The sequence below is a fragment of the Spirillospora sp. NPDC047418 genome, from assembly GCF_040643275.1.
In the GTDB taxonomy this organism is placed as follows: Bacteria; Actinomycetota; Actinomycetes; order Streptosporangiales; family Streptosporangiaceae; genus Spirillospora.
Map to the genome: position 1 here is coordinate 1 of NZ_JBEYTW010000003.1, position 113,682 is coordinate 113,682.

General features: G+C 73.1%; 96 protein-coding genes and 3 pseudogenes (1 of these 99 only partly in view). 41 read left to right on the top strand and 58 right to left on the bottom strand.

Features of this window, described 5'->3' with window-relative positions:
* Positions 1–367: 367 nt before the first annotated feature.
* Entirely contained in the window at positions 368–2,053 is a 1,686-nt protein-coding gene (locus ABZ806_RS02140) for an LLM class flavin-dependent oxidoreductase (RefSeq protein WP_500214782.1), read from the bottom strand.
* A gap of 159 nt (positions 2,054–2,212) precedes the next feature.
* On the opposite strand from ABZ806_RS02140, the gene ABZ806_RS02145 reads away from it, so the two are divergent.
* Entirely contained in the window at positions 2,213–3,244 is a 1,032-nt protein-coding gene (locus ABZ806_RS02145; protein ID WP_500214783.1) for a CaiB/BaiF CoA transferase family protein, read from the top strand.
* A gap of 57 nt (positions 3,245–3,301) precedes the next feature.
* A complete protein-coding gene (locus tag ABZ806_RS02150; protein WP_500214784.1) occupies positions 3,302–6,181 on the top strand; it encodes a helix-turn-helix transcriptional regulator in 2,880 nt (959 codons plus the stop codon).
* 279 nt (positions 6,182–6,460) lie between these two features.
* On the opposite strand, the gene ABZ806_RS02155 is transcribed toward ABZ806_RS02150, so the two are convergent.
* Positions 6,461–7,282 carry a class I SAM-dependent methyltransferase gene (locus ABZ806_RS02155; protein ID WP_500214785.1) on the bottom strand — a complete coding sequence of 274 codons (822 nt, stop codon included), beginning with the start codon at positions 7,280–7,282 and terminating at the stop codon, positions 6,461–6,463.
* Positions 7,283–7,458: 176 nt separating this feature from the next.
* Complete coding sequence (locus ABZ806_RS02160) at positions 7,459–9,393, bottom strand: acyl-CoA dehydrogenase family protein (protein WP_500214786.1); 1,935 nt, start codon at positions 9,391–9,393, stop codon at positions 7,459–7,461.
* Between the two features lie 181 nt (positions 9,394–9,574).
* Here ABZ806_RS02160 and ABZ806_RS02165 point away from each other — a divergent pair, with 181 nt between their 5' ends.
* Both ABZ806_RS02165 and ABZ806_RS02170 read left to right on the top strand, forming a co-directional pair.
* Complete coding sequence (locus ABZ806_RS02165; RefSeq protein WP_500214787.1) at positions 9,575–10,333, top strand: IclR family transcriptional regulator; 759 nt, start codon at positions 9,575–9,577, stop codon at positions 10,331–10,333.
* A 75-nt stretch (positions 10,334–10,408) separates the two neighbouring features.
* On the top strand, positions 10,409–11,455 hold the full coding sequence (locus ABZ806_RS02170; RefSeq protein WP_500214788.1) for a beta propeller repeat protein: 1,047 nt from the start codon (positions 10,409–10,411) through the stop codon (positions 11,453–11,455).
* 27 nt (positions 11,456–11,482) lie between these two features.
* Here ABZ806_RS02170 and ABZ806_RS02175 read toward each other — a convergent pair whose 3' ends face one another.
* The 3 genes from ABZ806_RS02175 to ABZ806_RS02185 are packed head-to-tail and all read right to left on the bottom strand — an operon-like array spanning position 11,483 to position 13,787.
* Positions 11,483–12,526: an ABC-2 membrane transporter-related protein gene (locus ABZ806_RS02175; RefSeq protein ID WP_500214789.1), complete on the bottom strand. Its 1,044-nt coding sequence runs from the start codon at positions 12,524–12,526 to the stop codon at positions 11,483–11,485.
* A complete protein-coding gene (locus ABZ806_RS02180; protein ID WP_500214790.1) occupies positions 12,523–13,398 on the bottom strand; it encodes an ABC transporter ATP-binding protein in 876 nt (291 codons plus the stop codon). Before ABZ806_RS02180 ends, ABZ806_RS02175 begins: the two co-directional genes overlap by 4 nt.
* Positions 13,395–13,787, bottom strand: coding sequence for a GntR family transcriptional regulator (locus tag ABZ806_RS02185; protein WP_500214791.1), 393 nt, complete (start codon positions 13,785–13,787; stop codon positions 13,395–13,397). The genes ABZ806_RS02180 and ABZ806_RS02185 overlap by 4 nt, the downstream gene beginning before the upstream one ends.
* Positions 13,788–13,922: 135 nt before the next feature.
* Between ABZ806_RS02185 and ABZ806_RS02190 the strand changes: the two genes are divergently transcribed.
* Entirely contained in the window at positions 13,923–14,294 is a 372-nt protein-coding gene (locus ABZ806_RS02190; RefSeq protein WP_500214792.1) for a DUF2255 family protein, read from the top strand.
* Between the two features lie 13 nt (positions 14,295–14,307).
* Here ABZ806_RS02190 and ABZ806_RS02195 read toward each other — a convergent pair whose 3' ends face one another.
* The 6 genes and pseudogenes from ABZ806_RS02195 to ABZ806_RS02220 all read right to left on the bottom strand — a co-directional run bounded on the left by ABZ806_RS02195 (position 14,308) and on the right by ABZ806_RS02220 (position 18,427).
* Positions 14,308–15,477, bottom strand: coding sequence for an alpha/beta hydrolase (locus ABZ806_RS02195; protein WP_500214793.1), 1,170 nt, complete (start codon positions 15,475–15,477; stop codon positions 14,308–14,310).
* Between the two features lie 397 nt (positions 15,478–15,874).
* Positions 15,875–16,057: a DUF397 domain-containing protein gene (locus ABZ806_RS02200; RefSeq protein WP_500214794.1), complete on the bottom strand. Its 183-nt coding sequence runs from the start codon at positions 16,055–16,057 to the stop codon at positions 15,875–15,877.
* A gap of 232 nt (positions 16,058–16,289) precedes the next feature.
* Positions 16,290–16,478: pseudogene (locus ABZ806_RS02205) on the bottom strand (DUF397 domain-containing protein); the annotation flags it as partial.
* Positions 16,479–16,526: 48 nt separating this feature from the next.
* Entirely contained in the window at positions 16,527–16,727 is a 201-nt protein-coding gene (locus ABZ806_RS02210) for a DUF397 domain-containing protein (protein ID WP_500214795.1), read from the bottom strand.
* The gene (locus ABZ806_RS02215; RefSeq protein WP_500214796.1) at positions 16,724–17,188 is read right to left on the bottom strand and encodes a Scr1 family TA system antitoxin-like transcriptional regulator; all 465 of its coding nucleotides are present in this window, start codon (positions 17,186–17,188) and stop codon (positions 16,724–16,726) included. Before ABZ806_RS02215 ends, ABZ806_RS02210 begins: the two co-directional genes overlap by 4 nt.
* Positions 17,189–17,233: 45 nt before the next feature.
* Positions 17,234–18,427, bottom strand: a complete 1,194-nt coding sequence (locus ABZ806_RS02220; protein ID WP_500214797.1) for a hypothetical protein — start codon at positions 18,425–18,427, stop codon at positions 17,234–17,236.
* A gap of 146 nt (positions 18,428–18,573) precedes the next feature.
* Between ABZ806_RS02220 and ABZ806_RS02225 the strand changes: the two genes are divergently transcribed.
* Genes ABZ806_RS02225 through ABZ806_RS02245 form a run of 5 tightly spaced genes read left to right on the top strand, consistent with a single transcriptional unit; the run spans position 18,574 to position 23,425 of the window.
* Positions 18,574–19,095: a SigE family RNA polymerase sigma factor gene (locus tag ABZ806_RS02225; RefSeq protein WP_500214798.1), complete on the top strand. Its 522-nt coding sequence runs from the start codon at positions 18,574–18,576 to the stop codon at positions 19,093–19,095.
* Positions 19,092–20,150: a hypothetical protein gene (locus ABZ806_RS02230; RefSeq protein WP_500214799.1), complete on the top strand. Its 1,059-nt coding sequence runs from the start codon at positions 19,092–19,094 to the stop codon at positions 20,148–20,150. Before ABZ806_RS02225 ends, ABZ806_RS02230 begins: the two co-directional genes overlap by 4 nt.
* Before the next feature lie 50 nt (positions 20,151–20,200).
* Entirely contained in the window at positions 20,201–21,124 is a 924-nt protein-coding gene (deoC, locus tag ABZ806_RS02235; RefSeq protein ID WP_500214800.1) for a deoxyribose-phosphate aldolase, read from the top strand.
* 5 nt (positions 21,125–21,129) lie between these two features.
* Positions 21,130–22,560 carry an aldehyde dehydrogenase family protein gene (locus ABZ806_RS02240; protein WP_500214801.1) on the top strand — a complete coding sequence of 477 codons (1,431 nt, stop codon included), beginning with the start codon at positions 21,130–21,132 and terminating at the stop codon, positions 22,558–22,560.
* The gene (locus ABZ806_RS02245; protein ID WP_500214802.1) at positions 22,553–23,425 is read left to right on the top strand and encodes an aldehyde dehydrogenase family protein; all 873 of its coding nucleotides are present in this window, start codon (positions 22,553–22,555) and stop codon (positions 23,423–23,425) included. Before ABZ806_RS02240 ends, ABZ806_RS02245 begins: the two co-directional genes overlap by 8 nt.
* A gap of 237 nt (positions 23,426–23,662) precedes the next feature.
* On the opposite strand, the pseudogene ABZ806_RS02250 reads toward ABZ806_RS02245, so the two are convergent.
* A pseudogene (locus ABZ806_RS02250) lies at positions 23,663–23,773 on the bottom strand (FAD-dependent monooxygenase); the annotation flags it as partial.
* 394 nt (positions 23,774–24,167) lie between these two features.
* Positions 24,168–24,656, bottom strand: a pseudogene (locus ABZ806_RS02255) (FAD-dependent oxidoreductase); the annotation flags it as partial.
* Positions 24,657–24,706: 50 nt separating this feature from the next.
* On the opposite strand from ABZ806_RS02255, the gene ABZ806_RS02260 reads away from it, so the two are divergent.
* Positions 24,707–25,192, top strand: a complete 486-nt coding sequence (locus ABZ806_RS02260; protein ID WP_500214803.1) for a MarR family winged helix-turn-helix transcriptional regulator — start codon at positions 24,707–24,709, stop codon at positions 25,190–25,192.
* Here ABZ806_RS02260 and ABZ806_RS02265 read toward each other — a convergent pair.
* Positions 25,081–26,148, bottom strand: a complete 1,068-nt coding sequence (locus ABZ806_RS02265; protein WP_500214804.1) for a hypothetical protein — start codon at positions 26,146–26,148, stop codon at positions 25,081–25,083. The genes ABZ806_RS02260 and ABZ806_RS02265 overlap by 112 nt on opposite strands.
* Positions 26,149–26,309: 161 nt before the next feature.
* Here ABZ806_RS02265 and ABZ806_RS02270 point away from each other — a divergent pair, with 161 nt between their 5' ends.
* Positions 26,310–26,558: a DUF2630 family protein gene (locus ABZ806_RS02270; RefSeq protein ID WP_500214805.1), complete on the top strand. Its 249-nt coding sequence runs from the start codon at positions 26,310–26,312 to the stop codon at positions 26,556–26,558.
* Entirely contained in the window at positions 26,555–27,520 is a 966-nt protein-coding gene (locus tag ABZ806_RS02275) for an LLM class flavin-dependent oxidoreductase (RefSeq protein ID WP_500214806.1), read from the top strand. The genes ABZ806_RS02270 and ABZ806_RS02275 overlap by 4 nt, the downstream gene beginning before the upstream one ends.
* Before the next feature lie 70 nt (positions 27,521–27,590).
* Here ABZ806_RS02275 and argS read toward each other — a convergent pair whose 3' ends face one another.
* The 6 genes from argS to ABZ806_RS02305 all read right to left on the bottom strand — a co-directional run bounded on the left by argS (position 27,591) and on the right by ABZ806_RS02305 (position 33,232).
* Positions 27,591–29,336: an arginine--tRNA ligase gene (gene argS, locus ABZ806_RS02280; RefSeq protein ID WP_500214807.1), complete on the bottom strand. Its 1,746-nt coding sequence runs from the start codon at positions 29,334–29,336 to the stop codon at positions 27,591–27,593.
* Positions 29,337–29,405: 69 nt separating this feature from the next.
* Positions 29,406–30,620 (bottom strand): phosphate acyltransferase PlsX, encoded by a 1,215-nt coding sequence (plsX, locus tag ABZ806_RS02285; protein WP_500214808.1) that lies wholly within the window; start codon positions 30,618–30,620, stop codon positions 29,406–29,408.
* Between the two features lie 113 nt (positions 30,621–30,733).
* Entirely contained in the window at positions 30,734–31,144 is a 411-nt protein-coding gene (locus ABZ806_RS02290) for a hypothetical protein (protein ID WP_500214809.1), read from the bottom strand.
* Between the two features lie 104 nt (positions 31,145–31,248).
* Complete coding sequence (locus tag ABZ806_RS02295) at positions 31,249–31,626, bottom strand: hypothetical protein (protein ID WP_500214810.1); 378 nt, start codon at positions 31,624–31,626, stop codon at positions 31,249–31,251.
* A complete protein-coding gene (locus ABZ806_RS02300) occupies positions 31,623–32,507 on the bottom strand; it encodes an alpha/beta fold hydrolase (protein WP_500214811.1) in 885 nt (294 codons plus the stop codon). The genes ABZ806_RS02295 and ABZ806_RS02300 overlap by 4 nt, the downstream gene beginning before the upstream one ends.
* The gene (locus ABZ806_RS02305) at positions 32,504–33,232 is read right to left on the bottom strand and encodes a DUF998 domain-containing protein (RefSeq protein WP_500214812.1); all 729 of its coding nucleotides are present in this window, start codon (positions 33,230–33,232) and stop codon (positions 32,504–32,506) included. Before ABZ806_RS02305 ends, ABZ806_RS02300 begins: the two co-directional genes overlap by 4 nt.
* A gap of 435 nt (positions 33,233–33,667) precedes the next feature.
* On the opposite strand from ABZ806_RS02305, the gene ABZ806_RS02310 reads away from it, so the two are divergent.
* A complete protein-coding gene (locus ABZ806_RS02310; protein ID WP_500214963.1) occupies positions 33,668–34,954 on the top strand; it encodes a KamA family radical SAM protein in 1,287 nt (428 codons plus the stop codon).
* A gap of 70 nt (positions 34,955–35,024) precedes the next feature.
* Here ABZ806_RS02310 and ABZ806_RS02315 read toward each other — a convergent pair whose 3' ends face one another.
* The gene (locus tag ABZ806_RS02315) at positions 35,025–36,218 is read right to left on the bottom strand and encodes an MFS transporter (RefSeq protein WP_500214813.1); all 1,194 of its coding nucleotides are present in this window, start codon (positions 36,216–36,218) and stop codon (positions 35,025–35,027) included.
* A 59-nt stretch (positions 36,219–36,277) separates the two neighbouring features.
* Here ABZ806_RS02315 and ABZ806_RS02320 point away from each other — a divergent pair, with 59 nt between their 5' ends.
* Complete coding sequence (locus tag ABZ806_RS02320) at positions 36,278–37,261, top strand: ArsR/SmtB family transcription factor (RefSeq protein ID WP_500214814.1); 984 nt, start codon at positions 36,278–36,280, stop codon at positions 37,259–37,261.
* Positions 37,262–37,292: 31 nt separating this feature from the next.
* Here the strand turns inward: ABZ806_RS02320 and ABZ806_RS02325 are convergent, their stop codons facing one another.
* The 7 genes from ABZ806_RS02325 to ABZ806_RS02355 all read right to left on the bottom strand — a co-directional run bounded on the left by ABZ806_RS02325 (position 37,293) and on the right by ABZ806_RS02355 (position 44,149).
* Positions 37,293–37,811, bottom strand: a complete 519-nt coding sequence (locus ABZ806_RS02325; protein ID WP_500214815.1) for a YbhB/YbcL family Raf kinase inhibitor-like protein — start codon at positions 37,809–37,811, stop codon at positions 37,293–37,295.
* Between the two features lie 50 nt (positions 37,812–37,861).
* Positions 37,862–38,785, bottom strand: a complete 924-nt coding sequence (locus tag ABZ806_RS02330) for a carbohydrate ABC transporter permease (protein WP_500214816.1) — start codon at positions 38,783–38,785, stop codon at positions 37,862–37,864.
* Entirely contained in the window at positions 38,782–39,717 is a 936-nt protein-coding gene (locus ABZ806_RS02335) for a carbohydrate ABC transporter permease (protein ID WP_500214817.1), read from the bottom strand. The genes ABZ806_RS02330 and ABZ806_RS02335 overlap by 4 nt, the downstream gene beginning before the upstream one ends.
* The gene (locus tag ABZ806_RS02340; RefSeq protein ID WP_500214818.1) at positions 39,714–40,799 is read right to left on the bottom strand and encodes an ABC transporter ATP-binding protein; all 1,086 of its coding nucleotides are present in this window, start codon (positions 40,797–40,799) and stop codon (positions 39,714–39,716) included. Before ABZ806_RS02340 ends, ABZ806_RS02335 begins: the two co-directional genes overlap by 4 nt.
* 19 nt (positions 40,800–40,818) lie before the next feature.
* Positions 40,819–42,219: an ABC transporter substrate-binding protein gene (locus tag ABZ806_RS02345; protein WP_500214819.1), complete on the bottom strand. Its 1,401-nt coding sequence runs from the start codon at positions 42,217–42,219 to the stop codon at positions 40,819–40,821.
* Between the two features lie 159 nt (positions 42,220–42,378).
* Positions 42,379–43,164 carry an ABC transporter ATP-binding protein gene (locus ABZ806_RS02350; protein WP_500214964.1) on the bottom strand — a complete coding sequence of 262 codons (786 nt, stop codon included), beginning with the start codon at positions 43,162–43,164 and terminating at the stop codon, positions 42,379–42,381.
* 13 nt (positions 43,165–43,177) lie between these two features.
* Positions 43,178–44,149 carry an ABC transporter permease gene (locus ABZ806_RS02355; protein WP_500214820.1) on the bottom strand — a complete coding sequence of 324 codons (972 nt, stop codon included), beginning with the start codon at positions 44,147–44,149 and terminating at the stop codon, positions 43,178–43,180.
* A gap of 140 nt (positions 44,150–44,289) precedes the next feature.
* Here ABZ806_RS02355 and ABZ806_RS02360 point away from each other — a divergent pair, with 140 nt between their 5' ends.
* From ABZ806_RS02360 to ABZ806_RS02370, 3 genes are all read left to right on the top strand, one after another.
* Positions 44,290–45,879, top strand: a complete 1,590-nt coding sequence (locus ABZ806_RS02360) for a bifunctional phosphatase PAP2/diacylglycerol kinase family protein (RefSeq protein WP_500214821.1) — start codon at positions 44,290–44,292, stop codon at positions 45,877–45,879.
* 137 nt (positions 45,880–46,016) lie between these two features.
* Entirely contained in the window at positions 46,017–46,895 is an 879-nt protein-coding gene (locus tag ABZ806_RS02365; protein WP_500214822.1) for a VanW family protein, read from the top strand.
* A 27-nt stretch (positions 46,896–46,922) separates the two neighbouring features.
* Entirely contained in the window at positions 46,923–47,444 is a 522-nt protein-coding gene (locus ABZ806_RS02370; RefSeq protein ID WP_500214823.1) for a YceI family protein, read from the top strand.
* On the opposite strand, the gene ABZ806_RS02375 is transcribed toward ABZ806_RS02370, so the two are convergent.
* From ABZ806_RS02375 to ABZ806_RS02400, 6 genes are read right to left on the bottom strand one after another with little or no spacing between them, the layout of a single operon-like run.
* On the bottom strand, positions 47,441–48,241 hold the full coding sequence (locus ABZ806_RS02375; protein WP_500214824.1) for a hypothetical protein: 801 nt from the start codon (positions 48,239–48,241) through the stop codon (positions 47,441–47,443). The two genes, ABZ806_RS02370 and ABZ806_RS02375, sit on opposite strands and share 4 nt — an antisense overlap.
* 13 nt (positions 48,242–48,254) lie before the next feature.
* The gene (locus ABZ806_RS02380; RefSeq protein ID WP_500214825.1) at positions 48,255–49,370 is read right to left on the bottom strand and encodes a glycosyltransferase family 4 protein; all 1,116 of its coding nucleotides are present in this window, start codon (positions 49,368–49,370) and stop codon (positions 48,255–48,257) included.
* Positions 49,370–49,723: a hypothetical protein gene (locus ABZ806_RS02385; RefSeq protein WP_500214826.1), complete on the bottom strand. Its 354-nt coding sequence runs from the start codon at positions 49,721–49,723 to the stop codon at positions 49,370–49,372. The genes ABZ806_RS02380 and ABZ806_RS02385 overlap by 1 nt, the downstream gene beginning before the upstream one ends.
* The gene (locus ABZ806_RS02390; protein ID WP_500214827.1) at positions 49,720–50,448 is read right to left on the bottom strand and encodes a hypothetical protein; all 729 of its coding nucleotides are present in this window, start codon (positions 50,446–50,448) and stop codon (positions 49,720–49,722) included. The genes ABZ806_RS02385 and ABZ806_RS02390 overlap by 4 nt, the downstream gene beginning before the upstream one ends.
* Positions 50,449–50,467: 19 nt before the next feature.
* Positions 50,468–51,619, bottom strand: a complete 1,152-nt coding sequence (locus ABZ806_RS02395; protein WP_500214828.1) for a glycosyltransferase family 4 protein — start codon at positions 51,617–51,619, stop codon at positions 50,468–50,470.
* A complete protein-coding gene (locus tag ABZ806_RS02400; RefSeq protein ID WP_500214829.1) occupies positions 51,616–52,578 on the bottom strand; it encodes an NAD-dependent epimerase/dehydratase family protein in 963 nt (320 codons plus the stop codon). Before ABZ806_RS02400 ends, ABZ806_RS02395 begins: the two co-directional genes overlap by 4 nt.
* Positions 52,579–52,823: 245 nt before the next feature.
* Here ABZ806_RS02400 and ABZ806_RS02405 point away from each other — a divergent pair, with 245 nt between their 5' ends.
* Complete coding sequence (locus ABZ806_RS02405; RefSeq protein ID WP_500214830.1) at positions 52,824–53,891, top strand: DUF2776 family protein; 1,068 nt, start codon at positions 52,824–52,826, stop codon at positions 53,889–53,891.
* Between the two features lie 40 nt (positions 53,892–53,931).
* Here ABZ806_RS02405 and ABZ806_RS02410 read toward each other — a convergent pair whose 3' ends face one another.
* On the bottom strand, positions 53,932–54,228 hold the full coding sequence (locus tag ABZ806_RS02410) for a MoaD/ThiS family protein (RefSeq protein ID WP_500214831.1): 297 nt from the start codon (positions 54,226–54,228) through the stop codon (positions 53,932–53,934).
* Positions 54,225–55,340, bottom strand: a complete 1,116-nt coding sequence (locus ABZ806_RS02415; RefSeq protein ID WP_500214832.1) for a WD40/YVTN/BNR-like repeat-containing protein — start codon at positions 55,338–55,340, stop codon at positions 54,225–54,227. The genes ABZ806_RS02410 and ABZ806_RS02415 overlap by 4 nt, the downstream gene beginning before the upstream one ends.
* A gap of 178 nt (positions 55,341–55,518) precedes the next feature.
* Here ABZ806_RS02415 and ABZ806_RS02420 point away from each other — a divergent pair, with 178 nt between their 5' ends.
* Positions 55,519–56,448 carry a rhomboid family intramembrane serine protease gene (locus ABZ806_RS02420; protein ID WP_500214833.1) on the top strand — a complete coding sequence of 310 codons (930 nt, stop codon included), beginning with the start codon at positions 55,519–55,521 and terminating at the stop codon, positions 56,446–56,448.
* An 11-nt stretch (positions 56,449–56,459) separates the two neighbouring features.
* Here the strand turns inward: ABZ806_RS02420 and ABZ806_RS02425 are convergent, their stop codons facing one another.
* Positions 56,460–58,103, bottom strand: coding sequence for an ABC-F family ATP-binding cassette domain-containing protein (locus tag ABZ806_RS02425; protein ID WP_500214834.1), 1,644 nt, complete (start codon positions 58,101–58,103; stop codon positions 56,460–56,462).
* A gap of 48 nt (positions 58,104–58,151) precedes the next feature.
* The gene (locus ABZ806_RS02430) at positions 58,152–59,852 is read right to left on the bottom strand and encodes a proline--tRNA ligase (RefSeq protein WP_500214835.1); all 1,701 of its coding nucleotides are present in this window, start codon (positions 59,850–59,852) and stop codon (positions 58,152–58,154) included.
* A 58-nt stretch (positions 59,853–59,910) separates the two neighbouring features.
* Here ABZ806_RS02430 and proS point away from each other — a divergent pair, with 58 nt between their 5' ends.
* Positions 59,911–61,359 (top strand): proline--tRNA ligase, encoded by a 1,449-nt coding sequence (gene proS, locus ABZ806_RS02435; protein WP_500214836.1) that lies wholly within the window; start codon positions 59,911–59,913, stop codon positions 61,357–61,359.
* Positions 61,360–61,393: 34 nt separating this feature from the next.
* Here the strand turns inward: proS and ABZ806_RS02440 are convergent, their stop codons facing one another.
* The 5 genes from ABZ806_RS02440 to ABZ806_RS02460 all read right to left on the bottom strand — a co-directional run bounded on the left by ABZ806_RS02440 (position 61,394) and on the right by ABZ806_RS02460 (position 66,415).
* A complete protein-coding gene (locus tag ABZ806_RS02440) occupies positions 61,394–61,903 on the bottom strand; it encodes a DUF6328 family protein (protein WP_500214837.1) in 510 nt (169 codons plus the stop codon).
* A gap of 74 nt (positions 61,904–61,977) precedes the next feature.
* A complete protein-coding gene (locus ABZ806_RS02445; RefSeq protein WP_500214838.1) occupies positions 61,978–63,945 on the bottom strand; it encodes a SpoIIE family protein phosphatase in 1,968 nt (655 codons plus the stop codon).
* Between the two features lie 130 nt (positions 63,946–64,075).
* Positions 64,076–64,888, bottom strand: a complete 813-nt coding sequence (locus ABZ806_RS02450) for an ANTAR domain-containing response regulator (RefSeq protein ID WP_500214839.1) — start codon at positions 64,886–64,888, stop codon at positions 64,076–64,078.
* Positions 64,889–64,978: 90 nt separating this feature from the next.
* Positions 64,979–65,401 carry a CBS domain-containing protein gene (locus tag ABZ806_RS02455; RefSeq protein WP_500214840.1) on the bottom strand — a complete coding sequence of 141 codons (423 nt, stop codon included), beginning with the start codon at positions 65,399–65,401 and terminating at the stop codon, positions 64,979–64,981.
* A 315-nt stretch (positions 65,402–65,716) separates the two neighbouring features.
* A complete protein-coding gene (locus tag ABZ806_RS02460) occupies positions 65,717–66,415 on the bottom strand; it encodes a sigma-70 family RNA polymerase sigma factor (RefSeq protein ID WP_500214841.1) in 699 nt (232 codons plus the stop codon).
* A gap of 522 nt (positions 66,416–66,937) precedes the next feature.
* Between ABZ806_RS02460 and ABZ806_RS02465 the strand changes: the two genes are divergently transcribed.
* From ABZ806_RS02465 to ABZ806_RS02475, 3 genes are all read left to right on the top strand, one after another.
* The gene (locus ABZ806_RS02465; RefSeq protein WP_500214842.1) at positions 66,938–69,316 is read left to right on the top strand and encodes a SpoIIE family protein phosphatase; all 2,379 of its coding nucleotides are present in this window, start codon (positions 66,938–66,940) and stop codon (positions 69,314–69,316) included.
* A 112-nt stretch (positions 69,317–69,428) separates the two neighbouring features.
* Positions 69,429–70,268 carry a hypothetical protein gene (locus ABZ806_RS02470; RefSeq protein WP_500214843.1) on the top strand — a complete coding sequence of 280 codons (840 nt, stop codon included), beginning with the start codon at positions 69,429–69,431 and terminating at the stop codon, positions 70,266–70,268.
* Between the two features lie 1,323 nt (positions 70,269–71,591).
* Positions 71,592–72,281, top strand: a complete 690-nt coding sequence (locus ABZ806_RS02475; protein WP_500214844.1) for a hypothetical protein — start codon at positions 71,592–71,594, stop codon at positions 72,279–72,281.
* On the opposite strand, the gene ABZ806_RS02480 is transcribed toward ABZ806_RS02475, so the two are convergent.
* The 6 genes from ABZ806_RS02480 to ABZ806_RS02505 all read right to left on the bottom strand — a co-directional run bounded on the left by ABZ806_RS02480 (position 72,282) and on the right by ABZ806_RS02505 (position 79,631).
* Positions 72,282–73,160 (bottom strand): hypothetical protein, encoded by an 879-nt coding sequence (locus ABZ806_RS02480; protein ID WP_500214845.1) that lies wholly within the window; start codon positions 73,158–73,160, stop codon positions 72,282–72,284. It abuts the gene before it with no gap.
* A gap of 124 nt (positions 73,161–73,284) precedes the next feature.
* Positions 73,285–75,291 (bottom strand): sporulation protein, encoded by a 2,007-nt coding sequence (locus tag ABZ806_RS02485; RefSeq protein WP_500214846.1) that lies wholly within the window; start codon positions 75,289–75,291, stop codon positions 73,285–73,287.
* A 356-nt stretch (positions 75,292–75,647) separates the two neighbouring features.
* On the bottom strand, positions 75,648–77,012 hold the full coding sequence (locus ABZ806_RS02490; RefSeq protein ID WP_500214847.1) for a M16 family metallopeptidase: 1,365 nt from the start codon (positions 77,010–77,012) through the stop codon (positions 75,648–75,650).
* The gene (locus tag ABZ806_RS02495) at positions 77,009–78,265 is read right to left on the bottom strand and encodes a M16 family metallopeptidase (RefSeq protein WP_500214848.1); all 1,257 of its coding nucleotides are present in this window, start codon (positions 78,263–78,265) and stop codon (positions 77,009–77,011) included. Before ABZ806_RS02495 ends, ABZ806_RS02490 begins: the two co-directional genes overlap by 4 nt.
* A 272-nt stretch (positions 78,266–78,537) precedes the next feature.
* Complete coding sequence (locus ABZ806_RS02500; protein ID WP_163059840.1) at positions 78,538–78,891, bottom strand: anti-sigma factor antagonist; 354 nt, start codon at positions 78,889–78,891, stop codon at positions 78,538–78,540.
* A 119-nt stretch (positions 78,892–79,010) separates the two neighbouring features.
* On the bottom strand, positions 79,011–79,631 hold the full coding sequence (locus ABZ806_RS02505) for an ATP-binding protein (protein ID WP_500214849.1): 621 nt from the start codon (positions 79,629–79,631) through the stop codon (positions 79,011–79,013).
* A 226-nt stretch (positions 79,632–79,857) separates the two neighbouring features.
* Here ABZ806_RS02505 and ABZ806_RS02510 point away from each other — a divergent pair, with 226 nt between their 5' ends.
* Together ABZ806_RS02510 and ABZ806_RS02515 are read left to right on the top strand one after the other, a co-directional pair.
* Complete coding sequence (locus tag ABZ806_RS02510) at positions 79,858–80,724, top strand: Sco1979 family transcriptional regulator (RefSeq protein ID WP_500214850.1); 867 nt, start codon at positions 79,858–79,860, stop codon at positions 80,722–80,724.
* Entirely contained in the window at positions 80,724–80,975 is a 252-nt protein-coding gene (locus tag ABZ806_RS02515; RefSeq protein ID WP_500214851.1) for a DUF397 domain-containing protein, read from the top strand. Before ABZ806_RS02510 ends, ABZ806_RS02515 begins: the two co-directional genes overlap by 1 nt.
* 226 nt (positions 80,976–81,201) lie before the next feature.
* Here ABZ806_RS02515 and ABZ806_RS02520 read toward each other — a convergent pair whose 3' ends face one another.
* Positions 81,202–83,094, bottom strand: a complete 1,893-nt coding sequence (locus ABZ806_RS02520; RefSeq protein WP_500214852.1) for a serine/threonine protein kinase — start codon at positions 83,092–83,094, stop codon at positions 81,202–81,204.
* A 187-nt stretch (positions 83,095–83,281) separates the two neighbouring features.
* Between ABZ806_RS02520 and ABZ806_RS02525 the strand changes: the two genes are divergently transcribed.
* Positions 83,282–83,932, top strand: a complete 651-nt coding sequence (locus ABZ806_RS02525) for a TetR/AcrR family transcriptional regulator (protein ID WP_500214853.1) — start codon at positions 83,282–83,284, stop codon at positions 83,930–83,932.
* 127 nt (positions 83,933–84,059) lie between these two features.
* Here the strand turns inward: ABZ806_RS02525 and ABZ806_RS02530 are convergent, their stop codons facing one another.
* On the bottom strand, positions 84,060–84,242 hold the full coding sequence (locus ABZ806_RS02530; protein WP_500214854.1) for a hypothetical protein: 183 nt from the start codon (positions 84,240–84,242) through the stop codon (positions 84,060–84,062).
* Positions 84,243–84,450: 208 nt separating this feature from the next.
* Here ABZ806_RS02530 and ABZ806_RS02535 point away from each other — a divergent pair, with 208 nt between their 5' ends.
* From ABZ806_RS02535 to ABZ806_RS02545, 3 genes are all read left to right on the top strand, one after another.
* A complete protein-coding gene (locus ABZ806_RS02535; RefSeq protein ID WP_500214855.1) occupies positions 84,451–84,798 on the top strand; it encodes a PadR family transcriptional regulator in 348 nt (115 codons plus the stop codon).
* A complete protein-coding gene (locus ABZ806_RS02540; protein ID WP_500214856.1) occupies positions 84,795–85,550 on the top strand; it encodes a hypothetical protein in 756 nt (251 codons plus the stop codon). Before ABZ806_RS02535 ends, ABZ806_RS02540 begins: the two co-directional genes overlap by 4 nt.
* Positions 85,551–85,776: 226 nt before the next feature.
* On the top strand, positions 85,777–89,154 hold the full coding sequence (locus ABZ806_RS02545; RefSeq protein WP_500214857.1) for a pyruvate carboxylase: 3,378 nt from the start codon (positions 85,777–85,779) through the stop codon (positions 89,152–89,154).
* Positions 89,155–89,256: 102 nt separating this feature from the next.
* Here the strand turns inward: ABZ806_RS02545 and ABZ806_RS02550 are convergent, their stop codons facing one another.
* Positions 89,257–89,877, bottom strand: coding sequence for a TetR/AcrR family transcriptional regulator (locus ABZ806_RS02550; RefSeq protein ID WP_500214858.1), 621 nt, complete (start codon positions 89,875–89,877; stop codon positions 89,257–89,259).
* 97 nt (positions 89,878–89,974) lie between these two features.
* Between ABZ806_RS02550 and ABZ806_RS02555 the strand changes: the two genes are divergently transcribed.
* From ABZ806_RS02555 to ABZ806_RS02565, 3 genes are all read left to right on the top strand, one after another.
* Positions 89,975–90,976, top strand: coding sequence for an RNA polymerase sigma factor (locus ABZ806_RS02555; protein WP_500214859.1), 1,002 nt, complete (start codon positions 89,975–89,977; stop codon positions 90,974–90,976).
* A 153-nt stretch (positions 90,977–91,129) separates the two neighbouring features.
* Positions 91,130–92,446 (top strand): serine hydrolase domain-containing protein, encoded by a 1,317-nt coding sequence (locus ABZ806_RS02560; protein WP_500214860.1) that lies wholly within the window; start codon positions 91,130–91,132, stop codon positions 92,444–92,446.
* Between the two features lie 130 nt (positions 92,447–92,576).
* The gene (locus ABZ806_RS02565) at positions 92,577–95,150 is read left to right on the top strand and encodes a DUF7824 domain-containing protein (protein ID WP_500214861.1); all 2,574 of its coding nucleotides are present in this window, start codon (positions 92,577–92,579) and stop codon (positions 95,148–95,150) included.
* A 16-nt stretch (positions 95,151–95,166) separates the two neighbouring features.
* Here the strand turns inward: ABZ806_RS02565 and ABZ806_RS02570 are convergent, their stop codons facing one another.
* Positions 95,167–96,099: a threonine/serine dehydratase gene (locus ABZ806_RS02570; RefSeq protein WP_500214862.1), complete on the bottom strand. Its 933-nt coding sequence runs from the start codon at positions 96,097–96,099 to the stop codon at positions 95,167–95,169.
* A 202-nt stretch (positions 96,100–96,301) separates the two neighbouring features.
* Between ABZ806_RS02570 and ABZ806_RS02575 the strand changes: the two genes are divergently transcribed.
* Complete coding sequence (locus tag ABZ806_RS02575) at positions 96,302–97,483, top strand: FAD-dependent monooxygenase (RefSeq protein WP_500214863.1); 1,182 nt, start codon at positions 96,302–96,304, stop codon at positions 97,481–97,483.
* On the opposite strand, the gene ABZ806_RS02580 is transcribed toward ABZ806_RS02575, so the two are convergent.
* Together ABZ806_RS02580 and ABZ806_RS02585 are read right to left on the bottom strand one after the other, a co-directional pair.
* Positions 97,477–98,658 (bottom strand): RNA polymerase sigma factor, encoded by a 1,182-nt coding sequence (locus ABZ806_RS02580; RefSeq protein WP_500214965.1) that lies wholly within the window; start codon positions 98,656–98,658, stop codon positions 97,477–97,479. The two genes, ABZ806_RS02575 and ABZ806_RS02580, sit on opposite strands and share 7 nt — an antisense overlap.
* Positions 98,659–98,813: 155 nt before the next feature.
* Entirely contained in the window at positions 98,814–99,170 is a 357-nt protein-coding gene (locus ABZ806_RS02585; protein ID WP_500214864.1) for a YciI family protein, read from the bottom strand.
* A gap of 271 nt (positions 99,171–99,441) precedes the next feature.
* On the opposite strand from ABZ806_RS02585, the gene ABZ806_RS02590 reads away from it, so the two are divergent.
* Positions 99,442–100,266, top strand: coding sequence for an SAM-dependent methyltransferase (locus tag ABZ806_RS02590; protein WP_500214865.1), 825 nt, complete (start codon positions 99,442–99,444; stop codon positions 100,264–100,266).
* Positions 100,263–101,198 (top strand): Sco1979 family transcriptional regulator, encoded by a 936-nt coding sequence (locus ABZ806_RS02595; RefSeq protein WP_500214866.1) that lies wholly within the window; start codon positions 100,263–100,265, stop codon positions 101,196–101,198. The genes ABZ806_RS02590 and ABZ806_RS02595 overlap by 4 nt, the downstream gene beginning before the upstream one ends.
* 55 nt (positions 101,199–101,253) lie before the next feature.
* On the opposite strand, the gene ABZ806_RS02600 is transcribed toward ABZ806_RS02595, so the two are convergent.
* The gene (locus ABZ806_RS02600) at positions 101,254–101,814 is read right to left on the bottom strand and encodes a dihydrofolate reductase family protein (protein ID WP_500214867.1); all 561 of its coding nucleotides are present in this window, start codon (positions 101,812–101,814) and stop codon (positions 101,254–101,256) included.
* Between the two features lie 217 nt (positions 101,815–102,031).
* Here ABZ806_RS02600 and ABZ806_RS02605 point away from each other — a divergent pair, with 217 nt between their 5' ends.
* The 3 genes from ABZ806_RS02605 (at position 102,032) to ABZ806_RS02615 (ending at position 111,419) form a co-directional block, all read left to right on the top strand.
* Positions 102,032–105,400, top strand: a complete 3,369-nt coding sequence (locus ABZ806_RS02605) for an ABC transporter permease (protein WP_500214868.1) — start codon at positions 102,032–102,034, stop codon at positions 105,398–105,400.
* A 158-nt stretch (positions 105,401–105,558) separates the two neighbouring features.
* Complete coding sequence (locus tag ABZ806_RS02610; RefSeq protein WP_500214869.1) at positions 105,559–108,855, top strand: ABC transporter permease; 3,297 nt, start codon at positions 105,559–105,561, stop codon at positions 108,853–108,855.
* Positions 108,852–111,419 carry an FtsX-like permease family protein gene (locus tag ABZ806_RS02615; protein WP_500214870.1) on the top strand — a complete coding sequence of 856 codons (2,568 nt, stop codon included), beginning with the start codon at positions 108,852–108,854 and terminating at the stop codon, positions 111,417–111,419. Before ABZ806_RS02610 ends, ABZ806_RS02615 begins: the two co-directional genes overlap by 4 nt.
* Positions 111,420–111,433: 14 nt before the next feature.
* Here the strand turns inward: ABZ806_RS02615 and ABZ806_RS02620 are convergent, their stop codons facing one another.
* Complete coding sequence (locus tag ABZ806_RS02620) at positions 111,434–112,639, bottom strand: RNA-guided endonuclease InsQ/TnpB family protein (RefSeq protein WP_500214871.1); 1,206 nt, start codon at positions 112,637–112,639, stop codon at positions 111,434–111,436.
* 125 nt (positions 112,640–112,764) lie between these two features.
* Between ABZ806_RS02620 and ABZ806_RS02625 the strand changes: the two genes are divergently transcribed.
* The gene (locus tag ABZ806_RS02625; protein ID WP_500214872.1) at positions 112,765–113,682 is read left to right on the top strand and encodes an ABC transporter ATP-binding protein; all 918 of its coding nucleotides are present in this window, start codon (positions 112,765–112,767) and stop codon (positions 113,680–113,682) included.
* Positions 113,675–113,682, top strand: partial view of an ABC transporter ATP-binding protein gene (locus tag ABZ806_RS02630; protein ID WP_500214873.1) — the 5' portion only. The gene runs 694 nt beyond the window's last position; the window shows 8 of its 702 coding nt (coding positions 1–8); its start codon is at positions 113,675–113,677; the stop codon falls past the right edge of the window. Before ABZ806_RS02625 ends, ABZ806_RS02630 begins: the two co-directional genes overlap by 8 nt.

Consider the following 113,682-nt stretch of genomic DNA (forward strand, 5'->3'; position numbering starts at 1 on the left):
GCAATGGCTCCACACCTACAATCACCACCGCGGACACACCGCACTCGGCGGCCGCCCACCCGCCAGCCGTGTCCACAACCTCACGAGTGAGTACAGCTAGGCCGTCGAGGTCGACGGCGGCCGAACTGGCCGCGCACGGCGGCGGCTATGGAGCCGTTCGCGATGCTGGGGTACTCGGGGGTCGCCGCCCGCGCGTGTTCGACGGCGTCCAGGTAGAGGGCCGAGGCGGGTGAACACTGCGTGACGGTAGGGCATCGCGGGTGAGGCTGATCGAGGTTTTTCGCCGGGGCGCGAACTCTCGCGGGGGGTGTGGACGTCTGACTATGTGGTGGCCGTGGTCATCGGGGGACCACGGCCACCACCAGCCTCAGTACGGGGACGGGCCGCCGAACATCTCGCTGAGCCGCGGCGCCAGGTCGAAGCTGCCGCGCAGTTCCAGGCGGCCGTCCATCAGAAGGGTCGCCGGGTTGGCGTCGCCGGCGAGGATCCGCAGGAAATCCGCTGTTCGCACGATGAGGGTGAGGGCGGGTTCGTCGGCCGGTCCGGGGTGGGCGCGGGCCCGGTTCTTGCCGAGGACGAGCGTCCATGTGGTGCGGGTCAGCCGGAATTCCAGCTCGCCCGTGAAACCGCCCGACGCGGACGGGTCGTAGGCGCGCGCCATTCCGGCGAAGAACAGGCGTTGCGCGCTGGGGCCGAAACGGCGCTCGATCTGTTCGTCCGTCCGGCCGTGGACGAGTTTGTAGAAGCCCTGCCGGAACCGTCGCCGGCCCGCGGCACGGACCTCCTCGTGGAGCGGACGACGTGAACGGCTTGCGCGGGCGACCTCCGCCTCCTCGTCGATGCGGTAGTCCGGCGGTGCCACCCGGGCCGGGGCACGGCGGGCCAGGGCGGCCTCAATGGCGGGAGCGAGCCGTTCCGCCTTGGCGGCCTCGCGTTCCTCGCGCCCTTCCGTGAAATGCGGCAGAACGGCCGTCCCGAAGAGTTCGAGTGACTCGCAGATATGCTCGTGCCTGTTCGGCCCCGACTGCAGGACGAACGAGATCTGGTCGACGCCGACCGACTCATAGCGCCGGATCAGGTCGATGACCTGCGCGGGCGTCCCGACGGCACCGCGCAGCGAGCCGACGTTGACGTTCAGCGTCTCGGCGTTCGCGATGATCTGCTCGCGCGAGAACCCGCGGGCCTCCCGGCGCTCCGCGAACTCCTCCCACACGTTCGTGCGTCCCGGGTCGTGCGGTGTGGGGCCGTAGTAATGCGCGAGCGCGTACGCGAAGAAGTGCGCCCCGTCGATGCCCCGGTCGATCGCCGTCGCCTCGTCCTCGTGCAGCATCATCGGCAGCACGACCGACACGTTCGGATTCACCGCGAAGCCCGCCGGAACGCATTCCTCGGACGCGAGTATGCGGTAGTACTCGTCCACCCATTTCCCGGCGTCCTCGGGTTCCACGAACGAGAACGACAGCGCCCCGATCCCGTTGCGCGCCGCGAACTGGATCGTCTCCCGCCGCGAGCATGCCACCCACAGCGGCGGATGCGGTTTCTGCACGGTCTTCGGCAGCACGTTCCGGGGCGGCATCTGGACGTATTCGGACGACCATCCGGCGAACGGCTCCTCGACGAACATCCTGGTGATGGCGTCGATGGCGTCCTGCCATTGGGCGCGCTTCTCACCGCGCCGCACCCCGAACCCGCCGAGTTCGGCGCTGGAACTCGACTCGCCCGTCCCGAAGTCGACCCGCCCGTTCGACACGAGGTCGAGCGTCGCGATCCGCTCCGCGATCCGCGCCGGATGGTTGACCGCCGGCGGCAACTGGACGATCCCGTGCCCGAGCCGTATCCGCTTCGTCCGCTGCGACGCGGCCGCAAGGAACACCTCAGGTGCTGACGAATGCGAATACTCTTCCAAAAAATGGTGTTCGACCTCCCACAGGCAGTCGAACCCCACCCGATCGGCGATCTCCGCCTGATCGAGCGCGTCCTGGTAGAGCTTCAACTCCTGCCCCTCATGCCACGGCCGAGGCAGTTGATGCTCGTAGAAGAGTCCGAAGCGCATGGCGACACCTCTCCCTGCTGCCCGGCCAGCCTCTCCCGCGTTGGACATCGAGTCAACAGTTCTGGTGTGCGCGTGGTCGGGTGGGAGCAAGCGCTCGGTTGACGGTGGGTGGGGGTGGGCGGCACGGTGTGGGCGTCGGCTTGCTAGTGAGGGAGTTCCATGGCGCCGTTGGACGGACTGCGGGTCCTCGATCTGACGATGTGGCGGCCCGGGCCGTATGCCACGCAACTGCTCGCGCAGCTCGGTGCCGATGTGATCAAGGTGGAGCCGCCCGGCGGGGAGCCGATGCGGATGTTCCGCGACCATTTCGACGTCCTCAACCGGCACAAGCGCAGCATGGTCCTCGATCTGAAGTCGGCGGACGGGCGGGCGAAGCTCATGGAGCTGGCCGAGGGCGCCGAGGTGTTCGTTGAAGGGTTCAGGCCCGGCGTCGCCGAGCGGCTGGGGGTCGGGCATGAGGTCCTGCGGGAGCTCAATCCGCGGCTCGTCTACTGCTCCATCTCCGGATACGGGGCGGAAGGGCCGCTGCGCGACGTTCCGGGGCATGACATCAACTACCGGGCGTATGCCGCCTCGCTCCCGCCCGATGCCGTCTCGCCGGAGGCGGACGAGCTTCCGATCGCCGATATGTCGGCCGCGACGATGGCCGCGTTCGCGATCACTGCGGCCGTGCTCAAGGCCCGCGCCACCGGGGTCGGCGACCGCGTCGACCTCGGCATGGCGGACGTCCTCGCGCACTGGGTCGGCACGGTCCCGGAGGCGACGAACAGGTCGGGCGCCGGGCCCGTCCCCGGCTACGGCGTCTACCCGACGAAGGACGGCCGGAAGATCACGCTCGGGGTCGTGTCGGAGGAGCGGCTGTGGGCGGCGACCTGCCGCGCGCTGGGCATCGAGGAGCACGCCGGCGTCTCGTTCATGGAGCGGCTCGCAAGGATCGGTGAGCTGGACGGCGCCGTGGCCGCGGCGGTGGCGAGGCTCAGCATGGCGGAGGCCATCGAGCGGCTGACCGCGGCCGGCGCCCCCGTGGCGCCCCTGCTGTCGCACGCCGAGATGCTCGGCCTCGACCACTTCAAGCAGCGGAGGATCCAGGAGGAGGGGCCCGTCCGGACGAGCGTCCACCCGCCCCTTCCGGAGGGGGCCGTCGCCGGACTCGACGAGCACCGGGGGCAGACCTGGCGTCTCACGCACTGAAAATCAGGTGGGATTGTCGTGCCCGTTTGGCATGCTTGTGGTGTGAACGTGCGTGCGATGAGTCCCCTTCTGGTCGGCAGGGCGGCGGAGCTGGGGGAGCTTCGGGACGCCCTGGCCGCCGCGCCCGGGGCGGTACTCGTCGGTGGTGACGCGGGGCTCGGCAAGACGCGCCTGATCAGGGAGTTCGCCCGATCCGTGGACGGGCGGGCGAACGTCCTCGTGGGGGGCTGCCTGGAGCTCGGCTCCGACGGCCTGCCGTTCGCGCCGTTCACGACCGTCCTGCGCGGCCTGGTGCGCGACATCGGCATCGCGGGGGTCGCCGAACTCGTCCCGCGCGGCGACACCGGGAGCCTCGCGCGGCTGCTGCCCGAGTTCGGGGAGCCGGAGTCGGACGCCGCGTCGGGGGAGGAGCGCGCCCGGCTGTTCGAGGTCGTGCTGACGCTGCTGGAGCGGCTCGCCGAGAAGGGCCCGGTCGTGCTCGCCATCGAGGACGCGCACTGGGCCGACCGCTCCACCCGCGACCTGCTCGCCTTCCTGGTGCGCAACCTCGGCGGCGGGCCCGTGCTGATCGTCCTGACCTACCGGACGGACGAGCTGCACCGCACGCATCCGCTGCGCCAGTTGCTCGCCGGGCTGCAGCGGCTGGAGCGCGTCCGGAGAATGGAGATCGGCAAGCTGACCCGGGCGGACGTGTCCGCGCTCGTCACCGAACTGCTCGGGCACCGCCCGCCGTCCGGCCTCGTCGAGCGGATCGAGGCCCGCAGCGAGGGCAACCCGCTGTTCATCGAGACGCTGCTCGGCGACGACGGCGAACTGGCGTGCGAGCTGCCCGAATCGCTGCGCGACCTGCTGCTGGCCGGCGTGCAGCGGCTCCCCGAGGAGACGCAGGACGTCCTGCGCGACGCCAGCGGCGGCAGTACGCGCATCGAGCACGCGCTGCTCGCCGCCGTGTCCGGGCTCGACGACGCCGCGCTCACCCGCGTGCTGCGTCCCGCCGTCGCCGCGAACGTGCTCGTCGTGGACGGGGACGGTTACGCGTTCCGGCACGCGCTGATCCGCGAGGCCGTCCACGACGACCTGCTGCCGGGCGAGCACACGCGGCTCCATACGCGCTACGCCGAGACCCTGGAGAACGACCCGTCGCTCGTTCCCGCAGGGCGGCTCTGGGTCGAGCTGAGCTACCACTGGAAGCAGGCCCACAACAGCACGTGGGCGCTGGTCGCGTCCTGGCGCGCCGCCGGTGAGGCGCGCAAAGCGGTCGCCTACGCCGAGTGCCTCGCGATGCTCGAACGCGTCCTCCAGCTCTGGGAGCGCGTCCCCGACGCCGTGGAGCGCATCGGCGCCGACTACACCAAGGTGCTCGTGGACGCCGCGACCGCCGCCGACCAGGCCGGCGAGTACGACCGCGGCATCAAGCTCGTCACGGCCGCGCTCAAGGAGATGGAGTCGGCGGACGGCGAGCGCGACGACGATTGCCGGGCGATGCTGCTGGTGCTGCGCGGGCGCATGCGGAACCAGATGGTGCGCCCCGGCTTCGTCGAGGACCTGCGCGAGGCGGTGCGGGCGCTGCCGGTCGAACCGCCGACCGTGCTGCGCGCCAGGGCCCTGTCGACGCTCGCCAACTACGTGCGCATCACCTCCGGCATCGCCGAGGCGCGCAGCGCGGCGCAGGAGTCCCTGGAGATCGCGCGCAGGCTCGGTGACCCGGTCGCCGAGGCCGAGGCGCTCATATCCCTGTTCTGCGCCGACATCGACTACGGGTTCGACGAGGGCCTCGGCGAGGTCGAGGCCGCCGCCGACCGGGCCGGCAACCATCCGGTGCTGCTCCGCTACTCCGTGATCAAGTCGCATTTCCTGGAGGGCGTCGGACGGCACGCCGAGGCAGCCGCCGTCGCGGCGCAGGGCAAGGAGCTGGCCCGCGAGTACGGGGTGGCCCGCACCCAGGGCACGTTCCTGAGCATCAACCAGGCCGAACCGCTGGTCTCCCTCGGCCGGTGGGACGAGGCCATGGCCGTGATGACCCACGCCCTCGAACAGGACCCGGCCATCACCACCCGGACCTCCCTGCTCGTCCTGACCGGCTGGGTGGCGCTGGCGCGCGGCGACCTGGCGACCGCGCGGCAGCGGCTCGGCACGTCCCGCGAGATCAAGAAGCTGAAGATGAAGTGGCTGAAGACGCAGGACTACTTCAGCACGCTGTGGCTGGAGGCGAACCTCGCGCTCGCGGAGGGACGGCCGGGCGTCGCGCTGGAGGCGGTGCGGCCCGTCCTGGAGCACGGCGGCCTGCCCGACGACGCCCGCTACGCGTGGCCGGTGCTGGTCGCGGGCGCCGCGGCGTGCGCGGAACTCGGCGACGCCGCCGCCGGTGAGCTGTGCGAGATCGAGAAGCGTGCCGGCGGGCTCCACTCCACCGGGGCCCTCCAGCGCGCGTACGGCCGCACGTTCGCCGCCGAGCTGGCCCGTGCCCGGGGCGTCCTCGACCCGGCCGCCTGGGACGAGGCCGCCACCGCGTGGGAGAGCCTCGGCAACCCCTACAATCGGGCGCGGGCGCTGATCCGGTTCGCGGAGGCCGCGCTGGCGGGGGGCGACCACGACGCCGCGGCGTCCGCGCTGGGCACCGCCGCCGACCTGGCCGCGGGCCTCGGCGCGCGGCGGCTCGCCGAGCAGGCCGCCGCCCTGCTGCGCCGCGTCCGGGCGCCGCGCCGGGGTGACGCATCGGCGCCGCTCGGGCTGACGCCCCGCGAGTTCGAGGTGCTCCGGCTGGTCGCCGAGGGACGCAGCAACCGCGACATCGCCGAGGCGCTGTTCATCTCGGTGAAGACCGCCAGCGTCCACGTGTCGAACATCCTCGGCAAGCTGGACGTGACGAGCCGCGGCGAGGCCGCCGCGACCGCCCACCGCCTCGCGCTGTTCGCCACCCCGAAGACCCCGGCCTGATTCGTGGCGGGGGACCTCCCCTCCCGGGCCCCCCGCCCCGAACCGTCGGACCACACGGGAACTACGTGGCCGGCCGGCCGGGCGGCGTCCCGCGGAAGCAGGCGGTGCTTCTCCGTCCGGAGAGGCGGTCGGCGACCCGTCCGGCCACTGCCCAGTGTCGTGGGCGCGGGGCCGCGATGGCGCGCGGGACATACCGTTCGGGGCGAGAGAAAAAAGCGACGGTGACGGGCCGTGTTCCGTGACCCGTCACCGCCGCCCGAGTGCGGGCCCGAGCGCAGGTCAGCGCGGGACGCGCGCGACGCAGATGACCGTCTGCCCGAACGGGGGCCGGACCACGCGCTCGATGGTGCGGGTCAGCGGCACGACCGTCCGGTCGTAGATCTTGACGAGCTTCGGGTCGGGGTAGCCGGCGCCGCCGCGGCGGACCGCGAACCACCAGGCGATGCCGCCGAGGAAGTTGATCGGCTTCAGCACCTCGGGGACGAGCCCCGCCTCCCGGACGGACGCCTCCAGCGTCGCCGGCGTGTACCGGGTGACGTGCCCGACCTTGCGGTCGAAGTCGCCGTAGAGCTGCATGTAGCCGGGCACCCAGATGACGATGCGGCCGCCGGGCTCGGTGACGGCGGCGAGGTCGCGCAGCGCCTGGACGTCGTCCTTGATGTGCTCCAGGACGTTCATCATCACGACCGTGTCGACCTTCTGCCGGATGTCGATGTCGGCCGGCAGGGCCAGGTCGATGACCTCGACGTCGTCGTTGCCGTCGTAGCGCTTGCGCAGCTCGCCGACGCAGTACGGGTCGTTGTCGCTGACGACGAGGTAGTCGAGGCGTCCGGCGAACTGCTCGGAGAAGTGCCCGAGGCCGGAGCCGACCTCCAGCATGGACCGGCCCACGTGCGGGGCGATCGTCTCGTACTCGTACTTGCGGTAGTTGCGGGCCTCGTCCCCGCCCAGGTGGTTCTCCAGCGCATCCTCCCCGGCGGCCGGCTGGACGACGTCCCCGCCGGGCGCGGGCCCGGGGGCCGGCGCGGCCTTCTTCGGGCCGCTGCCGAGGAGCTTGAGGAGGGTGCCTGCGATGGACTTCTTCTGACCTGGTGACTGCATACTTCCCGCTCGCTGGGTGCGTTTGCGTTCGGCTTCTCGTTCGCCGGATCGAAGAGCCGGCCCGCTCGGGGCGCGTCCGATCTCAGGCACGAAGGTCGGGTCAGTCTACCCATGCGTGCACGCCGGACGACGCGCGGCGACCGCCCCGCGCGCCGTTCGAACGGTGTGTCGCCTGGTCAGCCGATCGTCCGGTGCACCGACTCCGTCTCGCTCGCGCCCGGCTCGGACGGCGCGATCCACGGCCCCGGGATGGACGGGTCGAGGACGCCCTCCTCCACCCAGGCGAAGTCGCCGGCGAGGACGGCCCGCGCCAGCTTCACGTCCATCGCATCGGTGTTGCGCCACAGCCCGTCGAACAGCTCCTCGACGCGGACGCGCGCCTGCTTGCAGAACGCGTCGGCGAGCAGCAGCGCCGACTTGCCGGGCGCGCCGCCCGTGACGCCGCCGGCGGCCGAGGCGTCGGCGTGGGCGCGGACGCAGACCGCGCTCATCGCGTACAGTTCGGCGCCGATGTCGACCATCCGGCCGAGGAACCCCTGCTTGCGCTCCAGGCCGCCCTGCCAGCGTCCGGACGCGTAGAAGATCGAGCGGGCCAGCTTGCGGGACGCCCGCTCCACGTACCGCAGGTGCTTGGCCAGCGGCCCGAACTCGGGGTAGGAGTTCGGCCGCTGCCCGGCGCCGGTGACGAGCGTCGGCAGCCAGCGCGCGTAGAACCCGCCCGCCTTCGCCGCGGCCCGCGCCTTCCGCCCGGCGGACGCGTCCGGGTCGATGATGTCACCGGCCACCGACAGGTGCGCGTCCACGGCCTCGCGGGCGATCAGCAGGTGCATGATCTCGGTGGAGCCCTCGAAGATCCGGTTGATGCGCAGGTCGCGCACCAGTTGCTCCACGGGCACGCCGCGCTCGCCGCGCGCCGCGAGCGACTCGGCGGTCTCGTAGCCGCGCCCGCCGCGCACCTGCATCAGCTCGTCCCCGACCTGGCACGCCATCTCCGACGCCCACAGCTTCGCGAGCGCGGCCTCGATCCGGATGTCGCCCCGCTCGTCGTCGGCGAGCTGGCTGGACAGGTCGAGCATCGCCTCCATCGCGTACGCGGTCGCCGCGATGAACGCGATCTTGCGGGACACCGCCTCGTGCTCGCCGACCGGCCGGCCCCACTGCACCCGCTCCCTCGACCACTCGCGCGCGATCTTGGCGGCCCACTTCCCGGCCCCCGCGCACATCGCGGGCAGCGACAGCCGCCCGGTGTTCAGCGTGGTCAGGGCGATCTTCAGGCCGGCGCCCTCGGCGCCGATCAGGTTCGCCTTCGGGACGCGGACGTCGTGGAACCGCGTCACGCCGTTCTCCAGGCCGCGCAGCCCCATGAACGCGTTGCGGTTCTCGACCGTGATGCCGGGCGTGTCCATGTCGACGATGAACGCGGAGATCCCGCCGCGGTGCCCGCCCGCCTTCGGGACGCGCGCCATCACGACGACGAGGTCGGCGACGACGCCGTTCGTCGTCCACAGCTTGACGCCGTTGAGGACGTAGTCGTCGCCGTCCGGGACGGCACTGGCGCGCAGCCGCGCCGGGTCCGAGCCGACGTCGGGCTCGGTCAGCAGGAACGCGCTGACCTGCCGGGCGCAGCGCGGCAGCCACGCGTCCCGCTGCTCCGGCGTGCCGAACTGCTTCACCGGCTGCGGGACGCCGATGGACTGGTGCGCCGACAGCAGCGCGCCGAGCGCCGGCGACGCAGACCCGACGACCATCAGCGCGCGGCCGTAGTACAGCTGGCTGAGCCCGAGACCGCCGTACTTCTCCGGGATCTTCATGCCGAGCGCGCCGAGGTCGCGCAGCCCGGTGATGACCTCGTCGGGGATGCGCGCCTCGCGCTCGATCAGCGCCCCGTCGACGCGGGTGGCGCAGAACTCGGTCAGCCGGGCGAGGAACTCCTCGCCCTTGCGCCGGTTCTCGCCCTCCGGCCGCGGATGCGGGTGGATCAGGTCGAGCCGGAAGTCGCCGAGGAAGAGCTGCTTGCCGAAGCTCGGCAGCCGCCACTCGGTCTCGCGTGCCTCTTCGGCGACCTTCCGGGCCGTCCGCTCGTCGACGTGCGTCTGGGTCTGCTGGCTCATGCTGATCGCCTTTCCCGAGGTCGGGCCGGGAAACCATGGCCGCCGGGGAAACCGGGGCCGCAATGGGGGCCGGTGACCGGATCGGAAAACCCGCGCCCGGCAGGTGCCGGGAAGTGGTCCAATGGACGGAGTGCCGGCCGGAGGCCCGGCTGGTCCGGGTCGGAGGGGTACGCCGCGCGTCATGGGTGAGGCACGCAAACCGACGCTCATCGCCTCGGTGCAGCGCGCCCTGCGCCTCATGGAGGCGGTGGCGTCGCATCCGGGCGGCGCGCCCGCCAAGCAGCTCGCCCGCGAGGCGCGGCTGCCGCTCGCCACCACCTACCACCTGCTGCGCACCCTCGCCCACGAGGGCTACGCGACCCGGCTGCCGGACGGCGCGTGGCTGCTCGGCGAGCGCGTCGAGGCCCTGCGGGGGCGGAGCCGGACGCAGCGGCTCCTGGCCCGGCTGCGTCCCACCCTCGTCGAGCTGCGGGACGAACTCGGCGTCGCCGCCTATTTCGGCATGCACGTGGACGACGAGATCCGCCTCATCGACATCGCCGACGGCCCCCGCGCGCCCCGTGTCGACGTGCGGGTCGGCTTCGAGGACGCCGCGCACGCCACCGCGCTGGGCAAGTGCGTGCTGAGCCAGTTCGACGAGGAGCGCCGCCGCGACTACCTGTCCCGGCATCCCCTCGTCGACCTGACCCCGCACACCATCACCGAGCCGGGACGCCTGCTGCGCTCGCTCGCGGCGTCCACGGCCGTGCAGGTCGACCGCGAGGAGTACGCGCTCGGCACCGGCTGCGCCGCCGTCCCGGTGGCGGACGCGACGGGCTCCGTCGTCGGCGCCCTGGCCATCTCCTGCCGTCCCGGCAAACTCCCCAGGGTCGAGAGGTCCGCCCATCGCCTCCACGCCACCGCCGACCGCATCCAGCGCGCACTGACCTTCCCCGGCTGAGGAAGGCGCCAGTCCCGGCGAAAAACGTGCCAGCGAACACTGGCGCAATGGGGGATGCTCGTCCATAGTGCTCGCATGAGGCGATCGTTAATGAAGGCGGCCGTCGCGGGCGCCGTCCTGCTGCCCCTTCCCGTGACCGCGCACGCCGCCGAGAACGACGTGCGCCCGGTGTCCCTGCCGTTCCTGTGGCCGCGCGCCGAACTGGACGACGTCGCCGCCGACGGAGCCGGCGGCGTGTGGGTCGGCGGCGGCCAGGGCGCCTACTGCGTGCCGTGGATCGACTACTGCGCCCTCTACAGCGCGGGCAACCCGGTCGTGCGGCGCTGGACGGGCTCGTCCTGGCGGGAGTACCCGATCAACGGCTGGACGGGGAACGGACTGATCGGCCGGGTGGCGTCCGGCGCGGGCCGGACATGGATCGGCGGTGACGCGACCGACTCCGGCTACTTCCGGTACCTGGCCGTGTTCGACGGCTCGTCCTTCCAGCGGGTCGAGTCGCCCTCGGCAGCGTCGGTCGGGATGCTCAGCACGGGGCCGGCCGGCACCTGGATCACGCAGGCGGTCGGTCCCGACTCCGCCGAGCCGCGCCTGCTGAGGCGGGACGGGGACGCCTGGCGGGCCTTCGACGTCCCCGGCCATGACGCGTTCATCAGCGATGTGCAGGGCCTCGCCCCGGACGACGCGTGGGCGGTCGGGGCGCGGAGGGGCGAGGACGGCACCGGCTGGCGTCCCGCCGTGGCGCGTTTCGACGGGGCCGCCTGGACGTGGACGACCCCGCCGGACCTCGGTTCGGAGTACCCGGGCATCACCAAGGTCGTCCCTGTCGGCCCGGACGACGTCTGGGTCATGGCGGCCGGCGGGCTCGCGCACTGGGACGGTTCCGGCTGGACGGTGATCGACGGCCCCGGCCGCATCGCCGACCTCGCCGTCGACGGCACGGGAACCCCGTGGGTGGTCACCGCGTACTACGACGGCGGGACGCTCCACCGCTACAGCGGCGGCACCTGGCAACCCGTCGCCCTCCCGGCCGGGACGCGTCTGAACGACATAGCCGTCACCGGGACGTCCACGATCTGGGGTGTCGGACGGGCCGACGATGCGCCGGTGGTGGTGAGCAACTGACCGGGCGGGGCGAAGCCGAAGCGACTCTCAGGAGAGGCGGCGGCGCGTCCAGGAGAAGCAGACGCCGCAGAGGCCCAGAGTGAGGAGGGCGAACAGTCCCGTCTCGGCCCACTGCAGCGGCCAGAAGCGGTCGGCGGGCTGGTAGACCACCTTCTGCTTGAAGCCGAGCCGCGCGATCTCGCTGAAGCACTCCTCGCCCGGTCCGTCGGGGGGCCCCGCCTCCGGCGTGGACGAGGGACCGGGCGGAGCGCACGCTCCCGTGATCAGGGCGCCGGGCAGGGCGGCCTCGCGCCCGGACGCGTCGACGGTGTGGTTCGTGAGCGTCCACGCCCCCGGCGCCGCTCCCGTCTGCACCGTCATGACCTTGGAGCCCTGGTCCAGGGTCATCTGCGACATGTTCTTCGACGTGATCGCCACGGTCGTGGTCTCCGGCGGGATGAGGTGGGCGCGGATCCACACCGGCATCGCGACCTGGACGGCGACGAAGACGGCGAGGGTGATCGCCATGGCGGGCAGCGTGCGCCGGGTGAGGACGCTGGCCGTCACGCCGAGCGCGAAGGCGAAGGCCGCGTACCCGATCGGGACGATGCCGTGCACGCCGAACGCGACCGGCGCGATCCGCGGGAAGCGGTCGGCCACAGCCTCGTCCAGGGGACCGGCCCACCAGTCCACCGCGCGGACGGCGAGCGCGGCGGCGGCCATCGCGGCCAGCCCGACGAGCCCGAGCTTGACGGCGAGCCAGCGGGTCCGCGTGATGCTCTGGTTCCACGCGAGCCGGTGCGTGCCGCTCTCCAGTTCGCGGGCGATGAGCGGCGCGCCCCAGAAGATCCCGATGAGGGCGGGCAGGATCGTCACGATCGCGACCAGGGCCCCGTACTCCACCTGGTGGTCGGTGAAGAACGTCTTGGCGAACTGCTCGCAGGCGCCCTCCGAGCCGCAGGACGCGAGCCCCCGGTCGTAGTCGTCGGCCAGGCCGGGCCCGCTGACGGCGAGGGCCGCGCCGAGGACGGCGAGCGCGCCGAACACCACCCCGGCCTGCACCCGGAACTGCCGGAACGCCAACCAGATCATCGGATCGCCTCCAGCGTGGGACGGCTCGGGGCCTGGGCCATGTAGGCGAGGACGAGGTCCTCCATGCCGAGCTGCCCGACCGTCCAGGCCGGGTCGTGGATGGGGCCGTCCGTCCGGACGACGAACGTGCTCTGCCGGTCCGTGTGGCTCTCGGACACGACGTGCTGGTCGGCCGGCAGCGTCTCCCTGCGCGGCCCGGTCAGCCGGTGATGGGTGGCGAGCAGGTCATCGATGTCCCCGGCGACCCGGACACGGGACTCCACGAGCACGATCAGGTAGTCGCACGTCCGCTCCAGGTCCGACACCAGGTGGGACGACAGGACGACGCTGAGCGAGTGCTCGGCGACGGCCTCCATCAGGCCCTGCAGGAACTCGCGCCGGGCCAGCGGGTCGAGCGCCGCGACGGGCTCGTCCAGGATCAGCAGCTCGGGCCGCTTGGCGATGCCCAGCGTCAGCGCCAGCTGGGCGCGCTGCCCGCCGGACAGCTTCCCGGCCTTGTGCCCGAGGTCGAGCCCGAGCCGCCCGACCCGCTCGCGCGCGACGGCGTCGTCCCACCGCGGGTTGAGCCGGGCGCCGAGCTTCAGGTGGTCGCCGACGCTGAGCCCGGAGTACGTCGGCGTGTCCTGCGCGACGTACCCGACCCTGGCCAGCTGCTCCGGCCCCGCCGCCGGCCGCTCGCCGAGCACCCGGATGCTCCCGGCCGTCGGCGCCAGCTGGCCGACCGCCAGGTTCAGCAGCGTGCTCTTCCCGGCACCGTTCGGCCCGACGAGCCCGACGACCCGTCCGGCGGGAATGTCCAGCGTGCAGTCGGACAGCGCCCACCGCTGCCCGTACTTCTTGCCCAGCCCCCGGGCCTCCAGTACGGCGGTCACGCTGTGTCCTCCTTGCGGGCGGACCGAAATGTGGTCATGAACAGCGCCTCGATGCTCTCCTCGTCGAGCCCGGCCATCCGTGCCTTGGTGAGCCAGCGCTCCAGCTCCTTGCGCAGCGGCCCGTGCGCGGCGAGCGCCTCCCCGGCGAGGGACCGCGTCACGAACGTCCCGATACCCGGACGCGGCGCGACGAGCCCCTCGTGCTCCAGCTCCCGGTACGCCTTGAGGACGGTGTTCGGGTTGATCGCCAGATGGGCCACCACGTCCTTGACCGTGGGCAGCTGATCACCGACCCGGAGCAGGTCGAGCCGTAGCGCGTGCCGCACCTGCCGGACGAGCTGCATGTACGGCGACACCCCCGAGCCGGAGTCCAGATGGAACTCGATCACCGCCACCTCCATTTAACTAGGATGCTAGTACTTTAGAGGTGCAGTCCTCCCGAGTGTCAATGCGATTGGACGAAGTCCCAGCTCAATGCATGCGGCCGTCACGCATGAGGCTGTCCAGCGGGGCATGAAACCGGCATGACGACATGGAGCAATGACGACCTGACCCGCCTCGGCGGCGCCGACGAGATCCAGATCGCGCCCGAGAAGGACGACGGCACGCTGCGGAACCCGACCACGATCTGGATCGTCCGCAGCGGCGAGGAGATGTACGTGCGCTCGGTCAACGGCCCCGACGGCCACTGGTACCGGACCGCCGAGAACACCCACCGGGGCCGGGTCCAAGCCGACGGGGCGACCAGGGACGTGGCCTTCGTCGACGAGGCCGACCCGTCCGTCAACGCGCAGGTCGACGCCGCCTACATAGCCAAGTACGGCAGCACGCCCTACGCCGAGCCGATGACCCGCCCCGGCCCCAGGGACACCACCCTCAGACTCGTCCCACGCTGACCGCCTCGGGCCGCTACCGCGATGGTGCGATGTCCGTGCGGGACCTGACCCGGGCGGCGAACGACTCGACGGCGTCCACGACCCGGTCGAAGCGCAGCGAGTGGAACAGGTCGAACGCGTGCTGCCCGCCGGGCAGTTCGGCGTACACGACCGGGGCGTCGGACGCCTCGCGCAGGGCACCGGCGAAGCGGCGCGCCTCCCGCACGGGGACGAGGGTGTCTGCGTCGCCGTGCACGATGAGGAACGGGGGCGCGTCGGCGCGCACGTGAGCGACCGGCGAAGTACCGGCCCCTTCATCGTGCCCGTAGTAGTCGCCGAAGTACCCGTACAGGCACACAGCGGCGGTGATGGACGTGTCAGCTGACTCGAAGCCCGGCTGATACGCGGGGTCGTTCTGGGTGAGCGCGCACAGCGAGGTCAGATGCGCCCCGGCGGAACTGCCCGCCATCACGAGCATGCCGGTGTCGGCGCCGTACTCGTGCCCGTGCTCGCGCGTCCAGGCGAGAACCCTCTTGGCGTCGGTCAGGTGGTCGAGGAAGCCGGCGTCGGGCCGCAGCCGATAGTTGGCGCTGACGCACACCCACCCCTGGCTCGCCAGCCGATAGAGCAGCGGCCGAGCCTCACGGTTCTTCCGCCCGCTGAAGTAGCCGCCGCCGTGGAAGTAGACGAGCACCGGCCCGCCTTCGGGAGCGGAGCGATGGCGGTAGACGTCCAGCCGGTGGCGCCGGTCATCGCCGTAACGGAGGTCGGCGATCCGCTCAACGTCCCGCCGCCGGACGTGCACCCCGAGCAGGACGCGACCGTACGGAAGCCGCCGCCGCAACCCGCCCACCAGCCCAGGATCCACTTCTGCGCGCCACCCGTCCCCGAGCCCGTCGCGCAGGGCATCGTCCAGAACAGGCCCGGCCGCCACCTGCCGCCGCACGACGACCGCCAGCCCCGCAGCGGTCAGCAGAGCGACCGCGAGCACGATCAGCGCGCCCGGCGACCCGAGATCCCCCTGCCCGGCGGCGAGCAGCGTCGAGGCGAGCAGCAGAAAGAACACCAGGAACGGCAACTCGTTGGGCACCGTGCTGATCCGAAACCCGATGCCGACCAGCCTCCGGGGCCACTGCGGCGGCGCCAGCGCGATCGCCGTGGCACCCGCGGCGAGCACCGTACTGATCAGATAGCCGTAAGGCACGCGTCCTCCTCGCTCAACGGACCTCAAGACTGGATCCGTCGGGACGGATGCGGCATCGGCCGCAAGGCTGCCGCGACTACGACCCGAGCGAACCCACCCCCGACTTTCGTCGGATGCCGTGTGGCCGTCGATCGTTACTGCCGCTGTGTGGGTGTACGCCGACGGGCCGGTGATGGGCGGGACGGGTTCGTTCGTGGCCAGGTCACGTCGACGCCGCAGTCACGGGCGAGACCGCCAAGACCGTCCGCCCAGCCCTGGCCGAGGGCACGCAACTCCCGGACCTGCCACCCGTCCACGGCGTGCCGGTAGAGCCTGGGCACCGCCAGGGCTCGGACGGCCGTAGCCGCCAGTTGCCAAAAGGGCTATGTCGCGCTGGCGATGCGACGCATTTGCGGCTTCAATTCAACTCGTCCTGCTTAATGCGGGTCAGAAGTTGAGTGAAAGCGTTGGTGGTGAGGGTCATGTGGCCGACCTCGGAGGCCTTGCTGTCTCTAATGCCGTACCCGGCGGAAAGCGCGGCGACCTCCACGCACTCCTCGCCGGACGCGTTGCTGCGGCTGGACTTGCGCCACTCGATCATTGCGTGGCCTCCATGATCTGTGTGATGTGAGTACGTGAGGCGGACGCGGATAACGCCTCGGAGCCGATGAGGTCGAAGCGCCGCTCGAAGTCGTCCAGACCTGCAGCCCGCCGGTCGGCGAGTGTCAACCTCCATGGTGATTGATGCCGGCATCCGGTGGACGTCTGCGGCAGCACGGACAGGTGCGGCCTGTCCTGCTCGCTGATGTCGTTCCGATGGTGAGTCGACATGGTCACACAGCGACCAGGCGGGGTGCCCCGTCGCCGTGACGCTGTTGATCAGAGGCTGTGGTGTCTGTGTTTGACGGCGGTGAGGATGATCCGGGCGGTCTCGGTGCCGAGGACGAGGCGGGGCCTGCCGGGTCCTTTGAGTCGCGGATCGCGACGGCGTTCGGCAACGGAGCCAGCTCGACACAGCCCTGACTGCCCTGGCTGGCCGGTGCGTTGCGACCTCGTGGTCAGACTCCTGGTCACTTTCGGGGGATGCAGAGGTTCGGGTCGTCGTGCTTGATGTGGGTGAGGAGTTGGGCGAAGCTGGCGGTGGTGAGGGTCAGGTGTCCGGCGTCGGGGGCCTTGCTGTCTCTGATGCCGCGCCCGTCGGCGAGCGCCGCGACCTCTACACACTCGTTGCCGGACGCATTGCTCCGGCTGGACTTGCGCCACTCGATCATTGCGTGGCCTCCATGATCTGTGTGATGTGAGTACGTGAGGCTGACGCGGATAACGCCTCGGAGCCGATGAGGTCGAAGCGCCGCTCGAAGTCGTCCAGCCCAGTCGGGTCGTGGGTCAGTCTGCCACCCGCATTGGCCTCCATGTAGGCCGCGGAATCCTTTACCCCGCCGAGGATCGTGAACGGGCCGTCGAGGCCGATGTGCGCGCCGACGCTGCGGCGCACGACGCGCAAGATGATGTTGCGCCGATGGCTGAGTGCGATGAGGTGCGCGAGCTGTTCTTTCATGACCTCCGGTCCGCCGACGGAGGGGGCGAGATGCTCGCGTACAAGCCGGACGTCGCAATGATCATGATGGCGCGGGACCATATAGCGGAGATCGCCGCTGAATGGCCCGTTGACGGCTATCACGTGCGGACCGACGAGATCCGGGTGGACGCCTGCTCGGACGGTGACGTGCACGTGGTGAAGGTGTGGGACGGCGACGGGACGCTTCCGGTGCCGCGCTCACCCGGTCCCGACGCGGTGGGCGGACGCGGGCTGATGATCGTCGGGGAACTGGTCACCCGTTGGGCCTGGCTCTGGTGGTGCTTCTGGGACGTCCTCGATTTGGGCCAGGAGAGCTTCCAAGCCCGGGATCTTGGCGGTGTCCAGGAGCTTGACGGCGGTTGAGAGGTTGCCGGACGCGGTCGTGCGCACGGAGCATTCGACGTCGTCGGCTATGTCCAGGAAGCGCAGTGCGTCTTCTGGGCGGCGCCACGGGACGGACGCTACGGCCTCGCGCGTCCAGTGGCCGTAGGCGACGATTCCCAGGCGCTGCGTGTCGGGCATGCGTGTCAGGACGGCGAGGTCGATCGCAGTGATGCCGGGCGCGGTGGCGAACGCCTCGTTGAGCGTGGCGACGATGTTGGAGCCCATGGACGTGAGCCACCACAGCAGGCGATCGCGCTTCGTCATCGTCTTCAAGGTGGGGCGGCCGGAAGAGGTCACGCCCGGTGCCTGGGTCGGGAGCACGTCCAGGTCGGGCTGGCGCATCACGATCGACAGGACCGTCCCGTCGAGACCGACCGCACTGCCCGCGGCCGGGTTGTCGGAGAAGGCCGTGTTGACCGCTTCGCAGACGGTGTCCTCGTCGTTGTCGTTGAGGGCCCGCCACCACTCGTCGGCGGCCGCGCGCAACTGCCGGTACACCTCGTTGAGGCGCGCCTGCTCGGCGGCCAGGTAGGCGGGCGCGTCCTGCTCGGCGGCGTGGCGGGCGGCAGCGCGGTCCGCGCGGGCGAAGCGGCCGATGCCCGCGAGGTGGAACGTCTGGGCTTCGGCGAATGCCCAGGGGAGCGCCAGTTGCGGCGGAGGCGGTACGAAGGGCGGTTGGGCCTGCGGGAATGTCTGGAGGTGGACGCTCGTCGTCTGGCGCCGCAACTCCTCAAGGTGCGCGATCGCCGCGTCCCGCTGCGCCTCCTGCTCGGCGCGTTCGGCTTGGCGGCGGGCCCGTTCGAGCTGGGCGGGGGTCGGACCGACGTTGCGGGGGCGCGCCGGGCGCTTGGCCGTCGAACGACGCCGGGAGCCGCCTACCGAGGTCGAGGCGAAGAACGGGCCCATGCCGCTGGAAACGGTCGTCCTGCGCCCGCCGCCGACATGGACGCGTGCCGCGCGTGGTCCGACGGACGTCCGCACGCCCCGGCTCGACACCCGCACGCTCATCCCTGGCACACCCACGCGGAACCCGAACCCCATTGCCCCACCTCCGTCGTCGCTGGTGGGACGCCCGACAGCCCGGCCCGGTGTACTCGGTGGCCGATGCGTGCAACCTTTTGCCGGGTTCGCCGCATCAGGGATGTGTGGGCCAGGTGAGGGGTGTGCGGATGGCGGGGCGGGACGAGGAGTTCACCGCTTATGTGACGGCGCGGATGGCGTGGTTACGGCGGGTCGCCTACCTGCTGTGCCAGGACTGGCACCGGGCGGACGATCTGGTGCAGTCCGCGATCACGCGGCTGTACCTGCACTGGCGGCGGGCGTCGGCGGCGGAGAACATCGACGGGTACGCCCGGACGGTCCTGGTCAGGGTCTTCCTTGCCGAGGAACGCGGCGGCTGGCGGCAGCGGGTCCATGTCGTCGAGCGGACGCCGGACGCGCCCGCCGAGCCCGCCGACCACGCGGGCGGTGTCGATCTGCGGGCGGCGCTGGCATCGCTTCCGCCGAGGCAGCGGGCCGCCGTGGTGCTGCGCTTCTACTGCGACCTGTCCATCGAGCAGACGGCCGGCGTCCTGAACTGCTCAGCAGGGACGGTCAAGAGCCAGACCGCGCGCGGCATCGAGGCGTTGCGGTGCGTGCTGGAGCCGGAACTCGCGGAGGGGGAGAAGCTGGCATGAACGACCTCAAGGACGGGCTGGAGCGTCTCGCCGCGACCCCCGGCCCTGCGCCGGCCGTGGACGTGGCGGCGGCGGTGGCCAAGGGGCGCCGCGTCAGGCGAGGGCGGAGGGCGGCGGTCGCCCTGCTGGCCGCCGGGGCCGTCGCGGTGGCGGCGGGGGTCGTGGTCCTGCAGCCGTCCCAGGACGAGCGTCCCGACAAGGTCGTGGAGCCGTCGAAGTACCCGAGCCTGCTGACGGAGAAGGCGGTGTTCGGGTGGCTGCCCGCCGGATTCGTCCGGACGCGGGTCACGCAGGACGGCGGGCGCCGCCCCGCCTACACGGTCAACGCCGGGCGGGGGCCGGGGAACCTGGCGATCGAGCTGACTCTGCTCGCTCCCGGGGTGAAGCCGGGCATCCCGGCGCTGCCGGGTGGCCGGAAGGGGCGGCTGACGAAGGCGGCGCCGGTGAACGGGCGTCCCGCCTACTGGTGGGTCAAGCCGGGCGGGCCCGGGTCGGGGCAGGTGGGGGCGGAGTTCGGGTGGGAGTACCGGCCGAGGACGTGGGCGCTGCTGGCGGTCCGCGACCGCGGCATCGCCGACGCGGCGACCGTGCGGCGCATCGCGGCCGGGGTGCGGTTCGGCGGCGGCAGGCCGCTGGCGTTCCCGGTGCGGGTCACCGGGGTCCCGGACGGGCTGGAGGTCGGACGGGTGTGGGCTGGGGCCGGGCCGGAGGCCATGTTCGCGCTCGGTGGCCCCGGGAAGGACGACGAGCTGATGATCTCGGTGAGCCCGGCCAGCGAGCTGGTCAGGAACCGCTCGAAACCGAACACGACGATCGACGGGCATCCCGCGTTCGACACCGGGCTCCCACATTCCGGGCCCACGATCGGCAGGGTGCCGGCGTCGAAGGCGCGGATTCTGCGCGTCTTCGGCGTCCACGGGTTCGACATCGGCATCGATGCGAGGGGCGAGCCGCTGCGGCGGCTTGAGGCGAGTGGTGGGCTGACCGGGCTGTTCAGGCGGGTCACGCCGCTCGGCGCCGACCCCAAGAATTGGACGGCGACACCGCTTCGTTAGGTGTCTGTTTTGTGCCGGGGACGTAGTTCGGCGATGCTGTGGGAGTGTCAATGGAGACTCTGAACGGCGCCGCCGAGCTGCGCGCCTTCCTGCGCGGCCTGCCGGGCGTCGACCAGGTGGGGGCCGAGGAGCGGGCGGCGCGGCTGGCCACCCGGTCGATCAAGACGACCGCGAAGGCCGAGGCGATCGACCTCGCGATCTCGATGGTGGACCTGACCACCCTGGAGGGTGCGGACACGCCGGGGAAGGTGCGGGCGCTGTGCGCCAAGGCCGCCCAGCCCGATCCGGCCGACGCGTCCGTCCCGAGGGTCGCGGCGGTGTGCGTCTACTCGGACATGGTGGACGTCGCCGTCAAGGCCCTCGCCGGGACGGGGATCGGGGTCGCGAGCGTCGCGACGGCGTTCCCGTCCGGGCGGGCGCCCATGGAGGCCAAGCTCGCCGACACCAGGGCGGCGGTCGCGGCGGGCGCCGCCGAGATCGACATGGTCATCGACCGGGGCGCGTTCCTGTCCGGCGACTACGCCAAGGTGTTCGACGAGATCACCGCGGTCAAGGACGCCTGCGGGGACGCGCATCTGAAGGTGATCCTGGAGACCGGCGAGCTGGCGACCTACGACAACGTCCGGCGGGCCTCCTGGCTGGCGATGCGGGCCGGGGCCGACTTCATCAAGACGTCCACGGGCAAGGTGTCGCCGGCGGCGACGCTGCCCGTCACGCTGGTGATGCTGGAGGCCGTCCGCGACTACCGCGCGGCGACCGGGCGGCAGGTCGGCGTGAAGCCGGCCGGCGGGATCCGGACGACCAAGGACGCGATCAAGTACCTGGTGCTGGTCAACGAGACCGCCGGCCCCGACTGGCTGACGCCGCGGTGGTTCCGGCTCGGCGCGTCCAGCGTGCTGAACGACCTGCTGATGCAGCGCCGCAAGCTGGCCACCGGCGTCTACTCCGGTCCCGACTACTTCACGCTGGACTGAGGATCATGGTTTTCGAGTACGCGCCGGCGCCCGAGTCGCGGGCGGTCGTCGACATCCGCGGCTCCTACGGGCTGTTCGTGAACGGCGAGTTCACCGACGGGCACGGCGAGCCGTTCAAGTCGATCAACCCGGCGGACGAGAGCGTCCTGGCCGACATCGCGTGCGCCGACGAGGGCGACGTCGACCGCGCCGTGCAGGCGGCCCGCACCGCGTTCGACACGGTGTGGGGGCCGATGCCCGGCCGCGAGCGCGCCAAGTACCTGTACCGGATCGCCCGGATCGTCCAGGAGCGGGCGCGGGAACTGGCGGTGCTGGAGTCGATCGACAACGGCAAGCCGATCCGCGAGTCGCGGGACGTCGACGTGCCGCTGGTCGCGGCCTGGTTCTTCTACTACGCGGGATGGGCCGACAAGCTGCCGCACGCCGGGTTCGGGCCCGACCCGAAGCCGGTCGGCGTGGCCGGCCAGGTGATCCCGTGGAACTTCCCGCTGCTGATGCTCGCCTGGAAGATCGCCCCGGCGCTGGCCTGCGGCAACACCGTCGTCCTCAAGCCCGCCGAGACGACGCCGCTGACCGCGCTGCTGTTCGCCGACATCTGCCGGCAGGCCGAACTGCCGCCCGGCGTCGTCAACATCATCACCGGCGCGGGTGAGACGGGCCGGGCGCTCGTCGCGCACGAGGGCGTCGACAAGGTCGCGTTCACCGGGTCCACCGAGGTGGGACGGCAGATCGCCCGCACCCTCGCCGGGACCGACAAGAGGCTCACCCTCGAACTCGGCGGCAAGGCCGCCAACATCGTCTACGCGGACGCGGCGCTCGACCAGGCCGTCGAGGGCATCGTCAACGGGATCTTCTTCAACCAGGGCCACGTGTGCTGCGCGGGCTCGCGGCTCCTCGTCCAGGAGTCGGTCGCGGACGAGGTGCTGGAGCGGCTGAAGGCCCGGATGGCGACGCTGCGGGTCGGCGACCCGCTCGACAAGAACACCGACGTCGGCGCGATCAACTCGGCCGCGCAGCTCGCCAAGATCAAGGAGCTGTCGGAGGCCGGGGAGGGCGAGGGCGCCGAGCGCTGGTCGGCGCCGTGCGAGCTGCCGTCCCAGGGCTTCTGGTTCGCGCCGACGATCTTCACTGGGGTGGCGCAGTCGCACCGGATCGCGCGCGAGGAGATCTTCGGGCCCGTCCTGTCGGTGCTGACGTTCCGCACCCCGGACGAGGCCGTCACCAAGGCCAACAACACCCCGTACGGGCTGTCCGCCGGGATCTGGACGGAGAAGGGCTCGCAGATCCTTTGGACGGCGCAGAAGCTGCGCGCCGGGGTCGTGTGGGCCAACACGTTCAACAAGTTCGACCCGGCCTCGCCGTTCGGCGGCTACAAGGAATCGGGGTTCGGCCGCGAGGGCGGACGCCACGGACTGGAGGGCTACCTCAATGCCTGACCGCTCCTCACCCTCCGGCCGGCTCGCCGTCCGCAAGACCTACAAGCTGTTCATCGGCGGCGCGTTCCCGCGCTCGGAGTCTGGCAGGTCGTACGTGGTGACCGACGCCAAGGGCCGGTTCGCGGCCAACGCCTCCCAGGCGTCCCGCAAGGACGCCCGCGACGCGGTCGTCGCCGCGCGCAAGGCGTTCCCCGGCTGGTCCGGGCGCACCGCCTACAACCGCGGCCAGATCCTGTACCGGGTCGCGGAGATGCTGGAGGGCCGCCGCGACCAGTTCGTGGACGAGCTGCGGCAGACCGGCGCGTCCAAGAGCGCGGCCGGCGCCGAGGTGGACGAGGCCGTCGACCGGTGGGTCTGGTACGCGGGCTGGGCCGACAAGCTGAGCGCCGTCGCGGGCGCCGCCAATCCGGTGTCCGGGCCGTTCTTCAACTTCTCCACGCCCGAGCCGACCGGTGTCGTCGCGGTCGTCGCGCCCGACTCGCCGCTGCTGGGGCTGGTGGCGGTCGTGGCGCCCGCGATCGTGTCCGGCAACACGGCCGTGGTGGTCGCGTCGGAACCGGCGCCGCTGGCGTCGATCACGCTCGCCGAGGTGCTGGCCACGTCCGACCTGCCGGGCGGGGTGGTGAACGTCCTCACCGGGCGCCGCGCGGAGATCGCGCCGTGGCTGGCCGCCCACATGGACGTCAACGCCATCGACCTCGCCGGCGTCCCGGGCGACCAGGTCCGGGGCCTGGAGGAGAAGGCCGCGGGGAACCTGAAGCGCGTCCTGCGCCCGCAGGACGCCGACTGGGCCGCCGAGCCCGGGACCGTCCGGATGACGGCTTTCCTGGAGACCAAGACCGTCTGGCACCCCGTCGGCGTCTGACATCGGCAGGTCTCAGGCCGCCTGCGGGACGGGCTCGTCCCAGTCGACGTGGTAGCGGTACATCCAGGCGAGCGACTCGGCGCTGGCCGCCTTCTTGAGGAAGATCGGCATCATCAGGTCGCGGAAGACCCGGGCGACGGGACCGGCGGCCTTGCTGCTGCTGATCCTGGCGGAGTAGGCGACGACCCGTTCGGCGCGGGGGCGGCGCAGCGCCTCGAACCGGGCGAAGGCGTCGGCGTGGTCGGGCAGGTCCCGCAGGCACTTGGCCAGGACCAGCGCGTCCTCGACGGCCAGCGAGGCGCCCTGCCCGGAGCTCGGGGACGTCGCGTGGGCGGCGTCGCCGGTCAGTACCGTCCGGCCCCCTGTGCCACACCGGGACGGGAGGCAGGTCGTAGACGGGCAGCGGCGCGCCCGGCTCGCTCATCGCGACGATCTCGGCCGACCGGTTGGCGTCGTCCTTGAGCGCCTCGACCAGAATGCGCCGCCACGCATCGGGGGACGTCGCCGCGAGCGCGTCCCCGGTCGGCGCCACCGGGTGCGGGAGGTTGGCGAACCACCAGGTCCTGCCCTGCTCGTCCACGGTGTGGCCGAAGAAGGCCCGCTTGCCGAAGACCATGTGGTAGGCGCCCGGGTCGCTCTCGGCGCCGGGGTCGTCGACGATGCCGCCGAAGCTGAGCAGCCCGGTGTAGCGGGCGCCCGGCGCGGCCGGGTCGAGGAGCGTCCGGGCCGCCGAGTGCAGGCCGTCGGCGGCGATCAGCAGGTCGCCGGCGGCCTCGGTGCCGTCGGCGAACCGGGCGGTCACCGAGCGGCCGGTGTCCTCGATCCCCACCAGCCGCTTCCCGTACTCGATCGGGACGCCGCGCGCCAGGGCCTCGTCCCGGACGATCCGGTACAGGTCGGCGCGCTGGACGGTGTGGCTCTCGGTGCCGTCGGCCAGCCGCAGCCCGTTGGCGACCTCGCCGAGCCGTTTGCCGGTGCCGCTCCACATCACCATTCGCGGCGTGCGCACGCCCGCGGCCATGACGGGTTCGTGGGCGTCCAGGACGCGCAGCGCGTCCAGCCCGTTCGAGGCGATGTTCAGGAACGAGCCGACGTTGTCGGCGGCCGTCGCGTACGCCTCGTGGACGACCGGTTCGATGCCGGCGCGCTGGAGCGCCATCGCGATCGCCGGGCCGCCGATGCCGCAGCCGATGATCAGTGCCTTCCTCGCCATGAGCGAGCCCCCTGCCATGGTGGTATCATTTAGTTCGTCCGAACGAAATATATGGAAGGGTCCGGCGGGTGTCAAGATCGAACCGGCGGGCGGAACTGCTCGCCGCCCTGGGCGAGGCGGGCCGCGCGCAGAGCAACGCGACGGTGATGTACCACTCGGCGCTCAGCGCGCGGATGGACCTCGGCATGACCGAGGAGAAGGCGCTGGACCTGCTGGAGCGGCTCGGGCCGCTCACCGCGGGCGACCTCGCCCGGCACTCCGGGCTCGCCCCGGCCTCGGTCAGCGGCCTGATCGACCGGCTGGAGCGCAAGGGCTTCGTGCGCCGGGTCCGCGACGAGGGCGACCGGCGGCGGGTGATCGTGGAGATCGACCCGGGGCGCGTCGAGGCGTTCGCCGCGCTGTTCGCCGACTTCGTCCGCGGGCTGGAGGAGATGTACGCCGGCTACGGCGACGAGGAACTCGCGGTGATCCTCGACTTCCTGCGGCGGGTGGCCGCCGTCCAGCGCGACGCCACCGCCCGGCTGGCCGATCCGCCCGATCCGGCCGGGGAGTGATCCGCCCGCCGCCGAGGTTGGTTCCGCACTGAAAAGATGCTGATATGACGATGCGTGTGTAGAGGGTCACAAAGTGTGGAATAGATCTCCCCGTAACTGATCATCACTGGGGGGAGATCAGTGCCTACCAAGACCGCATCGCGTACGACGAGCCGAGGGACGGCCGGTCGCGCGAAGAGCACATCAGCGAACAAGTCCACCACGGGCAAGTCCACGACGAGCAGGTCGACCGCGGGCAAGAAGCCCGCGGCGAAGCGCACGTCGGCGGCGAGCTCGTCCACACGATCGACTACCAGCAGGTCGACCGGGACGAAGAGCAGCACGGCGAAGAAGCCGGCGGCGTCGAGCAGGACGTCGACGGCCGCCGCGTCCCGCGTCACGAAGGCCGCGAGCCAGGCCAAGACCGCCGCGACGCAGATGAAGTCGGTGGCGACCAAGGCGTCCTCGTCGGCCAAGGCCATGACGGCGATGACGAAGGCGATGACCAGCGCCACCAAGGCGATGTCCGACGCCGCGAAGGCGATGGACGCGGCGGCCAAGGTCATCACGACGACGGCCAAGTCGTCGACGACGCGGAGCAGCACGGCGAAGAAGAGCACGCCCGCGAGCAAGAGCTCCTCGTCCAAGGCGAGCACCTCGAAGAGCACGTCGAAGTCCGGTTCGGCGAAGGCGAGCTCGTCCAAGTCGGGCACGTCGAAGGCGAGCTCGGCGAAGTCGGGCACGTCGTCCCGCAAGTCGACCTCGGCGGCGTCAAGCCGTTCGAAGCCGACCGCGACGGCCCGGACGAGCAGGTCGTCGAGCACGTCCGCGAAGTCGAAGCCGTCCGGCACGGCCAAGAAGTCGACCGCGCCGAAGTCGCGGACGACGGCCGCGCGCAAGACGACACCGTCCCGCACGGCGGCGAGCACCAGGTCGGGCACGTCGGCCAGGGCCACCACGACCCGCCGGACGGCCACCCGGCGGACCGCCGAGCCGGCGAGGACGGCGGCGGCCGCGCCGTCCGCGTCCCCGATGGTCGAGCCGAAGACGGGGCCGTTCCAGCACTCGACCCGAACCGAGGGCGGGTTCCTGAGCGGGCTCATGGCAGGCCCCGGGCGCGAGCGCTGAAGGCGGGCCGATGGACGAGAAGGACATCCTGACGCGCGTCGACGAGTACGTCGGCGAGGAGCAGCGGCTCCGGGAGCGGTTCCAGCGGGACGAGCTCGGGCGCGAGGAGGAGCACCGGCGGCTCGCGGAGCTGGAGACGGCCCTCGACCAGTGCTGGGACCTGCTGCGCCGCCGCCGCGCCCGGCGGGAGGCCGGCGACGACCCCGAGCGGGTCGCCGGCGTCCGGCCGCCGGACGAGGTCGAAGGCTACCTGCAGTGACCCCGGCGTCCCGGCCGCGCGGGCCGCTGCGGTTCGGTGCCTGCCTCGCCCCGGACTCGTCCGCCCCGCTGATGCGCACCGCGCAGGACGCGGACCGGTTCGGGCTCGACCTCCTCGGCGTCCGCGACGAGCCGTACCGGCGCGACACCGCCGACGCGCTGACGGTGCTGGCGGCGGTGCTGGCCGGCACGTCCCGGATCCGGGTGCTGCCCGCGGTGGCGTGCCTGCCGCTGCGCCCGCCCGCCGCCCTCGCCAAGGCGATCGCGACGATGGACCGGCTGAGCGGCGGCCGCGTCGAACTCGGCCTCGGCGCGGGCGCCGTCCCGGACGGCATCGAGTCCTACGGCGGCGCCCGCCTCGGCGCCGCGGCGGCACGGCGCGCCCTCGAGGAGGCCGTGCAGATCATCCGGCTGCACTGGAGCGACCAGACCGGGCTCCGGTTCCAGGGCGGGCACTACCGGTTCGCCGCCGCGCAGGCCGGCCCGCCGCCGACCCGGCAGATCGGCATCTGGCTCGGCGTCACCGGGCCGCTCGGCCTCGACCTCGCCGGCCGCGTCGCCGACGGCTGGATCGCGCCGTCGTCGCGCGTCCCGCCCAAACGCCTCGCCGACGGCCGCCGCCGCCTCGACGACGCCGCGGCACGGGCGGGCCGCGACCCCGCCGAGATCCGCCGCGTCTACATCCTCGAAGGCGAGCTGGACGGGACGGACTCGCACGGCTTCCTGCACGGCCCGCCCCGCCAGTGGATCTACGAACTGACCGAACTCGCCATCGGCCACGGCGTCGACACGTTCCTCTACGCCGGCGACCCGGAGAACCTCCCGCTCTTCGCCCTGGAGGTAGTCCCGGCGGTCCGCGAACAGATCGCCCGCGAACGGGCTGTGCTGGTCCAGGGGGGCGCCCCCCTGGAACCCCCGTTGCGAGCCGGTCGATCCTCACGCCACGGTGCGGGTTTGTTGTGACCGTGCGGGTTCGCGTCGTGTCGCTGCGGTCGCCCGGCTCGGCGGGTGCTCCGGTGGCTGGGGTTCGGGCCTACATGCGTTCGGGGGTGGGGACGCCCAGGAGGTGCAGGCCGGTTTCGAGGGTGCGCAGGGTCGCGGCGCACAGGGCCAGGCGGGACGCCTTCGTCTGCTCGTCGGGGGCCTTCAGGACCGGGCAGTTCTCGTAGAACGTGGTGTAGGCGTCGGCGACCGCGTAGATGTAGGACGCCAGCCGGTGCGGTTCGGCGGTGTCGCCGGCCTGCTTGAGGACGGCACCGAAACTGAGCAGTTCCAGCGCGAGCGCCCGCTCGGCCGGGTGGCCCAGCGTGATCGGGCCCGTGGCGTCGGCCACGGAGATGGCGCCCTTGCGGAAGATCGACCGGATCCGGGCCGCGGCGTACTGCAGGTACGGGCCGGTCTTGCCGTGGAACGAGATCATCCGGTCGAAGTCGAAGACGTACTCGCTGTCCCGCGCGACCGACAGGTCGGCGTACTTCACCGCGCCCATGCCCACGTCCCGGACGATCGCGGCCCGCGTCGCGTCGTCGAACGGCTCGTCGTGCTGGATCTCGTCGAAGACCGTCGCGGCGCGGTCGACGGCCTCGTCCAGGAGTTCGGCGAGTTTGACGGTGCCGCCCGCGCGGGTCCGCAGGATCTTGCCGTCGGTGCCGAGGACGTTGCCGATCTGGGCGTGCTCGGCCTGCACGTCGTCGTTCAGCCAGCCCGCCATCCGGGCGACGGCGAACACCATCTGGAAGTGCAGTGACTGCGGTGCGCCGACCACGTAGACCATCCGGTCGACGTGCTCGGTGTCGACCCGGTACCGGATCGTGGCGAGGTCGGTGGAGGAGTAGTTGTAGCCGCCGTCCCGCTTGCGGATGATCACCGGCAGCGGTTCGCCCTCGCGGCCCTTGAACCCGGGCGGGAACGCGCACAGCGCCCCGTCGCTGATGACCGCGATGCCCTTGTCCTCGAGCTCCTGGACGGTCGGGGCGAGCAGGTCGTTGTAGAAGCTCTCGCCCTTGATGTCGTCGTCGGTGAGCGTGACGCCGAGCCGCCCGTAGACGGCGTTGAAGTACCGCTTGGACACGTCCACGAGGACGTTCCACAGCCGCAGCGTCTCGGCGTCGCCGGCCTGGAGCGCGACGACCCGCCGCCGGGACCGGTCGGCGAACTCCGCGTCGCCGTCGAACTTCTCCCGCGCGGCCTGGTAGAACGCGGTCAGGTCGCTGACGGACGAGTCGCCCCGCGCGGCGGCGTCCTCACCGAGGTCGAGCAGGTGCTCGATCAGCATGCCGAACGGGGTGCCCCAGTCGCCGACATGGTTGTCGCGGACGACGTCGTGGCCGAGGAACGCGAGGATCCGGGCGATCGCGTCACCGACGATCGTGGTCCGCAGGTGCCCGACGTGCATCTCCTTCGCCACGTTCGGCGAGGAGTACTCGACGACGACCTTCTGCGGCTCGTCGACCGCCGGGACGGCGAGCCGCTCGTCCTCCAGGGCGCGCTGCGCCTCGGCGGCGATCCACGCGTCGCTCAGCGTCAGGTTGATGAAGCCCGGCCCGCTGACCTGCACGTCCGAGACCACGTCGGCGGTGTCGAGGTGCCCCACGATCTCGTCGGCCACGTCTCGCGGCTTGCGGCCCAGCTTCTTGGCCAGCGGCAGTGCCACGTTGGCCTGAAGGTCGGCGAACTGCGACGGCCGGATGACCGGGTCGGCGTCCGCGTACGACGGTCCGAAGGCGGCGCTGAGCGCGGCCTGGACCCGGGCGGCGAGTACGAGTTGCGGATCGGGCATGTCCCAAGGTTATCGGCGTGGCGCCCGCACCCGGACCCGGTTTTCGCGCGGCCCCGTCCCGCGCGCCGCCTACGGCAGGGCGGGCGGCTCGTTGCGGTCGGGGAGGGTGTCGCCGGCGGGCTCCCGGGGCGGCGGCGGGGCGTCCGAGGGCGGTTTCGCCGGGCCTTCGGCGGCCCTGTCGGGGTTCTCGCGGCCGTCGCGTTCGCCGTGCGTCCAGCGGCCGAACCGGGACGTGCGGGTCGCCGCGACCTGCTCCCGGATCCGCTCGACGATCCGCCCCGCCGCCAGCCGGTGCGCCAGCTCGCACGCCGAGTTGATCGCGCGGGCGCGGGACGCGCCGTGCGCGATGACGACCGTCCCGTTCAGCCCGAGCAGGACGCCGCCGCCGTAGCTGTCGGGGTCGAGGCGGTCGCGGAGGTCCTGGAGGCGGCGCCGCTGCAGGAGCGCGCCCATCCGGGCGGCCGGGCTCGCCGTCATCGCGTCGCGGATCTCGGTGAACGCGGCGCCGATCGTCCCCTCCATCGTCTTCAGCGCGACGTTGCCGGTGAACCCGTCGGTGACGATGACGTCGACCCGCCCGCTCAGCAGGTCGTGGCCCTCCACGTTCCCGGCGAACTCGACGCCGTGGTTGCCGCCCGCGAGCAGCTCGTGGGCCCGCTTGGCGAGCTTGTTGCCCTTGCCGGCCTCGGCGCCGATGTTGAGCAGCCCCACGGTGGGGCGGTCCGGGCCGAGCAGGATCTGCGCGTAGGCGGTGCCGAGCGCCGCGAACTGGACGAGCGTCTCCGCCTTGACGTCGGAGGTGGCGCCCGCGTCCAGCAGGATCGTGGGGTTCGGGCGCGTCGGCAGCGTCACCGCGATCGCCGGCCGCATCACGCCCTGCTGGCCCTTCAGCCGCAGCCGCGACGTCGCCACCACCCCGGCGGTGCTGCCCGCCGACACCAGCGCCGACGCCCGCCCCTGCTTGATCAGGTGGCAGGCGATCGCGATGGACGAGCGGGGCTTGCGCCAGCTCGCGAGCGCGCCCTCGCCCATGTCGAGCGCCTCGTCGGCGTGCACGATCGGGATCTTGCCGTCGTAGCCGTAGCGGTCCAGCTCCCGCCGGATCCGCGCCGCCTGCCCGACCAGGACGAGCCGGACGCCGTGCTCGCGGACCGCGTCCACCGCGCCCGCGACGATCTCCCCCGGGGCGTGGTCGCCGCCCATCGTGTCCACCGCGACCGGCAGCGGACGCGGCGGCACGCGGCGGGGCGCGACGGCACGCGACGGCTCGCCGGTGCCGGTCATGGCCGCTCCAGGAGGGTGAAGGGAGAATGCGGTGCGCCGCGAGAAGTGCAGCTCATCGCATCGTATGGCGTCCCCTCACATGCCCGGACTGCGCGCGCCCGGAGTGGCGATCATCACCCCCGGCCGCCGGCCTCCTGGGAACGGCAGTCGGCGCCCAGGCAGGAGGCGTTCTCCACGACCGGCCGCCCGCTCACGAGGATCGTGTAGGCGGACTTGGCCGTCTTCGTCTCGCCGCTGCCGAGCACCTCGACCGGCTTCTTGTCGGAGGTGGTGCCGGTGCAGGAGACGCGCAGCCGCTCCTTCGTCCAGCCGGGCATGTCCGCGCATTTCAGCGGTGCCGCGAGCTCCACGCCGTGCTGGTGCAGCTCGGCGGCGGCGGTCACCGGCAGCGCCTTGCGCATGGCCGCCTGCGTCTTGTACTTGAGCTCCTTGCCGCCCGACAGCGCCAGGAACGCGGCTCCGCCCGCCACCACGAGCACGAGCAGCGCGGCCGACCCGAGGATCAGGGCCTTCTTGCGACTCATCTTCACACCCGCTACGTCACCGACAGTACGGAGACATATGCACTGGGTGGTGTGTTTTTCCGTTCCGTAGGCGGATTCGTTGCCGTGCCGGACGCGCGATCGGGCTAGGCGTCCTTGTTCTTGTGCTCGCAGCCGAGGCCGAGGCAGGACTTGCGCAGGATCTCCCGCCCGCCGACGGTGATGACGTAGGTCTCGCGGGGACGGTCGGTGTCGGCGTCGAACGCGATGCCCTCCACCAGGACCGGTTTCCCGGACCGCGTCCGGGCCGTGCAGTCCACCCTGACGACGGATTCGGTGTTGGCCGCGGGGCTCTTGCAGCTGGGACGCTCCCGCAGCTCGATGCCGCGGATCTTGAGCTCGTCCACGGCCCCGTCGGTGACGGCGTTCCGGTAGGCGCCCTCCGAGATCCGCTGCATCACCTTGCAGCCCGACAGGGTCACGGCCAGCAGGACGGCCAGCGCGAGAACCGGGATCCTCCTCATGCGGACTCCTCCACCTGGTGCACGTCCGCGACCGCGTCGGCGACCACGTCGGGACGGTCGAGCGGGACCATGTGCAGCGCGTCCGGCAGTTCGATCCGGCTCCCGTGCGGGCTCATCGCGGCGAGTCGCTCGTGGCCGCGCGCCCATTCCCGGCGCCTGGCGGGGTCCGCCACGTCGCCGAGCGCGGTCACCACGGCCAGCGGGACGTCCGGGAAGGGGCGCCGCTCGCGCAGCCCCGCCAGGTCGGCGGCCATCTCCCGGTAGGCCAGGTCCTCCGCGATGACCGTGCCGATGACCGTCCCGCGCCCGTACACCGAGCGGACGACGCGGTCCGGGACGGCCTCGTCGCGGCGGCTCGTGTGCGCGAGGACCATCCGCCGCCCGCGCGGCCCGGCGACCCTCGCCAGCCGGGTGGCGTCGAGGAACGCGCCGAACGCCGCGGCCGGCGGGGTCAGCGCGGCGGCGGCCCGCACCCGCACGCGCGGTGCGTGCTCGAAGCTCGGGTCGACCAGCACCAGGCCGCGGACGAGGCCGGGGCGCACCCTGGCCAGCGCCTCGGCGTGGAACGCGGCCATGGAGTGCGCGAGGACGGTCACCGGCCGCCGCGCCCGCGCCGCGAGCGCCGCCAGGATCGCGGTGTCGCGGCGCAGCGACGGCGGCGCGACCCCGGCCGGGCTGAGGCCGAGGCCGGGGCGGTCGAACACCGTGACCCGGTACGCGCCGCGCAGCAGCTCGACCGTCGGCGCCCAGTCGAACCAGGCGCCGCCGAGCCCGGAGCTCAGCAGCAGCGGCGGCCCGTCCGGCGGACCGGACTCGACCACGTGCACCTGCTCCCGCCCGGCGTTGAGGATCTCCCCGCCGTCCCGCGGCTCCCGGCTCACAGGGCCGCCTCCTGCCGCGCCGCCGCCGCGGTGCGCCGCGCGGTGCGCGCCGCGTCCCGCCGGTCGGCGTACAGGGCCCAGGCGATGACGAGCAGTCCCAGGCACAGGATGCTGATCTGCACGCGCTGGACGACCCCGAGCCACTGCCCCAGGTACATCGCGACGAGCGTGCTCAGCGCGGACACCGACTCGGCGAGGGCCAGCAGCCAGCCCCACCGGGCGAGCGCCGGCCACCACCCGTAGCGGCGGGCGGCGAGCGACAGGAACAGCAGCGCGCCGACCCCGCAGACGATCACGGCGCTGCTGGTCACCGAGTGGAACTCGTGCGAGAACGACACGTGCTCGGAGCGCTCCCGCAGCGCGCACCACGTCTCCAGGCTGGGCGCGCAGTCCAGCGGGAAGGACGCGTCGCCGATCGCGCACACCCCGAACAGCCCGAGGAACGCCCAGCCGGCCGTGGCGAGGGGCTTGCGGGTCAGCCTGCGGAGCGTCCCGGCGGCCACCATGATCGACAGCACCCCGGTGATGAAGTCGCCGCCGCTGTAGACCAGGTGGAACGGCTGGTCGGACGCCGACAGCTCGCTGACGTAGCCGTTGAAGAAGTCGAGCTTGGGGCTGAGGACGTTCTCCAGCAGGAAGGTCGCGTAGGTGATCGCCGCGATCACCGCCAGGACGACCACGCGCATGGGGACGACGCCAGGCCCGTCCCGTTCGTCAGAGTCCACCGGCTCTCCTCACGCCGCCTGACCGCGCCGCGCCCTGTCGCACGCCGGTCACGCCGCTCGGTTCTGCCCGCCCCGCCCAGTATCGACCAAGATCGCCGTTACCGGGGACCGGGGCGCCGGTTCCGGTGAAACCGCTGGCAGCGCCGGTGAGGCGAACTTCACCGCCCGCTGACGGAGAAGTTGACGTCTTGTAGTCGTTGTACAAGAGACGGGGCGTCAACGATGATGTCGAGGCGTTTGTCTGGATCGTCCGTTGACCAGCATTTGCCCGCACCGGGTCCGGGGTATCAATTCGGCATGAACCTGCCCCAAAGGGTTGAATGGGGGTGTCCCTGGAACCTTTGATCACCGTCCGTGACGACGCGCCGGGGGCGCCTCCCCGCTGACAGCAAGGAGTACCAACACGTGACACTGGTGAACGACGCGGCTCCCGCGATGCGATCCACCGGTCGCAAGTTCCGCGCCTTCACGGCGAAGCACCTGGACGAGCTCACCGCTCGCGCCGGGCTGTCGCCGGACCAGCGGCTCGCGACCAGGGCGGTGGCGACGGTCCTGCCGTTCCGCACGAACGCCTACGTCATCGAGGACCTCATCGACTGGTCCGCCGCGCCCGACGACCCGATCTACCGGCTCGTCTTCCCCCAGGAGGACATGCTCCCCGCCGAGGACGTCGCGCACCTGTCGGACCTGCTCCGCCGCGACGCGCCCAAGGCCGAGATCGAGGCCGCCGCCCACCACGTGCGGATGAAGTTGAACCCGCACCCCGCCGGCCAGATGGAACTCAACATCCCGTCCTTCGGCGACGGGAAGATCCCCGGCATGCAGCACAAGTACGACGAGACCGTGCTGTACTTCCCCAAGCAGGGGCAGACCTGCCACGCGTACTGCACGTACTGCTTCCGCTGGGCCCAGTTCGTCGGCGAGGCCGACCTGAAGATGGCCGGCGACGACGTCACCCAGCTGCGCGACTACCTCATCGCCCACCCCGAGGTGACCAGCGTCCTGTTCACCGGCGGCGACGCCATGATCATGGGCGAGTCGGTGCTGCGCCGCTACGTCGAGCCGCTGCTCGACCTCGAACAGCTCGAATCCATCCGGATCGGGACCAAGTCGCTGGCCTACTGGCCGCAGAAGTTCGTCACCGACCCGGACGCCGACGACATGCTCCGCCTGTTCGAGCAGGTCGTGGAGTCGGGCAAGAACCTCGCGTTCATGGCGCACTTCACGCACCCGCGCGAGCTCGAACCCCTCATGGTCACCGAGGCGTGCCGCCGCATCCGCGACACCGGCGCGGTCATCCGCACCCAGGCCCCGCTGATCCGCACGATCAACGACGACGCCGCGACGTGGGAGACCATGTGGCGCGCCCAGACGCGGATGGGGCTCGTCCCGTACTACATGTTCGTCGAGCGGGACACCGGGCCGCAGGACTACTTCGCCGTCCCGCTCGCCCGGGCGTACGAGATCTTCCGGGACGCCTACAAGAACGTCTCCGGACTCGCCCGGACCGTCCGGGGCCCGTCCATGTCGGCGACTCCCGGCAAGGTCTGCGTGGACGGCGTCGTCGACCTGTTCGACCAGCGGGTCTTCGCGCTGCACTTCATCCAGTGCCGCGACGCCGACCTGGTCGGCAAGCCCTTCTTCGCCCAGTACGACCCGAACGCGGTGTGGCTGGACGACCTGAAGCCCGCCTTCGCCGACCACTTCCCCTGGGAGAAGTAGTACGGGCTCCCGCTGTGGCGTGTCCGTCCCGCGCGGCGGGCACGCCACAGCGGCAGTGCCATCAACACCATCAGCGCAGGTGGCGGGCCAGGCCGAGGCAGGCCGCGAGCGTGGCCGCGCCGCACAGCACCATGACCTGGCCGGGCGCCAGGATCTCGCCCAGGGCGCCCGCCGCGCCGATGCCGGCCGCCTGCCCGGTCATGAGGCCGCTCCCGTACAGGCCGACCGCCTGCCCGAGGATCTTCTCGGGCACCGCGTCCACGATGCGGCGCTGTACCGCCAGTTCGTAGGCCAGCCCGAACGTCCCCACCGCCATCAGGACGCACGCCGCCGCGAGGTTCGGCCCGAACGCGAACAGCAGGAGGGGCGCGCCGGTCAGCGCGGCCAGCGGCAGGGTGAGGCGCTCCCGCAGGTCGGGACGGACCCAGCGGCCCACCACGAAGTTCCCCGCGAACATGCCGGCCGCGGCGGCCGACAGCACCAGCCCCGCCCCGTCCGCGCCCCCGTGCCCGCTCGCGTAGGGGACCACGATCCCCTCCGACCCGACCGACAGGGAGATCGGCAGCCAGCCCGCGAGCAGCAGCCCGCGCGTGCGTCGCCCGCCGAGGAGGCGCCGGTTGATCCGCCAGGTCTCGCGGGCCATGCCGCCGGACGGCGCCCGGGACGCCGCCGGGACGTCCGGGAGCCGGAGCCGCGCGAGCACCGTCGCCAGGGCCGCGCTCGCCGTCGCGAGCCAGAGCGTCCCGGACGGGGTGAGCGCGGCCAGCAGCAGCCCGCCCGCGGCCTGGCCGACGATCTGGGCGCCCGCGCTCGTCATCGTGAACAGCGACCGCCCCAGCACGTAGCCCTCGCCGGGGAGCAGGACGGGCAGCCGGGCCTGGACGGCGGCGGCGCCGACGGGTGCGAACAGCCCCGAGAGGACGAGCAGCGCCATGATCACCGGCAGCGGCAGCCCGCCCACCGCCAGGACGGCCGTGACGGCGAGGCGCAGCAGGTGGTAGCCGGTGAGCAGCCGCCGGGCCGGGACGCGGTCGGCGAGCGACAGCAGCAGCGCGCCGCCCACCACGTACGGGAGCATGCCCGCGGCGAAGACCAGCGCCGCCGCGACCGGCGAGCCCGTCCGCTCGAACGTCTGGACCGACAGCGCGATCGTCCGGACCGAGTCGCCGGCCACCTGGAGCGTCTGCAGGGAGAACAGCGTCCGGAACTCGGGGACGCCGAACACGTCGCGGTACCGCGCGGAGGCGATCGGGGGAGCGGTCATGACGGCGACTCTGCGGCGCCCGGCCCGATCGGCGACAATGCTTCGGGGAGGAGCGAAACATGTACCGCATCGAGGTGGGGCCCGCGGACCTCGCGGCCAGCCGGTTCGGGATCGCGCCGCTGATCGAGGCGCACAGCGCGCTCGGCCTGGTCGCGGGCCGGATGCCGGTCGGGCCGCTCGGCCCGTGGGCGGCGCGGGCCCGCCCCGCGTACCGGGAGGTCGCCGGCGACCCGGCCGTCCGGGCGCTGGCCTTCCTGCGCCGCCCGCACGGCTACATGGCCGACTTCGTCGTCCCGCCGCCCGCCCGGCCGAACCTCACCGTCACCGAGCAGCTGGCGACCGTCCGGGCGACGCCGCCCGGCCAGGCCCGCCGGGAGATCGCCCGCAACCTGGCCGGACTACCGGAACCGGACGCGGCGATCCGGGACGTCCTCGACGCGCCCGACCTGGTCGAGCGGCTCGCCACCGGCCTGGAGACCGTCTGGCGCGCCCTGGTGGAGCCCGACTGGGCGGTGCTCCGCTCGATCCTGGAACGCGACATCGTCCACCGCGCGGGCCGCCTCGCCGCCTACGGCTGGGCGGAGGCGCTGGACGGCCTGTCGCGCCAGGTGCGCTGGCGGGACGGCGCCATCGAGGCCGACATCCACGGCGACGTCACCCACCGCCTCGGCGGCGCCGGGCTGACGCTCGTGCCGGTGGTCTTCTCCGAACTCGGCGTCGCACTCGAACAGGACTGGCCGTACACGCTGATGTACCGGGCCAGGGGAGTGGCGGCCCTCTGGGAGCGCCCGGCGCCGCCCGCCGTGGACGCCCTCGACCGGCTGGTCGGCCGCACCCGCGCCGAACTGCTGCGGCTGCTCGCCGAACCCGCCACGACGACCTGGCTGAGCGCCCGGCTCCGGATGAGCCTCGGCGGGATCGGCGACCATCTCGCGGTGCTGCGCGGGGCGGGCCTCGTCACGCGGGAGCGCAGCGGGCGGTCGGTCCTCTACCGGCGCACGGCCGTCGGGGACGTCCTCGCGGACGCGCCCCGGGCGGGGTAGCCGCCGGGGCGCCGCCGCGGGACGGGCCGGATCAGGACCCGTAGACGGGGACGATCGTGGCGCGGGCCAGCGTGTGCGCCGTGATGTTGAAGCCGACGACGGCCGGGGACGTGTCGGAGCCGAGCCCGAGCGACTCCACGTCCAGCGCGTGGACGGTGAACACGTAGCGGTGCGGGTCGCCGGGCGGCGGGGCGGCGCCGCCGAACGCCTTCACGCCGTAGTCGTTGCGGGCGTGCACCCCGACCTTGGAGTCCTCCGCGCCGGCGCCGGTGGGCAGCTCGGTCACGCTCGCGGGGACGTCGAACAGCGACCAGTGCCAGAAGCCGCTGCCGGTCGGCGCGTCCGGGTCGAAGCAGGTCACCGCGAAGCTCTTGGTCTCGGCGGGGAACCCCGACCAGCTCAGCTGCGGGGACTCGTTGCCGCCGCCGAACCCCCAGTCGTTGAACACGTGCCTGTCGGCGAGGCGCTCGCCCTCGGCGACGTCCTCGCTGGTGACGGTGAACGACGGGACCTCGGGCAGATGCTCGTGCGGCAGCGGCGGCTTGGCCATGGCGACCTCCTACATCAGGATGTGCGTTTCCCCCATCTCTACCAGGATGATCAGGTCTTGACCGCGCCCATCGTGAACCCGGTGACGAAACGGTCCAGGAACAGGTTGAACAGGAACGCGATCGGGACCGCCGTGATGACGGTCGACGCCTGGAGCGACTGCCAGAAGAACACGTCCCCCCGGACGAGCTGCGTCGGGACGCCGGTGCTGACCACCATCTCCGGGCTCGCCGACACGAACGCCAGCGCGTACACGAACTCGCTGGACGTGAGCGTGAAGCTGAACACGACCACCGCGACGATCCCGGGGAACACCAGCGGCAGGACGGTCCGCAGGAACGCGCCGAGGCGGCTGTAGCCGTCCACCATCGCCTGCTCCTCGACGTCCTTGGGGACGGCCTTCAGGAACCCGATCAGCAGCCACACCGACACCGGGATCGTGATCGTCGGATACACGACGATCATCGACCAGAGCGTGTCCTCCAGGTGCAGCGCGACGACGACGCGGGTCAGCGACAGGAACAGCAGCGACGGCGGCACCAGGTACACCATGAAGATCGCGATGCCCATCGGCGTGCCCCACGGCCGGTCCAGCCGCGCCAGCGAGTACGCGGCGGGCAGCGCGAGCACCAGCGTCACCGCCGTCACGGCCGCCCCGACGATCAGCGTGTTCAGCACGAACGTCAGGAACGGCGTGTCGGTGAACAGGAACGTCACGTGGTCGGGCGTCGCCGGCTTGTTGAAGAAGAACGGGTTGCTCTCGGGGTCGTAGAGGTCCTGGTTCTGCTTGAACGCGCTGATCACGCTCCACAGGAACGGCAGCGCGCACACCAGCGCGGCGAGGATCGCCGCCGCGTACACCCCGCACCGCGCCGCCACATGCCGCCGCGCGTACTTCCGCCGCAGCGCCGCGGTGCTCGGCGCGGCGTCCGGTACGGCGCCCTGCTCAGTGCCCTGCGCGGTGGTCGTGTTCACCCGGCCTCCAGACGTCGGACGGCGCGCAGGATCGCGATCGCGCCGGCGAGCAGCAGCGGGAACAGGAACAGCGCGATCGCCGCGCCCTGGCCGACGTCGCCGCCCTCGATGCCGCGGAAGTACGCCCACGAGGCGAGGACGTCCGTGGAGTGCGTGGGGCCGCCGCGCGTCAGCACGTACGGGACGGTCATGTCGGTGAACGTCATGATCGCGCCGAACAGCCCGGCGACCGCGATCACCGGGAGCGTCAGCGGGATCGTCACCTCGAACATCCGCCGCCAGAACCCGGCGCCGTCGATCCGCGCGGCCTCGTCGATGTCGCGGGGGATCGCGACGAGGCCGGCCATGACGATCACGGCGGCGAGCGGGGTCAGCCGCCACGTCTGCACGGCGATCACCGACGCCATCGCGGTGCCCGGCTGCCCGAGCCACACGATGTTCGCGTCGATCAGCCCCAGGTGGCGCAGCACCCAGTCGACCGGGGAGTAGATCGAGTCGAGGAACCACAGCCACGAGATCGTCGACAGCGCCACCGGCGTCGTCCACGGCAGCAGCACCAGGAACCGGACGAACCACTTGCCGCGGAACTCGGCGACCAGGATGTTGGCGAGGATCTTCCCGAACAGGACGATCAGCACCATGCTCACCAGCGTGAAGACCAGCGTGTTGCGGAGCGCCCGCCAGAACACCCCGTCCGCGAACACCGCGTCGAAGTTCTGGAACCCGACCCAGTCGAAGGACGGGTCGCCGGTCGTCACGTCCGAGAACGCGAACGCGATCGCGAGGAGGAACGGGACGCCGACCAGCGCGATGATGTAGAGCACCGACGGCAGCAGCATCGCCCAGGCGAGGAACCCGTCCCGGTCGGCGAGCCCCGGCTTCGCCCGCGAGGTCTCGGCGGCGGCCTCCGGAGCCGCCGGCGCCCGCGTCATCGGCCCCGCCTTTCTGGGGGACGACCCCCAGACCCCCGAATCGGGACGGCGGCGCGGCGGGTGCCGGCCGCGGCGTCGAAGAAGCGCAGCCGCTCCGCCGGCACCGCGAACTCGTGCGTCTCGCCGGCCGCGATCGGCGTGCTCACCGTGGCGGGCAGCCGGGCGATGACGCGGGTCTCCGCGCCGATCCCGGTCACCGTCCCGTACACGTGCCGGTCGCCGGACAGGTACTCCATCCGCTCCACCCGCAGCGGCATCGTCACCCGGTCCGGCGACACGGCGATCTCGGCCGGCAGCAGGTGCTCGGGGCGGAACCCCACCAGCACGTCGCCGCGCTCGACCAGGTTCATCGGCGGCGACCCGATGAACGTCGCCACGAACGTGTCGGACGGATCGTCGTACACCTCCTGCGGCGTCCCGATCTGCCGGACGCGGCCGTGCTCCAGCACCGCGATCCGGTCGCCGAGCCCCATCGCCTCCGCCTGGTCGTGGGTGACGTAGATGGTGGTGGTGCCGACGCGCTCCTGGAAGCGCTTCAGCTCGTCCCGCGCCGTCGCGCGCATCTTCGCGTCGAGGTTGGACAGCGGCTCGTCCAGCAGGAACACCGCCGGGTCGCGCACCAGCGCCCGCGCCAGCGCCACCCGCTGCCGCTCACCGCCCGACAGCTGGCGCGGCTTGCGGCGCAGCAGCGGCTCGATCTCCAGCAGCTCCGCCGCCCAGCGCGCCTTCTTCTCCCGCTCGTCCCGGGCCATGCCCTCGGCCCGCAACGGGAAGACGATGTTGTCCAGCACCGTCTTGTGCGGGTACAGCGCGTACGACTGGAACACCATCGCGATCTGCCGCACCCGCGGCGGGAGCCCGTTCACGACGTTCCCGTCGATCAGCACCTCGCCCTCGGTGGGCTGCTCCAGGCCCGCGATCGTGCGCAGCAGCGTCGTCTTCCCGCACCCGGACGGCCCGAGCAGCACCAGGTACTCGCCGGGCTCGGCCGCGAGATCGACGCCGTCCAGCGCCCGCACGTGCTCGGCCCGCCCGCGCCGCGCCCGCACGTGCCCGTCGAAGTTCTTGACGAGGCCCCTCACCTCAACGGTCCGCACGGGCTCAGCCGCCCACGAGGCCGCGGCCGCGCCAGTTCTCGAAGATCTTGTCGACGCGGCCCCGGGCCTCGGCGACCGCCTGCTTCGGGGACGTCTGGCCGCGGGCGGCGCGGCCGAACATCGTCGGCAGCACGTTGGTGTTGAAGATCTCGCCGATCGCCGGGTTGGACGGGCCCGGATAGCCGATGTTCGCGCTCCACGACGTCGCCGTCTTCAGCAGCGCCAGCTTGTTCGCCGGTTTCGCGCCCCACGGGTCGCCGTCCAGCCAGCCGTTCAGCTGCGGGACGAGCGACGGCCAGCCCGGCAGGTCGTACATCTCCGAGTGGTACGTCGCCGCCGCGAAGTTCGCCGTGTAGTGCAGCAGGAACTCCTTGGCCGCGTCCGCGTTCCCCGCGTACTTCGGCACGATCCACTGCTGGATGACGTGCTGCGCCGCCATCGCCGCCTTCGGGCCGCGCAGCGCGGGCACGAAGAAGATGTCGTCGCCGATCGTCCGGTTGGTGCCCATCGCGGTGCGCCACGCCGAGATCGAGTTCAGGATGTAGGACGACTTGCCGGCGATGAGCGCCTGGTTGTTGGACGCCGGCGTCCAGGAGAAGACCTCGCTGGTCTCCGCCCCCTGGAACAGCCGCGCCATGTACTCCACGGCCGCGACCGTCGCGTCCGAGTCGAGCACGACCCGCTCGTTCTGGTCCTGGACGGACCCGCCGAACGACCACAGCAGCGCCCGCGCCGCCATGTTGGAGTCGGTCTCGGGGGACAGCCCGATCCCGCACGGCACGCCCGTCTGCTTCTTGATCTCCGAGGCGCCGCGCAGCAGGTCGTCCCAGCTCGACGGGCCGTTCGGCATGCCGACCTTCCGCCACATCGACTTGCGGAAGTCGCCGGGGTCGGGTGCCCAGCCCGGACAGTACGCGTAGAACTTCTTGGTGTTGGGGTTGTAGCTCGACTTGCGGCACAGCTCCAGCTGCTGCCCCCAGCGCCGGTTCGCCTCCTGCACCACGTCCGCCATGTCGAGGACGGACGGCTCGTACTGCGAGAACGGCGCGATGTGCTGGATGAGGTCGTGGCCGCGTCCCGCCTGGATCTCCGACGCGGCCCGGCGGGGGACGTCGACGGTGTTGATGTGGTCGACCCGGACGTCCACCCCGACCTTCTTGCCCCAGTCGGAGACGAACGCGTCGAACCACTTGTCGTGCCGGGGCACGAAGTGGCTCCACATCAGGATGCTGAGCGAGCCGCTCAGCTTCTTCGCGGGGGCGGTGAACACCTCCTTCGGGGCGTTCCCGGTGCTCTTCGCCTGCGGGCCGCTGGACTCACTGGCGCATCCCGCCAGGACGCCGTAGGCGCCCGCCGCGACGGCCGTGGACGACAGGAATCCGCGTCTGCTCAGCTGCTCGGCCATGGGGGTCTCCCTCGCCGCTGAAGGTCTCCCCTCGAAGGTAGATCGGCGAGGACGCCTCATCCAGAGACGATCCGGTAACTCTGCGTCACTCTGACCCCACCGGAAACGACAGCACCGGCGGTAACGCGCGTGCGCCCGCCGGTGGCCTGCCGGTGGCCTTTACTTGCCGGTGGCCTCGGTGTAGGCGGCGATGACCTCTTCGGGGTCGCCGTCCATGTGCATGCGGCCCTCGTCGATCCAGATGACGCGGTCGCACATGTCCTTGACCGTGTCGAGCTGGTGGGCGACGAGGAACACCGCGCCGGCGTCCGTGCGCAGCTCGTCGATCCGGGCCTTGGACTTGCGCCGGAACTTGGCGTCGCCGGTGGCGAGGGCCTCGTCGATCAGCAGCACGTCGTGGGTCTTGGCGGCCGCGATCGCGAACCGGAGCCGGGCCCCCATGCCGGACGAGTACGTCCGCATCGGGTACTGGATGAACCCCTCCTTGAGCCCGGCGAAGTTCACGATCTCCTGGTACTTGGACTTGGTCTCCGACGGCGTCATGCCCATGGCCAGGCAGCCGAGGACGATGTTGCGCTCGCCGGTGAGGTCCTTCATCAGGGCGGCGTTCACGCCCAGCAGGGACGGCTGGCCGTTGGTGTAGACGCCGCCGCGGTGCGGGGGCAGCAGCCCGGCGATCGCCTTCAGCAGCGTCGACTTGCCGGAGCCGTTGGTGCCGATGATCCCGACGGCCTCGCCCCGGTAGGCGACGAACGACAGGCCCTTGATGGCGTGGACCTCGGTCATCGAGGGACGGTGCTTGCGCCGCAGGACGCGGGAGAACGCCGACGCGGCGTTGCCCTTCCCGCCGGCGCCGTACACGCGGTAGACGATGTGCAGGTCGTCCACGACGACGATCGGGTCCCTGGACGGGTCGATCTGCACGGGGTTCGCGGCAGGGTCCATGCGCACCTTCGTGTCAGCCACGGCCGTATCGCTCCTCGGCACGGTAGAAGAACATGAATCCGCCGACCAGCATCACCGCGGCCCAGATGACGGCGTACAACCAGAGCTGCCCTGCGGAGCCGGCCCCGTAGACCTTCTCGACGTGCTCGCGGTACTCGCCCAGGAGGACGTGTCGGCTCAGCTCGACGTACACGTACGCCGGGTTGGCCGTCAGCAGCTCGCCCAGGATGGGGTACTCGGCGAGCCTCGTGCCCGGCTTCATCAGCGACGGCAGGCTGAAGATGACACCGGACATGTAGAGCCATGTCCGCATGACGAACGGCAGCAGCTGGGTGATGTCGCGGTTGAACGCGCCGAGCCGCGCCATCACCATGCTGATGCCGACGTTGAACATGAGCTGCAGCGCCACCACGGGCACGAACAGCAGCATGTTGAAGCTGACCGGCTCACCGAACGCGAACACGATCGCGAACAGCACGACCAGCGCGAGCAGCAGCTGCTGGAGCTCAACGACGGCGATCGCCAGCGGGAGCGTGGCGCGCGGGAAGTGCAGCGCCCGGATCAGCGAGAGGTTGTCGCCGACGGACTTGGCGCCCGCCGTGACCGAACGCTGGGTGAAGCCGAAGAGGAAGACGCCGGTCACCAGGAACGGGATGAAGTCCGGTACGCCGCGGCTGGTGTTCAGCAGCAGGCCGAAGATCAGGTAGTACACGGCCGCGTTGAGCAGCGGTGTGAGGACCTGCCATACCTGACCCAGCCGCGAGTCGGTGTACATCGAGATGTTCTTGGCGGATGCGAACGCCCAGATGAAGTTCCGGCGAGCCCAAACATCATGGATGTACTTGCGCAGCGGGGGGCGCGCAGCGCTCTGCCTCAGCCCGTGTCGTGCGGCGTAGTCGGCCAGGGTCCCGTTCACGTGAAAAGGCTCCGCGATCGTGTCGACCGACTCGCCACCCGGGGAACCGAGCCGTTCCGGGTGACTCATGTCGCGAAGCCTATTGCAGTCGGTGAGTCGAGAGTGACGTTCGCCCGCATGTGACCCCCGATTTGAGATCTTTACGGAATCATGTCGGCGTCCCAGGGGATACCCCGGACATGCGGGTCAACCACTCACGGAGCATCACCGTGCCGTCACGATTCGTCATACCGCGCCGCCGCGAGCCGGTCCCGGCGCCCCGGCCGGGGCTGCTGCGCAGGCTCGGCCGCGCCGACCGGTGGGCGTTCGACCGGGTGGCGGCGGCGCGGCTGCGCGGGCTCGAGTACGTCCTGCCGCGGCTCTCCCGGATCGCCGACCACGGCGTGCTCTGGTTCACCTCGGCCGGGGTGATGGGCCTCACCGCACGGCCCCGGCTGCGGCGCGCGGCGCTGCGCGGCTCGATCGCGGTCGCGGTGGCGAGCCCGGCGGTGAACCTCATCGGCAAGCAGGCGTTCCGCCGCAAGCGCCCCGTCGTGGACCTGGTGCCGCCGATCCGGATCCGCTGGAAGCTGCCGACCTCGCACGCGTTCCCGTCCGGCCACTCGGCGTCCGCCGCGGCGTTCGCGACCGGTGTCGCGCTGGAGGCGCCGCGCCGGGTCGCGGTGCCGGTCGCGGCGACGGCCGCCGCGGTGGCGTTCTCCCGCGTCTACACCGGCGCCCACTACCCGGGCGACGTCCTGGCCGGGCTCGGGATCGGCGCGCTCGCCGGGATCGGGACGCGGACGGTGTGGCCCGCCCGGCCGCCGGTGGCCCGTGTCGGCCCGGCCGACGAGCCGGCGCAGGTCACCGGCGACGGCCGCGGCCTGGTCGTGGTCGTCAACACCGCCTCGGGCGCGGGCGGCGCGGCGTCCTCCGGGATCTCGCTGCCGGGGAGCCCGGAGGCGACGCTCGGCCTGCTCGAACGCGAACTGCCCGCCGCGCGGATCGTCCGGCTGGACCCGGACGGCGACGTCGACAAGGTCTTCGACGAGGCGGCCGGGCGGGCCGGCGTGCTCGCGGTCGTCGGCGGCGACGGCAGCGTGAACGCGGCGGCGCGGGCCGCGCTGCGGCACGACGTCCCGCTCCTGGTCGTCCCCGGCGGGACGTTCGACCACTTCGCCCGCGCGCTCGGGGTGGAGTCGGCCGCGGACGCGATCGACGCGTACCGGAGCGGCCGGCTCGGCCGGGTGGACGTCGCCTACGTCGCGCCCCTGCACGCCGGCGGGGGCGGGGGCGGGGGAGCCGGCCGCGACGAGGAGCGGCTCTTCCTCAACACCGCGAGCTTCGGCGCCTACACCGAGCTGGTCGACCGGCGCGAGCGGCTGGAGAAGCGGATCGGGAAGTGGCCGGCGCTCGCGGTCGCCGCGATCCGCACGCTGCGGCACTCCGAGCCGGTCGAGCTGCGGGTGGACGGCCGCCCGATGCGGGTGTGGCTGGCGTTCGTCGGCAACGGCGTGTTCGGGTCGCGGGGCGCCGCCCCGACCTGGCGCGGCCGGCTGGACGACGGGCGGCTCGACGTCCGGATGGTCACCACCGGCCGGCGCGTGCCCCGGATCCGCGCGGTCGCCGCGATCCTCGCCGGGCACCTGCACGTCACGCCCGGCTACCGGGAGTGGCGGACGAGCGGCCTGGAGATCGTCTCCCCGGACGGCGGGCTGCGGCTCGCCCGCGACGGCGAGGTCTCGTCCCTGCCGGCGGCGGTCCGGTTCGGCAAGCGCACCGGCGCCCTCGCGGTGTTGCGCCCCCCGGCCGCCGGATGACGGGCGGCCCGCGGGTCAAGGCCGCCACCCCGGTTGGTGGGGTGCCGGTCTTCTTCGCGTAAAGGCGTGGGCGTCGTCCCCGGCGGCGCGGCAGGGTCCCGTGAGGATCCCGGTGGGGACCTTGGGGGGTGTGAGCCGTGGGACGGACCCGGCCGGGCCGATGTCGGCGCAGTCATCGGCCGAGCGAGCAGCCGCAGCTCGGGCAGTACGTCCGGCAGTGGTGGCCGATCGTGGCGGGGGCCCTCGCGACGACCGGGCTCCTGCTCGGCGCCTATCTGGGGGTTCCGCGCGAGCAGGGGGCGTCGGCGGCGCTGGCCGTCCCCGACCGTCCCGTCCTTGCGCGGCGGGACGCGGTGCCGCGGCAGCGGCCGATGAGCACCTACACCACGCGTTTCAAGCCGGGTGAGCCGCGCGTCCGCAACATCGAGCTCGCGTCCCGGATCCTGGACGGGCACATCGTCGAGCCGGGGACGACGTTCTCGTTCAACGACGTCGTCGGGCCGCGCACCAGGAGCCGCGGGTACGTGCCCGCGCCCGCGATCATGGGGGCGCGGCTGGTGAAGGACGTGGGCGGCGGCATCTGCCAGGTCTCGACGACGCTGTTCAACGCGGTGTTCCGGGCCGGGCTGGACATCCGGAAGTCGCGCGCGCACACCATGTGGATGCCGGAGTACCCGGAGGGGCGCGAGGCCGCGGTCTCCTATCCGCAACTCGACTTCACCTGGAAGAACGACACCGAGGTCCCGGTGCGGATCCAGGCGGCCTACACGGGCTCGTCGCTGACGGTGAGCCTGTGGGGTGAGCGCGAGTACGACGTGCGGTCGCGGACGTCCGAGCGGTACGGGTTCACCCCCTACCGGACGGGGGTCGGGCACGGCCGCAAATGCGTCCCGATGGTCGGGCGGAAGGGCTTCAAGATCGACGTCTGGCGGACGCTGTACGCCGGCGGGCGCGAGGTGCGCAGCGAGAAGTTCCACACCGAGTACCGCTCCCAGCCGAAGGTGACGTGCGTCTAGAGCGGCGCGGGTGGCAGGGTGGGGGGCATGGAGGGAACGTTTCAGCTGGGACCCGGCGACGGGCGGCTGCTGCTCCGCACGGGCCGCAGCGGGCTCGGCCGGCGCGCCGGGCACGACCTCACCATCGAGGCCACCCGGTGGTCGGCGTCGGTCGCGGCTCGCGAGCCGCTGGAGGAGTCGTCCGCCGAGGTCACGGTCGAGGTGGACGGGCTGGAGGTCCGGGAGGGCACCGGCGGCGCGCTGCCGCTGTCCGGCGGCGACCGCGCGGACATCACCAAGAACCTGCGCAAGATCCTCGACACCGGCCGGTATCCGCAGATCACCTTCGTCTCGACGGCGGTAGGGGACGGCGTCGTCGAGGGCGACCTGACGATCATGGGCCGGACGAAGCCGGTGCGGATCGGCGCCACCCTGGACGGCGACCGGGTGCGGGGCGGTGTCACGGTGGCGCAGTCCCGCTGGGGCATCAAGCCGTACTCGGCGTTCTTCGGCGCGCTGCGGCTCGCCGACGACGTCGAGATCGAGTTCGACCTCACGCTCCCCGCCTAGCCTTCCCCTTGCCGTTCGGCGCCGTCCCGCCTGGCGCGGGCGGCGCGGGCGAACTGGTCGTCCAGGCTGCGGGGGAACGGCAGCATCCGGTGCCGCTCGCGCCAGGGCGCGTACTGGCGGACGGCGTTGAACCCGGCCGCGGTGATGATGCGCCCGACATCCGGGCCCGGTGTGCAGGCCGGGTAGATGTCGAGGTGGGCGATGCCCGGGGGAAGACCGTGCGGCCTCTGGGGTGACACCAGGGTGATGGGCGGGCTCACCCCTTCGGCGGACGCCATGTCCTGCGCATAGGAGACGAGTTCCAGCGTCTCCAGGTCGGGCCCGCTGTGGACGACGAGCCAGCCGTCCACGTCGATCGGCTCCGACGGGGGATCGGTCAGGGCCAGGGGTACGACCTCGTCCGACACGGTGCGCAGGTAGGTCTCGTGGGCGAGGTCCAGCGGCTCCAGGACGAACGTGCGGTCGAAGCGCGGCGGGTCGGCGGGGAGCAGCGGCCGGTACGCGTCCCAGCGCAGCAGCCGGGCCAGGTGCGTGACCCTCGTCCCGGGCGGGAAGCGGGTGAGTTCGCCCTTGAGACCGGCGGGGAACGCGTCCACGATCACCTCGTCCGGGGCGAGGCCCGCCGCGCTCTCCACGACGTCCCAGCCGCCCGTGACGCGCGGGTCTCCGGCGAACGGCGACCCGGTCACCACGGTCACCGGCCGGGTCGCCGGCCCGGCCGGCGCGAGCGTGTGCAGGGCCGACCGGAGCCGCGTCAGATGGCCGAGCCCGTCCCCGGCCGCGTAGCAGACGATCACCGGCGGCGGGCGGTCATCGGGCCGCGTCGAGGACGGCCAGGTACCCGGCGGTCTCGGCGGCCGGGGTGAAGTCGCGGCGGATCCGCTCCGCGCCCGCCGCGCCGAGCTTCGCCAACTCCGCCGCGCCCGCCCGCGCGGCCCGGTCGAGCGCCGCGCGGCAGGCGTGCGCGTCCCCGGCGGGGAAGGTGAAGCCGATCTCGTCGTCGACGAGGTCGGCGAGCCCGCCGCCGTCGGACGCGATCAGCGGCACGCCCAGCGCCGCCGCCTCCAGCGCCACGTTCGGCATCCCGTCGTAGAACGACGGCAGCGCGACGAGATCGCAGCCCGCGTAGACGGCCGGCAGGTCGTAGCGCTCCATGAACGGCAGGAACGAGTGCGGGACGTCGTGCCCGGCGAGCCACTCCCGCACGGACTCCTCGACCTCGCCGACCAGCAGCAGATGGAACGCGCCGGCGTGGCCGGAGGCGGCGAGCGCGTCCAGCAGGAAGCCGACGCCCTTCTTCACCTTGAGCTGCCCGATGAGGCCGATCGTCCGGCGGCCCGGCTCGACGTTCTCCTCCCGCCACGCACCGCCCCCGGCCCGCTCGGACGGCAGGATCCGCCACTGCGCCGTGTCGACGCTGTTCGCGACGAACGTCACCGGCGCGTCCGGGGCCAGCGCCGCCACCAGCGGCGCGTGCGACCGGGCGACGACGCAGACGCGGGACGAGGCGCGCAGCGCGTCCGCCAGCACGCCGCGCCGCCGTATCGAGAACACGCCGGCGTCGATGTCGTTGCCGCGCAGCAGCGTGACCAGCGGCGCGTCCAGCAGCGAGGACAGGACGGGCGCGGCGAGCATCGCGTACACGCCGCCGAACGCCACCACATGGCCGTAGCCGGTGAGGTCCTCGGCGGTGATCGTCGTCCACAGCCGGCGCAGCGCGTGCTCGGCGTCGTCGCCGAGCGGCGCGGTCACCAGCCGCCCGCCGTGCTCCCGCCGCACCCCCCACGGGCGGGCGCGGCGGGTCAGGTGGACGACGTCCACCTCGACGCCCGCGCCGCGCAGCCCCCGCACGATCCGGTCGCACGACTGCGCCATGCCGCCCTGGCTCGGCGGGTAGTGCTCGGTGAGCCACAGGATGCGGGACATCAGCTGTCCACGAAGCCGGTGTCGCCGTCCGGTCCCCAGTCGCCCCCGAACGAGTAGTCGTCGCCCGGGTTGAACGCCCCGCGGTCGTACTCGTCGAACGATGAGTACCAGGCGGCGTCGCTGTAGGACTGCGAGCTGCGCTGGTAGTAGCGGCGCCGGTAGCCGCCGGTCCACGCCGGGTCGTGCGGGTCCTGCGTCCCGTACCCGCGGGCCGCCGCGCACTCCGGGCACATCCCGCCCGGGGCCGCGTGCGCCGCGCAGACGGGGCGTGCGCAGTGCGGGCAGGACGCCACCGCCGCCTGCCCGCAGCGTCCGAGCACGAAGAATCCGGTGGTGACGGTGCAGCGGTTCACTTCGCCCTCCTCGCGGCCGTGCCGGGCGGCGTCCACCGGAACGGTTCCGTGGACACGTCCAGGATCCGGTCGAGCATGCCCTTGCCCTCCTGCACGCCGCGCAGCTTCCCGTTCACCCGGATCACCGTCCGCTTCCCCGGCTTGACCTGGACCTTCACCCAGCGCGGCGGCGGCGACGCGGGCCGCTGGACGACCGCGTCCTTGCCCAGCCGCCGGGTGACCCGCACCAGCTGGGTGGTCTTCGTCTTGGTCTTCACCTTGACCTTGCCGCGCGGGTTGCGCTTCTTGCGCCGGCGGTAGCGGACCCGGTCGGTGATGACGAGTTCCAGGACGCTGCCGTCCCGCAGTTCAGCGCGCACCCGCAGCCACGGGTCCACCGCGTACCACTGCTTCAGCGAGATGACCGGCCGCTGGACGGGCACGTCGTGCTGCGGCCCGCGCTTCTCGGGGAGGTCGGCGCCGCGCAGGTCCGCCGAGACCGACAGCACCCCGTCCGGCGGCATGTCGGCGGCCAGCACCCGCAGCAGCGGCACGAGGACGCCCGGGACCCGCCGGGACAGCTGCCACCTGCGCCGCTTCACGGTCGTGCCGTGCCCCGCGAGGCTCGCGATCACCGGCTCCCAGTCGTCCCGCCGCAGCGAGACCGAGATCCCCTTCTCCAGCGTGAGCGCCCTGTGCAGCGGATGGAACCGCTCGATGGCGGCCTTCTGCTTACGCCAGAACATGACGTACCACCTGTCCGTCCTATCGATCCAGCGTCCGGTAGACCTCGGCCAGCCGGGCGCGCGACCGCGCCCAGGTCAGGCTCTCCTCGATGTGCTCGCGGCCCCGGCGCCCCATCGCGGCGGCCTCCGCCGGGTACTCCAGCAGGACGCGGACGGCCCGGGCCAGCTCGGCGGGACGGTCGGCCGGGACGAGCCGCCCGTGCCTGCCGTCCGCCATCAGCTCGCGGACCGCCGGCAGGTCCGAGGCGACGACCGGCACGCCCGCCGCCATCGACTCGATCACCTTCAGCGGCGCGCAGCCCTGGTCCAGGTTGCGGGCGCAGCCGGTCAGCGGGGCGAGGGACGCCTGCGCGTGCGCCAGCCACGCGGCGACCTCGTGGTGCGGCAGCGCGAACCGCCAGTCGACCCGGTCGGCGACCCCGAGCCGCTCGGCGAGCCGCCGCACGTGCTTCGCCCGGCGCTCCGGGACGGACGCGCAGACCACCAGCCGCAGCTCGGGCAGGTCGGCGAGGCGGGCGAACGCGCGCATCATCACGTCCAGGCCCTGCCACGGCTGCGTCGCGCCGACATAGACGACATACCGTTCAGGCGCATCGGCGGGCCGTTCGGTTGCACCTGGAACGTCGGCGCCGTTGGGCACCAGGTGGATCCTGCGCTCGGCCACGCCGCGCTCGCGGACGGCGTCGCCGATCACCCGCGACGGCACCACGACCGCGTCGCTGCGCTCCAGGCAGTACCGCTCCAGCTCGCGGATCTTGCCGAGCGTGCTCGGCGCCGCCCACGGCCACGTGTGGGCCATCTCGATGGACGGCAGGCCGTTGACCTCGTAGACGACCTTGTGGCGGCGTCCGTCCGCGACCGCCGGGAGCGCGCTCCAGGGGTCCCGCACATGGCAGACCTCCAGCGTCTCCCAGTGCGGCGCCAGATGGTCGGCCACCCAGCCGGAGAACGCCTCGGCCCGGTCGATGAGGTTCGGGACCGGGGTGTCGAACCGCGCGATCTCCCGCGTCCCCTCGCGCTGGTAGCGGGGCAGGTCGCCGCCGCCGATGACGCCGAGGAGGCCGCCGCCGTAGTGCGCGAACAGTTCGTCGGCCATCTGCGCGATGTGCACCGCCGACCCCTTGCTGGACGGGAACCGGTCGAACGCGACATAGGCCGCCCTATGCCTCATCCGACGCGCACCTCCTCCAGCGTCCGCAGCGCCCGGTGCCAGGCGATCTGGTCGTCGAGCCCCTCCCGGAGGCCGATCACGGGCGTCCAGCCGAGCAGCTCCCGGGCACGCCCGGTGTCGGCCCACGTCCGGTGGGCGTCGCCGGCCACGGGCGTCTCCCGCTGGATCTCCGCCTCGACGCCCAGGGCGTCCGTCAGCATCGCGATCGCGTCCCGCACGGCCACGTGCTCGCCATGGCCGACATTGATGGTGATACCGGGCGGCAGCTCCGCGGCCGCCGCCGCGAGCGTCGCCGCCACCGCGTCGCCGACATGGGTGAAGCTCCGCGACCTGCGCCCGTCGCCGAACACCGGCAGCGGACGCCCGTCCAGCGCCGCCTCCACGAACCGGTGGAACGCCATGTCGGGCCGCTGCCGGGGCCCGTATACCGAGAAGTACCTGAGCAGGACGACGCGGAGCCCTTCGCCCGCCGCGAGGCCCGCGAGCCGCTCCACCTCGACCTTGCTGACCGCGTACGGGCTCTCCGGCCTGACCGGGTCCTCCTCCCGGTTCGGCCGCCGCCCCGCCGACCCGTACACCGACGAGCTCGACGCGATCACGACCTTCGGCCTGCGCCGCGCGCCCGTGCAGGCCGCGAGGAGCCGCCGCGTCGCCGTCACGTTGTCGCGCTCGGCGACGGCTCGTCCGGGCCCCCACGAGTCGCGCACGCCGGGCCGCCCGGCCAGATGGACGACGAGGTCCGCCGCCGCGACGGCGTCCAGCTCGTCCACGGCGAGATCGACATCGGCGGCGACGACCCCCGGCCGCGCCGCGACCTCCGCCCACGTCCGCCGCGCCACCTCCGGCGCCAGCGACCGCCCCGGCGCGTCCACGGCCAGCACCTCATGCCCCGCGCCCGAGAAGGCGTCGACGACATGGCTCCCGATGAACCCCGCCGCACCCGTAACGACCACCCGCACGCGGGCACTTTATCCGGCAGGGCCCCGAATCGGGAGAGGGCTCGCGTCCCAGACCGACCGGGACCCCCGGGACGACCCTGAGCATCGCGGATAAAGCGAACACAACCCTTCACTGCCGTTACTTAACGTTAGTTCGCGATTGCAGAGGGCCAGAACGGTCATGCCTGTCAACACACTCTCGATGAGGGAGGGCCGCCCGCGGCACCTCAGCCGCCCGTGATCGACGGCATCCCGCAGGGGGCTCGATGAACTACCAGATCAGTGTCCTGTTCCGCGCCATACCCGTGCTCATGGGCGCCGTGTCAGCCGCACTGGGCGGGTACGTCCTCGCACATTCATCGGGGCCGAACGCGCGCGTCGCGGGCCTGGTGCTCATCTTCCTGGCGGCCATCTGCCTCTGCCTGTTCGCCACCGCGGCGACGATCATCAGGCAGCTCATCGGCCGTTTCACCGCACTGGACCGGCTGGCCTACCCGGTGTTCGGCTTCGCGGTCAGTGGCGTCACCGTGGGGTACGGGCTCGCGCTGCGCGTCGGCAGCCCGCGATCGCCGCCCGACTTCGTCGCCGGGCACGTGATCTTCGGTGTCGGCATGGTCTGCGTGTGCGTCTCGTGCGTCGCCACGGCCTCCACCCAGTTCGTCCTGATCACCGAGAACTCGGCGCTGCCCGAGGGATCGCCACCGCGTTCACCGGCGCCTTTCGGCCCGCTCGCCGTGCGGGCCCTGCTGGCGCTCCCGGTCCTCGCGGCCCTGGTCACCTGGGTGTGGGCCCTGGTCCTGCTGGCGGGCGGGGGCGGCGGGGCCGCGGCCGGGCGGTTCACCGCCGGGCACGTGATGATCGGCCTGGCGCTCGTCTGCAGCTGCCTCATCGGGCTGGTGGCCAGCATCCTGCGGCAGATCCAGAACACCTACACCCCGCGGGAGCGCCTCCTCTGGCCGGGGGCGGCCGCCGCCCTCGGCGCCATCGGCATCCTGTGGGGTCTGATCGTCATCGGCGTGCACACCCGGTCCACCCAGGTGACCCCGCCATGCGTCCTGATCGGCCTGGGACTCATCTGCTGGAGCATCCTCAGCAAGGTGCTGCTGCTCGCGCTGGTCTGGCGGCGGACGGCCCCCCTGGCGAACCGGGTCCCGCTGATTCCGGTCGGTACGGCCCTGCTCTGCCTGTTCTTCTCGGTGTTCCTCTTCGAGTCGGCCGATTCCGCGGTGATCGTCGCGGCCCGTGTCCTGGTCGGACTCGGCTGCATCTGCTTCTCGCTGTTCTCCATCGTCTCCATCCTGGAGAGCGGAACCAGCGGCGGGGGAGACGACTGACCCGCCGGGACCCCGCTCGGCCGCCCCGGCGGGGATCCCGTCAGCCGCCCGCCATGGCGCCGACCACCATGAAGGGCTCGGCGCCCCGGGCCACCGGCTCGGGGAGCGCCCTGCCCGGCGGGTCGTGGGAGAGGTCCTCCTCGCAGGCGTAGAAGCGGACGAACGCGCGGCGGCGCCCGGTGTCGCGGTCGCGGATCGTCCCGCGCAGCACCGGGTACCGCGCCTCCAGGGCGTCCAGGACGGCGCCCAGGGTGACCGGGGCGGGGACGTCCAGGTCCACCTCGCCCCGCACCCCGGCGAGCACCCGCAGGTGCGCGGGCAGCACGACGCGGATCATGGCAGCGTCTGGACTTCCACCGACAGGACGGCCGGCAGGTCGCGGACGATCGGCTCCCAGGTGTCGCCGGCGTCGGCGGACGCGTACACCTGCCCGCCCGTCGTGCCGAAGTAGACGCCGCACGAGTCGAGCGAGTCGACGGCCATCGCGTCCCGCAGGACGTTCACGTAGCAGTGGCTCTGCGGCAGCCCGGCGGTCAGCGGCTCCCACTCGTTACCGCCGGCCCGGCTGCGGTACACACGCAGCCTCCCCTCCGGCGGGTAGTGCTCGGAGTCGCTCTTGATCGGGACGACGTACACGGTGTCGGGCTCGTGGGCGTGCACCGCGATCGGGAATCCGAAGTCGCTCGGCAGGTCGCCGCTGATCTCGTGCCACGACTCGCCCGCGTCGTCGCTGCGCATGACGTCCCAGTGCTTCTGCATGAACAGCACCTCGGGGCGCGACGGGTGCATCGCGATGCGGTGCACGCAGTGCCCGACCTCGGCGTCCGGGTCGGGAATGCCCTCCGACCGCAGTCCGCGGTTGATCGCCCGCCACGTCTTGCCGGCGTCGTCCGTCCGGAACACGCCGGCCGCCGAGATCGCCACGTACATGCGCGCGGCGTCGACGGGGTCGCGGACGATCGTGTGCAGGCACATCCCGCCGGCGCCCGGCTGCCAGGACGGCCCGGACCCGTGCTCGCGCAGCCCCGGCAGCTCCTGCCAGGACGCCCCGCCGTCGGCCGACCGGAACAGCGCGGCGTCCTCGACCCCGGCGTGGACGGTGTCCGGGTCCGCCGGCGACGCCTCCAGATGCCAGACCCGCTTGAACTCCCACGGCCGCGGCGTGCCGTCGTACCACTGGTGCGTGCCGGGCACGCCCTCGTAGGCGAACTCGCCGCCCACCGGCCGCCACGTCTCGCCGCCGTCGTCGGACCGCTGGATCAGCTGCCCGAACCACCCGGTGGACTGCGACGCGTACAGCCGCGACGGGTCGGCGGCCGACCCCGCGACGTGGTAGACCTCCCAGCCGCCGAAATGGGGCCCGCCGACCTTCCAGTCCTGACGCGTCCCGTCCGCGGTGAGGATGAACGCGCCCTTCCGCGTCCCGACCAGAACCCGCACTCCGCTCATGGCTGCTCCCTCCGAGCGCCTCGCGCATGCTTCGACCGCCGATACCGACTCCCGCCACCGGCAGAACTCATCGCTTCCGCCCTGGCCACTTCAGGCCGCCGGGCTCCTTGCGCGGCGGTCGGCCGCGGAGTGTCGGCGGGCGCCGGTAAGATCACCCGCCATTCGGAGAGGTTGGATCATGACGACGACCCAGGGCGAGCGGCAAGAGGCCCCCGCGTGCTACCGGCACCCCAAGCGCGAGACGTACGTGCGCTGCACGCGGTGCGACCGCTACATCTGCCCGGACTGCATGCGCACGGCGGCGGTGGGCCACCAGTGCGTCGACTGCGTGCGCGAGGGCAACAGGACCGTCCGGCAGAGGCGCACGGTCTTCGGCGGCAAGGTCGCCGTCACACCCTGGGCGACCTACGTCCTGATCGCCCTGAACGTGCTGGTGTACCTGGGGGAGCTGGCGAAAGACGACCTGATCGACAAGTTCGGGTCGCTGGGCATCGGGCTGGTCGGCCCGGACGGCGCGCTGTACGCGTCCGACGGGCTGACACCCCCGGGGTTCGAGGCCGTCGGCGTCGCCTACGGCGAGCCGTACCGGCTGATCACGTCGGCGTTCCTGCACCTGCCGCCGACGGAGGGCGGCGTCGGGTTCCTGCACATCGTCTTCAACCTGTGGTGGCTGTGGCGGCTCGGCCGGCCGACCGAGGAGATGCTCGGCCGGTGGCGCTTCCTCGCCCTGTACCTGCTGGGCGCGCTCGGCGGCTCGGTGCTCGGCTACCTGATCGCCCCGGACATGAACGGGGTCGGCGCGTCGGGGGCCGTCTTCGGGCTCACCGCCGCCTACTGGATCTTCATGCGCCGCCTCGGCCACCCCATGGACGAGGCCAACCGGCTCGTGGTGTTCGCGCTGATCTGGCTGGTCGTCTCCGCCGGGTTCACCGCGTGGCAGGCGCACCTGGGCGGCCTCCTGGCGGGCGGCGCCATCGCGCTGGCGTTCGCCTACGCGCCGCGGGAACGCCGCGCGCTCGTCCAGGCGGGCGCCGCCGCGGCCATGCTCGTCCTGCTGGCCGTCCTGGTGGTCGTCAAGACCTCCGAACTCGGCGGCACCCTCCTCTGACGTCCTCGCGGTCAGCGGGGGCGGGCGACCCGGGTCTCGTCCCAGACGGGTTCCGCCGACTCGTAGACGGAGCCGTCGGCGCCGAAGATCAGGTGGCGGTCGAAGGAGCGGGCGAACCAGCGGTCGTGGGTCACCGCGACGACCGTGCCCGCGTAGGACTCCAGCCCCTCCTGGAGGGCTTCGGCGCTGGCCAGGTCGAGGTTGTCCGTCGGCTCGTCGAGGAGGAGGAGCGTGGCGCCGCCCAGTTCCAGCAGCAGGATCTGCAGGCGGGCCTGCTGGCCGCCGGAGAGCGTCTCGAAGGGCTGCTCCGCGCAGACGTTCAGTTCGTAGCGGGCGAGGGCGCTCATGGCGGCGTTGCGCAGGCGGGCGTGCTCGGTCATGACGATCTCGCACGGGGTGCGGCCCGCCAGGTCGGGACGGGCGTGGGTCTGCGCGAAGAGGCCGGGGACCACGCGGGCGCCCAGCCGGGCCACGCCGGTGTGCGCGACGGGTTCCACGGGCGTCGCGCCCCGGGGGAGCGCCTCGGCCACCGCCGTGAGCAGGCGCAGGAAGTGGGATTTCCCGGAGCCGTTGGAGCCCAGGACCGCCACGCGTTCGCCGTACCAGACCTCCGCGTCGAAGGGCTTCATGAGGCCCGTCAGCTCCAGGTCCTCGCAGATCACCGCCCGCTTGCCGGTGCGGCCGCCGTGCAGCCGCATCTTCAGGTTCTGGTCGCGGGGCGGGATCTCGGGCGGGCCCGCCTCCTCGAACTTGCGCAGGCGTGTCTGGGCCGCTCGGTAGCGCGACGCGAAACCGTCGTTGACCGTGGCCTTGGTGCGCAGGGTGTTGACGAGTTCCTTCAGTTTCGCGTGCTCCTCGTCCCAGCGGCGGCGCAGTTCTTCGAGGCGCTCGTTGCGGTCGCGGCGCGCGGCGGCGTAGGTGGCGAAACGGCCGCCGTGGACCCAGACGTGGCCCGCCTCGACGGTGACGATGCGGTCGGCGGAACGGTCGAGGAGCTCGCGGTCGTGGGAGACCAGCAGGACGGTCTTCGGTGTCTCGCGGAGTCTCTCCTCCAGCCAGCGCTTGCCGGGGACGTCCAGGTAGTTGTCCGGCTCGTCCAGGAGAAGGACCTCGTCGGGGCCGCGGAGCAGGGCTTCGAGGGCCAGCCGCTTCTGCTCACCGCCCGACAGGGTCCGCACCTCGCGCCAGCGGCACCCGTCGTAGGAGACGCCCAGGGCCGCGACGCAGCAGGCGTCCCAGAGCACCTCGATCTCGTAGCCGCCCGCGTCGCCCCAGCCCGACAGGGCCGTGGCGTAGCGGAGCTGGGTGGGCTCGTCGTCGCGTTCCATCATCGCCAGCTCGGCCGCCTCGACGGCCTCGGCGGCCGACCGGACGCGCGGCGGCGCGAGGGAGAGCAGCAGGTCGGTGACGGACGAGTCGTCCCGCATGCTCCCGATGAACTGGCGCATCACGCCGATGCCGCCGCTGTGCCCGACGGTCCCGGACTGGGGCGCCAGGTCCCCGGCGATCAGGCGCAGGAGGGTCGTCTTGCCGGCGCCGTTCGGGCCGACGAGGGCGGCCGTGACGCCGTCGCCGACGCGGAAGGAGACGTCGTCCAGCAGCCGCCTGCCGTCCGGCAGTACCTGGCTGATATGTCCGACTTCGACGTGTCCCACGGCTCCCCCTCGCTGAACTTCCGAGTCTCCGGAGGGACGCCGCGAGCGTCAAACGGTTTTCGCCGGCAGCGCCTCGAGGTGCGCGGTGACCTCGGCCAGCGCGACCGTGGACGTCTCGCCGGTCGCGCGGACGCTGATCTCGGCCGCGCCCTCGGCCAGGCTGCGGCGGCCGACCGTGACGCGGTACGGGATGCCGGTCAGCTCGGCGTCGCGGAACTTCACGCCCGCCCGCTCCCGGCGGTCGTCGATCACGACCTCGACGCCCGCGGCGGACAGGCCCGCGTAGACGTCCTCGGCCGCCCGCGCCACCTCGGCGTCGTCGGACTGGGCCGGGACGACCGTGACCTGGAACGGCGCCACCGAGACGGGCCAGACGATGCCGCGCTCGTCGTTGTGGGTCTCGACGATCGCGGCCATCGCGCGCTCCACGCCGATCCCGTAGCTGCCCATGATCACCGGGACCAGTTTGCCGTCCGGGTCCAGGACCTCGACGCCCAGCGCGCGGGCGTAGCGGTCGCCGAGCTTGAAGATGTGGCCCACCTCGATGGCCCGCACGATCTCCAGGGGCGACCCGCAGCGGACGCAGGGCTCGCCGGCGGCGACCTCGCGCAGATCGGCCCAGGCGCCCACGTCGATGTCGCGGCCGACGTCCACGCCGCGCAGGTGGACGTCGTCGGTGTTCGCGCCGGTGAACATGTCGCGGCGGTCGCGGAGCGCCTCGTCCGCGATGACCGGGAGCGCCGTGCCGACCGCGCCGAGGCTGCCCGGGAGCGCGCCGAGGGCGTCCTGGATCTCGGACGGTTCGGCCGGCCGGATGCCGGCGGCGCCCGTCGCGTCCACGAGCTTCTGCTCGTTGAGCGGGTGGTCGCCGCGCAGCAGCACGAGCGTGAGCGCGCCGTCCAGGACGTAGACGAGCGTCTTGACCTGCCGGTCGCCCGGCGCGTCGTACGCCAGCAGGTCTTCGATGGTGCGGACGCCGGGTGTGTCGAAGCGTTCGGGCGCGGGGAGCCCCGGGCCGTCCGCGGCGGCGGGCAGCGCGGAGGTCGCGCGCTCGATGTTCGCCGCGTAGCCGCAGGCGGGGCAGTGGGCGACGAGGTCCTCGCCGGCGTCGGACGGGCACATGAACTCGGTCGAGCCGGAGCCGCCCATGGTGCCGCTGGACGCCTCGCAGGCCAGCGCCGGGATGCCCAGCCGGGAGAAGATCCGCGCGTAGGCGGCGCGGTAGGCGTCGAACGACGCGTCCAGGCCGGGGCCGTCGATGTCGAAGCTGTAGGCGTCCTTCATGGTGAACTCGCGGGTCCGCATGAGGCCGCCCTTGGGGCGCGGCTCGTCCCGGAACTTCGTCTGGAACTGGTACCACTGCTGCGGCAGCTGCTTGTACGAGCCGAGCTCCCGGGCGACGGTCGCGAAGATCTCCTCGTGCGTCATGCCGAGCGCCAGGTCGGCGCCGCGCCGGTCGCGGAGCCGGAACATCTCCTGGCCCATGAGCTCCCAGCGGCCCGACTTCCGCCACGGCCCGGCCGGGTGCATCGCCGGCAGCAGCATCTCCTGCGCGCCGATCGCGTCCATCTCCGCGCGCACGATCGCGATGATCTTCGAGCGGACCCGGACGGCCAGCGGCAGCAGCGAGTAGTGGCCGGCGGTGAGCTGCCGGACGAAACCCGCGCGCAGCAGCAGCCGGTGGCTCGGCGCGTCCGCCTCGGCGGGGTCCTCGCGGAGCGTGGGCACGAACATCTGGGACCGGCGCATCTCGCGAGCCTAGCCAATCGTTCCTGATCACCGCCGCCGGTCAGTACCCTTGTGTGCCGTGAGCCGAGAAGGTGTGACACCGCAGAGCGAGGATTTCTCCGCCTGGTACAACGAGGTGGTCGTCCAGGCCCAGCTCGTCGACCGGGGCCCGGTCCGCGGGACGATGGTCATCCGACCGTACGGGTACCGGATGTGGGAGCTGCTCCAGGCCGACCTGGACGGACGCATCAAGGACGCGGGGCACGACAACGCCTGCTTCCCGATGTTCATCCCGGAGTCCTACCTCAAGCGCGAGGCCGAGCACGTCGAGGGCTTCTCGCCGGAACTGGCGGTCGTCACCCACGCGGGCGGCAAGGACCTGGAGGAGCCGCTCGTCGTGCGGCCCACGTCCGAGACCGTCATCGGCGAGTACATGGCCAAGTGGATCGACTCGCACCGCGACCTGCCGCTGCTGCTGAACCAGTGGGCGAACGTCGTCCGGTGGGAGATGCGGCCCCGGATGTTCCTGCGCACCACCGAGTTCCTCTGGCAGGAGGGCCACACCGCGCACGTCGACGAGGACGACGCGATGCGCGAGACGATGTGGGCACTGGACGCCTACACCGCCGTCGCCCGCGACCTCGCCGCGATGCCCGTCGTGGCGGGCGAGAAGACGCCCGGCGAGCGGTTCGCCGGCGCCGTCCGCACGTACACGATCGAGGGCATGATGCGGGACGGCCGGGCGCTGCAGGCCGGCACGTCCCACTACCTCGGCACCAACTTCGCCAAGGCGTTCGAGATCCAGTACCAGGACGAGGAGCGCAGGCTCGCGCACGCGCACACCACGTCCTGGGGGATGAGCACCCGCATGATCGGCGGCGTGATCATGACGCACGGGGACGACAAGGGCCTCGTGCTGCCGCCGAACATCGCGCCCTACCAGGTCGTCATCGTGCCGATCGGGCGCAAGGAGCAGGGCGAGCAGGCCGCCGCCGAGGCGCGCCGGCTGGGCGCGGCGATCAAGGCGGCGGGCGTCCGCGTGCACGTCGACGACAACCGCCCGCAGCTGTCGCCCGGCTTCAAGTTCAACGAGTGGGAGATGCGCGGCGTCCCGGTCCGCATCGAGCTCGGCAAGCGCGACATCGAGGGCGGCGTCGCGACCGTCGTCCGGCGGCTGCCCACCGTCGAGGGGCAGGGCAAGGAGCAGATCCCCCTCGACAAGGTGGCCGGGACGCTGCCCGGGATGCTCGCCGACTTCCAGGCGTTCCTGCTGGCCAGGGCCGAGGAGTTCCGCGAGGACAACACCGCGGCCGTCGACTCCTGGGACGCGTTCGCCGCGCAGGTCGCCACCGGATGGGCCCGCGCGTTCCACTGCGGCGGGACCGAGTGCGAGGACGCGATCAAGGCCGACACCGCCGCGACCCCGCGCGTCATCCCCGCCGACGCGCCCGAGGAGACCGGCGCCTGCGTGAAGTGCGGCGGGCCGTCCGCCTACGGCAAGCGCGTCATCTTCGGCCGGGCCTACTAGGAGCGAGCGCAGCGGGAGCGGGCCGCCCGCGCGATCAGCCGTCCTCGGTCTCGGTCGCGCGGGCGTTCGCCGTCATGCGGGTCAGGTACGGCTGGACGAACCACACCCATCCGCACAGCCCGAGGACGCCTACGGCGGTGAGGACGATCGGGACCGTCCGCTCCGACAGCGACTCGACGATCAGCATCGTGGCCGAGGTGATGGAGATCGCCAGCGCGCCGGCGCCCACGATCCCGTACCGGTTGGCGCGCCGGATCAGCAGGGGCTTCTGCCCGAGCCGGAACAGGATCCGGTGGTGGAACGCCGGCGAGATGAAGCAGATCGACGCCACCGCGGCACCGAACAGCGCGAGGTAGAACAGCACCATGCCGGCGCCGTCCACCTTGTCGAAACCGGCGGAGAACGGGACGGTCAGCAGGAACGCGAAGAGCACCTGCACGCCGGTCGTCGCGACCCGGAACCCCTGCAGCAGCTCCATCAGCTGACGGTCGAGCCGCTCGTGCTCGGTCTCGTTGCGCGGCTTGTCCGCGGGGTCGACGGTCATGTACCCGATCTACCCCGGCGAACGATCATCATCCCGACATTTCGCTCATGCCGCCCGGCTGTCGCCGATCCGGGTCAGTCGAGGCTGGGCGGTTCCACGCGGAGCGCGAGCATCGAGACGTCGTCCCGCAGGTCGCCGTCGCAGAAGTCCAGCAGGGCCCGCTCCACCCCGGCCAGCATGCCCTGCGGCGTGTCGCCGGCGTGCCCGGCGAGCGCCTCCAGCAGGCGCTCCTGGCCGAACTCCTGCCGCGTCATGTCGCACGCCTCCAGCACCCCGTCGGAGTGCAGGATCAGCGTGTCGCCGACGGTGAGGTCGATCGTGTCCAGGCCGGCCTCGAAGTCCTCGAACAGGCCGAGCGGGACGCCGCCCCGGGACGCCGACCTGATCACCCCGTCGGCGCGCACGACGATCGCCGGCGGATGGCCCGCCGTGCCCAGCGAGACCAGGATCCGCTCGGTCTCCAGTGTCAGCCCCGCCATCACCGCCGTGACGAACCGGTCCTCGTCGAGCAGCGCCTCGTTCACGATGCCGAGGACGTCCCCCGGGGACGCCTTCCACCGCGAGGCCAGCCGGACGCAGTGCCGCGCCGTCGCCGTCACCGCCGCCGCGTCCTCGCCCTTGCCGCACACGTCGCCGAGGACGAGCCCCCAGCCGTTCTCCGTGCGGAACACGTCGTAGAAGTCGCCGCCCACGTCCGAGCCGTGCGTCGACGTCAGGTACTTGGCCGCCACGCTCACGCCCGGGATCGCGGGCAGCGACTTCGGCAGCAGCCCGGCCTGCAGCGTGTCCGCGACCTCGGCGCGCCGCCGGTACAGCCGCGCCGCCCGGATCACCAGCGCCAGGTAGCGGCCGAGCCGCTGCACGACGCCGAGGTCCATCAGGTCGAACGGGCCGTACTCGCCGCTCGCCGCCAATGTGATCGTTCCAATGGCGCGGTCGCCGTCCTCGATCGGCACGCTCAGCACCGAGGTCGCGCCGATCTTGCCGCAGACGGGATGCCCGTCCGGGCAGACGCCGAGCACGTCGAGGTTCTCCACGTGCGGCCGCAGCGCGCTCTGCCGGGTGACGAACACGGTGTGCGGGAGCGTGCCCTGCGCGGGCTCGACCTCCTCCAGCATCCGCGCGGCCTCGACGGAGTGCTCGTCCTCCGGGCCCATCACCACCTGGCGGCGCAGCTCGGGGCGCGCGCCGGCCGCGTGGATGCCGCCCTGGGGCTGCCCGCCGGGTCCGCCGTTCGGGCCGGTCAGGTCGATGAACGCCCAGTCGGCCAGCTCGGCGGCCAGCAGCCGGGCGCAGCGGCGGACCGCCACCGTCTCGTTGAAGACCGGCTCGTCGAGCAGCAGTTCGCTGGCGGTGGCGAGGACGTCCATCCGGTGCACGATCGTGGCCACGGCCTCGTCGTCGACCGGGGCGCCCTGCGCCGCCCGCGCCTGGTGCTTCCCGGTGTCCTTGCGGGGCCCGTCGTCGGTGGGCGTGGTCGTCGGGCCCGCCGCCACCACGACCATCGGGTCGGGTTCGCCGCGGATCCACACCCGCGCCAGCGTCACCACGGCGTCGACCGGATGGTCGCGGCCGAGGAAGCGCACGTTGACGCGGCGGCGCCGCCCCGACCGGACGACGGCGGCCAGCTGCGACCGCACCGCCGCGCGGGTCGCCATGTCGCAGAACGCGGTGAACTGCTTGCCGGACACATACCCCGACGACGTGCCGAGCAGCATCGCCGCCTGCCGGTTGACGCGGCGGACGCTCGTCGTCCGGTCCAGCAGGAACAGCGGGACGGGGGCGTCCTGGAAGACCGTGCGCAGCACCCGGCGCTCATTCTCCGCCGCGGCCGATCCGCCCTGCTCACCGGTCTGCTCACCGCCCATGGTGCGCAGCACGGTCAGGGCCAGCTCGAGCTCGACCAGCGCGGCGTCCAAAGTGGCGCGCAGGTCGGGTTCCGGGATGCCGGCGGCCTGGCGCAGCTCGCCGATGCGTCCTTCGAGGTCCGAGATCTCCCGCAGCAGGGACTCGGGTTCGAGCTGGTCGGGCTGATCGTGCATCTGGTCTCCCTCTCATCCGCGTCACACGGTGGAACCAGCTCGGCTCCCGCCCGGACCGGGTCGGGCCACGATCCGCGGGGCCGCTTCCGGCAGCCTATTCGCAACACCGGCATGCGTCTGTAAGCGCGGCTTAAGGAATGCCCTGCTGACCGACGATACGCTGCGCGAGAGCGGTCAGCTTCACATGACGCGTCTGCGAGATGCGGCGCATCTCGGTGAAAGCCTCGTCGGCGTCGCACCCCAGCGCGTGCATGAGAATGCCCTTCGCCTGGTCGACGATCGCGCGCGCCTCGACCGCCTCCTGCAGCTGGACGGCGGTCCGGTGCACGTCGTCGTACTGCTGGCTGTTGGACACGGCGGCGGTGCCCTGCGCGATCAGCAGCGACGCGAGCGCGTGCCGGCCGTGGCCGAGCGACTTCGGCGTCACCCCGTACAGCGTCAGCGTGACGAGGACGGGCGGGTTCACGTGCGGGGTCGTGGTGAAGCAGCGCACCCCCCGGCGCAGCATGTCCGACATCGACTCGGGCCAGCGGGTCTCGGCGAGGATGTCGTCGGAGGTCAGCACCCGGCGCCCGCGCACCACGTCGAAGACCGGCCCGTGCCCGCGGGACAGCTGCCGGTCGGTGACCTCGGCGAGATCGGGGTGGCTCGCCGCGGTCGCCAGCGGCTCCGGGCGCGGCTCCTCCGTCGCCCCGGCGTCCACGGAGGTCTCGGCGGCGTCGTCCAGCGGCGGGACGGTCCCGGGGACGGCCCAGCCGGCGCCCGCGACGGCCCTGGGCAGCGCCCACCGCACGCTCGCGGCGCCCGCGCAGCCGGGGACGGCCCGCGCGGCCAGTTCGGTCACCCGGTGCAGGGTGCCGACATCGGAGGACTCCCCGACCATGCCGAGGCGGGCGATCTCCAGCGCCAGCTGGTCGGTCAGAACCGTTTCGGTGGGCGTCACCCCTCCGAGAATATCCTGGCCGGACGGCTGCGGCGGGTTGCCGCCCGCTCCGCGTCCCTGGTGGTTCATCGGCGGTACCTCGTGGCGGTGCTAGTTGTTGGGCGGCGCCTTGCTGATCTCCCGGAGCGGCCCGGTCTCGCCGTCGGCCACCGCGAGGTCGCCGATGGACACGATGCCCACCGGACGCTGCTCGGCGTCCACGACGGGCAGCCGCCGGACCGCCTGCTCGCACATCAGCCGCGCCGCGGTCCCGGTGTCGTCGTCCGGATGGACGGTCGTCAGCTCCGCCGTGCACACGTCGCCGAGAGGCGTCAGCGACGTGTCGCGGCTCTCGGCGACCGCGCGGACCACGATGTCGCGGTCGGTCACCACACCGCACAGGCGTCCGGCGAAAGTGACCAGGACATCGCCGATCCCCTCGTCCCGCATCACGCGGGCCGCCTCGTACAGCGTCGCGTCCAGCGGCAGGGACAGGGGTGCCGCCGTCATCACGTCGCTGACCCTTGGTGGCATCGCGCGCACATCCTCCCGAATCGCCGGCGGCTCGCGCAGCCCGTGTGCGCGGCCTACCCGCAGTCGCCGTGCCTATGCGGGCCGTTCCGGCTTCGGTCACCGTTTCGCATGCTTCCCGCCACCTGAAGCCGTCGGCAGGCGGGTCTCGGGGACCGATGCGGTCACGCGGGGCAAAGCTCATGGTAACTGATCGACCACGGAACGTGCAGGGAATCGCACAGGGAATCGCACGGGAAATCACGGGTGAAAGGGGACGATCCCGCAGTCACGGGGCAACTGCGGGATCGCGATGGGGGAAGCGATGCGCTCGGCGCGTTACGCGGCCAGGATGTGCGCGGCGCGGCGGTGGTCGGCGAGGGACTCGCGGAGCTGCTTGCGGCCGCGGTGCAGACGGGACATGACCGTGCCGATGGGGGTGCCCATCATCCGCGCGATCTCCTTGTAGGGGTAGCCCTCCACGTCGGCGAGGTAGACGGCGTCCCGGAAGTCCTTCGGCAGGGCGCGCAGCGCGGCGATCACCTCGGAGTCGGGGATGCGGTCCAGCGCCTCGGACTCGGCGGAGCGGAAGCCCGCCGAGGAGGCCTCGGTCTGCGCGAGCTGCCACTCCTCCAGCTCCTCGGAGCCGGCGCGCTGGGGCTCGCGCTGCTTCTTGCGGTAGGTGTTGATGAAGTTGTTGGTGAGGATCCGGTGCAGCCACGCCTTGAGGTTCGTGCCCTCCTGGAACTGGTGGAAGTTCACGTAGGCCTTGGCGAGGGTCTCCTGGACGAGGTCCTCGGCGTCCGCGGTGTTGCGGGTCATCCGGACGGCGCTGGCGTAGAGCGGGTCGGCGAGGGGCAGGACGTCGCGCTCGTAGCGCCGGGTGCTCTCGATGGTCGTGATGCTCCTGGTGTCGCGGTCGGTCTTGCGGCCGGTGGTCTTCCGGCCGGAGGTCTTGTGGCCGGCGGTGCTGTGGACGGCGGTGTTGCGGCTGGCGTCGCGGCCGGTGTCGCGGACAGGCGCGGTGACAGCGGTCATCGTCGCTCCCCGTTGGTAGTGCCCCCGGTGAAGGGGCCGGTTGCATGGCGCGTGGTCGGGGGCACGCGCGGACCGGGCGGACGAAGCCGCCCCCCGTCGAGTGGTACGTGCCACCGTTCCCGGCGGGTTCGGGATGGAACTCGGCCTCGCATGGAGCGTGAGCCGAGGGGTCGTGCGCGGGATCGGTGAGCGGCCAGGGCGACCCCGTTCTCCGGGACGTCGCGGGCCTTGCCTGATCGAGCGCCTTACCACCCGCCGGTGGTCTTCCTGCTATGTAAGACGCCTGGAAGGGTCCAAAAGGTTGCCTTGACCCCGGTGTTGCTCATCACACCCCGCGGCGTGTCGGCCGAACCGCTCGGCCGAATGCCGTAGAGCACGCAGCCCGCGCACGTTATTCCCCGCGCCGGACTCCACGGTGCGTTTACGCGGAGTCTCGGGCGCGATCGCCTCACATTGGGTAACGTCCCCTTTACCGCGTGTCGCCGGGGACTTCGGGTGTAGCTCGCCCGGGAGGGGGACCACATGGTCATCGCGGACTTGCTGGGCGTGGCGAGCATGGCAGCCATCACCCTGAACGGGCGGGGGCGGATCAGCCACTGGGACGAGACCGCCGCCGAGCTGTTCGGCGTCGGACCGCCCCGCGCCCTCGGCCGCCCGCCCGCCGCGCTGCTGCGGCTGCCCCGCGAGCACCGCGGCGTCTTCGAGCCGGAGAGCTTCGGGCACGTGTGGTGCGGCGCCTGCACCCTGCCGCGCGCCGACAACGGCGAACCGGCCGAGGTCGGCTGGTGGGTCTACCCGATCGAGCGGGCGCCCGGCGAGCACGGGATCAGCGTGCTGGCGCTGGCCGCCGACCTGCGCCGGCTCCGCCGCGACGGGCTCGGCGTCACCATCGGCGACCTGCAGCTCGCCCCGCCCGACGGACCCGCCGGGGCGGGCACCGCGGTCCGCCGGCCCACCGGCCGGCTGCTGCGGGTCGAGCCCGCGCTCACCGCCCCGGCCGGGGACGGCTCCGACGCGCCCGCCACCTCGTTCGCCGGCCGGCTCGCCGGGCTGCTGCCCGCGCTCGACCCGGCCGCGTCCGAGCGGATCACCTCCCGGGTGCTCGGCCTCGGCTGCCCGGCCGTCTCGCTCGGGCTGACGATCCGGCTGCCGATCGTGCCGCGCACCGGCGGGGTCCCGGCCGTCCCGCCGCCGCGGACCGCGCGGGCCCGCCGGTCCCGGCCGCTGCCGCGGGGCGCCCCCGAGACGCTGGAGCCCCTCGCCTACCTCAGCGAGGCCGGGCAGCAGATCGGCAGCTCGCTCGATCACCTGCAGGCCGCCCGGACGCTCGCCGAGGTCCTCGTCCCGCGGCTCGCCGACTTCGCCGCCGTCGAACTGCTCGAAGGCGTCGTCGCCGACTCGGCCCCGCCCGCCGACGAGGTCGACGAGACGACGCTGATGCGCCGCGTCGCCGTCGCCCACAACGACGAGCACGGCCGGTGGGACGAGGCCGTCCCCGAGGGCGAGGCGCTGTTCCTGCCGTCCGGGACGCCGTTCGTCCAGGCCATGCGGACCGGGCGGCCGGTGCACATCCGGCGGGTCAGCCCGGTGCAGGCCGCCCGGCTCGCCGCCGCGTTCGGCGACCGCGACCTGCGCCCGCTGTTCACCGGGCGGGCGCTGCTGATCGCCCCGCTGATCGCGCGCGGGCGGGTGCTCGGCACGTTCAAGCTGCTGCGCAAGTCCGACCGGCCCTGGTTCGACGAGCTCGACCTCGCCATGGTCGGCGAACTCGCCCGCCGTGCCGCGCTGTGCATCGACAACGGGCGGCTGTACCGGCGCGAGGTCCAGGTCGCCGAGGAACTGCAGCGCAGCATGCTGCCCGACGACCCGCCGGACGTCGCCGGCGCCCGCGTCCGCTACCGCTACCGGCCCGCCGAGCAGGCCGCGCAGGTCGGCGGCGACTGGTTCGACGCCATCCCGCTGCCCGGCTGCCGGCTCGGCATCGTCGTCGGGGACGTGATGGGGCACGGCCTCACCGCCGCCGCGATCATGGGGCAGATGCGCACCGCCGTGCGCACCCTCGCCACCGAGGACATGCGGCCCGACCGGCTGCTGCGCCAGCTCGACGGGCTCGCCCGCCGGCTCGGCGAGGACTACCTCGCCACCTGCCTGTACGCGGTGTACGACCCGGTCGAGCGGCGGTGCACGTTCGCCAACGCGGGGCACGTCCCGCCCGTCCTCGTCGCGGCGGACGGCGAGAGCCGGGTGCTGCCCGTCCCGCCGGGCGTGCCCATCGGGGTGGGCGGCGAGCCGTTCGAGACGATGGAGGTCAAGGTCGAGGACGGGTCCCAGCTCCTGCTGTGCACCGACGGGCTCCTCGAACGCCGCGGCCGCGACATCGAGGAGGGCCTGGAGGCGCTGCGCGCCCGGCTCGCCGGGGCGTCCGCCGACCTCGACGGCACCTGCGACGACCTGCTCGACACGCTCGCCGCGGACACCGCCGCCGACGACATCGCCATCGTCGCGGTCGGGTTCGACGGCATCCCCCGGGACGAGGCCGCCACCTGGGAGCTGGAACCCGTGCCCGACAGCGTCCCGTGGATCCGCGCGCAGGTCGCCGCCCGGCTCGCCGGCTGGGGCCTGCCCGGCCTCGCCGACACCGCGCAGCTGCTCGTCAGCGAACTCGTCACCAACGCCCTCGTGCACGGCGCCGGGTCCCTCGGCGTCCGGCTGATCAAGGGGCGGACGCTGCTCTGCGAGGTGCACGACGACGGCGCCGACCTGCCGCACCTGCGGCACTCCGACGCCACCGACGAGTCGGGGCGCGGGCTCCAGCTCGTCCAGCACCTCGCCGCCCGCTGGGGGACGCACCGCACCGCCGCGGGCAAGATCGTGTGGGTGGAGCAGCGGCTGCCGCGCTGATCGTGGGCCCGCCTCGCCGGTTCGGGAGGTAAATGTTCCGTTGCCGCCAGGTACTCTCCGGCGTCCCCATCGGCTCTGATCGAAGGGTGCCGGCTACCCGCGGGGGACGAGTTTGGGTGAACATCTGACGCTGCCCGTTCCGGAGACCCTCTTCGGGACCTACGCCGTGGCGCTCGCCGAGCCGCTCACCGACCCGGTCGCCCTCGCCCGCGAGCACGTGGCGCGGCACACCTCGCCGCCGCTGCGCGACCTCGTGCTCGGCATGCTCGGCAGCCCGATGACGACCCTCGACCAGCGGCCCGCCGCCGACTTCCCGCCGCTGCCCGGCGACCTCCTCGCCGCCTACGGCGCCGCCGCGCCCGACCTGGAGGCGATCTCGTCCGCGGCCCACGTGATCGCCGTCCGCGCCGCCTACCGGCCGGGCCGCCCGCCCGCCCACGAACTGGCGTCCCGCGCCGTCGCCGGCGCCCTCGGCGCGATCGCGCACGCCCCGGTGATCGACGTCTTCACTCCGCAGGTCCTGGCGCCGTCCCACCTGCTGCGCTCGCTGGGCGACTTCCGGCTCACCGACTGGATGCTCCTGCCGCACACGTCCGGCCCGGGCGGCTTCTTCGTCACCACCAAGGGCCTCGCCCGGTTCGGCCTGCCCGAACTGCAGACGGAGGACGTCCCGGCCGGCCTCGTCGAACCCTGGGGCCGCCTCCTGAACGGCCTGGCGCACCGCGTCCTGGACCTCTGGCTGGACGAACTCCCGGTCGACGCGCTGACCGCCGACATCCCCGGGACCGTCTCCGTCGGCCTCCGGGACATCGCCGCCGCCCAGGGCACCGCGGACCCGTCCCACCGCGAGGTGCCCGTCCGCCTCCGCCCGGCCCCGGGACCGGTCCTCGCCACCGACGACGACCCGCAAGCCCTGTGCACGGCCCTCTTCGGCGCCCCACCTTGCCGATGATCTTGAATGGAGCGCAGGATCGACACCGTGAGATTCGGCCCGCGTGACCGCCCCAGCCCCGAACCCGAGGACCATCCGCCCCCGGAGGTCGAACCTCCCCACCCGGGCGACGTCCACGTGGCGGGCAGGAGCACGTCCGACTGGACCCCCCACCCGGTCCCGCCCGACGGCCCCGAGCCGACCAGGCCGCCCTGGACGCCCCCCGAGGCGAGCACACCGGAGACGCCCCGCCCGGCACGAGCGCCGCAGCCCCCTGCGGGCCCCGCGGACCGTCCAGCCCCTGGACCAGAGCAGCCCCCACCGCCGAGGCCGCCGGCCCCCCGCCACTCCCGGCCCCCGACCGCCCCCGAGAAGTGGCAGCCCTCGGGATCAACCCCGCCCACACCACCGTGGACCCCCCACAACCCCACAAGGCACCCACCAACCGCGCCCGAGGCTTCGCAACCGCCGGGTCCGACGTCGCCATGGAAGCCGGCTTCCACAGAACGCCGGGCATCCCCACCGCAGTCGCCGCCGCCCCACCCGGCGAGACCGACACCGTCGGGGCCGCAGTGGGAGCCGGACAACTCCGCAGGCCGCCCGTCAACCTCGCCCGCAGTGCCACAGCCGCCAGAATCAACGCCGCCCACGGCACCGTGGACCCCGCTCACAGACCGCCCGGCGCCCCAGCCCGAGCAGGGCCCGCAGGAGCCGCGGCCAAGCGGCTCCACACAACCCTGGACGCCGAGCGCCCCTGCCGCGGGCCAGGAAACATCACAGACCGGCGCATCTGCGGGCCACCCACCGCCGGACGAGCCGCCGGTGTGGCAGCGCCACGACGCGGCCCCCACGCCCGAACCGTCCTTGGCCCCCCCGAAGCCAGCGGGAACATCACCGCAGTCGGCGGGCGCGACACCCCCACGCCCACGCCAGCCCTGGGCACCGCACGACTCGCCCGCCGGACGCCCGAGACCGTCCGCCCCCACGCCCGAACCGCCCTCGGACCCCGCGAAACCAGCGGGAACATCACCGCAGTCGGCGGGCGCGACACCTCCACGTCCACGCCAGCCCTGGGCACCGCACGACTCGCCTGCCGAACGCCCGGTACCGTCCGCCCCCACGCCACCCCACGCCACGCAGGGCGAGTCGCCCACTGATCGCCCCACACCGCCTGAACCCGAGCCGTCGTGGAGACCGCAGGAGCCACCCCCTGCCACAGGCCCACCGCCGACAAACGACGAGCCGTTCTTGCCTGGGAAGGGGCTGGCGGCTGGGCCGCCGGCGGGGGCGGGGGTCGATGTGCCGCGGGCTGGGGTCATCGGGGACCCGGGGCGGCGCAGGGGCATGGTGGACGGGTTCGTCGGCGAGTTCGTCGGCGGGGCGACGTGGCGGGCGATGCTCGCGGTGCTGGAGGGCGCGTTCCCCGGGATGGGGATCGCGGCGGCGCTGGCGCGGCGGAGCGATGTGGCGATGGACGTGCTCGACCGGAGGGCGGCGGCGAAGCTTGGCGTCCCGGTGTGGACGGACGACGCCGGGATGGTGTTCGACCTCAGCGCCCATTTCGGCGTGCGCACCGTGCGGGCGCCGCGGGCGCGGACGGGTCCGGCGCGTGCGTCCAGGCCCTACGCGGGGGCGTTCGTCATCGACACGCTCGATCCGCTGCGCTACCACCGGGCGGTGGGCGGGCCGAGGGCGCCGCGCGACCTGCCGGGGGAGGGGGCGCTGCCGGGGCCGTCCGGGACAGAGGACGACGACAGCGGCGTCGTGATCGTCGCGAACCTCACGCAGGCGGGCGTACGGGTGCTGGACTCGGCGGCGCTGTCGCGGTACGCGGGCCGGGTCGTCGCCGGGACGCTGCGCGAACCGGAGCGGGCGCGGGTGCGGCGGGCCCTGCGGGCGCTGCGGCGGGTCGTGTTCGTCGACCCTGATCTGCGGCTCGGGCTGTGCCTGCAGATCGACGCGGCGCGGGTCCCGCGGTGCCTGCTGGCGTTCGGCGTGGACGAGGACGGTGTGCTCCGGTTCGTCCGGCCGTGATCAGTCGTCGGAGCGCAGCCAGGTCAGGTCGCGCTGCCGGTCGGCGGGCAGTTCGCGGATGTGGTCGACGAGCTGCCACGGTTCCGGCGGCGTGCTCTCCTCGTCCGGGAGCACGCCGCAGAGCAGCGCGCTCTGCGTGCTGACCGCGACGAACGGCCCGAACTGGGCGATGCCGCCGCCGCGCAGCGACGCCAGTTCGGTCAGCAGCGTGTTGACGGCGGACGCGTCCTGCGGGTCGTAGAGGCCGCGCACGTAGGAGAACAGGTCCTCGGCGAGGACGTCGGGCCGCCGTCCCGACATGTGGTAGACGGTGCCCCAGTAGGTGCCGGTGGCCTGTGCGGACCGCTGGTCGCGGATGCGGACGCGCAGCCCGCACTCGGCCGCGCACTTCTCGTACGCCTCGGCGAGCAGCGCCTCGCCCTCGCCCTCCTCGCTGAGCAGGACGCCGGTGACGACGCCCTCCTCGCGGTCCAGCCGGTCGAGCATCTCGCGGTGCAGATCCAGGACGTCCTGCTCCACGGCGTCGAGGGAGCGGGCGAGGGCGCGCTGGGCGTCGCGGTCGAGGTCGATGCCGGCCAGTTCATCGGAGAGGTCGCCGAACTGCTTCTCCAGCCGCTCGACCCGTCCGGTGACGGAGTCGAGCTTTTCCAGGACGGCGGCGGGCGGCTCCTCCGGCTGGGCCGGGATCGGGATGCCGGCCGGCTCCGTGGCGTTGTCCACCACGGTCTTGAGGTCCTGGTGGTCGCGGGCGAGCCGGTCCAGCCGGTCCTGCAGGATGCGCAGGTCCTCCTGGGCGCGGGGGAGCCGTTTGTCGGATGCCAGGTAGAGCTCGCGTCCGGCGATCGCGAGGCAGAGCAGAACCAGGATCACGGTGGTCATGTGGCTCCTCGGGAAGCGGGCTGCGCTCTCGACGATAACCAGCCGTGGCCGGATTGGACGAGGACGCGGCGCATCTCGTCCGAATGGTCCCGCATTTCCCGCCGTCGGCCAGGGCACGGGGCGGTCAGCCGAAGAGGCCCCCCAGCAGGCCGCCGAGGACCTCGGCGGCGCCGCCGGCGATCTCCCCGGCCACATCGCCCGCGACGTCCCCGGCAACGCCGCCGGCCGCGTCCGCGATCATGCCGCCGGCGACATTCCCGGCGTATCCGGCGACGACGTTGCCGAAGGCGTCCACCGGGGCGCCGGCGACGTAGCCGGCCACGTTCGCGGCCTGGCCGACCGCGTCGCCCATGGCGCCGATCGCCATGCCTCCGGCGACACCGGCCACCGCGGCGCCGCCGACCAGGCCGGCCGCGGCGATGCCGGGGTGGCCGTACCGGGGATGCCCGTGGTAGTGGGGCGGGCCGTGGTGGACGTGCGCGGGCGGCGGCCCGGGATGGCCGTGCGCCGGCGCGGGCGGGTAGCCCGCCGGGCCGGACGGAGCGGGCGGCGGCGGCCCGGCGTGGCCGGGCGCCGGAGGATACGGCCCGCCGGGCACGGGAGCCGGAGGGACGGCGCCGTGCGGAACATGTCCGGGCGCGGGCGGCGGGCCACCGGGCGCGGGTGGTGGGCCACCGGGTACAGGTGGCGGGCCGCCGTGGCCGGGTGTGGACATGCCGCCGGGTGCCGGTGGCGGCGTGGCCCCGTACGGGAACTGGCCCGGCGGAGGCGGCGGGGTGGTGTGGCCGGGCGCCGGCGGGGGCGTCGATCCGTACGGCGCCTCGCCCGGAGCCGGTGACGGTGGCGGTGGACTGGTGTGGCCGAGTGCGGGTGGGGGCGTCGATCCGTAGGGAGCGTGGCCCGGAGCCGGTGGCGGCGCGCCATGGCCGAAGCCGCCGGGCGGCGTGGCCCCGTGCGAGGGGTGGCCGCCTCCCGGCGGCCCGCCGGGAGGCGGGAAGGCGCCGGGCGGGAAGTTCGCCGGCGGCGGAGTGGCGTGGCCGGAGACTGGGGCACCGCCCGGCAGCGGTGCAGCGCCGTGGCCGGGCATGGGGGAGTTCGCGGGTTGGCCCAGTGGCGCGGGGGTGCCGTGGCCCGGCATGGGCGCGTTCGCGGGAGGGGCGCCCGGGTAGGCGGGGGCTGGGCCGCCGGGGTAGCCGAGGCCCGGGTCCGCCGAGTACGCGGGGGCGGGCGCGTCGCCGGGGGCGGGTGCCGGCGGCGGGAACTGGGCGTTGCCCGGCTGCCCGTAGGACGCCGGGGGCTCGCCCGGCGACGGCGGCGGGGGAGGGAAGGGCGTCGCGCCGCCGGGCGGCGGGAGCGGCGCCCGGTCCTGCCCGGCGGACGAGCGCGGCAGCGCCGCGGCGGCCTCCAGCCATGCGCCGATCTTGGCGTTCCAGTCGGTCTCGGCGGCTTCGGCGTGCGCGACCTGGAACACGCCGAACGACTCGTCGCGCGGGGCGTCGCGGTCCTCGGCGCGCAGGACGAAGGCCATGCTGCGGGGGCTGGCGACGAAGCTCAGCCCGACCTTGTCGATCCGGCCCTGGTACGCCGTCGGCGGGTTGAGGTGGATCTCCTGGTGGAACGGCAGCTGCTGGGCGACGCCGCGCAGCTTCGACTCCTCGAACGTCACGTTCGCGACCTGGAAGCCGAGCCGCGCGATCGAGGCGAGCACCCACTGCTGGGACTCCAGCGGCTCCACCGAGATCGGGTCGATGTCGCCGGGGTCGGGCTGGCCGGCCGCGTCCACCTCGGTGCACATCCCGATCGTGAAGCCGGGCAGCTCGTGGCCGAGGACCGTCGTGAACGGCAGCTCGTACGGCAGCGGGATGGAGAACGCCAGGTCGCGCTGCTGCGCGGCGTCCAGCCGGAAACCGCGGGTGAGGGCGCCCCGGTACACCTCCGGGCCGGCGGTCTCGCCGCCGTAGCCGTTCTGCATGCGCGGCATCAGCGCCAGCGTCACGTGCCGGATCTCCACGGGGCCGGGGCCGCCGCGCAGATGCACCTTGCCCGCCACGACCCCGCCGGGCTTGCAGTTCGGCTCCGCGAGGATCGTGTCGACGGACGGCCCGCCTCCCGCCATCTGCCCGTAGGACACCGGCCGTTCCCTTCTCCCGCCCGCGAGGACGTCCTCCCCGCGCAAGTCAGACCGCCGCAACCTAGGCCGCGTTCCTCGGCCCGCACAAGTAAGACCTACTTCACCATGCCATCGGTTCACGCCACGAGCCGAAACCCGCCCCTTTTCCCACAGAACACTCACCAACGGGCCCGCTTGGGCCCCACCATCACGCCGCCGGCGAAGCCCCCCTCACAACGACGGCCGACCAGACCACCCAAACGGTGGGGTGGGTGCGGGGCGCGAGGTGGGTGCGGGGTGCGTTTTGGTGAGGGTGGGGGTGGCTGGCGGTCCGCGGGGGCTGCCGGTGGGCAGGCCCCGCGGGGCCGTTTCTCGGGTCAGGATTCCTTGGTGGTGACGGTGACGGTCGCGTAGCCGAGCTTTTCCAGAGGCTCGCGGATCTGGGCGGCGTCGCCTACGGCAATGACGGTCAGGGCTTCCGGGTCGACGTGCTTGCGGTAGGCGTGGGCCACGCCGTCGGGGGTCGAGGCGCGGACGGCGGCCAGGTAGGCGCTCGGGTAGCCGGTGCCGAGGCCGTTCGCGGACGCGTCGGCCAGTTCGGCGGCGACGGCGCGGGCCGTCTCGTACTCGGCCGGTGCCCGGTCGGCGAGGGCGCGGACGGACATGCCGTGCTCCTCCGCGTCGATGCCGCGGGACACGACGCCGCGCAGTTCGGTCAGCGCGTCGGCGACGGCGTCGGCGGTGACCTCGGTGTGGACGGAGCCCTGGGCGATGAACAGGCCGCAGTGCCGCATGCGGAGCAGGCCGGCCCGCATGCCGTAGGTGTAGCCCTTCTCCTCGCGCAGCACGGAGTTCAGCCGGGACGTGAGGCCGCCGCCGAGGACGTGGGCCGCGACCGTCAGGGACGGCCAGTCGTGGTGCGAGCGGTCGGGGACGCCGTGCCCGAAGCTGAGGTAGGTCTGCACGGAGCCGGGACGGTCGACGACGACGATGCGGGCCGCCGACTCGGGCAGGACGCGGTCGGCGGTGGGCAGCGGCTCGCCGGTCGCCGCCCAGGACCGCAGGGCCGCCGTGAGCGCCGCGTCGGCGTCGGTGCCGGAGAGGTCGCCGGCCACCACCGCGGTGGCCTCGGCGGGGACCGCCGAGCCGTAGAAGGCACGGATGTCGGAGCCCTGCAGCGCGCCGACCGAGGTGCGGGTGCCGCCCGTCGGACGGGACGCGCGGGCCTCGGACGGGAACATCACCGCGCGCAGTTCGCGCATGGCGCGCGAGCCGGGGTCGGCGTCCTCCTGGGCGATCTCCTCCAGGCGTTCGCGGACGAGCCGCCGCACGTCCGCGTCGTCGAGCGCCGGGCGGCGGACGACCGCGGAGAACAGGTCGAGGGCGGCGCCGAGGCGGGAGGTGGGGACGTCGAGGGCGATCCGCAGCGCGGTCAGGTCGGCGTGCGCGTAGAAGCTGGCGCCGAGGCGTTCGAACGCGGCGGTGAGCGCGGTGCCGCCGCCCGGCTCGGTGCCCTCCATCAGGGCGTGCGCGGTGAGGGTCGCGACGCCGTCCAGTTCGGCGGGCTCGCGGCCCGCGCCGGCGTTCAGCACGAGCCGGACCGCGGCGAGCCGGCGGCCGGGCAGGTCGCAGCGCAGCGTCGCCGGGCCGGCCGGGACGCGGCCCTCGGTGCCGGCCGGGAACGCCCAGGCCGGGACGGGGCCGGGGACGGGACGGGGCTGCAGTGCCAGGCCGCTGCTCACGAGGTGCCTCCGTAGGTCAGGGCGGTGCGGCCGCCCGGGGCGAGCCAGTGGCCCGCCATCTGCTTGATCGCGTCCCCGGTGACGGCGGCGGCGCGCCCGGGGGCGGTGAAGACCCGGGCCGGGTCGTCGAACTGGGTGGCGTTCTGCGACAGTGCGTTGGCGAGGCCGGTCACCGTCTCGGTCTGCTCCAGGAAGCCGCGCTCGGCCTGCGCGGTGGCGCGGGCCGTCTCGTCGGCGGACGGGCCCTCGGCGGCGAACCGCTCGAGCTCCTCGTCCAGCACGGCGGCGATCTTGTCCGGTTCCGGCCCGATGGCGTCGACGATCGCCAGGGACTGGCCGGAGGCGAGCCGGGTCACGCCCGCCCAGACCTCGGTGGCGATCTGGTCGCGGCGCACCATCCGGTCGTAGAGGCGGGAGCCGGAGCCGCCGCCGAGGATCTCGACCGCGAGCTCGGCGGCCTCGACGTCGTCGCCGCCGTCGGCCGGCAGCGTGAACATCGCGAAGTAGGCGGGGGAGGGGACGTCCTCGGTCAGCGTCTCCTCGCGGACGCCGGCCAGCGGCCCCAGCTCGCCGGGACGGGCGGCGGGCTTGCGCGGCCCGGCGGGGATGCCGCCGAAGTAGCGCTCCACCGCCTCGATGGTCGCGGCCGGGTCGACGTCGCCGACGACGGACAGGACGGCGTTGCCCGGCGCGTACCAGGTGGCGAAGAAGTCGGTGCAGTCTTCGAGGGTGGTGGCGTCCAGGTCCTCCATGGAGCCGATCGGGGTGTGCGCGTACGGGTGGCCCGCGGGGAACGTCAGCGCGCAGAGCCGCTCGAACGCCGTCCCGTAGGGCTGGTTGTCGTAGCGCTGGCGGCGCTCGTTCTTCACGACGTCGCGCTGGTTGTCGAGGTTGGCCTGGGTGAGCGCGGCGGGCAGCGTGCCCATGCGGTCGGCCTCCAGCCAGAGCGCGAGCTCCAGATGGCTGACCGGCACCGTCTCGTAGTAGTTCGTGCGCTCGAAGGAGGTGCTGGCGTTGAAGGCGGCGCCCGCGCTCTCCAGCAGCGCGGCGTGCTCGCCTTCGGCGACGTTCGCCGAGCCCTGGAACATCAGGTGCTCGAAGAGGTGGGCGAGGCCGGTCCGGCCGGACCGCTCGTGCCGCGAGCCCACCCCAAACCAGATGTTCACGGCGGCCAGTGGTACGACGTGGTCCTCGCAGACCACCACGCGCAGGCCATTGCCGAGCGTGTGCTCATGCAGCGGCTGTTCTGCCACGGAGCGCTCCCGTCCGTTCGATGGTTCCCCGGCGGACAGCACCGCGCGCGTCGGCGGGACCTGCCCGGGCGGCGGGCTTGATCTCGGTCTCACCGTACCGGCTGCACCCCGCCGCGGGCGCCTCCACGCCGACCTGTGGATAACTCCATCGGCAAAGCAGGACGAGCAGGGGCAAAAGGGAGCTTGGGCGGGGGTGTCGGCGGCGCGGGTGCCGGGGCGGGAGCGGGTTGGTGTCAGAGGGAGGGGGAGCGTCAGGGGTCGGGGAGCAGGGGTCAGGGGGCGGCGGACTCGTGGGCCGCGATCGCGTCCTCCAGGGAGCGGTGCAGGACGAAGATCTTGGTGAGCTGGGTGACGTGGAAGACCCGGCGCACCCGGTCGTTCACTCCCATGAACGACATCGAGCCGTCGCGCGCGCGGAGCCGGTGGTAGATGCCGACCAGCACGCCGAGGCCCGTGGAGTCGAGGAACGTCACCTCGCCGAGGTCGATGACGAGGTGCGTGCCGCCGTTGTCGATGATGTCGAGCAGCGCCTCCCGCAGCCGGGGGCTGGTGAAGACGTCGATCTCACCGCTGATCTTGACGACCGTGAGGCCCTTCTCGACGCGGTGCTCGACGGCGAAGTCCACCGGTGCTCCTTTCGTCTCGTCGGGCCCATCGGAGGTGCCCGCAGGGGAAATGGATAGTTACCCTTGCGGCGCTCCGTTACGCCCTCTGGTCAAGCGCACCCCGTTCAGGCGCACCCCGTTCAAGCGGAACGGAACAGCGCCCACACCACCTTGCCCTGGTGCAGTGCGCGCCATCCCCACCGGACGCTGAAGGACTCGACGAGGTGCAGCCCGCGTCCCGTCTCGGCGATGTAGTCGGGTTCCTTGCGGCGCGGCGCGGCGCAGCTGGCGTCGATGATCCCGCAGAGCAGCCACGGGGCCTCGTGCCCGAGCCGCAGCCTGATCGCGGACGGGGCGGAGCCCAGCGGGTCGGCCGGGTCGCCGTACACGCCCTCGCGGTGCACGTCGACGCCCGGCCGCCCGCCGGAGTTCACCCCTCCGCTGTGCCGCAGCGCGTTGGTGACGAGTTCGGAGACGACGAGGCCGACGTCGTCGGCGAGTTCGGGGAGGTTCCATTCGGCGAGCCGGCTGAGGGCGAAGTGGCGGGCCGCGGTGACCGATTCCGGATCGGGCGCCACGGTGAACGACACGGCACCGCCGCGCGGCCGGGTCAGCGCCGTGACGGCCGTGTCCAGCCGCGGCGGCAGGTCCACCGACTCCGGGACGGGCGTGGAGCGCCCAGCGTGGTCCCGTGGGTCGGCCGGCCCCGCGAAGGGGCCGAGCTCCCACCGCGTGTCGTCGTGCGCGTGGCGTGACGTCATTCCACCGGACCCCGCAGAGTGATCTCGTTGTGCAGCCGTGGCTTGGAAGTCTCGTGCGTTATCCTGCGCATCGTAGCGTGCGAATGCAAGGCCCAATGCACGTGCATCCGCGTTGTGAGGGTGTGGGGCGACGCGGATCGCGACCGGGTGAACGGAGGTAACCGCAGGACACTCAGCCCAGTGGCACACTAGGTTCGCTGTCCGCCGAATAGCCGGGAGGTTGGGCGTGACTCCAGAGACGCCGGGAAGCGGGTCGACGGTCCGTCGGATCCTGCTCGGGTCCCAGCTGCGCCGTTTGCGCGAGCAGCGGGGAGTGACCCGTCAGGAGGCCGGCTACGTCATCCGTGCGTCGGAGTCGAAGATCAGCCGCCTGGAGCTCGGACGCGTCAGCTTCAAGGAACGCGACGTGGACGACCTGCTCACGTTGTACGGCGTCAGCGACAAGACGGAACGCGAGGCGCTGCTGCAGCTTGCGCGGGAGGCCAACACCCCCGGTTGGTGGCACCGGTACAACGACGTGCTCCCCGGCTGGTTCCAGACCTATGTGGGCCTGGAGGAGTCGGCGGCGCTGATCCGCACGTATGAACTGCAGTTCGTCCCGGGACTGCTGCAGTCGGAGGGGTATGCGCGTGCGGTGATCCGCCTGGGCAACGCCGGAGCCGCCGAACACGAGATCGACCAGCGCGTGGAACTGCGCATGCAGCGTCAGGGACGCCTCACCGGCCCGGACGCCCCGCGGCTGTGGGCCGTGGTGGACGAGGGTGCGCTCCGCCGTCCGATCGGCGGTCCGGAGGTGATGCGGGGCCAGTTCGAACACCTCATCGAGATGTCCAAGCTGCCCAACGTCACCATCCAGATCATGCCGTTCAGGTTCGGCGGCCACGCCGCCGAGGGTGGGGCCTTCACCATCCTGCGCTTTCCCGAGCAGGACCTGCCGGACGTGGTTTACGTCGAGAACCTCACCGGCGCGATGTACCTGGACAAGCGCGACGACGTCGACACCTATCTGCAGGCGATGGAACGCCTGTGCGTCGACAGTGCGACCCCGGAGCGCACCGTCGAGCTTCTCGGTGATCTTCTCAGAGAGACATGATGCTCCAAACCGATTACGACAACGGGATGCCCGCCGCCGAACTCTCCGGAGCGCGGTGGCTGAAGTCCCGGCGAAGCAACTCCCAGGGGAACTGTGTGGAAATCGCCGAACTGCCCGGTGGGCGGGTGGCGATGCGGAACTCCCGCCATCCCGACGGTCCCGCCCTGATCTACACCCGCCCCGAGATCGAGGCGCTGATCCTTGGAGCCAAGGACGGCGATTTCGACCATCTCATCGCCTCCCACAACTGAACCATCGGAAACCGCCGAACAAGGTGAACGGCGGCGGGTCGGCTCCGGAACATCGAACGTCGGCCCGTCCGCCCGGCAGAATCTCGCCCGGCAGAATCCAGCCCAGCGGACTCCCGCCGGGCACGACCCCACCGGACACAACCCGCCAACCGAGAACAAGAGGCCACCCCACAGGCGCGAGGGTGGCCTTTCGCTTTGTCCCGGCAGGCCCGGGGATCGGCGGGACTTACCCGCAGTTGCCGTAGGGTGCGCTGCGGCCGTTGCCGCCGAACCTGACGCACGCCCCGGGAGCCTTCACGTACACGGGTCCCGCGTACCAGGCGAACGATCCGCTGTCGGCGATGGAGCCGCCGCCCTGCTTCTGGATCCACACCGAGACCGGTGACGACTTGCCGACGTTCTTCGTCTTCATGGTGACCGCGCAGTTGTAGCCGGAGCTGTTGTAGAGCAGGTAGGCCACGCCGCCGGAGACGCTCAGCGAACGCTGCACGTAGTAGCCGCTCCCGTGTCCGCCGCTGTTGCACGCCTGCTTCGGGGTGTACTTGTTGGCGGGCTCCTGGACGGGCGTGGTGCCTCCGCCCCCGCCGCCACCTGTTCCCTGCGTGGGCTTCGTTCCGCTCGGCTGCTGCGGTGCCCCCGGCTTCTTGGACGCGCCGGGGGACGCCGGTGCTCCGCTCTTGCCGTTCTGCGGCTGCCCGGTCTTCTTCTTGGCCGGGTTCTCCGCCGCGTTGCCCGAGCCGTCCGCGGTTCCGGCGCCGCCCTGCGCGCCGTGGCTCTGGTCCGGGGCCGCGACCTGCGGGTCGTGGCCCTTGTCGCCGCCGCCCCGGGTCGCGGCCCAGGCCGCGCCGCCCGCCAGGACGACCGCGACGGCCGCCGCGGCCGCGATCGGCACGAACAGGCGCCCGCGCTTCCGGCCGCCCGGCCCGTGCGGCCGCGACGGCCCGGACGGAACGGGCGAGACGGGCGGAATCGCCGGAGGCGCACCGTGCATCCCGCCGTGCATCCCGCCGTGCATCCCGCCCGGCGTCCCCTCGTGCATGTCGCCGGGAGGCGGGGTCATCGCGTCGTAGGGCGGCGGCTGCGGAGCGGTCCTGTGCCTGATGCCGGACGGGTCCGTGACGTGGTCGGGAGGCAGCAGGGCGCCCGCCATCACCGACGGCGACGCGTGCGGGTCCGTCGAACTGTGCGGAGTCCCGGCGCCGCCGGGCAGGGCGAGGTCGGCCGGCAGCCCGGGGAAGGCGGGCAGCGGCGGGACGGGAGCCCCGGCCGAGGTCGTGCCGCTGGCCGCGCCGACGAGGCGCTCCTGGGCCTGGCGGGCGGTGGGACGCTGCGCGGGCTCCTTGTTCAGGCTGGCCAGCACGAGTTCGCGCATCGGGTCGGGCAGGTCGCCGAGGTCGGGCTCCAGGGTGAGGATCCGGTGCATGACCGTGGCCATCTCGTCGTTGCCGAACGCCGGACGTCCCGTCGCGGCGAACGCCATCGTCGTGCCCCAGGCGAACATGTCCGACGCGGGCCCGACCTCGCCGCCGGTGAAGTGCTCGGGCGACATGTAGGCGGGCGTGCCGACGTTCTGCGTCTCACCGGCCGCGCCGAGCGCGCGCGCGACGCCGAAGTCGATGACGCGCGGGCCGTCCGGCCCCATCACCACGTTGTGCGGCTTGAAGTCGCGGTGGACGATCCCGGCCTGGTGGATCGCCGTGAGCGCGGTCAGGGTGCTGACGGCGAGCCGTTCCAGCGCGCCGCCCGTGCGCGGGCCCTCCGACCGCACGACGTGGTGCAGGGACAGGCCGGGCACGTACTCGCTGACGATGTAGGGCTGGTCGCCCGCGACGTCCGCGTCGAGCACCTGCGCGGTGCAGAACCGCGCGACGCGCTTGGCGACCTCCAGTTCGCGGACGAAGCGGGCGCGGGCGGCCTCGTCGCCGGCGAGCCCGCCGTGCAGCAGTTTGACGGCGACGTGGTCGGCGGTGCGGACCGGCCCGGTCTCGCCGGCCTTCCGGCCGAGGAAGACCGCGCCCTGGCCGCCCTCGCCGAGGCGGCCGAGGATCTCGTATCCGCCCAGCTCGGTCGGGTCCCCCGACCGCAGTGGAAGGGCGTCCGGCATCGTCCTGTCCGTCACACCACTCGCTCCCCGTCGTTAGCGCCTCGTCCGCACACCTTTGGCAAGACTGTTCCGGCAAGACTATGGGCACACGATCGTAGGCGCTCCACGCCGTACATGATCTCCAGTCTCCGCGACCCGCGCCGCCATCCCCGCCCGCGGCCGAATAGGACTATAGTCCGGTTGACTCGAGGAGGAGGCGCCGATGGAGCGCGGAGCCGCGACCGGCCGGCGCGTCGACCTCGAACTCATGCGGACACCGCCGCCCAAGGAGCGGGCCGACGCCGCGCGCAACCGTGTGAAGGTGCTGGACGCGGCGGCCGGGCTCTTCGCGCGGCACGGGGTCGAGTCAGTCTCGATGGACGCCGTCGCCGCCGCGGCGGGCGTCGGCAAGGGCACCCTCTTCCGCCGGTTCGGCGACAGGGCGGGACTGGCCGCGGCCCTGCTGAATCAGCGCGAACGCGCGTTGCAGGACGCGATCCTGTCCGGCCCGGCCCCGCTCGGCCCGGCCCCGCTCGGCCCGAGTGAGGCGGGCGAGGCGGTCGCGCCGTCCGACCGTTTGCACGCCTTCGCCGACGCCTACCTCGACTACGCGCTGGACCACCTCTCGCTGGTGCGCATGTCGGAGACCGCCACGCCCGGAGCGCGGTACCGCCTCGGCGCCTACGGGTTCTGGCATCGGCACCTGGTGATCCTGCTCGACCAGATGGGCGACGCCGTCCGGGACAGCGAAGCGTCCGCGCACGCGCTGCTGGCCGTCCTCGGGGCCGAGCACCTCGCCGCCATGGTCGAGAGCGTGGGGAGGGACCGCGCGCGCGCCGCCGTCCACACGGTCTTCGACGTGGCCACCGCCTAGACCCGCCGGAACGACAAAACCCCCGTGCGATGCACGGGGGCTTGCGGCGCCCAGACGGAGACCGGTCACACAGGGATCGGTCACACAGGGATCGGTCAGACGGAGACCGGTCCGGGCGGGGCGGTTGTCAGGCCGGGTCGGGCGTCCGCCGCTCTGAGGTGGACTCCACCCGGCCGTCCTCTTTGCCCGGTGGACCCTCCAGGGCGTGGTTGCGTTCCAGCTGGGCCGCCACCACGAGGGCGCGCAGCGACGTCGTCTTCACATGTTTGCGTTCGCGATTGGAACGGGTGCGGGGAATGCTGCTCGGCACGGTACCTCCAGGGATCGTGGACGGGTGCTACCCGGATGGCCGGTGATCGCACGGTAGTTGCAACCGCAAGATCCTTCCCGCTATTCCGAGTGATCGGCGCTTTTATTCACGTCCGGATCCGGACGCGCCGATCGCTTCCCCTATCTAGATTGCATATCTAACTAGCTCGCAGTACGGTCTAGCTTGTGAACCGATACACCAACGGGAGATGACCGCAGTGGCCGCCGACCGCCGCGCCAGCTGGCTCAAGGGCGTCCTCGACCTGCTGGTCCTCGCCAGCCTGACCGGCGGCGAGAGCTACGGGTACGAGATCGCCAAGACGCTCGCGGGCGCCGGCCTCGGGCAGATCAAGGGCGGCACGCTGTACCCCGTCCTCAACCGGCTGGAGGAGGCGGGGCTGGTCGCCGCGGAGTTCCGCGCCGCCGACCGCGGTCCCGGCCGCCGCTACTACCACCTCACGGGCGCCGGGCGCCGGACGCTCGCCGAGCAGGGCGGCCTGTGGCTGGAGTTCGACGAGTCAGTCCGGAAGATGCTCACCCAGGGAGCCGACCGATGACGAACCCCTACTTCGACGAACTGGCGGAGCGGCTCCGCGGCCGCGGCCTCCCCGCGGCCGAGGTCGACCGGACCGTGGCCGACCTGGCGGCCTTCGCGGCCGAGTCCGGCACCGACCCGGTGCGGGAGTTCGGCGCGCCGGCGGAGTTCGCCGCGCGGCTCGCCCGGGACCCCGCAGAAGGCCCCCGAGCCGACCCCGGAGCCGACGCGGAAGCCGGCCCCGCCGTCCCGCCGGACCCGGGCGAGACCTGGACGTGGCGGGCCGACGCGTTCCACGAGCGCGAGGTGCTGAACCGCTACGGCGACGAGGGATGGGAGGTCGAGTGCGTCGACTCGGCCGGCCGCTTCGTCAGCCGCCGGGCCGGCGACCACCCGCTGCGCTGGGAGTACCGCCGCGAGATCGCGCTGCCCCGCACCCGCGCCGCCGTCGCGGAGCGCCTCGCGCCGGACGGCTGGGAGCCGTGCGGCACCTGGTTCCACTTCGAGTACTTCAAACGGCCCAAGGCGGTCATGCTCGGCCTGGAGGGGGAGGTCGACCTGCCGCCGGAGGCCCCGGCGCAGCGGGCCTTCTGGAGCGGGCGCTTCCACCTCTTCATCGTCGGCTACATCGCCTTCCTCGTCCTCGTCGCCGTCGCGTGGGGCGTCCTGGCGCTGGACGACCTCCCGGTGGCGCTCCTCGGCGGCCTCGTCGGCGGCGCCGCCATCGCCGGCGGGCTGCTCGGCCTGCGCGTCTGGCGCGAACGCGCGCGGTAACGCCCCGCGATGGGAACAATCGTGCGTTTTTCCCTCTAAGCGCTATCTATCGCTTTGTTCACGCATCCCGACCACGCTGCGAAGCTGCGCCGACCGCTCAACTGGGTAGGTATCGCAAGATTCGGTTCGCCCGCCGGGTTGGTCCCGCCCTGAGCGGCTCAGCGTGGAGCCCAGGAGGCCGTCGGACGCGGGCGGACGCGCCCGACCGTCTCCTGGGAGAGATACGTTGATCAGAAAGCTGCTCGTCGCCAACCGGGGCGAGATCGCCGTGCGCGCCTTCCGCGCGGCCTACGAACTCGGCATCGCCAGCGTCGCCGTCTACGCGCACGAGGACCGGCTGTCCCTGCACCGGCAGAAGGCGGACGAGGCGTACGAGATCGGCACGCACGGCCACCCCGTCCGCGCCTACCTCGACGTCGACGGCATCGTGGAGACCGCGCTGCGGGTCGGCGCCGACGCCGTGTACCCCGGGTACGGGTTCCTGTCGGAGAGCCCGGAGCTGGCGGAGGCGTGCGAGCGCAACGGGATCAAGTTCGTCGGCCCGCCGTCCCGCGTGCTCAGCCTCGCCGGGAACAAGATCGAGGCGGTCGCGGCGGCGCGGCGCGCGGGCCTGCCCGTGCTGCGCTCGCGGACGCCCGCGCCGGGAGCGGAACTGGCGACGGCCGACGAGGTCGGGTTCCCGCTGTTCGTGAAGGCCGCGGCCGGCGGCGGCGGGCGCGGGCTGCGCCGCGTCGACCACCGCGAGGACCTGGAGGCCGCCGTCGACACGGCGCGCCGCGAGGCCGAGAGCGCGTTCGGCGACCCGACGGTGTTCCTGGAGCAGGCGGTCGACCGGCCCCGCCACATCGAGGTGCAGGTCCTCGCGGACGGCGCCGGGCACATGGTCCACCTGCGCGAGCGCGACTGCTCGGTGCAGCGCCGCCACCAGAAGGTCGTCGAGATCGCGCCCGCGCCCCGGCTGGACCCGGCCGTCGCCGCGCGGCTGTGCGAGGACGCCGTGAAGTTCGCCCGCGAGATCGGCTACGAGAACGCGGGCACCGTCGAGTTCCTCGTGGACGAGCGCGGCGAGCACGTGTTCATCGAGATGAACCCGCGCATCCAGGTCGAGCACACCGTGACCGAGGAGGTCACCGGCATCGACCTGGTGCAGGGCCAGCTGCGCATCGCGGGCGGCGAGACCCTCGCCGACCTCGGCATCGCGCAGGAGAACGTGACCGTGAGCGGCTTCGCCGTCCAGTGCCGCATCACCACCGAGGACCCGGCGAACGGCTTCCGCCCCGACACCGGGAAGATCTCGGCGTACCGGTCGCCGGGCGGCGCCGGGGTGCGGCTCGACACCGGCACCGCCTACGGCGGCGCGATCGTGTCCCCGCACTTCGACTCGCTGCTGGTCAAGCTGACCTGCCGCGGCCGGACGTTCGAGGAGGCGGTGCGGCGGGCGCGCCGGGCCGTCGCCGAGTTCCGCATCCGCGGGGTCGCGTCGAACATCCCGTTCCTGCAGGCGCTGCTGGACGAGCCGGACTTCCGCGCGGGCGGCGTCACGACGTCCTACATCGCCGACCACCCGGAGCTGCTGACGGCCCGGTCGAGCGGCGACCGCGCGACCCGGCTCGTCCGGTACCTGGCGGACGTGACCGTCAACAAGCCGCACGGCGACGCGCCGACCGACCTGGACCCGGCGACGAAGCTGCCGCCGCTCGACCTGGACGGCCCGTTCCCGGAGGGGTCGCGCGACCGGCTCCTGGCCCTCGGCGCGCGGGCGTTCGCCGAGCGGCTCCGCGCCCAGGACGCCCTGGCCGTCACCGACACCACCTTCCGGGACGCGCACCAGTCGCTCCTCGCGACGCGAGTACGCACCTACGACCTGCTGACGGCCGCGCCCTACCTGGCCCGCATGACACCGCAGCTGCTGTCCATCGAGGCGTGGGGCGGCGCGACGTACGACGTCGCGCTCCGCTTCCTCGGCGAGTCGCCCTGGGACAGGCTGGCCGCGATCCGCGAGGCCGCCCCGAACCTGTGCATCCAGATGCTCCTGCGCGGGCGCAACACCGTCGGCTACACGCCGTACCCCGACTCGGTGGCGCGCGCCTTCGTCAAGGAGGCCGCCAGTACGGGCGTCGACATCTTCCGGGTGTTCGACGCGCTGAACGACGTGGAGCGCATGCGTCCGGCCATCGACGCCGCGCTCCAGACCCACGCGCTGGTGGAGGGGACGCTCTGCTATACCGGCGACCTCTCGTCCCCGGACGAGAACCTCTACACGCTCGACTACTACCTGCGGCTCGCGGAGGAACTGGTCGAGGCGGGCGTCCACATCCTGTGCGTCAAGGACATGGCCGGCCTGCTCCGCGCACCCGCCGCGCGCACACTCGTCAAGGCTCTGCGCGAGCGTTTCGACCTGCCCGTCCACCTCCACACCCACGACACGGCCGGCGGGCAGATCGGCACCTACATCGCCGCCATCGAAGCAGGTGTCGACGCGGTGGACGGGGCCGCCGCGCCGCTCTCGGGCACCACGAGCCAGCCGCCGCTCCAGGCGATCGTGGCCGCGACCGACTTCACCGGCCACGCCACCGGGCTCGACCTCGGCGCGCTCACCGCGATGGAGCCGTACTGGGAGGCCGTCCGCAGGCTGTACGCGCCGTTCGAGATGGGGCTCCCGTCGCCGACCGGACGCGTCTACCGGCACGAGATCCCGGGCGGGCAGCTGTCCAACCTGCGGCAGCAGGCGGTCGCGCTCGGCCTCGGCGACCGCTTCGAGGAGATCGAGCGCTGCTACGCGGCGGCCGACGCGATCCTCGGGCGGCTCGTGAAGGTGACGCCGTCCAGCAAGGTCGTCGGCGACCTGGCCCTGCACCTCGTCGCGGCGGGCGCCGACCCCGGCGACTTCGCCGAGAACCCGGACCGCTACGACATCCCCGACAGCGTCACCGGGTTCCTCAACGGCGAGCTGGGCGACCCGCCCGGCGGCTGGCCCGAGCCGTTCCGCACCAAGGCCCTCGCGGGGCGCCAGTACACCCCCGCCAGGGCGGAACTGGACGGCGCCGAGGAGAAGGCCCTGGCCGGGCCGGAGGTCCGCGACACCCTCGACCGCCTGCTCTTCCCCGGCCCCGCGAAGGACTACCGCGAGGCCCGCGCCGCCTACGGCGACCTCTCCGTCCTGCCCACCGGCCCGTTCCTCTACGGGCTCCGCACCGGGCACGAGGTCGCGTTCGACCTCGAACCGGGCGTCCGCGTGCTCGCCGGGCTGGAGGCGGTCGGCGCCGTCGACGAGGCGGGCGTCCGGCAGGTCATCTGCTCGGTGAACGGCCAGCTCCGCACCCTGTCGGTGCGCGACAAGTCCGTGGCGTCGGACGCGCCGCCAGTCGAGCGCGCCGACCCGTCCGAGCCCGGCCACGTCGCCGCACCGTTCGACGGCTCGGTGACCCTGCGCGCAGCCAAGGGCGACCAGGTCGCCGCCGGCGATGTGGTGGCCACGATCGAGGCCATGAAGATGGAGGCCGCCATCACCGCCCCGGTCGCCGGGACGGTCGCCCGGCTGGCCGTCCCCGGGGCCACCCCGGTCCAGGCCGGCGACCTGCTCCTGGTCATCCAGGAGGGCTGAGCACGACCCGGCGGGGTCTTGCGGCGTCCGGGGGGCGCCGCAAGACCCCGCGTCCGTCTCTCCCTGCCTCTCCCTGCCTCTCCCTGCCTCCGGTCCGGCGTGTCAGCGGACCGCGTAGTCGTTGAGCGCCGGGGACAGGAGGTCGAAGGCCGTCCGGGCGGACTTGGTGAGGACGGCGGCTATCTCGTCCGGCGGCTCGTTGTCCAGGGTGCGGCGCAGGGTCTCCTGGAACAGGACGCGGTGGACCGCGCCGAACTGGGCGGCGACCAGGCGGGGGAGCGGGTCGTCCGGGCCGGCGGCGGTCTCCCGGGCGAGGACGGCGGCCAGGGCGTCCTCGCGCTCCTCGTGGAACTCGCGGAGCCGGGAGACCAGCGCCGGGCTCTCGGTGATCATGCGGGCGAAGTCGGGGCCGGCGAAGCCGATGACCTGATCGTGCCGGTGGACGGCGTCCAGCAGGGCGCGGCGGAGCGCGGCGAGCGCCGACTCGCCGGGCGCGCGGCCGGCGACGGTGCGGGCGAGGCCGCCGACGAACTCCTCGTGCAGATCGAGTGCGAGGTCCTCCTTGCGCGGGAAGTAGTTCGTGACGGTCATCTTCGCGACCTGTGCCGCGGCCGCGACGTCGGCGATCGTGACCCGGTCGAAGCCGTGCCGCAGGAAGAGGCGCGTCGCCTGGTCCGAGATGTTCTGCCTCGTCTGCTGCTTCTTCATCTCCCGCAGTCCCATGCGGCCATCATGACATAGTTCGACCTAAGTTTATTCTTGACCTAATTATAGGGTCGTTCTAAGTTTATGTCGCGGGGCAGGCGGGTACCGAGATCGCGTGACCCCGTTCCCTCCCCCGGCCGGACGAGCAAAGGACACCGCCCTGAACGCCAGCCACGCGCCGAGCGCGTACCCCCGCGCCACCGTGAACCTCGTCGACCCGATGAAGGACTACCTGTCCCGCATCGGGCGCACCGCGCTGCTCACCGCCGAGCAGGAGGTCGACCTGGCCAAGCGCATCGAGGCCGGCCTGTTCGCCCGCGAGCGCCTGCAGACCCTCGGCGACGACCTCAGCCTCCAGGACAAGGAGGACCTGGAGTGGATCGCCGTCGACGGAGCCCGCGCCAAGCAGCACATGGTCGAGGCCAACCTGCGGCTGGTCGTGTCGCTCGCCAAGCGCTACATGGGCCACGGCCTGCAGCTGAACGACCTCGTCCAGGAGGGCAACCTCGGGCTGATCCGCGCCGTGGAGAAGTTCGAGTACCGCCGGGGCCTGAAGTTCTCCACCTACGCCGTCTGGTGGATCAAGCAGGCGATCAGCCGCGCGCTCGCCGACCAGAGCCGCACCATCCGCATCCCGGTGCACGTCGTCGAGGTGCTGAACCGGATGACGCGCGTCCGGCGGCGGATGATGCAGGACCTCGGCCGCGAGCCCACCTCGCGGGAACTGGCCGTCGAGCTGGACGTCACCCCGGAGAAGGTGGAGTGGCTGCGGCGGCAGGCCCGCGAGCCGCTGTCCCTGCACACCCCGCTCGGTGAGGACGGCGACGGCGAGCTCGGCGACGTCATCGAGGACCCGGACGGCGGCGACCCCGCCGACGTCGTCGCGTCCTCCATGCTGCGCGGCAAGCTCGACGCCGTGCTGGAGACGCTCACCGAGCGCGAGGCCGGCGTGATCTCGATGCGGTTCGGGCTCTCCGGCGGCGAGCCGAAGACGCTCGAAGAGGTCGGCAAGGTCTACGGGGTGACGCGCGAGCGCATCCGGCAGATCGAGTCGAAGGGCATGCACAAGCTGCGCCACCCGTCCCGGCGGGAGACCCTCGCCGACCTGCTCGGCTGACGTCCCGCCGGCGCCCGCGCCGGCGTTCGGGGGCCCGCGCGGTCCGGTTCTGTGATGAACCGGACCGTGAGTTCTCACGTATTGGGATGACAGAGCGGCTGATCACCGAGGACACTTTTCTCTGGACATGCCGTACGCGGAGAGCTGGGGACGATGGCGAGGCGGTTGGGGCGGATGGCGACGGCCGCGGGCGTCGCGGCGGCGCTGGCGATCGCGTCGGCCCAGGTCCCGGCGCGTGCCGGAGGGCCGGGCGCGGCCCCGTCCGCACCGGTCGCGGCGGCCGTGCGGCGTCCGCCGACCACCGCGTTCGACCCGGCCAAGCTGCGGGTCACCCTCGACGCCACCCACGACGCCGGCATGTACGGGCTGTTCTCCGAGGCGCGCGACGGCCGCACCACCTGGGACGGGGCGTCCGGCGTCGCCGACGTGCGGACGGGGCGCCCGGTCACCCCCGGCATGCGCACGCGGATCGGCAGCATCACCAAGTCGTTCGTCGCCGCCGCGATCCTCCAGCAGGTCGAGAAGGGCACCGTCAGCCTGGACGCACCGGTCGCCCAGTACCTGCCGGGCCTCATCCCCGGGCGGCTCGGGCGGCAGATCACCGTTCGCATGCTGCTGAACCACACCAGCGGGATCGGTGACTACGTCCTCGCGGCGTTCCCGTCGCTGAAGGAGCTGTCGCCCGCGAGCCTGGACGCGTTCCGCTTCCGCGACGTCACCCCCGAACAGCTCATCACCTGGGGGCTGCGCGCTCCCCGCACCGGCATGCCGGGCGAGCGCTGGTCGTACTCCAACACCAACTACGTCATCGCCGGGCGGCTCCTGGAGAAGGTCACCGGGACCAAGGCGGAGAAGTACATCACCCGGAACGTCATCGAGAAGGCCGGGCTCAAGCACACCTACTTCCCGGCCTCACCGTGGGTGGACGGGCCCCACTCGCGGATGTACGAGTCGCTGTACCAGCAGGTGAAACCGCCCCGCGACTACAGCGTGTTCAACATGAGCTGGGCGTGGACGGCGGGCGCGCTGGTCTCCACCATGGACGACCTCAACCGCTTCTACCGCAGGCTCCTCACCGGCCGCATCGTCGGCGCGGACGCGCTGGCGCAGATGAAGCGCACGGTCCCGGTGAAGGACGCGGACGGCAACGTCCTGATGAACTACGGCCTCGGCCTCTACTCTCTCGACCTGCCGTGCGGGACGTTCTGGGGCCACGACGGCGCCGTCTTCGGGGCGGGCACCCAGTCGCTGACGTCCGCCGGCGGCGCGCGGCAGGTGTCGGTCGCCCTCAACCTGATGAAGTACCAGCAGCTCAACGCCAACGGCACGCCCGTCCCGGACCCGATCGACAGCGCGCTCGCCGCGCACGTGGTCGAGGCCCTGTGCGGCACGCGTCCCGCCCCGCGGACCGCGGCCCCCGACGAGCCGTTCCGGCTGCTGCCGCTCCAGGTCGCCCGCACCCTCCGCTGACCGCCGGCGCCGATCGCCGGTGCCGATCGCCGGCGTGACCGCCGGTGCCGATCGCCGTTGTGATTGTCGGCGTGACCGCCGGCGCTGATCGCCGGTGTGACTGTCGGAGGGGGCGCCTAGTGTCCCGGGCATGCCGAGCGCGACCGAGATGCCTGACACCGCCGCCTGGGAGAAGATCGCGGCTCTCATCGACGAGCGGGATCCCGACGCGGTCGCGGACGCCGTCCGCGGCCTGGACGACGCCGGGCGGCGCGCGGTCGCCAGGGCGCTGCCGGGCCACGTCAAGACCGTCCGGGCCCGCCGCGAACCGTGGGAGGACATCGACGACTTCGCGCCCACCTTCCGGGCGGCGGGCGCCGTCGCGCTGGGCGGCGCCTCCGCCGTCGCGGCGTGGCTGACCCGGCGCGAGTTCAACTCCCGCTGGTCGGGCGGCCATGCCGACACCGACCTGCTGATCGAGCTGTGGGACGACCGCGACGACGCCTGGCTCGCCGACCTCGCGCGGCGGCTGACGGTCCGGCTGCGCGGCCCCCGGCACATCGGGCTCGACCTCGTCTTGGCGCTGCTCGCCGAGACGGGCATCGAACCGCCCGACCACGATCCGCTCGTCGTCGGCTGGGTGTCGTCCGCGCCGCCCCGCGCGAAGGACCCGCTGCTGCCGTTCCTGCTGCCGCGCGTCTTCGAGGCCGAGGGCGTCGGCCGGGAACTGCGCGACAACTCGTCCTGGCTGCGGACGCTGCCGACGCTCGCCGACCGGGGCGCGGTCGACCGCCGGCTGCTGCTGGACGGCTGCGTCCGCCGGTTCCTGCGCGGCGGGACGGTCCTCGACCTGCGGTTCTTCGTCCGCCTGCACGGCCTGCTCATGCCGGCCGACCCGGCCGCGCGGGAACGCGAGATCCTCGACCACGCCCACGACTACGTCCGGCTGCTGCCCGCCGCGCCCGGCCCGGTCGCCGACCTCGCGCTCGGCCTGCTGACCGAGCCCGCGGAGCTGCCGTCGCAGCACGTCGTGGAGGCGCTGGACGGGGTGCTCTTCCGCGCGGAGTCGGGACTCGTGAACACGGGGCTGACGTGGTTGCGGAAGACCCTAAGGGCGAAGCCCGAACTCGCCGGCGACTGCGCCGCCGCCCTCGCCAGGGCGTTCGCGCACGAGTCGTACACCGTTCAGGAGCGCGCGGTCAAGATCGCGCTCAAGCTCCCGGAGGGCGTGGACACGGCCGTGCTCGCCGACGCCGTCCCGCTGCTCGCGCCCGACCTCGGCGCGAGAGCCGCCGCCCGCTTCGGCGGCACCGTGGCCGACCCCGAACCGGACGACGACCCGCCGCCCGCCCTCGCCGCGCCCCCGACCCCCGAGCGGCTCCCCTCGCTCCCGCCGCCGATCACACGGCCGGCGGAACTCGCGGAGGCGCTCGCCTCCTTCAGCCTCCACGGGCCGGCCATCGAACCGGTCCTCGACGCGTTCGTCCGGCTCTACCACGAGAACCCCGGCGACGTGCGCGCCGCGCTCGCGGGCGCCGCCCGGCCGGATCTCTTCCCCGAGCTGGAGCGGCGGGGGCCGTGGTACTGGCCGCAGCAATGGCTCATCGCGGCCGGACGCCTGCTGACCGGCTCGGCGCCGGTGCCCGCGAACTGGCGCCACCGCCTGCCGGAATTCCAGACCGGGTCGGCCCCGCACGATCTCTACCTGCACCGATGCGCGGAGGTCGCCGCCGCCGTCGTGGACGGGACCGCGCCGCCGCTGCTGCTCGCCACCCCGACCCAGCGGACCGGTCACATCGCCCCGACCACCTTCGTGGCGCGGCTGGAGACTCTCGAGGCCGCCGGCGCCGAGCCCGGTCCCGCCGACCTCCAGCAGGCCCTGCTGCGGCTGCCGCGCGGAATCGGCCGGAAGACCGTTCGCCGCGCTGCCGCGCTGACCTCGCCCTCCGGACGCGTCGCCGCGCACTGGCTGGCCGAGGGCGGGTTGCCCGCCCCGGAGGTGTCGATGCGCTTCCTGGAGCACGGGCGGCCCGAGCCGGTGATCACCGTCCGGCCGACGGGGCTCCCGCTGATCGACGCGGTGCTCGCGGTCCCGCCCAGGTCCGCCTCCGAGGACCGCCTCTGGCACCGGCACGCCTGGCCGCATCTGCTGCCCTCCCATCCCGAGGTCGTCGCCGCACACGTCCTGCCGCACCTGCTGCCCGGGGGGAGCTACTACGGCGAGGGGCTGCGGGTCGGTGAACTCGTCGAGCTGACTCCGGGGGATGGGCCGTTCGCCGAGGCCATCGCGCACTTCCTGGCGCGCCAGCTCGCCGAACGGCGCAGCGGGCGGGCGAACGAGACGCTGCGGACCATGGCCGCCCGCGGCGACCTGCCCGCCGCCGCGCTCGGCCGCCACATCGGGCGACTCATGAGCGACGGCGAGATCCGCCCGGTACGGATCGCCGAGGCACTCGACCACGCGGCGGAGGCCGGCGCCTACCGCCAGGTGTGGGAGGTGATCGCCGCCGCCCTGCCCGTCTTGTGCCCCGAGCCGGGCGAACGCCCCGTGAACTCCCTCGACCGCCTGCTGGCTCTGGGCCTCAAGACCGCCCGCTGGTCCGGCGCCCACGGCCCCATTCCCGAACTAGAGAGCCTGGCCGCGCGCAAGGGGTCGTCCAACGTCGTCCGCGAGGCCCGCGCCCTGTCGACCCACCTGTCCGCCCACCTCGCCGCCGCTCCATGACCGGCGGTTGTCGCGGTCAGGCCAGGTCGGACGGGTCGGTGTTGGCGCCGCAGAGGACGACCATCACGCGCTCGTCCGGGGCCGGGCGGTAGGCGCCGGTGCGCAGGGCGGCGAGCGCGGCGGCGGTGCCGTGCTCGACGGCCAGGCGGTACTCGGCCCACAGGTGCCGGCGGGCCTCGATGATCGCCTCGTCGGGCACGAGGACGGGGCGCACGCCGGTGCGGGACGCGACCGAGAACGCGATGCCGCCGAGCCGGGTCGCGCCGAGGGAGTCGGCGGCGATGCCGGAGACGTCCACGTCCACGGGGCGTCCGGCGTGCAGGGCGCGCTCCAGCGTCGGGATCGTCTCGGGCTCCACGCCCACGACCCGCGCGGTGCCCTCCAGGGCCGTGGCGACGCCCGCCATCAGGCCGCCGCCGCCGACCGCGATCAGGACGGTGTCGACCTCGCCGCCGGTCTGCTCCAGGATCTCCAGGCCCAGCGTCCCCTGCCCGGCGCAGACCTCGGGCAGGTCGTAGGCGTGGCAGAACAGCGCCCCGGTGTCGGCGGCGCGCTTGGTGGCGGCGTCCTGCGCCTCGGCGTACCGGGTCCCGACCTGGACGACCGTGGCGCCGAGCGCGCGCAGCCGGGCCACCTTCACCGCGGGCGCCGTCTCCGGGACGAACACCTCGGCGGGCACGCCCGCCTCCGCCGCCGCGTAGGCGAAGGCGAGGCCCGCGTTGCCGCCGGAGGGCGCCACGACGCCCGCGTCCGGCAAGCGCCCCTCGTCCCGCGCGGCGAGGACGTGGTTGAACGCGCCCCGCGCCTTGAACGACCCGGTGTGCTGGACCAGTTCGAGCTTCAGCCACATCCGCCCCGCCGGTCCCGGCTCCACCTCGATGACCGGCGTGCGGCGAACGCGCCCCGCGACCCGCCGCGCCGCGGCCTCAGCATCCGAACGAGCGATCACCGGTCTTCCTCCCCGCACCTTGGTCTGCATCAGCAGCCAAGCACACTTTGAGGCATGACCGGCACCCTCTGCCGTGTGCTGACCGCCGGCGTGCGGGCCGCCTGCGGGACGGTCAGCGGGTGGTGCGGGGTCGGTCAGTGGGAGCGGCGAGTCTCTTCCTGGCGCGGGAAACACGTCCCGCCCGGCTGAACAGGGAGTCGACATGAGGAACACCACCGTTCTCGTCTCGGGTGCGAGCGTCGGCGGGCCCGCGCTGGCGTACTGGCTGAAGCGGTACGGGTTCGCCGTGACGGTCGTGGAGGTGTCGCCGGGGCTGCGGGCCGGCGGGCAGGCGGTCGACGTGCGCGGGCCGGCGCTGGAGGTCGCCGAGCGGATGGGCGTGCTGGAGCGGATCCGTGCCCAGCGCGTCGAGATGCGCGGAATGTCGATGGTGGACGGGGACGGCGCCGAGCTGTACCGCAGCGAGGAGCACACGATCACCGGTGGTGACCTGGGCAGCCCCGACATCGAGATCCTGCGCGACGACCTGGCGCGGACCCTCGTGGACGCGGCCGGTGGCGCGGCCGGTGGCGGCGTCGAGTACCTGTTCGGCGACTCGATCGCCGGGCTGGAGCAGGACGCCGGCGGCGTGCGGGTGATCTTCCAGAGCGGGACGGTCCGGACGTTCGACCTCGTCGTCGGCGCGGACGGCCTGCACTCCACCACCCGCCGGCTGGCGTTCGGCCCGGAGCGGGACTTCATCACGCACCTCGGCACCTACCTCGCGGTGTGGACGGCTCCGAACTTCCTCGGCCTCGACCGCTGGCAGGTCTTCCACCAGGTGCCGGGCAGCAGCTGGGGCGGCGGCGTGATGAGCGTCCGCGGCAATGAGGAGGTCCGCGTCTACCTGGGCTTCGAGTCGGAGCGGCCGATCGACTACGACTACCGCGACGCCGCCGCGCAGAAGAAGATCATGGCGGACGCGCTGGCGGGCGCCGGCTGGGTGATCCCCAAGCTGCTGGACGCGATGTGGGACGCCGGGGACTTCCACTTCGACTCGATGGCGCAGATCCACCTGGATTCGTGGTCGAACGGGCGGGTCGTCCTGCTCGGGGACGCCGGGTACTGCGGGTCGCCGCTGTCCGGGCAGGGCACGAGCATGGCGATGGTCGGCGCGTACGTCCTGGCCGGGGAGCTGAAGGCGGCCGGCGGCGACCACCGGGCCGCGTTCGCGAACTACGAGCGGGAACTGCGCGGGTACGTCGCGGCCAACCAGGAGCTGGCGCTGACCAACAAGGCGCGGGTGGAGGCGCAGCGCAACGCCGAGATGGGGGTCGAGACCGAAGCGATCGACTTCCAGGACTTCGGGGAGATCGTCAGCTCGTTCACGGTGAAGGACTACTGAGCGCGGCCGTCCAAGGACGCCGCACGGTCCAGCAGGACCCTGCGTTCGGGCGCGTTGCGGGTCAGTTCCGCGGCGCGCTCGAACTGCGCGCGGGCCTCGCCGCGGCGGCCGAGGCGTTCCAGCAGGTCGCCGCGGACGCTCGGCAGCAGGTGGTAGTCGCGCAGGGTCGGCTCGTCCACCAGGGCGTCGGCGATCTCCAGGCCCTGCTGCGGGCCGTGCGCCATGCCGGCCGCCACCGCGCGGTTCAGTTCCACCACCGGGGACGGGGCGATGGTCGCGAGGATCTCGTAGAGGGACGCGATCTGGGCCCAGTCGGTGTCCTCGGGGGCGAGGGCCTGCGCGTGGGTCGCGGCGATGGCGGCCTGCAGCACGTAGGGGCCGGGCGGGCCGCCGATGTCCTTCGCGCGGAGCAGGGACGCGAAGCCGCGGTGGATGAGGAGCCGGTCCCAGCGGCCGCGGTCCTGCTCCAGGATGGGGACGGGTTCGCCGGACGGCCCGGTGCGCGCGCGGGTCCGGGACGCCTGGATCTCCATCAGCGCGGCGAGCCCGTGCACCTCGGGTTCGCCGGGCGCGAGTCCGGCGAGGCCGCGGCCGAGGCGCAGCGCCTCCTGGCACAGGTCGGCGCGCACCCAGTCGTCGCCGGCGGTGGCCGCGTACCCCTCGTTGAAGATCAGGTAGATGACCTCCAGGACGGACGACAGCCGCGCCGCGCGGTCCGGTCCGGCGGGGACCTCGAACGGCACGCCGGCGTCCGAGAGCGTCCGCTTCGCCCGGACGATCCGCTGCGCGACGGTCGGCTCGGAGACGAGGAACGCGTGCGCGATCTCGTCGGTGGTGAGGCCGCCGAGCATCCGCAGCGTCAGCGCGACCCGCGCCCGCACGGACAGCACCGGATGGCAGGCCGTGAAGATCAGCCGCAGGACGTCGTCCTCGATGTCCTCCTCGTCCGGGACGTCGAGCTCGGCCGGCTCCCGGGTCTCCAGGTCGCGGCCGATCTCCTCCAGCTTGTGCTCCAGGCGCTGCCGCCGGCGGATCCGGTCGATGGCGCGGCGCTTGCCAACGGCCATGAGCCAGGCGCCCGGGTTGTCCGGGACGCCTGACTCCGGCCACTGTTCGAGCGCGGCGACCAGCGCGTCCTGCGCGAGTTCCTCGGCGAGCCCGATGTCGTGCACCATGCGCGCGAGCCCGGCGATGATGCGCGCGGCCTCCAGCCGCCACACCGCGTCGATGCTCGCGTGGACCCCGGGCGCGTTCGAAGGCGTCACGCTGCCGATGAGAGCACCCGCACCGGCCGCCGCGCAAGCTCAGCGCGGGCTCGGCGGGCAGGGGGTCACTGCCCGGGGAAGGGGTCCTCCGGGCCGAACACCTGCTTGATGACGCCCTCGCCGTCCCCGACGATCGAGTAGAACCGCTTGGACAGCTCGATCGCCTCCTCGCGGGTGCGCACCTCGACGAGCGCGAAGCCGACCACGCCCTCCTTGGCCTCGGTGAACGGGCCGTCCGTCACGGTGACCTTGCCGCCGGCCGAGGTGATGCGGGTGCCGTACGGCTCCAGCCCGCCGGTCGCGAGGAGGACCCCGGCCTTGGCCGTCTCCTCGATGAACCTGCCCATCTCCTGCTGGAGCCGCTCGTCCGGCGGCGCGGCGTCGTCGGAGCCGGCGTCCGTGGTCATCAACAGGAACCTCATGGGTGCCTCCTTTTGTCGGTGTCCGGGTCAACCCCGGTCCTTGGCAACGCGTCGAAGAAGGGGAGACCGATTCGACATCCCGCCCACATCTTTTCTCAGATTTTTTTCGGAACGCGGATCCTGCCAGGTCAGCGCCCGGCAGTCTGGTGATAACACTGCACATTGCAGCGGATCATGACAAACCGGGATGATCGGGACAGGTGGGCAAGCGACCCGGGGTCGAGTAACTTCTCCCCGTAGGTAGTTTTCCTGCGCGCCGAGGAGGAGTTCCGTGGGAGATTCAGGACCGGACGGCGGCGCACGGCCCGGCCCCGAGTTCGACGACACGGTGCCGCAGTCCGCGCGCATCTGGAACTACTGGCTCGGCGGCCGGGACAACTACCCCGCCGACCGGGCCGCCGGCGACCAGTTCGTCTCCGTCTACCCGCAGATCGTGGACGTCGCCCGGCACTCGCGGGCCTTCCTGTCCCGCGCCGTCCGGTACATGGCGGGCACCGCCGGGATCCGGCAGTTCCTCGACGTCGGCACCGGCCTGCCGACCGTCGACAACACCCACGAGGTCGCGCAGCGCGTCGCACCCGGCGCCCGCATCGTGTACGTGGACCACGACCCGCTCGTCCTGTCGCACGCCCGCAGCCTGCTGACCGGCCGGACGGAGGGCTCGGTCGACTACATCGACGCGGACCTGCGCGACCCCGGCCGCATCCTCGCCGAGGCGGGCCGGACGCTCGACCTCGACCGCCCCATCGGGCTGATGCTGCTGAACATCCTGGGGCACATCGCCGACTACGACGAGGCCCGCTCGATCGTCCGGCGGCTGATGGGCGCGCTGCCGGCCGGCAGCCACCTCGCGGTCGCGGACGGCACCGACGTCATCACCGGCAAGGCGTTCCGCGACGCGATCGAGCTGTGGAACCAGGCGAGCGAGACGCCCTACCACCTGCGGACGCCCGAGCTGATCGGCGGCTACTTCGAGGGCCTGGAGGTCCTGGAGCCGGGCGTCGTGCCGGTGTCGCGGTGGCGCGCCGAGCCCGGCCGCTTCGGGGAGCCGGACGAGGTGGACGAGTTCTGCGCCGTGGGAGTGAAGGCGTCATGACGCCCGCCGAACGCCGGGACGCGACGGTCCCCCTCATCGCCGACCTCGGCGCCGGGTCCGACCCGCGCACCGGGTCCGACCTGCGCGCCGCCGGGCCGACCGTGCTGCGGATGGTGGTCGGCGCGCAGCTGCGCCGGTTCCGCGAGGCCGCCGGGATCTCCACCGAGGACGCCGGCTACGAGATCCGCGGCTCCCACTCCAAGATCAGCCGGATGGAGCTCGGCCGCGTCGGCTTCAAGGAGCGCGACGTCGCCGACCTGCTGACCTTCTACGGCGTGACCGACCCCGGCGTCCGCGACACGCTGCTCGACCTCGCCGACCGCGCCAACACGCCCGGCTGGTGGCAGGTGTACGGCGATGTGGTGTCCGGCTGGTTCGAGCCCTACCTCGGGCTGGAGCAGGGCGCCGAGGTGGTCCGCCTGTTCGAGGTCCAGAACGTGCCGGACCTGCTCCAGACGCCGGAGTACGCCCGCGCCCTCATCACCGCCCGCCACCCGGAGGCGTCCGGGGGGGAGATCGAGCGGCGTGTCGAGCTGCGCATGGCGCGGCGCCGCGTGTTCGAGCGCGCCGAGCCGCTGAAGCTGTGGGCCGTCCTGGACGAGGCGGTGCTGCACCGCGCGGTCGGCGGGCCCGCGACGCTGCGCGCGCAGGTCGAGTACCTGATCGAGGCGGCGGAGCGGCCGAACGTCAGCGTGCAGGTCCTGCCGTTCGCCGCCGGGGGCCACGCGGGCGAGAGCGGCCCGGTGACGCTGCTGCGGTTCGCCGAGCCCGAACTGCCCGACGTCGTCTACCTGGAGCAGCTCACCGGCGCCCTCTACCCGGACCGCGCCGCCGACATCGCCCGCTACCGGGACGTCCTGAACCGCCTCGGCGTGCAGGCCGAACCCCCGTCCCGGACGCGGGAGATCCTGCGGGACGTCCTCGACCGCTGAACCGCGCCCGGGCCGCCCGGGCCGCGTCCGGGCCCGCGTCCGGACTGCGCCTGGGCTATGTCGCGGCCGGGACGTAGGTCGCGACGATGACGCCCGTCTTGAAGACCTTGATGTCCGTCGGTTTCAGGGAGGCCGCGAACCCCTTGCGGGTGAGCAGGTCCTCGGGGTCGCCGGGCCCGACGAACACGGGGTGGATCCACAGCCGCAGTTCGTCCAGGAGGCCGTGCTTCACGAGCGTCCGCGACACCGGGCCGAACCCGTACTGCAGGATGTCCCGGCCGCTCCGCTCCTTCAGCCGGGTGATCGCGGCGACGGCGTCGGCCCGCCGGATCGCCGTCGTGTCGCCCCAGCCCGGCTTCTTCAGGGAGTCGGACACGACGTAGTGGGGGAGCGTGTTCATCCGGACGCCGAAGTCGCCGGTCGACTCCTCCATCGCGGGCCACGCCTGCGAGAAGCCGTCGAACGTCCGGCGGCCCATGAGCAGGGCGCCGCAGGAGAACAGCAGCTCCCGCGCGTAGGCGGCGGCCTCGTCCTGGAAGTACGGGCCCGTCCAGTTCTGCGGGTTCTCGACGACCCCGTCCAGGGACACGTACGTCGAGTTGATGATCTTGCGCATGGTGTCCTCCGGGGCTCGGCGCGTCCTGCCCTTCTCCCGTGCCGCACCGCCGCGCGCCACCGCCTTTGCCGGATCCTTACGCTCCCGCTCGCCCGGCCTGGGCCGCTTTCGGCGGGCCGATATCTGATTTGTCCGTATTTCGAGGAGGTTCGCGATCGGTCAAGGAGTCATCACGCCGCCTTGTGGCCCGCGCCGCACCTACTGATCATGAGGGATCGTGAGGCGACGCGGGCTCGTGCTCAGCCGGATGGCCGGTGACCGGACGCTCGTACTCGCCGCGTGCGCGACCGCGCTGTTCGCCACGACCGTCCTGGCGGCGCTGATCGGCTACACCGCGTCGGTGACCGGCGAGGGGCTGCGCCGCACGCTGGCGGCGGCGACGTTCGAGTCGGCGGGGACGGCGATCGGCGTGCACGTCCCCGCCAACGGCCTCACCGGGGTGCGCGACCAGGTCGACCGGGGGCTCGAGAGCGTCTACCGGGACGTGCCGCTGGCGGTCTCGATGAGCGCCCGCAGCGACTCCTATACCGTCCCCGGCCAGGAGAAGAGCGACCACCCGGACCTGACGGCGTTCGAGACCTGGACCGGTATCGAGAAGCACGCGCGGCTCGCCGACGGGCGCTGGCCCCGTGCGGGCGGCGGCGACGACGTGATCGAAGCGGTCCTGCCGGTGGCGGCGGCGCAGACCGTCCATGCAGGGGTGGGCGAGGTCGTCACGCTGCACGGACGCGTCGACAAGAAGTCGGTGGTGAGGGTCCGCGTCGTCGGGCTGTTCGAGGTCTCCGACCCCAACGGCTACTTCTGGCAGGACGACCGGTTGATGACCGCCGGCGTCGAACGCTTCGACTACACGACCTACGGGCCGTTCGTGGTGCCTCCCGAGGTGTTCGGCGAGCGTTTCACCGGGACCGGGGTGGACGCCCGCTTCACGGTGCTGCCCGACCTGCGCGGAGTCGGGGCCGGCGACCTCGGGAGCCTGCAGGACCGCGTGGCCGCCGCCCGCGGCGTCCTGGCGCGGACCGGCGGGGGCGGGACGCAGTTCGTCGTCGTCACGCGCCTCGCGGAGTTCGTCGGGCAGCTGCGCGACGCGGTGCTGGTGGCGCGGTCCACGATGCTGATCCCGGTGATCCAGCTCGTGCTGCTGGCCGGGTGCGCGTGGCTGCTGGTCGCCCGGCTGCTCACCGACCGGCGGCGCGCCGAGGTGGCGCTGCTGCGGACCCGCGGCATCGGCCTGGGGCAGCTCGCGCGGCTCGGCCTGGCCGAAGGGCTGCTGATCGTGCTGCCCGCCGCGGTGCTCGGCCCGCTGCTGGCCGGTCCGGTGCTGCGGCTGGCCGGGCACGCCCCGGCGGTGCGGGCGTCCGGGCTGCGGCTGGACGCCGGGCCGCTCGTGCCGCTGTGGGCCGTGTCGGTGCCGGCCGCGCTGGCGTGCGCGGCCGCCCTGGCGGTCCCGGCGCTGCGCGGCGCGCGGCACACGTTCGTCCGGGTGCAGACGGGGCTCGGCCGCCCGCCGCGGCGCGCCGGCGCGGGGACCGACCTCGCGCTGCTGCTCGTCGCGGGCCTCGCGATCTGGCAGCTCACGCGGTACGGCGCGACCGGCACGAACGCCGCGACCGGCACGAACGGCTCGGCCGGACCGGGCGCCGCGCTCGGTGACGGCCTGGGCGGGGTGGACCCGTTCATCGTGTCCGGGCCCGCGCTGGCGCTGCTCGCCGGGGGCGTGCTGCTGGTGCGGCTGCTCCCGGCCGCGGCCACGATCGCCGAACGGGCCGCCGCCCGCGGCCGCGGGCTCGTGCCGGTGCTCGGCACCCGGCAGGTCGGGCGGCGCCGGCTCCGGTACGCGGGCCCGGTCCTGCTGCTCGCCATGGCGATGGCCGTCGGGGTGCTGTCGGTGACGACGATGGCGACCTGGCGCCGGTCGCAGACCGACCAGGCCGACTTCCAGAGCGGCGCCGACCTGCGGCTCGCCGGCCCGGACGCGGTCGAGGGCCCGGGCCCGCTCGGCCGGGGCGGGCGGTTCGCCGCACTGCCCGGCGTCACCGCCGCGACCGCGGTGCTGCGCATGGACGCCAGCGTGGGCGACCGCACGGCGACCGTCCTCGGCGTGGACGCCCGGGCACTCGGCCCCGTCCTGCGCGTCCAGCCGGGTCTGCGGCGCGAGATGCGGCTCGGCGCGCTGGCGGGGGCCCGCCCGGCCGTCCCGGCGCTGCCCCTCCCCGGGCGGCCCCGGACGCTGCGCTTCGATGTGCGGCTCCGCCGCACCGGGCCGGTCCCGGACGCGCTCCGCCGGCAGGATGCCCCGCCCGCGGCCCCCTTCCGGATCGCGGTGACGCTCGTGGACGCCCGCGGGCTGGCCCAGCGCATGACGCTGCCTCCGCTCGCCGCCGACGGCGACGTGCATACTCTCGCGCTGGACTTCGCCGACCTCGCCGGAACCGGCGGCGTGCTCGCCTATCCGCTGTCGATCCGCGGCATCGACTACGCCTACGACCTGAACCCCGTCGCGGGCGCGCTCGACCTCGACCTGCTGCGCGTGCGCGGTGGGGACGGGGACGAAGCGCCGCCCGCGGACGTCCGCTGGGACGCGTTCGGCCGGTCGTCGGACGGACGCACGAGCGTCGCGCCGGCCGTCGCTCCGCTGCCGGGCGGGCTGCTGCGGATCAGCGTTCCAGCGACCCCGTACCTGCCGGGCTACCTGGGGCAGGGCACGCTCGTGCCGCAGGTGTCCGCCCACGCGATGGCCGCCACGTCCGCACCGCCGAGCCATGTGTCGGACAACGCCGACCTGCTGCCCGCCGTCCCCGGCGTGATCACGAGCGCGATGGCCGCCCGCGCGAACGTCGGGGTGGGCGGCACGGTCACCGTGTCCACCACCGCCGGAGACCAGCCGGTCAGGGTGGTCGGGGTTGTTTCGGCGCTGCCGAGCGTGCCCGCCGGTGAGCCGGGCGCCCTCGTGGACCTGCCCACGCTGACGGAGCGGTGGCTGGCCACGGCCGGATTGGACCCGGCCGCCATCACGCCCGGCGAATGGTGGGCGTCGGTGCGCGGCGGCCGCACCGGTCCCGCGGTGCGGGCCCTCGCCGCCCACCCCGCCTGGGGGAAGGCCGAGGCCGACCGTGCCGCGCTGCGCACCCGGCTCCGCGACGCCCCGCTCGGCGCCGGTCTGCAGGGCGCGCTCATCCTCGGCTCGGGAACCGGCCTGGTGTTCGCCGTCATCGCGTTCGTGGTGAACGCGGCGGTGACGGCGGGGGAGCGGTCGCGCGAGTTCGGGGTGCTGCGGATCCTCGGCGTCCACCCGCGCCAGGTCGCCGGGATGCTGGCGGTCGAGCAGGCGTTCCTGGTCGCGCTCGGCCTGCTCGGCGGCGCGGTGATCGGGCTGCTCGTGGCGCGGCTCGCCGTCCCGCACATCGTGCTCGGCGTGCGCGCCGCCCGCCCGTACCCGCCGGTCGCGGCGGTCCTCCCGTGGCCCGTCCTGCTCGCCATGATCGCCGGCGTGGGCGCGGCGCTCGCCCTCGTGCTGCGCCTGCTGATCGGTGCACTCCGCCGCCGCGACCTCGCCGCGGACCTGCGCGTCGGGGAGGACCGGTGACCGGCGGCCCGGCCGCCCGCACCTGCGGCCGGGGGCAGTTTGTCCGTATTTCGAGATGGTTGCGAAACGTCAAAAAATCATCACGGCCCCTTGTGGCGGTCACCACATCGCGATGATCATGACTCCCCGTGGGGCAACGGGGGCTCGTACTCAGGCGGATGGCCGGCGATCGGACGCTGGTCCTGGCGGCGTGCGCGACGGCGCTGTTCGCCACCACCGTCCTCGCGGCCCTGGTCGGCTACACCGGATCGGTGACGCGCGAGGGCCTGCGGCGCACGCTGGCCGACGCGACGTTCGCCTCGGTCGGGGCGACGATCGGCGCGCACGTCCCCGCGAACGGGCTCACCACGGTGCAGGGCCAGGTCGACCGGGCGCTCGAACAGGTCTACGGGGACGTCCCGCTGGCCGTCTCGATGAGCGTCCGCAGCGACTCCTACACCCTGCCCGGCCAGGAGAAGAGCGACCACCCCGAACTGACCGCGTTCGGGACCTACACCGGCATCCAGAAGCACGCGCGGCTCGCCGGGGGACGCTGGCCCGCCGCGGCCTCGGCCTCCGGCGAGGTGGAGGCGGCGCTGCCCACCGCGGCGGCCAAGGCCGTCGGCGCCGACGTCGGCGACGTCCTCACGCTGCACGGGCGCGTCGACAAGAAGTCGGTGGTGAAGGTCCGGGTCGTCGGGCTGTTCGACGTCCCCGACCCGCGACTCTACGTGTGGCAGGACGATCAGCTCGTCACGACCGGCGTCGAACGGCTCGACTACACGACGTACGGGCCGTTCGTGGTCCCTCCCGAGGTGTTCGCCGCCAGGTTCACCGGGACCGGGACCGACGCCCGCTTCACCGTCATGCCCGACCTGCGCGGAGTCGAGTCCGGTGACCTCGGCCCGCTCGGCGACCGCGTGGCGCACGCCGGCGACACGTTCAAGGACGTCGGCGGCGGCGCGCAGTTCACCGTCGTGACGAAGCTCCCCGAACTGACCGCGCAGCTGGACGGCGCCGTGCTCGTGGCACGGTCCACGATGCTGATCCCGGTGATCCAGCTCGTCCTGCTCGCCGGGTGCGCGTGGCTGCTGGTCGCCCGGCTGCTCGCCGACCACCGGCGCGGCGAGGTCGCGCTGCTGCGCACCCGCGGCCTCGGGATGCGCCAGCTCGCCCGGCTCGGGATCGCCGAGGGGCTGCTGATCGTGCTGCCCGCCGCCGTGCTCGGCCCGCTGCTCGCCCGCCCGCTGCTGCGGCTCGCCGGGCACGCCCCCGCGGTCCGGGCGTCCGGGCTGCGGCTGGACGCCGGATCCGCCGCCCCGCTGTGGATCGTGTCGGTGCTGACGGCGCTCGCCTGCGCGGTCGCCCTCACGATCCCGACGCTGCGCGGCGCGAACCGCACGTTCGTCGAGGCGCAGGCCGGGATGGGCCGGCAGGGCCGCGGCGGCCTGCGCGGCTCCGGCGTCGACCTGGCGCTGCTGGTCGTCGCCGGGCTGGCGATCTGGCAGCTCACCCGGTACGGCGCCGACGGCGGCGCGGACGCCGGGGGCGGCACGTCCGGCATCGACCCGTTCATCGTGTCCGGCCCGGCGCTGGCGCTGCTCGCCGGCGGGGTGCTGCTGCTGCGCGTCGTGCCGGGGGTGTCGCGCGTCGCCGAGCGGGTCGCGACGCGGGGACGCGGGCTCGTGCCCGTCCTCGGCACCCGGCAGGTCGGGCGGCGCCAGCTCCGCTACGCCGGACCCGTGCTGCTGCTGGTCATGGCGATGGCCGTCGGGGTGCTGTCGGTGACGACGATGGCGACCTGGCGGACGTCGCAGACCGACCAGGCCGACTTCCAGAGCGGCGCCGACCTGCGGTTCAGCGCCGCCACCAGCGCGGGCGGCCCGGCGGTGCTCGGCCGGGGCGGGCGCTTCGCCGCGCTGCCCGGCATCACGGCGGCGACGGCGGTGCTGCGCACCGAGGCCGACCTCGGCAACGAGCCCGCGACGCTGCTCGCCGCCGACACCGGGGAGCTCGGGCGGGTGCTGCGCGTCCAGCCCGGACTGCGCCGCGACCTGCGGCTCGACAAGCTGGCCGAGGCCCGCCCCGCGGCCCCGGCGCTGGCCGTTCCCGGCAAGCCGCGGCGGCTGCTGTTCGACCTCCGGCTCACCCGCACCGGCCCCGCGCCCGACGGTGACGAGCCCGCCGCCGACGCCCGGTACAAGGTCGCGGTGACCGTCGCGGACGCGTACGGGCTGACCCGGCGGGTGGAACTGCCCGGCTTCCCCGCCGACGGCGACGAGCACACGGTCGCCCTGGACACCGCCGACCTCGCCGGGCCGGACGGCGTGCCGTCCTACCCGCTGTCGGTCCGGGGCGTCCACTACGCCTACGACGAGAACCCCTACACCGGGCCGCTCGACCTGGAGGTCCTGGGCGTGCACGGCGACGGCACCGGCGACGCCCGGCCGTCCGCCGGCCTCCGCTGGGACGTGTTCGCCTTCTCACCGGACCCGGCGAAGCCCCTCGAACCGAAGCTGGACGACGGCGGGGACGCGCTCGCCGAGATCGCGCTGCCCGCCACCGCCGACCCGAACCCGAGCCGCGGCATCTACAGCAGCTCGACCGGCGCCGCCGTCCACGCGATCCCCGCCGCGGCCGCGGCGTCCCGGCGCGGGCCGCGGAACGGCGACCTCCAGCCGGTCGTGCCGGGCGTCATCACCGAAGAGATGGCCGGACGCGCCAAGGTCGGCGTCGGCGGCACCGTCACCGTCAGCACCGTGGACGGCGACCAGCCGGTCAAGGTCATGGGGATCGCACCCGCGCTCCCGACCGTGCCGCCGGGCGAACCCGGCGTCCTCGTGGACCTGCCGACGCTCACCCAGACCCGGCTCGCCGCCGACGGCGTGACCACCGACAGCATCGAACCCGGTGAATGGTGGGCGTCGGCGCGCGGCGGCGACACCGCCGCGGCCGTCCGGGCGCTCACCGAGCACCCCGCCTGGGGCGAGGTCGCCGCCGACCGCGTCGAGGTGCGCGCCGAACTCCGCGACGCCCCGCTCGGCGCGGCGCTGCAGGGCGCGCTCGTGCTCGGCTTCGGCGCGGCGCTCGCCTTCGCGGTCATCGCCTTCGTCGTCAACGCCGCGGTGACCGCCGGCGAGCGGACCCGCGAGTTCGCGGTGCTGCGCGCCCTCGGCGTGCACCCCCGGCAGGTCGCCGGGATGCTCGCGATCGAGCAGGCGTACCTGGTCGTGCTCGGCCTGCTCGGCGGGACGTTCCTCGGCCTCGCCGTGGCGCGGCTCGTCGTCCCGCACGTCGTGCTGAGCGTGCAGGCCGCGCAGCCGTACCCGCCCGCCGAGCTCGTCGTCCAATGGCCCGTGGTGCTGGGCGTGCTCGCCGGGGTCGCGGCCGTGCTCGGCCTCGTGCTGCCGCCGGTGATCCGGGTGCTGCGGCGCCGGGATCCCGGCGCCGGCCTGCGCGTGGGGGAGGACCGATGAGAGGCTCCGCCGTCCGGCTGGCGCGGGCGCAGTGGGCGCCGCTCGCCGCGCTGGCCGTGCTGTCGCTGCTGTCCGCGCTGCTCGCGGTCGCCGTGCCGTCCCGCACCGCGGCCGGGTACGACCATGCCGCCGCCACCGCCATCGGGCCCGCCGCCGACCTGCGGGTCGAGGGCAAGGCGCGCAGCGGCCAGGCGTGGACGGCCGTCCCGGGCGCGGCCGCGATGGGTGCCAACGCCCTCACCTGGCAGCAGATGCTGCCGCGCTCGCTGGCCAGGACCGCCGGGGAACCGGAGTCGTCGATCACCACCGAGCAGATGCTCATCGAGGGGCGGTTCTCCGCACCCCGGGTGCTCTACCTGAGCTTCGAGCTCAACGCGTGGAAGCGCATCCGCATGGTGGCGGGCCGGCCCCCGGCCAACTCGCCGTCCGAGACGAGCGGCGACATCCAGATCATGGTGTCCAAGAAGTACGCCGACCAGATGGGCTACAAGGTCGGCGACCGGATGGACCTCGTCGAGCTGAAGGCCCGGATCTCCGGTGTCTACGAACCGGTGGACGCCGCCGACCCGTTCTGGCTCACCCGCCCGGGCCTGGCCGGATCGGTCAAGGTGTCGTTCGGCGGCGACGGGACCCTGGCCGACGGGGGCACCGCGCTGATGGGCGCCGGCGGGTACTCGCGGGTCGCGCGCGGCGGCGACATGCTGCTCACCTACAGCTGGCACTTCCCGGTCCGCGGCGGCGCGGTCGAGGCCGGCGAGACCGGTGCCATGGCCGAGGACCTCGACGCGTTCCGCTCCGCCGTCCGGGGGCACTCCGGGCTCTTCTCCTGCGACGTCGTCACCACGCTCGACGACCGGCTGAACGAGTTCACCGGGCGGCTGCACACCGCCCGGTCCGTGCTCGGGCTGGCGCTCGGCGGGCTCGCCGCGGTCGCCGCCGGGGTGCTGCTGCTCGCCGCCGGGCTGCTCGCCGAGCGGCTCCGCCCGGTCCTCGGCACGATGCGGGCGCGCGGCGCGTCGCTGCGGCAGCTCACCGCCCCCGCCTGCGGGCTCACCGCGCTCGCCGTCGTCCCGTCCGCGGCGCTCGGCTACCTGGCCGGGCGGCTCCTGGACGTCGGGCCGCCCCAACTGACGTCCGTCTATGCGATAGCCGCGCTGCTGGTGGCCGTGCTCGGCGTCTCCGCCGTCATGGTGGGGCGCGAACGCGGCGGCGGCCTCGGCTCGGCCGCCGACCGCCGCGACGACCTCGTCGCCGCCCGGCCCTCCCCCCGCCGGCTCGTGCTGGACGCCCTGCTGGTCGCGCTCGCGGTGATCGGCGTCGTGCTGCTGCGCGAGCGCGGCGCGTCCGCCGGGACCGACCCGCTGGTCGCCGCCGTCCCGGTGCTGCTCGGCGCGGCGCTCGGCGCCCTGGTCCTGCGCGCCTACCCGTACCTGCTCCGCGCGACCGGGCCGGTGCTGCGGCGGCGCAGCGGCGCGGTCGCGTTCCTCGGCCTCGCGCGCGCGTCCCGGCAGAACCTCGTGGGGGCGCTGCCGCTCGTCGTCCTGCTGCTGTCCGCCGCCGTCGCCGGATTCGCCGCCACCGTGGACACCGGCCTGCGGGACGGCCAAGTGCGCGCGTCCTGGTGGGAGACCGGGGCGGACGCGCGCATCGAGGCGGGGCCGGTGGACGACGCGACGCTCGCCCGCGTCCGCGCGCTGCCCGGAGTGACCGGCGCCCTCCCCGTCCGGGTCATCTCCACGGTGTCGACGGCCACGGACCAGGCGCCGCTGACCGTGGTCGGCGTCGACCTGGACGCGTACCGGAAGCTGGCGCCCGACGTGCCGGGCATCCCGTCCGGGGACGGCGTCCTCCTGTCGCCGCTCACCGCCCGCACGCGGGGCACGGGGCCGCTGACGCTGAGCCGCCCCGGGATGACCCCGATCAAGATCAAGCCCGCGGGGCAGATCGAGCATTTCCCCGGACAGGGCCTCGGCACGGCGTTCGTCGTCGTCCCCTACACGATGGTCGCCGCCGAGAAGGGCTTCCCCTCGCAGGTGTTCGTCACCGGCGACGTGGACGCGAAGGCCCTGCGCGCCGCCGCCCCCGGACACGACGTCGAGCTGCGGCAGGACGTCCTGCGGGACATGACGCGCGACCCCATGGTGACCGTCGTCCACGAGACGTTCCGGGACGGGGCGCTCATCGGCGGCGTGTTCGGGCTGCTCGCGGTCCTGCTCGTCCTGGTCGTCGGCGCCCGCGCCCGCGGCCGCACCATCGCCCACCTGCGCGCCCTCGGCCTCAGCCGGCGGCAGAGCCGGGGCCTCGCGCTCGTCGAGATCGCGCCCGTGCTGCTCTGCGCGGTCGGCGCCGGCTGGGTGCTCGGCCTGCTGCTCCCCGAGATCACCGGCCCGGTCGTCGACCTGCGCCCCTACACGGGCGGTTTCGCCGTCACCGCGCACACCCCGGGCCTCGCCGCGCTGCTCGGCCTCGTCGGCGCGCTGCTGCTCGCCGCCGCCGCGGCCGTCGCCGTCGACCGCCTCTTCGACACCCGCCCCGGAACCGCCCTGAGAACGGGGGACTGTTGACTTCTTCCCCATGCCTAAAGGCGGGGGATTCCTTCCCTTGTGGGTTGGGTTTCCTGCTTCGTCGCCGTCTGCCTGACCAGCTTGCGCCGTTTGGGTCTTACGTCGGCTCCACAGGCGGACACCGCCAGCCCGGCGGCCAGAACGTTCTTCGCGGCGTTGACATCGCGGTCGTGTCGGGCGCCGCACCCGCACTCCCATTCCCTCACGTTGAGGGGCAACGTCTCAGTGACCGTCCCGCAGTCCCCGCACAGCTTGCTGGAGGGGAACCATCGGTCGATCACCACGAACTCGCGGCCGTACCAGTCGGCCTTGTACTCCAGCATGGTGCGCAGGTCCCGCCACGCCGCGTCGGAGATCGCGCGGGCGAGCGAATGGTTGCGGACCATGCCCGCGACGTTGAGGTCCTCGATCACGACCACTTGGTTCTCGTGGACGAGCCGAGTCGTCAGTTTGTGCAGGAAGTCCCGGCGCCGGTCGGCGATCCGCGCGTGGATCCGCGCGACCCGCGTTTTGGCCTTCTCCCGGTTCTTCGAGCCCTTGGCCTTGCGGGACAGGTCCTTCTGCGCCCGGGCAAGGCGTTCACGGTCACGGCGCTCGTGCCGGGGGTTGGTGACCTTCTCCCCGGTCGACAGCGTCACCAGCGACGTGATCCCGGCGTCGATCCCCACCGCCCGGTCGGCCGGGTCGAGACGGGCGATGGCGTCCTCGCACAGCAGGGACACGAACCAACGCCCAGCCGTGTCCCGGCTGACGGTGACCGTGGACGGCACGGCACCCTCGGGCAGCGGCCGGGACCACACGATCGCCAGCGGCTCGGACATCTTCGCCAGCGTCAGGTGGCCGTCACGCCACTTGAATGCGCTGCGGGTGTACTCCGCAGACTGCCGGGACTTCTTCCGCGACTTGAAACGCGGGTAGGCGGCGCGTTTGGCGAAGAAGTTCGTGAACGCTGTCTGCAGGTGCCGCAGCGCCTGCTGCAACGGCACCGAGGACACCTCGCCCAGAAAGACCAGTTCCTCGTTCTTCTTCCATTCGGTGAGGAGCGCGGAGGTCTCCATGTAGGACACGCGGCGCTGCTCGGTGTACCAGGCACGGGTGCGTTCCTCCAGCGCCCGGTTGTAGACCAGGCGCGCGCAGCCGAACGTGCGCGACAGTTCCGCCGCCTGCTCGCCCGTGGGGTAGAAGCGGTACCGAAACGCCCGCTTCACGTGCCGTACCATGCCTCACAGCCTAGGGCCCGGCCTGTAACGTTCGCCCGCATGTTCGAGGAACAGCGCGGCATTGTGCGGGGGCGTGTTTCCTTCCAGGGGCTAAAGCCCGGGGTCTCCACACTCAGGAGTTCTCGATGACCAACGCACCCGACCTCGCCGAACTGGAGCGCCGCGCCGCAGAACGCGGGCCCGTCTACGGCGAGGGCGCCCACATCGTCTGCGACAACCTCGTCCGCATCTACAAGACCGACGGCATCGAGGTCGTCGCCCTGCAGGGTCTCGACCTGCTCGTCGACCCCGGCGAGCTGATCGCGATCGTGGGCGCGTCCGGCTCCGGGAAGTCGACGCTGCTCAACATCCTGTCCGGCCTGGACGTCCCCACCGCAGGCGTCGCCCGTGTCGCCGGCTCCGACCTGCTCACCATGACGTCCAAGCAGCGGCTCCGCTTCCGCCGCGAGCAGGTCGGGTTCGTGTGGCAGCAGACGTCCCGCAACCTCCTGCCGTACCTGACCGCCGCGCAGAACGTCGAGCTGCCGATGCGGTTCGCGGGCCGGTCCCGGCGCGAGCGCGCCACCCGCGCCGCCGAGCTCCTCGGCATGCTGGACGTCGGCGACTGCGCGAACCGGCGCCCCGCCGAGCTGTCCGGCGGGCAGCAGCAGCGCATCGCGATCGCCGTGGCCGTCGCCAACGAGCCCCACGTCGTCCTGGCCGACGAACCGACCGGCGAACTCGACACCGCCACGGCCGCCGGGGTCTTCGAGGCGCTCCGCCGCGTCAACGAGGAACTCGGCACCACCACCGTCGTCGTCACCCACGACGCGCAGGTGTCCGAGCGCGTCGACCGCACCGTCGGCATCCGGGACGGCCGGACCAGCGTCGAGGTCCGCCGGGGCGGCGGCACCACCGAGGAGTACGCCGTCCTCGACCGGGCCGGCCGCGTCCAGCTGCCCGCCGCGTTCACCGGCACCCTCGACATGCGCGACCGCGTCCGCCTCGCCCTGGAGAGCGACCACGTCGGCGTCTGGCCCGACCGGGAGGAATCCGATGACTGA

Excerpts from the sequence above, each read along its gene's own strand:
- ABZ806_RS02140 (WP_500214782.1), bottom strand. The coding sequence starts at position 2,053 with ATGCGCTTCGGACTCTTCTACGAGCATCAACTGCCTCGGCCGTGGCAT.
- ABZ806_RS02145 (WP_500214783.1), top strand. The coding sequence starts at position 2,213 with ATGGCGCCGTTGGACGGACTGCGGGTCCTCGATCTGACGATGTGGCGG.
- ABZ806_RS02150 (WP_500214784.1), top strand. The coding sequence starts at position 3,302 with ATGAGTCCCCTTCTGGTCGGCAGGGCGGCGGAGCTGGGGGAGCTTCGG.
- ABZ806_RS02155 (WP_500214785.1), bottom strand. The coding sequence starts at position 7,282 with ATGCAGTCACCAGGTCAGAAGAAGTCCATCGCAGGCACCCTCCTCAAG.
- ABZ806_RS02160 (WP_500214786.1), bottom strand. The coding sequence starts at position 9,393 with ATGAGCCAGCAGACCCAGACGCACGTCGACGAGCGGACGGCCCGGAAG.
- ABZ806_RS02165 (WP_500214787.1), top strand. The coding sequence starts at position 9,575 with ATGGGTGAGGCACGCAAACCGACGCTCATCGCCTCGGTGCAGCGCGCC.
- ABZ806_RS02170 (WP_500214788.1), top strand. The coding sequence starts at position 10,409 with ATGAGGCGATCGTTAATGAAGGCGGCCGTCGCGGGCGCCGTCCTGCTG.
- ABZ806_RS02175 (WP_500214789.1), bottom strand. The coding sequence starts at position 12,526 with ATGATCTGGTTGGCGTTCCGGCAGTTCCGGGTGCAGGCCGGGGTGGTG.
- ABZ806_RS02190 (WP_500214792.1), top strand. The coding sequence starts at position 13,923 with ATGACGACATGGAGCAATGACGACCTGACCCGCCTCGGCGGCGCCGAC.
- ABZ806_RS02200 (WP_500214794.1), bottom strand. The coding sequence starts at position 16,057 with ATGATCGAGTGGCGCAAGTCCAGCCGCAGCAACGCGTCCGGCGAGGAG.
- ABZ806_RS02210 (WP_500214795.1), bottom strand. The coding sequence starts at position 16,727 with ATGATCGAGTGGCGCAAGTCCAGCCGGAGCAATGCGTCCGGCAACGAG.
- ABZ806_RS02220 (WP_500214797.1), bottom strand. The coding sequence starts at position 18,427 with ATGAGCGTGCGGGTGTCGAGCCGGGGCGTGCGGACGTCCGTCGGACCA.
- ABZ806_RS02230 (WP_500214799.1), top strand. The coding sequence starts at position 19,092 with ATGAACGACCTCAAGGACGGGCTGGAGCGTCTCGCCGCGACCCCCGGC.
- deoC (WP_500214800.1), top strand. The coding sequence starts at position 20,201 with ATGGAGACTCTGAACGGCGCCGCCGAGCTGCGCGCCTTCCTGCGCGGC.
- ABZ806_RS02240 (WP_500214801.1), top strand. The coding sequence starts at position 21,130 with ATGGTTTTCGAGTACGCGCCGGCGCCCGAGTCGCGGGCGGTCGTCGAC.
- ABZ806_RS02245 (WP_500214802.1), top strand. The coding sequence starts at position 22,553 with ATGCCTGACCGCTCCTCACCCTCCGGCCGGCTCGCCGTCCGCAAGACC.
- ABZ806_RS02270 (WP_500214805.1), top strand. The coding sequence starts at position 26,310 with ATGGACGAGAAGGACATCCTGACGCGCGTCGACGAGTACGTCGGCGAG.
- argS (WP_500214807.1), bottom strand. The coding sequence starts at position 29,336 with ATGCCCGATCCGCAACTCGTACTCGCCGCCCGGGTCCAGGCCGCGCTC.
- plsX (WP_500214808.1), bottom strand. The coding sequence starts at position 30,620 with ATGACCGGCACCGGCGAGCCGTCGCGTGCCGTCGCGCCCCGCCGCGTG.
- ABZ806_RS02290 (WP_500214809.1), bottom strand. The coding sequence starts at position 31,144 with ATGAGTCGCAAGAAGGCCCTGATCCTCGGGTCGGCCGCGCTGCTCGTG.
- ABZ806_RS02295 (WP_500214810.1), bottom strand. The coding sequence starts at position 31,626 with ATGAGGAGGATCCCGGTTCTCGCGCTGGCCGTCCTGCTGGCCGTGACC.
- ABZ806_RS02310 (WP_500214963.1), top strand. The coding sequence starts at position 33,668 with ATGCGATCCACCGGTCGCAAGTTCCGCGCCTTCACGGCGAAGCACCTG.
- ABZ806_RS02315 (WP_500214813.1), bottom strand. The coding sequence starts at position 36,218 with ATGACCGCTCCCCCGATCGCCTCCGCGCGGTACCGCGACGTGTTCGGC.
- ABZ806_RS02320 (WP_500214814.1), top strand. The coding sequence starts at position 36,278 with ATGTACCGCATCGAGGTGGGGCCCGCGGACCTCGCGGCCAGCCGGTTC.
- ABZ806_RS02325 (WP_500214815.1), bottom strand. The coding sequence starts at position 37,811 with ATGGCCAAGCCGCCGCTGCCGCACGAGCATCTGCCCGAGGTCCCGTCG.
- ABZ806_RS02335 (WP_500214817.1), bottom strand. The coding sequence starts at position 39,717 with ATGACGCGGGCGCCGGCGGCTCCGGAGGCCGCCGCCGAGACCTCGCGG.
- ABZ806_RS02345 (WP_500214819.1), bottom strand. The coding sequence starts at position 42,219 with ATGGCCGAGCAGCTGAGCAGACGCGGATTCCTGTCGTCCACGGCCGTC.
- ABZ806_RS02350 (WP_500214964.1), bottom strand. The coding sequence starts at position 43,164 with ATGGACCCTGCCGCGAACCCCGTGCAGATCGACCCGTCCAGGGACCCG.
- ABZ806_RS02355 (WP_500214820.1), bottom strand. The coding sequence starts at position 44,149 with ATGAGTCACCCGGAACGGCTCGGTTCCCCGGGTGGCGAGTCGGTCGAC.
- ABZ806_RS02370 (WP_500214823.1), top strand. The coding sequence starts at position 46,923 with ATGGAGGGAACGTTTCAGCTGGGACCCGGCGACGGGCGGCTGCTGCTC.
- ABZ806_RS02380 (WP_500214825.1), bottom strand. The coding sequence starts at position 49,370 with ATGTCCCGCATCCTGTGGCTCACCGAGCACTACCCGCCGAGCCAGGGC.
- ABZ806_RS02390 (WP_500214827.1), bottom strand. The coding sequence starts at position 50,448 with ATGTTCTGGCGTAAGCAGAAGGCCGCCATCGAGCGGTTCCATCCGCTG.
- ABZ806_RS02395 (WP_500214828.1), bottom strand. The coding sequence starts at position 51,619 with ATGAGGCATAGGGCGGCCTATGTCGCGTTCGACCGGTTCCCGTCCAGC.
- ABZ806_RS02405 (WP_500214830.1), top strand. The coding sequence starts at position 52,824 with ATGAACTACCAGATCAGTGTCCTGTTCCGCGCCATACCCGTGCTCATG.
- ABZ806_RS02410 (WP_500214831.1), bottom strand. The coding sequence starts at position 54,228 with ATGATCCGCGTCGTGCTGCCCGCGCACCTGCGGGTGCTCGCCGGGGTG.
- ABZ806_RS02415 (WP_500214832.1), bottom strand. The coding sequence starts at position 55,340 with ATGAGCGGAGTGCGGGTTCTGGTCGGGACGCGGAAGGGCGCGTTCATC.
- ABZ806_RS02420 (WP_500214833.1), top strand. The coding sequence starts at position 55,519 with ATGACGACGACCCAGGGCGAGCGGCAAGAGGCCCCCGCGTGCTACCGG.
- ABZ806_RS02430 (WP_500214835.1), bottom strand. The coding sequence starts at position 59,852 with ATGCGCCGGTCCCAGATGTTCGTGCCCACGCTCCGCGAGGACCCCGCC.
- ABZ806_RS02440 (WP_500214837.1), bottom strand. The coding sequence starts at position 61,903 with ATGACCGTCGACCCCGCGGACAAGCCGCGCAACGAGACCGAGCACGAG.
- ABZ806_RS02445 (WP_500214838.1), bottom strand. The coding sequence starts at position 63,945 with ATGCACGATCAGCCCGACCAGCTCGAACCCGAGTCCCTGCTGCGGGAG.
- ABZ806_RS02455 (WP_500214840.1), bottom strand. The coding sequence starts at position 65,401 with ATGCCACCAAGGGTCAGCGACGTGATGACGGCGGCACCCCTGTCCCTG.
- ABZ806_RS02460 (WP_500214841.1), bottom strand. The coding sequence starts at position 66,415 with ATGACCGCTGTCACCGCGCCTGTCCGCGACACCGGCCGCGACGCCAGC.
- ABZ806_RS02465 (WP_500214842.1), top strand. The coding sequence starts at position 66,938 with ATGGTCATCGCGGACTTGCTGGGCGTGGCGAGCATGGCAGCCATCACC.
- ABZ806_RS02475 (WP_500214844.1), top strand. The coding sequence starts at position 71,592 with ATGGTGGACGGGTTCGTCGGCGAGTTCGTCGGCGGGGCGACGTGGCGG.
- ABZ806_RS02480 (WP_500214845.1), bottom strand. The coding sequence starts at position 73,160 with ATGACCACCGTGATCCTGGTTCTGCTCTGCCTCGCGATCGCCGGACGC.
- ABZ806_RS02505 (WP_500214849.1), bottom strand. The coding sequence starts at position 79,631 with ATGACGTCACGCCACGCGCACGACGACACGCGGTGGGAGCTCGGCCCC.
- ABZ806_RS02515 (WP_500214851.1), top strand. The coding sequence starts at position 80,724 with ATGCTCCAAACCGATTACGACAACGGGATGCCCGCCGCCGAACTCTCC.
- ABZ806_RS02525 (WP_500214853.1), top strand. The coding sequence starts at position 83,282 with ATGGAGCGCGGAGCCGCGACCGGCCGGCGCGTCGACCTCGAACTCATG.
- ABZ806_RS02535 (WP_500214855.1), top strand. The coding sequence starts at position 84,451 with ATGACCGCAGTGGCCGCCGACCGCCGCGCCAGCTGGCTCAAGGGCGTC.
- ABZ806_RS02540 (WP_500214856.1), top strand. The coding sequence starts at position 84,795 with ATGACGAACCCCTACTTCGACGAACTGGCGGAGCGGCTCCGCGGCCGC.
- ABZ806_RS02550 (WP_500214858.1), bottom strand. The coding sequence starts at position 89,877 with ATGGGACTGCGGGAGATGAAGAAGCAGCAGACGAGGCAGAACATCTCG.
- ABZ806_RS02560 (WP_500214860.1), top strand. The coding sequence starts at position 91,130 with ATGGCGAGGCGGTTGGGGCGGATGGCGACGGCCGCGGGCGTCGCGGCG.
- ABZ806_RS02565 (WP_500214861.1), top strand. The coding sequence starts at position 92,577 with ATGCCGAGCGCGACCGAGATGCCTGACACCGCCGCCTGGGAGAAGATC.
- ABZ806_RS02575 (WP_500214863.1), top strand. The coding sequence starts at position 96,302 with ATGAGGAACACCACCGTTCTCGTCTCGGGTGCGAGCGTCGGCGGGCCC.
- ABZ806_RS02580 (WP_500214965.1), bottom strand. The coding sequence starts at position 98,658 with ATGGTGCACGACATCGGGCTCGCCGAGGAACTCGCGCAGGACGCGCTG.
- ABZ806_RS02585 (WP_500214864.1), bottom strand. The coding sequence starts at position 99,170 with ATGAGGTTCCTGTTGATGACCACGGACGCCGGCTCCGACGACGCCGCG.
- ABZ806_RS02595 (WP_500214866.1), top strand. The coding sequence starts at position 100,263 with ATGACGCCCGCCGAACGCCGGGACGCGACGGTCCCCCTCATCGCCGAC.
- ABZ806_RS02600 (WP_500214867.1), bottom strand. The coding sequence starts at position 101,814 with ATGCGCAAGATCATCAACTCGACGTACGTGTCCCTGGACGGGGTCGTC.
- ABZ806_RS02610 (WP_500214869.1), top strand. The coding sequence starts at position 105,559 with ATGGCCGGCGATCGGACGCTGGTCCTGGCGGCGTGCGCGACGGCGCTG.
- ABZ806_RS02615 (WP_500214870.1), top strand. The coding sequence starts at position 108,852 with ATGAGAGGCTCCGCCGTCCGGCTGGCGCGGGCGCAGTGGGCGCCGCTC.
- ABZ806_RS02620 (WP_500214871.1), bottom strand. The coding sequence starts at position 112,639 with ATGGTACGGCACGTGAAGCGGGCGTTTCGGTACCGCTTCTACCCCACG.
- ABZ806_RS02625 (WP_500214872.1), top strand. The coding sequence starts at position 112,765 with ATGACCAACGCACCCGACCTCGCCGAACTGGAGCGCCGCGCCGCAGAA.